The organism is Nocardia arthritidis NBRC 100137 (assembly GCF_001612765.1).
GTDB classification, from domain to species: domain Bacteria; phylum Actinomycetota; class Actinomycetes; order Mycobacteriales; family Mycobacteriaceae; genus Nocardia; species Nocardia arthritidis.
The window spans coordinates 1-115,343 of record NZ_BDBB01000017.1; the positions used below are offsets into that span (position 1 = coordinate 1).

Below are 115,343 nucleotides of genomic sequence, written 5' to 3' on the forward strand. Positions count from 1 at the left end.
GCGGCGAGCGCGCTGGTCCTGCTCGGCGTCCCGACGCCGTGGCGACGTCGGCAGGTGATGCCGGCATCGCTCAGCGTGGACGCGGCGGCGCTGGTCGCCTTGGCGCACGGGCACCTGAGCGCGTCGCGGCTCGTCCCGCCGACCCCGAAGGCGCGGGCGCGTGACGACTGGCACCGCGTCCCGGCCGCCGAGGTGCTCATCCGGTTGGACAGTAGCCCGGAAGGGCTCAGCGCCGCCGAGGCGGGCTCCCGCCGCCCACCGACTGCTCCCGCGCCGAGCGCACTTCGGCAGTTGCTGGATCATGTCGCCAACGAGCTGCGCAACCCGCTCACACCGGTGCTCGCGGCCGGCGCCGCGCTCTCTGTTGCCGTCGGCTCCGTGCTGGACGCGGCGATGGTAGCTGCGGTCGTATTCGCCGATGCTGGTATCGGAGCGCTGCAACAGCTCGGGGCCGACCGGGCCCTCGCCGCGCTCGACCGGGTGGCCGCCCAGCGGGTGCGGGTCCGCCGCGATGGGACCGAGCGTGGCGTCCTCGCCGAGGAACTGGTCGTCGGCGACATCATCCGGCTCGGTCCGGGCGAAGGGGTGCCCGCCGACTGCCGCCTGCTCGAGGCCGAGGGCCTGGAGATCGACGAATCCGCGCTGACCGGTGAGTCACTGCCTGTGGCCAAAGTCCCCGCGCTCGTCGACGCGGAGGCGCTGGCAGACCAGACGTGCATGTTGTTCGCCGGCACTGCTGTCGCGACGGGACGAGCCACCGCGGCCGTGGTAGCGATCGGGGCTGACACGGCCGCAGGACGGGCCGCCCAAGGCGTCACATCCCCGCGCACCGGGGTGGAGACCCGCCTCGAGGCATTGGCCGCGCGAGCCACTCCGGTCGCGCTCGGCGCGGGGGTCGTCACTATGGCCGCCAACCTCGCCTGGGGCGCCCCTCTGGCCGATACACTGGCTACCGGGGTGAGCCTCACGGTCGCGGCCGTCCCCGAAGGCCTTCCGATCCTCGCCACCGCTGCCCAGCTGGCCGGGGCCAGACGCCTGGCCGAACGGGGTGTGCTGGTCCGCAACGAGCGAGCTGTGGAGGCGCTGGGCCGGGTCGATGTGCTGTGTGTGGACAAGACCGGCACCCTTACCCACGGAATCCTGCGCGTCACCGCCGTGCATGACGGACGGCAGGGTGCTGCACCCGATCAGCTCTCCGGCAGGCACCGGCGGATCCTCGGCACTGCCCATGCCGTGGCGGCGGCAACTCTGCCGCGGCGTCGCCGCCTGGGCAGCACCGACGACGCCATTGTCACCGCCGCGACCGCGGCCCGGCTCGCGCCGCCCCCGGCGGCACTGGCCGAGCTGACCTACGAGTCGGGCCGGGCCTACCACGCGATCGTCGTCCCGGACGAGAGCGGTGTACGACTGAACGTCATCGGGGCTCCCGAGACGATCCTGAGCCGCTGCGCTTACCACGAACACCCCACCTCCGGCCACGTCGCGATGGACCGCGGCCGGCTCGACGCACTTGTCGAGGAACTGGCCGGAGACGGCGGCCGGGTGCTCGCCGTCGCGACCCGCGGGCTCACCGCGCCACCGGACGGCGAGTTGACCGAAGACGACGTCATCAGCCTCACCCTGGCCGGCCTCCTCGTCCTGTCCGACCCGCCCCGCGGCCACGCCGCGGATGCCCTGGAGCGAATCACCCGAGCCGGTGTGCGGCCCGTGCTCATCAGCGGCGACCATCCTGCGACGGCCCGCTGGCTGGCCACCGAGGTCGGAATGCTGCCCGCGGCCGAGGGCAGCATCGGTGTCGTCACCGGCCCCGAGCTCGATCGCCTCGATGACGACGCCCTCGACGCACTGCTGCCCGGAGTGTCCGTCTGTGCCCGTGTCACGCCGGCCCACAAGGTCCGTTTGGTGGCCGCCTACCGCAGGGTCGGGCACTGCGTCGCCATGACCGGCGACGGTGTGAACGACGCGGCCGCGATCCGGCTCGCCGACGTCGGTATCGCCCTCGGCAGCGGCCGCAGTACCGAAGCGGCCCGCCATGCCGCCGATGTGGTGCTCGTCGAGGACCACATCGGCAGCATCGTCGACGCACTCATCGAGGGCCGTGCCTTGTGGGTCGCTGTCCGCGACGCGGTCGCCAACCTGATCGGCCACAACTACGGCGAGATCGCGGTAATCACCGGTGTAAGTCTGCTGACCGGCATGACTCCGCTCACCGCCCGCCAACTACTGCTGTGCAACCTGTTCACCGACACAATCCCGGCGCTGGCCATCGCCATGCGGCCGGTGCCCGACCTCGATCCGGAGCGTCTGCTCGCCGAGGGCCCGGACCGCTCCATCGGCCCTCTGCTCACCGAACGGATTATCGTGAACGGCGTCGCCACCGGCCTGGCAGGCGCCGGCGGCTACCTGGCCGCCCGCCTCACCGGGACCATAGGGCGGGCTCGCACCGTCACCCTGCTGAGTATCGTCGGCGCCCAGTTGGGCGAGACCGCGGTGCTGCGGCCCACCGACCCGGTCGTCGTCGGCGCGGCCGCCGCGTCCGCGGCAGCGTTGCTCGGCATCGTCGAGACTCCTGGCCTGAGTCAGTTGTTCGGATGCCGACCGGCAGGCCCCGTCGGCCTGCTCATCGCGGGAACCGCAGCCCTGTCGGGCACCGTCGGCACCCTGTTGTTCCCACCCGCGATCACGCCCAACTTCGACGAAGACCGACTCCGGAGCAATGGCGCAATACCAACGAAGTTCCGAGTGTCGCCTGGTAGCGGGTGATTCGTCGGTTCGATCGCATCCGCGTGGAAGTGCGCGAACGTCGTTTGGCGCTGCCCTATTTATCACCGCGGCCTAGGGGGCGAGAGCGGACCGCGACGAGTGGTGCGGCGAACAGGTGCGCGTATTCGAAAGCTATGCGGGTGGCTTCGGCGCTGTCGGCGTCTTCGTCGACGCCGAGGACCACAGGCCGCCGATCTGGTAGCTGCCCGGGTTCTCCTCGCCAGACGGTGACCGGACATGTGGTGTGTTCTGTGACGGTCCTGGCCCGCGAGGTGGCCGCGAGGACATCGGTGGTTCCGGCGTCGGGGTGACCGAGTACGAGCAACCGGGCATTCTCCCCGACAATGGCCAAACCCTGCGCCGCTTGTCCCTCGATTAGCTCACCGATCACTTCGAGATCAGGGGAACGTCGACGGACAGCAGTGCTCCCGCACCGGGATTCGAGCTCGAGGAGACGTCATGAGCACGGCAACGTAGGCCACAGAACGGGTTGGTTCGGATCAGGTCGCAGCGAGGTGAAAGTCGACGGTGTCCGGGCCCGGGAACATTTCCGCAGTCACATGCACCTCGACGGTCCCGGCGAAGTAGGGCGTTACCGGGATCGTGGCTGCGAGGCCGGCGGAGCTGGTGACGGCGTGCCAACGAATGCCGTCAGGACTGGGCGGTGACGGGAAGACCGGCGACGCCGAACCCCGAAGGGTGAAACACACTTCGACACCCTCGACTCCGGCGCCGGAGGAATCGGTGACTTGGACGACGCACGATTCGGGGAACGCTGTTCCGGCCGCGGTCTTCTGTTTGTTGCCCGCATGGATGTGCAGCCTGTTCTCGGCCATGGCATACCTCTGGAAACCCTTCGAGAATTCGAGTCAATCGCGAGCCGCGCCCGCCGAGGAAGAGTCTTTGGTCCCCTGTCTGGGCCGGCGGAGGATTCACCACAAGTCGCCGCGGACCGTTGTTCCGCCGCAGCCGGTGCTTGAGATCTGTCCGTCCCGGGTTCCCCGGTGGGCCTCGGCGGATCCGATCGAATCCACCGCTCCCGCATCGGCACTGTCTGCCTCCGGTCGGCGTCGTCAAGGGCTGACAGCCTCCAGGCATCCAACAAACGAAAGTCCCTGACCTCGGACTGCGCGGAACCGGCGGTGGCTGGCGGCATGGTCGGCCACCTTGTCATCACTGGTCCCAGGCGTTGACAGCGGCTACGCGGCCGATGGTGTGATCAGGCCGTAATGCCCGTCGTAACGGTGGTAGAGCACGCTGCCGCGACCCAGATCGCGATCACAGAAGAACACGAACCGCCAGCCGGTCAACTCCAGTCGCTCGATGGCTTCATCCGTGCTGAGCACCGGCGCCGCGGCCGGGCTGACGGTGACCGGCACCGCGCCGCGGGCGAGGGCGTCCGGTCGCGGATCCACTTGAGCCAGGCGGTACCCGCCGTTCTCTGTGCGGTACAGCACGCTGTCGCTGCCGCTGCCGGATTCGGTGAACAAGTGGAAGTCGTAGTCCATGGATTCCATGTCGAAGGCGGCGTCGTCACAGGTCTCATCGGCGAGTGTGTACGACTTGTGCCGGACGATCTCACGCACCTCGGCCGGCCTCGGGAAGTAGGGCAGCAGCTGTCGCGGCGCATCCCCGTGCCGCCATTCGTGCGGTCCCAGCCCCGGCCGGCCACCGCGTACGGCCTCCCAGTGCCGCGATATCCGCTCCAGCCGTGCCTTCAACCGCGCCTCCAGCAGGTCGACGGCCTCCCGGGTCGTGTCCGCCGTGACCTGCACACGCACCGCACGGCCCTGCATGTTCACATTCGCCTGAGCGACGATTGGCTTGGCGGCCGCGGGGTCGCGATGACCGGTGAGCCGGACCCGCGCCGACAGCACGCGTTCGGAAGCATAATCAAGCGCGTGTGCGATCTTCTCGCGCGCATAGTCGGCCCCCGCCGCGGACACGTGGTGACCGACCGAGACCTGCAACACCGAATCCGGTCCCAGCGCAGACGCTCGTTTGGTTCGCTCCATTCACCGAACTCTGCCAGCGCCGCGGCCCTATCGAGAGAGCCCAAGGTCCCGCACATCGAACGCCTTCGGCCACAATTGCGATCCGGCACCCGGATTGGCCGCCGCGATCGCAGCATCACCACTGTGGCCGCCGGCCAGTGGTGGCCGGCAACCGGCCGTCCCCGAGGTTCCCGGCGGGCGGCCCGCACTGGCACCGGCCATGCCCGGATGGCAGCTTCCGCAGGGGGCGCGGGAGCGGCGTGCAGCATGACGACTGGATCGGGGGTGCCGAAAGTCTCGAGATCGAAGGACCGGCGACCCGCACGTCGCGGACGTTGCGCACTTCCGACTGGATGGAGCCATCGGCGATTGTCGGTATAGACCAGCGTGCCGGCCGTAGTGGTCGCGAAGGCGGAGCCGTCCGTCTGCGCGCCCGAACCGGCTCCCGCTGTTCGCGCTCCTCGAGGGCCCTGGGCTCTTTTCACTCCGGTGCGATCTCCGTGTGAGGGAAGCTATGAACGCGAAGCAGTCGCCACAGCGCCGCTCTCCCCGATTGCGGTGGCGGTCGATACTGGTCGAGGGTCGCACTGCCCACTACGCGGTCGGCGGGCTCGGCCCTCGTGTGCTGTTCCTACACGGCTGGGGACTCGGTGGACGGGCCTACGCCGGCCCGCTCGATCAGCTCATCCACCTGGGAATGCGCGTGTACGCCCCCGCGCTGCCCGGGTTCGGCGGCACCGCCAGCTTGCCGGCCGAGCACCGAACCATCGCCGGGTACGCCCGGTGGGTCGGCCACTTCGCCGACGCGATCGGCCTGCCCCGACCGGTGACACTGGTCGGGCACTCCTTCGGCGGCGGCGTCGCGATCAAAGCCGCCCATGACCTGCCCGACCTCGCCGAGCGGCTCGTGCTCGTGAACTCCATCGGCGGCTCGGCGTGGACCGACGGCCGCGGAGCGGTGCGCGCGCTGCGCGAACGTCCGCTGTGGGATTGGGGCCTGCACCTGCAGGCTGACCTGTTTCCCCACCGTCAGATGACTCGGGTCCTACCGGTGATCTTGCGCGACGCGGTGCCGAACATGATGCGCAACCCGACCGCGGTGTGGGAAGTCGCCCACCTCGCCCGAACCGCCAACCTGGCCTCCGAACTCACCGCGCTCGCCGAACGCCGGCTACCGATCTTCGTAGTGTGGAGCACACGCGACACGGTCATACCCGAAACCACGTCGATGTCTCTGCGAACCGCCCTTGGTGACCCGCGGGCCTTCACCGTGCCCGGCGGGCACACCTGGCTCATGTACGACCCCCACGCTTTCGGCGAACTCATCACCAACGTGATCCGCGAACCAGTTACCACCCCGACGCCATCACCGACCGACTCGTGGCAGAACGAGCTGGGACATCACGCAGTCGAGAACAGATTTCGGTGAGGTCGACCACATGCCAAGAACCCGGCACCGATTCGAACACGCATGGAATGCCGGTGATCACGAAACATGAATCTCGACGCAATTCGGTCAGAACTCGCAGACGCGGCCGACGCATCCGCCGCTGAAGTCGGTGCCGGCCCGCGGGATCGCAGGTTCGGGGGCCGCGAAGGTGAGCACCTGCCCCTCGCGGCAGCCGTAGCGGTAGACCGTGATGCCCTTGACCTTCGCCTTCCAAGCTGCCAGATAGATGGCGCGGATATCGTCAACGGTCGCGGTGGCGGGCAGGTTGACCGTCTTCGACACGGCTGCGTCGACATGCCGCTGCACGGCGGCCTGCATCCGCAGATGCCATTCCGGCGCGATCTCGGAGGCGGTCGGGAACGCTGCCCGTACTTCGGCGGGCAGATGCGGGTAGCCGCGGACGCCGCCTCGCTGCGCGATCTCAGCGATCAGCTCGTCGCTGTAGAGGGCCCGGTCGCGGGCGAGCCGGTCGAAGCACGGGTTGACTTCCAACAGGTGCCTGCCGACGATCGCGCGAGTGAAGGCGATGGCGAACATCGGCTCGATCCCAGCAGTGGTGCCCGCGATCAATGAGATGGTGCCGGTCGGCGCCACCGAGGTGACCTGCGCATTGCGCAGCGGTGCCGAGCCGGCGAACCGGCTGTCGGCGAATGCGGGGAACGCGCCCCGGTCTTCGGCCAGCCGCGCCGACGCCGCGTGCCCCGCCTGCTGGATGCAGCGCATAACCCGGCCAGCCAGACGGACCCCCTGTTCACTGTCGTACGGGACGCCGAGGCCGGCCAGCATCTCCGCCAATCCCATGACGCCCAGACCGATCTTGCGGCCGGCCCGGGTGGTCTCGCCGAGTTCGGGGAACGGGTAGCGGCTGACATCTATGACGTCATCGAGGAAACGCACCGCCAACGCGGTGACCTTGGCGAGCCGGTCCCAGTCGACGTGACCGGCGGTGGTCATCCTGGCCAGGTTGATCGAGCCGAGGTTGCAGGACTCGTAAGGCAGCAACGGGACTTCCCCGCACGGGTTGGTCGCTTCGATCCGACCGCGCTCCGGCGTCGGGTTCGCCCGGTTGATGGTGTCCAAGAACGCCAACCCCGGGTCCCCGCACGCGTGCGCGGCCGCGCAGATCGCATCGAACAAGTCGACAGCCGGTACCCGCGCGACCGTCTTGCCGGTTCGGGGGTTGACCAGACGGTGGGTGCCGTTGCGTTCAACGGCCCGCAGGAAGGCGCTGGTGACGCCGATCGAGAGATTGAAATGGGTGAGCTCCCGCGGCGAGTCGGCCTTTGTGGTGACGAAGTCGTAGATGTCGGGGTGCGACACGTCCAGCAAGGCCATGCATGCGCAGCGGCGGCGTCCGCCCATCGAGACGACACCAGCGGCGGTGTCGTACAGCCGAAGGAATGACAGCGGCCCACTGGCCGTGGTCCGCGTGGATGCTATCCGATCCCCGGCGGGCCGCAGGTGGGTGAAGGTGTATCCGGTACCGCCGCCGGCTTGCTGAATTTCGGCGGCCTGCGCAAGCGTTTGGAAGATCGAGTGCAGCGAATCATCGACTGGCAGGACGAAGCAGCCGGCGAGCAGGCCGAGACCGGTGCCTGCGTTCATCAGTGTCGGCGAGTTCGGCAGAAACTCCAGGCCGCGCAGCAGCCCCGAGAATCGCTCCGCCCAGTGCGCCGACGATCCGCGCCGGTACGCATCCTCGGCCGCCGCGACATGGTTCGCGACCCGGTCCATCATCTCGCCGGTCGATTCCGCCGGCCGACCCCGCCCGTCGCGCAGCAGATACCGTTCCCGTAGCACGGTCACCGCGGCCAGACTCAGCTTCAGCTCGTCGCGTACCCCGAGCAGGGTCTTCGCAGCACGCAACTCCGCACGTCGCTGGCGGTAGATGATGTACGCGCGGGCGACGTCGTCGAAGCCGGTGGCGCTCAGTTGCGCCTCGACCAGGTCCTGGATTTCCTCGACGGTCGCTACTTTGTGTCCGAGCTGCTCGGCGACGTCACGGGCAGTGATTGCCGCAAGCGTGGAATCGGGACGTCCCGCCTCGCGCGCCGCTCGCGCGACCGCGGCTTCGATCCGCGTCAGATCGAAGTCGACCAGGCGCCCGTCCCGGCGCCGAACCTTCGCCGGCCGCTCTACCACCGTCCGCGCTGACCCCATGTGTCGAGTATCGGCCCCGCACGTCGCCGATGACATGCCTGTGGGTGATCGAATTCTTGTCGATGACCTGGCGCCCGCCGGTCCACGGGCGAAAGGTCATGATGGTCGGTGACACATCACACTGTCGGTCACGGTCCCGGGTAGCGAATCGTGAAGGGTGGCTCGAACGTGTGAGGAAGGAGCCCAGACCATGGGAGTATTCGGAATGATTACTCTGCTCGGGCTCGCGGCGGCGTCGATTATCGATTTCGACTTGTTCGCCGTGTGGGGTCTGCACATCCGCAACCATGCGCTCGGCATCGTGTTCACCGGCCTGGTCATCGTCGGCACCGCCTGTTTCTGGCAGCCGATTCTGGGCTTCTTCGAGGGGTTGCCCCACAAGCAGATGGACTGTGCAGTTGGCCGGTGTGCTGGGTGCGCCGTTGATTGTCGCCGTCGCCGCTGTCATTGCGCACCGCTTCCGGCTCGCCGCTGAATCCCCCCGGTGAGTCCGGAGACTTATTGGTGTGAACCCGGGGCCGTCTGCTGGGCCGGGTATCTCTGGTCGATGCGCGTCGAAGTGGATGGACCGGTCTGCGCTGCCAGCGTTCGACCTGCCCCAGGTAAGTCCAGTGGACTCCGCACGCATGCGCGGCCGCTTGCTGACTCCAGACGAAGATATGGCGTCTTCTATCGTGCCGCCAGCGGTCACTACGAAAGAGCGTGGCGCACGCCGCCATGGCGGCAACGTGCTGAGCACCATAACTCAAGGTCAGATCGCCTTCCGGGTTCGAGGCGGCCATCCGCTTCCTGCGTCGTGCGGGTGACCGTCGGGGTGTCAGCGGTGGGGATGGTGTTCGATGGGGGTCGTGGACAGTGTCGACTTCGCAAGGGTCGTAGCGGAATTCGGCTCCGCCTCCGCGCTGTTGGTCGAGCCGGGGTCGTCGGCCGCGGCTCATGTGCCGGCGCGGTGGGCCGGGATCGCAGCGGGTGGGGATTCGAACGCCCGGCGCGCGGCTGCGGTGGCTGTGTGGAATCTCGACTTGTTTGTCGATGTGCTGCCGCGGTTCGGGGTTGTGTTGGAGGAATGCCTCGACGATGTGCGGGTCTGCCTGCTGCGGGGTGACTGGGTGCTGCTGTATGCGCTGCGAAAGCCGTTTCAACCGCACGAGTTCCGTATCGGATGGGATCCGGAGACGTTCGGCGCCGACCGGCCGCCGTATTGGGATGCGCTGCCGGAGGCACTGCGGGTGTTCCTCTCCACGGTGCATGCGGGGTTCACCGATCTCGACGAGATCTCCTACGGTCCTGCCCGTCCCCGGGACATGCAGACCTATTCGGTGCTGAACTTGCCCGAGGCCGTGCGCAATTGGGAAACGGGCGAGGACATTCCGGGTGGCCGGGCGATGCTCATCGCCAAGGGCTTGGGTGATACGCGCTACTTCGTCTCTCCCGACCTGCCCCGAGGCGCCATCGGCTGGGAGGCCGACGGCCACATGGAGCGGCCACTGGACTTCGCCGGAACCTTCGACGAACTGATGAGCTACGGCTTCCAGCTCGAGCGTGATCACCCGCCCGCGACCACCGCGCCCGAGACACCGCCGACACCCGAAGAATTGCGGCAGGCGATCATGTCCATGCCCAGGGCGGCGCGGGCAGTCTTCTGGAACCGCGAACTCACCGAGGACGCCGCGCGCGACCGTATCCGCGATCTCGTCGCCGAGCTGCTCGACGCGCTGGGCGGACAGATGCGCATCCGCCCGCAGGATGGCCTCGACGGCGAGACGATACTGCCGTTCGATGACGACGCGGGCAACATCTACCAGGTCGACCGACTCGAGGCCCGCTACTTCCTCGACCCACCTGCCCTCGACCGCGCCGACATCTATCCACCTGTGATCGTCCGAATCTGGGAGCAGCAGGGGTGGCGGGTGACGCTGTCCACCGACCCTGGCGGCATCGTCACTCACGCCCGCACCTCCGACTGGTACGAACTGACCCTGACCCACCGTGACGACACGTTGCGTCTGTCTGTCGCATCGCCCGGCTTCCACCGACCACAATGATAATCTCGTGCGCTCCAAGGGAATGGACCTCGGCGCTATTACCTTGGAGTGCAGCCATCGACGGGAACTCGGCGGGAGTGTCTGATCTCCGCTGGATCTGATTTCGGTCTGACTGGCCGATCCTGAGGGTTCGGCGGAAGGATCGTTTGATGTCGGAGACACTCGAATCCGTGGTGGATGCGGTGGATCAGAAGAAGCCGGCCCAGCAGCTGCTGGCCTAGGCCAAAGAGCAGGGCATCGAGCTGCTCGGCCCGGGCGGTGCTGGGTTTGTCAGGCGCTGCGCAGCCGAATTCTTCGGGTCGCGTCGAGATGTCGGGCGACGGTGAACTGGGCGGTGGTGCCGACGACTGGGGGCGTGCCGGACCAGGACAGGACGGACCAGAGGCCATCGAATGCGACGAAGTATTCGCGGTTGCTGGGGAAGACGTCGGTGATCTCGGCGGTGACTGCGGAGCCGACGGGGTGGCGGTTCTTGGCGTCGCACCATTCGGACTCGCTCATGACGGGAAACCTTGTTGTGCTCGATCGGAAGGCGGGATCGAGAGGCCAGAGGCGAACCTGGCCGCGTGTGTGCTGGAGGACCTCGAACTCGGTCACTGTGCCGACAGCCGGCCATTGGTCGGCGGAAAACGGCAGATTCAGGATGTCGACGAATCCGGTGGGTGGATGGCCCAAGTCGACGAACAGTCCGACGACGCCGGGTCGCGGAATCAGGGTGACCACTCCGGTCACATGGTCGCCGATCGGATAAAGGCTGTGAGCGGCGTTGAGTTCCTCTTCGAGTTGGGGGTCAGGTTCGATCATCGTTGGACTATTTCAACGATCACTTCTGCCGGTTGTCAATGGTCAGGGCTTGGTGGGAGATCAGTGCCGACCATTGCCCACGGTGCATTCGTGGTGCGGTCAACTGGGCAAGTGCGGTTGCCGCAGAGGGTGGGCAGTACACCGTTGCCGCAGTGCTCGTCGCTGAGCGCGTAGAAGCCGTACTTCTCCAGATCCGGGTGTCGCCGCACCGGTTCGCGAGTGTCCTGCAACACGAGGATGCCGTCCGCGGCAGAGGGGCCCTTGCGGGCCACTTCGACCAGGCGGACAGCGTGCTGCCGCAGTAACGGCAAGACGTGAGCAGCGAACATGTCGCAGGTGCTGGTCCACTCGTCACCGGTCTGGGCGACCAACACGATCAAAATCGACAGATCGTCCAGCAGCTCCGCGGGCCGGAATTTCGGTTCGAGCAGTGTGCGCACCACGCCGCGAGCGCTTTCCACTCCCATCCTTCTCCCGCTTATTAAGAGGTGTTGCAGTCCAGAGGTGTTGCAGTCCAAGGGGGACCAGCGGAGGGGCTGTACGGTTTGCCATCCAGAAGATGATGTGCTGCCACGAACCTGCCATCATCGGAACCGTCAGCGCATGTAGGAGACGATGCTCATCATTCCGGCTTCACCGTGGTAGGCGTTGTGGCAGTGAACCATCCACTGACCGGGATTGTCGGCGTCGAAGTCGACCTCGACGGTCTGCATGGGCGGCACGATGGAGGTGTCCTTGCGTGGGCCGGTGCCCGCGGCGGTGACGACCTGGAAGGTGTGACCGTGCAGGTGCATGGGGTGGAACATCATTGTCTGGTTGACGAACCGCAGCCGAACCCGTTGTCCTTCGGTCACATCGAGCATGGCGTGCTCGGGAAACGCCTTGCCGTTGATCATCCAGAGGTATTTGGCCGCATCGTTTCCGAGGGTGGCGTCGAGTGTCTTGTCGGGCTTGCGGTTGGGCAGCCGTACGGATTCGACGGACATCAGCCGGTCGGCGGTGAGCGGGGGTGTCGACAGTGCAGCCAGACGGATTTCGGGGGGCGGTGGTGCACCAGCGCCGGTGCGGAGGAGGGCGAAGCCTTGGCCGGTCTTGCCTTCGGCGGAAGCGACCAGAGGGAACACTCCGTCGGCCAGTTGGACGACGGCGTCGTAGCGTTCGCCCATGCTGATGAGCAGGCTCGAGGTGGTGACCGGCTGCACGGGGAAGCCGTCGCTGTGGGTGACGCGCAGTTGGTGGCCGCCGACGGCGACGCGGAAGGCGGTGTCGGAGGCGGCGTTGATGATCCGCAGCCGGATTCGCTGGCCGGGGCGAGCGGTGATTGTGACCGGATCGGCGCCGATGCGGCCGTTGATCAGGTAGTACGGATAGTCGCTCACGTCTCCGGTGTCGGAGCCCAGCGGCGCGTTGGGGTCGGTGGGCATCGTCATCGTGGAGGAACCGCCCATGTTCATGCCGCCGTGGTTCATGCCGCCCATGTTCATGCCCGACATGCCCGACATGCCCTTGGCGCGTAGCTGATCCAGTTGCTTGTCCGGGTCGCGACCGTTGACGCCGTCGAGCCAGTCGTCGAGCACCACGACGGCTTCCAGGTCGTAGTCATTGCCGTCGGCGGGATCTTCGATGATCAGCGGCGCGTACAGGCCGCGGTCGAGTTGGATTCCGACGTGTGGGTGGAAGAAGTACGTGCCGGGGTCGGGTGCGGTGAATTCGTAGCCGAACGTGTCGCCCGGCGGGATCTGCGGTTGTGTCACCGCGGGTGCGCCGTCCATGTCGTTGCGCAGTGCGATCCCGTGCCAATGGACCGTCGACGGTACGGGCAGTGCGTTGGTGAGTTCGGCCCGCAGTACATCTCCCTTGGTGATGCGGATTTCCTGGCCGGGCAGTTTGCCGCCGTAGGCCCAGGTCTGAACCTGCACGCCGCCGAGGTCGACGGTGGCGGGCTCGGCATGCAACCTCATGTCCCGGATGGGGGCATCCGCAGCCCGCCGCGTGTTCTCGGCTGCGCGGACTGCCTCGGAGTCTGGTTCGACGAGTGTGCGTGACGCGGTGGAATCATTCGAGCAGGCGGCGAGAACGGCGGCTGCTGTGACGCCGGTGCCGAGGGCGAGGAAGCCGCGGCGAGTCATCGACGTCGGGTGGGGGAACTGGCTGGATGACATGGGTTTCTCCCTGGGGTGACGATTGGGGTTCCGCCGTGGTGTCAGGGCGGATGCCCCGTGATCTGGTGCAGCCAGGTTGCATCGGATGCTGTGGAGTGCCTCGACGTTCCGGCTGTCGCTGCTCGGATAGGCGGCGGTGAACGCCGCGCCGCCTGGATTCCGGCAGCAGGTACCGCTTCCGGGGAATCGCGGAAAGCGGTGGGCCTGTCAGATCCTCAGAATCGATAGTTCGGCCAGGGAAGGCCCGGCCCAGGGGGGTGGTCGTTCGCGGTGCATGCGCCAGGACGCCGCTCTTGGTGCCGGCTCGATGCCGGGCGAGAGGTGGCCCGCTCGATACAGCAGTACCAGGCCGATCGCCAGCGTCAGGGTCGACAGGATGAGCACGCAGGCGTGCACCGCGTCATGGCCGAGACCGTAATCGCCGCCCCCGATGGTGACCTCATCGTGGAGGGTTGGTGCGGCTGTGACGGACACAAGGGAGGAGCTGGCGTGGTGAGTGTCGGACCCGAGGTGGAACCCGCCGGTATGCATGGCGGTGATGCCGAGGATCACCACCAGCAGCCCGAGCACCCGGACTGGCCGGGATGCCCGCGACAACTGGTGCTGCTGCATCACACCGTCATCATAGGGTCGGCATCGCTACCCCTGTCGAGCAATGTTGGTGCTGGTTATCGGTAGCGATTCGAGTGGTACTGGACGAATACCCTTAGGGGGTATAAAAAGGTGGGTGTGAATCCGTTGCAGTCGGGAGGATGGCGGTCGAATGATGTGGCGTGATCGACGAAACCGCCCGGTGGGGGCATCGTCGCGTCGCGTCGGCCGCTCGCGCTGTCGGGAGCGGTTTGTCCGGTGCTACCGTGGGCTCGTTGTGAGGTTCCTCGGTCGACTGCGACATGCTGGCTCCGTGGTGGCGCTACTCGCCGCGGTGCTGGTCGTCGTACCGCTGATCGACTGCTCGGTGGCTCGCGGTGACGTGCACGTCCACGCTTCGGCGCATGTGGGTGCCGGCCACGGTTCGACGTCGTCATCGGGGGCCGATCACGTTCACGCGGTGATCATCGATGCGCTGGACGGTCATTGCTCCGCGCACTTCGATCACTGCATCGCCAAGTCGGTGGTGCGTGGTGCCGCTGAGAATCTTCCGCCGCAGAAACTGCTGCTCTTCGTCCTGGTATCGGCATTGCTCGCCGCTGTTGCCGCCGGGGGTGTTGCGCCCGGAGGGGTGCGCGGGCCGCCGATCTCGTGGGTGCCTGTAGCTGGTGGACGGGCGACTCTGACGCAGTTCTGTATCGCTCGACGCTGACGGGTCAGCGCCAAGCCGACATGTTTCTTTGTGTCGGCCGGTGTTGTGCCTGCTCACGTCCGCGCCGCCCTCCGGGCGGTTCGATACAGAAAGCGACAGTCATGGACAAGCTCGTTCTCGATGCGCGCACCGATCGTTCATCAGCCTTGGTGGCCGCGCCGGCGCCTGCCCGCTACCCGGAATCGCTGATCGGCAGCACACCGGTGTTGTGGGTCGGTCCGCCGCTGGCGCCCGAGGGGCGGGGGTTCTGGGCGAAGCTCGAAGGATTCAATCCCGGAGGGATGAAGGACCGGCCCGCGCTGCATATGGTGCGTAGGGCCGAGCAGCGGGGCGATCTGGCGCCGGGGGCGCGGATCGTCGAATCTACAAGCGGCACTCTCGGTTTGGGGTTGGCACTGGCGGGGATAGCCGCCCGTCACCCGGTGACGGTGGTGACGGATCCGGGTCTGGAGCCGATCGTTGCACTGTTGCTCACCACCTACGGCACCCAGGTCGAGGTGGTCGCCGAGGCGCATCCCACGGGCGGCTGGCAGCAGGCGCGCCGTGATCGGGTCGCGGAGCTGCTGGCTGGTGAGCCTGATGCGTGGTGCCCGGATCAGTACAGCAACCCCGACAATGTCGACGGCTACGAATCACTGGCGCTCGAGCTGGTCGAGCAGCTCGGTGGGGTGGACGTGCTGGTGTGCGCGGTCGGCACCGGAGGGCACTCCGCCGGCGTGGCGCGGGTCCTGCGCCGGTTCAATCCCGAAATGAAGCTGATCGGGGTCGACACCGTGGCGTCCACGATTTTCGGCCAGCCCGCGGGGCCTCGGCTGATGCGGGGGCTGGGCTCGAGCATCTATCCGGTCAACGTCGACTACGAGGCGTTCGATGAGGTGCACTGGGTCGCGCCGTCGGAGGCGGTGTGGGCGTGCCGTACCTTGGCGGCGACCCATCACGCGACCGGCGGTTGGAGCGTCGGCGCGGTGGCGTTGGTCGCGGGCTGGGCGGCCCGCACCCACAACGCCGATACCCGGATCGCGGCGGTATTCCCCGACGGGCCGCACCGCTACTTCGACACCATCTACAACGACGTCTACTGCGACGAGCACGGCCTGCTCGACGCGGACCCACCGGTGGAACCGGACACGATCACCCATCCCGCCGAGCGCGTGGTGCGGTCATGGACCAGAACCACGACCGTCATCGATCCCAGGCAGTTCATCCACGACCCGGAGTTGGCCTCGTGAGCGTCCTGGCGAAATTCCGTAGCTTCGACCTGCCTGCCCGGCTGTTGATGATCAACCAGTTCGGCATCAACCTCGGCTTCTACATGCTGATGCCCTATCTGGCCGGCTACCTGGCCGGTCCGCTCGGGTTGGCGGCCTGGGCAGTGGGTCTGGTGCTGGGTGTGCGCAACTTCTCCCAGCAGGGCATGTTTCTCATCGGCGGCACCCTGGCCGACCGGTTGGGCTACAAGCCGCTGATCGTCGCGGGCTGTCTGCTGCGCACAGGCGGCTTCGCGCTGCTGGTGTTCGCCACCTCACTGCCGGGACTGCTGATCGCCTCGGCAGCGACCGGGTTCGCCGGAGCGCTGTTCAACCCGGCCGTGCGCGCCTACCTCGCCGCCGACACCGGTGACCGGCGAGTCGAGGCGTTCGCGGTGTTCAACATCTTCTATCAGGCGGGCATCCTCGCCGGTCCCCTGGTCGGGCTGGCGTTGATGGCCCTCGACTTCCGGGTGACCGCCGCTGTCGCGGCGGTGGTGTTCGCGATCCTGACCGTGGCGCAGTTGTTTGCGCTGCCGACGCGGCGAGCCGAGCCCACCGCCGAGCAGGCATCTGTGCTCGATGACTGGCGCACCGTGGTCGCGAACCGCCGGTTCGTGTGGTTTGCGGTAACGATGATCGGCTCCTACGTGCTGTCGTTCCAGGTCTACCTCGCCCTGCCGCTGCAAGCGGAGTTCGTCGCCGGCGCGCGGGCTCAGGCGCTGGTCTCGGCGCTGTTCGTTATCTCCGGCGTTGTGGCGGTCGCCGGTCAGCTGCGCATCACGGCCTGGTTCCGCAGCAGGTGGGGCACCGGACGCAGTCTGGTCGTCGGGCTGGGTATCCTCGCGGCCTCCTTCGTTCCGCTGGTGGTCATCCCGGACCCGAACCGGTTCGGTGTCCCGGCTGCGTCCGCCGCGTTGCTCGGGTCGGCGGCATTGCTGGCCGTGGGGACCGCGGCGGTGTTCCCGTTCGAAATGGACACCGTCGTGTCCTTGTCCGGCGGGCGGCTCGTCGCCACGCACTACGGCTTCTACAACACCGTCGTCGGTGTCGGCATCCTCACCGGCAACCTTGTCACCGGCGCCGTCGTCGGCGCCGCGCGCGCCGCCGGGATGGACTGGGCGGTCTGGGTCGGCCTGAGTGCGATCGGTGTTGTCGCCGCGTTCGCCCTCCATCGTCTGGACCGGCCGCAGCCTGCCGAGGTAACGGGCCGTTCGACGAACGCGCGGGGCCGCCACCGCCAGCCCGAAGAACACACCATCGGCACTGCGCCGACCGAGCAGAAATTCGAGTACACCGGACGCGGCCACTGGCCGACGACGAAGACTCCCGCCGGGCGACGCTGACCAACTGCTGCGTACAACCCTGCCGCGGGTGCACTTGCACTCCGTGTCCGGGGTGCTGATCTGTCCAGATGTCGTCATCACCGGGCAGGTGCTTCTCGCAGGCTCACCTCTGCTCGAGCATGGCCTTCATCTGGTCGATCTCGCGCTGCTGGGCCGGCACGATCGCGGCGGCCAGCTGCTTTGCTTGGTCGTTGGCTCCGGTATCGAGTTCGGTTGTACCGAGCCTTGGCCTTAGAAGTGCGCTACCAGCACCAACAGCAACTTGCATGTCCGGAGGGGGAGTCGACCACTACGCACACGTGGTGACCTCCAAATACCCTGCCCACGGCAGGTTCTCGCGGACTCGATCCCACAACCCGCCGTAAGGTCTGTAGCTGATCGGGCGCCCGCTGCGCTTACGCAGCACTCGATGCGTGGCGTTCTCACCTCCCCGACATTCAGCATGCCTTCCCAGCGCGGCCATCAGACGGGGCGAAACCGGATGCCAGTGAAACCCACCGCCCCGCGTCCGCAACCGCACCAGACAGTTGTCGCGGTCGAGATCGTGAAGCGCCAGATCGATGACAGCTTGCCGGTACACATACCGCTACGAGTGCGATGTATGCGGCATGGTCGCGAAGATGAGCAAGGCGCACGTGCCGCCGCGATGCGCGGGCAATGAAGGCGCGGTGACAGGGGAACTGGAAGCGCACCGGCAGGATCGTGGCCCTCGGCCGCGCCGACGAAGACGGGATCTGGTACCTCGGGCAGTGCCGGTCGTGCAACTCCGCTGCGGGCCGGGGGGTCGATCCGGCCTACGCTGAACTCGCCGCAGCGTTGAGGCCGCTGTGGCTCGCGTAACCGGTGCCGATGAGCAGGATCCGTTCGGCGCCGAGACGGTCGATCTCGCCGAGCAGGCGGGTGCGCGCGGCGCTCGCACCGAAGACGAAGCGGATTCCCATCCATCCGCGTGGAGCGCACCTTTCCTCGAAGGGGCCCTGCGATGACAATTCGCCCGTCCAGCCACCTGCCTGATGGTGCCGGCGTGCGCGATGACCGCAGCGACGGTCGTGGTCGAGGATTTGCACGTCGCTGACGGCAAACCCGGCGCTCGACGGTGGTCGACCCTGAAGTTGCTGAGGTGATTTGATCGCTGTTCGGCTACAACACGGTCGGCCGCATCGCCGCTGGCTCAGTGGATTGGAGGCTAGCTGAGCTTACGGCGGCGGAATTCGGCTGAGTCGTGTTCGGCGGTGTACTGCTCGCGCCAGCGATCGACGAGCGGAACCAGTTCGTTGGTCATGTAGGTGTAGAAGTCCTGCATCTCGTGCAGGCGCGCCGCGGTGGCGGTCTCCGGGGCGGAAGCGTCGATGCCTTCCTGGGCGGCGTCTCGCATTGTGGCCAGCATCGTGTTCTGTTGCGACATCAACGCTGCCCAAGCGCCTGCGCGGAAGCGGTAATGGTCGCGGCGGCTGCCGGGGGCGGGGACGCGTTCGATCAGGCCGACGGGGATGAGTTGCTTGATCGCAGTGGAGACCGCGCCGGAGCTGATCGACAGCTCTGCGCACAGGTCGGCGGCGGTCATCGTGTCTTGTTCGGTGTAGAGCAGAGCGGTCATCACCCGCGCGGTGGTTCGTTGCATCCCTCCGCCGTCGGACAACGTCAAGGCCAGCTTCTCCGCGGCGGCCCGCAAGCGCTCGTTGGTTCCCACGCTCGAAGCTTAGCAAACTCAAACAGTTCTGAATGTTTACAAATCTCTGAAAGTTCATTACTGTTCGAGACATGGTGAACGTGATCGAGCTGCAAGGGCTCAGCAAGACCTACGGCTCACGGCGCGGGCTGGTGGAGTTGTCCCTGGAAGTCCGCCCCGGTGAGGTATTCGGCTATCTCGGCCCGAATGGAGCAGGCAAGTCGACGACCATCCGGCTGATATTGGATCTGATCCGGCCGACCGCGGGCAGCGCTCGGGTACTCGGTCTCGACCCGCGTCGCGATGCGGTGCGGCTGCATACGAGGATCGGTTACCTGGCAGGCGATTTCGTTGTGCCGGGACGGCGACAGGTCGGTGCGACGTTGCGGTTTCTCGCCGCGCTGCGTGGCGGGGTCCCGCCGCAGCGGATCGACGCGCTGTGTGAACGCCTGGAATTGGATCAAGACGCGCAAGTGAGCAGTCTTTCCAAGGGGAACCGGCAAAAGCTCGGCTTGGTCCAGGCGTTCATGCACACTCCACAGTTGCTGATCCTGGACGAGCCGACCTCGGGTCTGGATCCGATCGGCCAGCAGATCTTCCTGGACATGGTCACCGAGGCCTCCGTCAACGGGCAGACGGTGTTCATGTCCAGCCACATCATGAGCGAGGTGGAGGCGGTCGCCGACCGGGTCGGCATCATCCGCGAGGGTCGACTGGTCGCGCTGAACACCGTGTCCGGGTTGCGGGCTGATGCCGTGCGCGATGTGGAGGTCACCTTCGCCGATTCGGTGACCGTTGCCGAGTTCGCCGCCCTGCCCGCTGTCCGCGACGTCCAGGTGGACGGCACGGTCCTGCGTTGCCGGGTCACCGGGAGCCCGGACGCACTGCTGCGCAGCATCGTCACCCACCGCGTGACGGGTCTGCTGGTCACCGAACCCGCCCTCGAAGACCTGTTCCACGGCTACTACACCGGAGAATCCGATGCTGCCTGACATCTACACCCAGACCCTCGTCGACAACCGTCGCTCGCTGATCGCCTGGTCGGTCGGTACGGCGGCGGTCGGCCTGATGTATGCCGGGTTCTATCCGCAGGTGTCCGCGGGCGGTATGGCCGACACGGTGAGCAACTATCCCGAGGCGATGCGCGAGGCATTGCGGCTGAACGATATGACCTCCGCCGCGGGCTATCTCGGCTCCAGCGTGTTCGGCCTGCTGCTGCCGCTGCTGGCGATGTTCTTCGGGATCACCTTCGGCGCCCGTGCGATCGCCGGCGATGAGGAATCCGGGTACCTGGATCTGCTGCTGGCCTATCCGGTCAGCCGCACCGGACTGGCACTGCAACGATTCGCTGCCCTGGCCACCGGTGCCCTCGCGATCGGGGCAGTAGTGCTGCTGGGGATGGTGGCCATTCGCTCGTCCGCCGATCTGGATTCGATCAGTATCGGCGAGTTCGCGGCGCAAAGTCTCCAGCTGACACTGCTGGCGATCGTCTTCGGTGCTCTGGCCATCGGCGTCGGCGCTGTCACCGGAAGGCGCGGCCCCGTACTGGCCGGAACCGCGGGCATCGGAGTACTCGCCTACGCCGCCAACAGCCTCGCCGGTGTCATCGGCGCCGACTGGCTGAAATATCTCTCGCCGTTCCACTACTACATCGGCGGAGAACCGCTGCGCAACGGGATCCAATGGACCGACGCCGCCGTCCTGGTCGTGATCTCGGTCGTACTGATCGGGGCCGGACTCATTCGCTTCACCCAGCGCGACCTGACCAACTGACTATGCGCCGGGGCACCACCACACATGGCGCTTCACCGCTCGATGACGACCCGGCTGCGCGGGAAGGAGACGGAGCGAACTCCATCGTTGCTCGATGCCACCAGTGGCTAGCCCCGGCTTCAGCGGCTGCTGCCGATCGAATAGACCGTCACAGCACAGGCGTCGCAGGGGGAGGAGCGCCGTATTCGCATCGAGCGTGAGCTGCGCAGCCTCGAGATTAATGGCATGTACGTCGCCGCGGACGGGGTCTTCGCGACGAACGCTCGAACGTCCGCACGGAGTTAACTGCTTGCCGATGGCTCGATCCTGCCCGTCCACCGCCAGCAGAAGTCGTGGGCGGCCGGTCGGGTACGCGTCGCGTGCCAGGTTGCTGTCAGGTCATGTCGGCGAACCGCTCAACGTCTTCGATACGGCCGGACACGATCAACTGGTCGCCTTCGACACGACGGTCTCAGGGATAGCGTAGGTGAATACCCCGTCGCGGTGTTTGATCGCGACCACGGTGATATCGAAATGCTGGCGCAGCCCGCTGGCGGTGAGCGTCCTCCCGATTGCCGCCTGCGGGGCGCTGGTTTTGGCCATGGCGTAGTCGGTGTCGAACTCGATGTAGTCGATCATCCGGCCGGTAACCAGATGTACCACCCGCTCGCCCATGTCGTGTTCGGGAAGCACGACATGATGCACGCCGACCCGTTCGAGGATCTGACCGTGACGTCGGCTGGTGGCCTTGGCCCAGATTGTGGTCTATTCACCAGTGTCCTCGAGGTTTCGGGCGGTTTGTGGGCGGCACTCGCCCTTCGCGGGCAAGGTGCCAGAAACCTGCATCGCCAATCATGGAGCCCAATTCGGGTGCATGGACTCGTCGCGTATCCGGGCCGGACCCGGGTTCGTCTTCTCGACACGAGCCGCGGCGGTCATTCGAGGCCGCGATCGAAGTGGCTCCAGCGCGTTTCCCACAATTGATGCTGATAGCGGGTCACGAAGCAATGGGTCGCTGCGCTCCGCGGTCACTGTGTGATCCTGCGATGCCTGCAGCCCCCGCGACGGGGATCGCCACGAGACATGTGAGAACCGCCAGAACCCGGATCGCGGCCTCGAGACGATCTGTGCCACGTATCAACGTTCGGGTCACAGGGATGTATCCACATGATTCGCAACCGAGTTGAGCGGGTAGCGACAATCTTGTTCACCTCACGCGTCCTGTTGGGTGTGAGCCGGTACTGATCGCTCGATACTTTCTGGGTGGCCGGCTCGTAGGCTGTCGGATCAGGTCAGGAATCGGGTGGCGTGGGGGATCGCCTCGACAGGATGTTGTGCGCGGATGGCCTCGCCGATCGGCTCGAAGCGCCACTTTCCTGTGTCCCGCGACACTTTGCCCATCACCAGGCCGGTATGGGATGCGTCCGTACTGAGGTCGAAGTGGGCGATTTCGGCGCCGGAGACGGTGTCGACGACACGGCAGAACGCGTTCTCGATCTGGTCGAAGGTTTGCCCGGTGTAGGAGGTGACGAGAAAAAGGATGGTGGTGATCTGCGGCGGTATGCGGGTCAAGTCGACGGTGATCACCTCGTTGTCGCCTTTACCTTCTCCGGTGGTGCTGTCTCCGAAGTGCCGTACCGAGCCGTCTCGCGAGCTGAGCTGCTGGTGGTAGACGACATCGATGATGTGGTCCTCGGCGAACAACAATGCCGCCACATTCAGATCGATGTCCTTCGCGGCGAAGCCAAACCGACTGCGCCGTACCGGATCCCATCCCAGCGCCACCCGAAGGTGCTCGAGCCGCATCGCGTTGTGCTCACTCGATGTCATAGATTTCTTCCTTCGGATCGGGCGGGACGGTGTCGAGTTCCGGTCATGATCAGAGGTCTGTGGTGCGGCAGACGGTGGGAAGCCGAAACTGTTGAGGCCGTGAGTGTCACGCGACTCAGGCTTGGAGCACAGCGAGAGCCGTACCTGCAGCTGGCATCTGCGATTTGCCCGACGGTTGCGCGTGGCTGCCAAAACCGGAGCGGCGCCCGGTCTGCGATGCATGCCCCAGCGGGCACTGATATCAGCAGGGGCCCGAGGCCCCACCGAAATCGGAACGCAGGGCCAGCGACCGCCACCGGCTTCAGCGTGCAAGGGCGTGGTGATTCTCTGCGTGGGGTCGCGAGTTGAGCACTTCCCGCTGTCACGGTCACCGACGGCACCGGTGGTACAGCAGTTCGGTGTGAGCACGGTGCGCTCCTGCTCGTCGATTGCCCGAGCCGTGGTCAGGGTCGGGTTGCCGACCAGACTTCCCGGCGCACCACTGGTAAAGATGCCGTAAACCCGCTCCCGAGGCAAATGGCATCCCCTCGGCGCAGGCCACGTTGCGGCTACGTCACGCCGGTGACCAGCCGCGATGGCGGCAGAGATCGGTTTTTCGTAGCGGTAGCTCGGCAAGATGGTGAGCGCCGCAGGTCTCCCAATAACGCGTTCCGATATGCGCACCGCAGTGGTTTTACCGCGATTTATGCGACTCGGTCGGTTTGCGTGCCTGGGTGTCTATACGGCATGTTTACAGGCGGAGCGCCGGGAAGTCTGGTCGGCAAACCCGGCCCGGGTGTGGGTTCGGGCCGACCAGTGATGGGCGCACCATGACGCTGCAGCGAGCGAGAACCATACGACGCAGGACCTCGGATCCGAGGACGTTGGGTGGCGTCTTCGATCCCGGTCCGCCGGCGAACGCTGCCCCCGTGCGCGCTGCCTGTGCTGCTGTAGGTCCCCGCCGGGGTATGGGGCTGCGGCCGGTCGCCGAGTGGCGCGGACGTGCTGCCGCAAGAATTCAGGAGAGGCGAACTTCGAAGTGACTGCCCCCGAGTCCCGGCTACGTTTGTTCGCGCGTGGTTCTTGGCCTGAGACGCGGCGGGTCGCGACGATCTTGCGGACCGAGACCGCTGGTGGTGTCCTGCTGATCGTGGCCGCGGCTATCGGCCTGGTCTGGGCCAATACGCCGTGGTCGGGCGCGTATGAGAGGCTGCGCGACTTCAGGCTCGGTCCCGAGAGCCTGCATCTGCATCTCCCGTTGGAAGCGTGGGCGGCCGACGGGTTGCTCGCGGTGTTCTTCTTTGTGGTCGGACTCGAGCTCAAACGCGAGTTCGTCGCCGGTGATCTGCGGGATCCGCGCCGTGCTGCGCTGCCTGTGGTGGCGGCTGTCGGAGGCATGGTCGGCCCCGCCCTGATCTTCATCGCGTTCAATCTGGGCAACGACGGCGCGGTGAGCGGATGGGCGATTCCCACCGCTACCGATATCGCGTTCGCCCTCGCTGTCCTGGCGGTCGTCAGCTCGCATCTACCGACGGCGTTACGCACGTTCCTGCTCACCCTCGCAGTCGTCGATGATCTGCTCGCGGTGACCGTGATCGCGATCTTCTACACCGACGAACTACACCTGCCCTACCTCGGGTTCGCGGCCATCCCACTGACCGCCTTCGCTGTGGCGGTGCAACGCAGGGTCCGGTCGTTCTGGATCCTGGTGCCGCTTGGCTTGCTCACCTGGTGGCTGGTCCACCAGTCCGGTGTCCACGCCACCGTCGCCGGGGCACTGCTCGGCTTCACCGTTCCGGTGCTCCACAAGCCCCGCGACGACGATCCGCGCAACCCGGCCCGCCGAGGACTTGCCGAACAGTTCGAGCACCGCCTGCGACCGATCTCCGCTACTGTCGCGGTGCCGGTGTTCGCGTTCCTGGCCGCAGGGGTCACTATCGGGGGGCTGAGCGGGCTGGTCGAATCGCTCACCGACCGGGTCACACTCGGCATCGCCGTCGGGCTCGTCTGCGGAAAAGCATTCGGCATCCTGGCCACCACCTATCTCACCGCGAAACTCACCCGCGCCGAACTCGACGCCGACTTGCGCTGGATCGACGTGGCTGGGGTTGCGCTGCTGGGAGGGATCGGATTCACCGTGTCGCTGCTCATCGGCGAACTCGCCTTCCCGGACGAACCGCTGCGGGAGGATTACGTCCGCATCGGGGTACTCATCGGCACTCTCACCGCCGCCCTCCTGGCGGCGGTGGTATTGCGGCTGCGCAACCGGACCTACCGGCGCATCGCCGAAGCAGAAACCCGCGACGACGACAACGACGGAATACCCGACGTCTACCAGCACCATCAATAGCGGTGGGAGGGGTAGCTCGCTGCGACGATGCTCGCACCGGTGAGCGCGGTCCAGCGCGTGCACGGCGGGTCCGACGGTGGTGCGGGGGAGAGGTTCATTGCCGACATGCAGCGATGAGGACCGGGATGCGGCTGGCTTGCAGCACCGCTTGACTGACCGAACCGAGCGTGGCGCCCGCGACTCCGCCACGTCCACGGCTGCCGAGCACGATCAGCTGCGCGTGCCCGGACGCCTCCAGCAGCCGCTGCGCCGGGCGGCCGTCGATGACGACTCGATCTACGCAGACATACGGGTACTTGTCGATGCAGCTCGCCAGGCTTTCGTCGAGCAGCGCCTCGGCTCGCTGCCGCACTGTGGCGGGCGCACTGGGTCCACCGTTTCGATCGGACCATGTCGTCACCGCCACCAGCCCTACGCCCCTGCTCGCCGCTTCGTCGAAAGCAATCGCGACCGCGCGAGCACTGCAGCGCGAACCGTCTACGCCCACCAGGACCGGCACATGGGACGACGGCGGCATCGTCGCCGCGGCAGCCGGAATGACAGCGACCGGACATTCGGCGTGCTTCATCAGACCGACGCCGACCGACCCGAACAGCACGCGCTCCAACGGATCCAAACCACGAGCCCCGATGACAACCAACCGGGCCGACGCCGAGCGAGCGGACAAGGCCGCCACTGGTGACGGTAGGTCGAGAAAGGTAGCAACCTCGACATCTGTGGGGAAGCCATCCAACTCGCTGACGATGCTTCGCCCTTGGCCGAGCGCGGATTCACCGATCTGCCGGTATGCGCTGATATCGAACAGCAAAGAGCCGATCACAGGCAGCGCGTGGACCGGGACACCGATGGCATGCACGAGATGCAGCGGCGCCTCATGGCGTGCAGCCATCGCCGCGCCCCAGCGAATGGCAGCAAGCGACGCGGGAGAGCCGTCGACACCGACAACAATAGGACGACGCACAGTGACACATTGTCGCCGTTCGAAGCGGGACGCGCGGACAGGGTGGCTACTCATCGGCTGACTCCTTGCGGCAGCGATATCACGGGGATTGTGGGATGAGTCCGCTCGAGGGTGGTGTGGGCGTGGTGTAGATGCGAGCGGCGCGCGCAGCCTAGCTCGGTTCGGAATGGAGTTCGTCCGCTGAGCGAGCCTCGGGGGTGATCCGCATCACTGGCCAAGGCTGTCAGAAAATCGCGACTCGCGGTGTCTCGTTCAGCAAAGCACGCGAACTCAACAGGAGTCTCAACCATGAAGCACCGCATCGTCGTCCTCGGGGCCGGATACGCCGGAGCCTTCTCCGCCACATTCCTGGCCCGCCAACTCCACGCCGACGACTTCGAGATCACCGTCGTCAACGCCGAACCCGATTTCGTCGAGCGGCTGCGCCTGCATCAGCTCGCCGCCGGACAAGAGCTGCGTCACCGACCACTGGCGAAGGTATTCGCGGGCACCGACATCCGGCTCCGACTGGCACGCGTCACCAGCGTCGACGTCGAGCGTCGGACGGTCACCGTCGCAGACGGCGCCGGTGACGGTATCGACCGGCTCGAGTACGACACCCTTCTATACGCGCTCGGCAGCACCGTCGCAGACCACGGCGTTCCCGGCGTCGATGAGCACACCTACCACGTTGCGGCGCGGCCGGCCGCGCTGCGCCTGCGCGGGCGCCTGGACGAGCTGGGCGAGGGCGGGCACGTGCTGGTGGTCGGCGGCAATCTGACCGCGATCGAGGCGGCAACCGAGCTCGCCGAATCCCGTCCAGGGCTTCGGGTCAGCCTCGTCACGCGCGGTGAACTCGGCGGTTGGCTGGGGGCCAAGGCCCGCCGTCACATGCGGCGCGCCTTCGACCGATTCGGTATCACGGTCCACCAGCACACCGCCATCGTGCGCGTCGAGCCGTCGGCGGCGATCGCCGCCGACGGCACCGCGTTCACCGCCGACGCGATCGTGTGGGCCGCAGGCTTCGCCGCCCATCCGATCGCCGCCGCCAGCGGCCTCGCGGTGGAACCCAACGGCCAGATCACGGTGGACCGTCAGATGCGGTCGGTCTCACACCCGAACGTCTACGCCGCCGGTGACAGCGTCTTCGTCATCGGCGACAACGGCCTGCCGTATCCGATGTCGTGTGCTTCGGCGGGACCCACCAGCAAGGCGGCGACGGCTGCGATCATCGGGGACCTGACCGGCCGCAAAGTCGAGCCGACCACCTTCTCCTATATCGGCAACCACATCAGCCTCGGCCGCCACGATGGGCTCTTCCAGCTGGTCGACGGTGACGCGCGAGCGAAGCCGGGAGCCCTACGCGGCCGCCTGGCCGCGCAAGTCAAGTCGGCGATCATCAATACCGCCGCCTGGGCTGTGAGTCACCCGACCTTCGGAAAGCCGAATCACAAGTACCGCTTGGCCACCACCCGAGAGCACTCGCCCGGATTGGTCGCCGGATAGAGTCGTGGGCGTGTTTGGTGATGGCTCGGTGTCCGTGATCTTCCGGCCACGATCCCAGGTCAAGGTGCGCCACATCGGTGCGGGGAGGCTGAGCAGGTAGCGCATCAGGTACGGGTGACTTGGTCGGCCTTGATGCCTTCAGGTGGTGCCGCCACAGCGGTGAAACGGCTGCTCCGCTCGACCAAAGTTGCGACCGCCGAGGGTCGAGATCCCATGAGAAGATCACCTTCCCAGTGTCCTGCAACGATGCGCGCACATGATGGACCGGCACCCCAACCGCCCGGGCGATCACGCTGAATGGCTCCTCCGCACGCCACACCTCATCCTGCCGATCCTCTGACAACCCGTAATCCCGCACCACGACCTCCGCGCCGCAGACCATCCACGCCGTGATGCAGTTGAGCCCAAGATTGTTTCTCGACACGACCGGCTGTGCCCGACCTGCCCGCAGCCAGCTCTCTCGAGGGCTTGGTGAGCCCACAGAACCGGCCCTTGAAGTGATCCATGTCACATGTTGTCAGGATTTTCGGCGATGCGGTGTCTTGTACTCGAACCCCTGCAACGAATTGGAGACACCATGGCCGGGAACATCGATGTGGTCGTGATCGGCGGCGGATACGCCGGTGTGATGGCGGCGAATCGTTTGACGCAGCGCGACGACGTGACGGTGACCGTGATCAATCCGCGTCCGCTCTTCGTCCCGCGGCTGCGGCTGCACCAGCTGGTGGGCGGGACCCACGATGCGGTCGTCGACTTCCAGGAAGTCCTGGCCGAGGGCGTTCGACTGGTCATCGACAGCGCGACGCGGATCGACGCGGCCGGACGGAGTGTCACGCTGGCCGAGGGCGGCGCGATCGGCTATGACTACCTGATCTACGCGGTGGGCAGTGGCAGCGTCGGCCCGCAGGTGCCGGGCGCGGCCGAGTTCGCTTACCCGATCGCGACTCTGGAGGCGGCGCAGCGGCTGCGGTCGGTGTTGTGGGACACGCCGATGACGGCTGCGGTGACGGTTGTCGGGGGCGGTCCGACCGGGATCGAGACCGCCGCGGAGTTGGCAGAGCAGCGCCGCGCCGTCACGTTGGTCTGTGGCGGTGTGCTCGGCCCGTACCTGCACCCCCGGGCCCGACGCACAGCCAGCAAGTACCTCGCCGATCTGGGGGTCTACGTGCTGGAAGGCCCCGATGCGTCGGTCACCGCGGTGACGCGGGAGGCCGTGGAACTCGGTGACGGCCGCACGTTGCCGAGTCAGGTCACTATCTGGACCGCGGGCTTCGGCGTGCCCGATCTGGCCGACCGCAGTGGGTTGCGCACCGACGCCGCCGGGCGCCTGCTCACCGACGAAACACTGACCAGCGTCGACGACGAGCACATCGTCGGGGCAGGTGATTCCTCGGCACCGTCTGACCTACCGTTCCGGATGAGCGCCTACGCGGCGGGTTGCCTGGGCGCACACGCCGCCGACACCGTGCTGAACCGAATCGCGGGTGCGCGGCTCACGCCGATCGACCTGTCGTTCCCCGCCATGTGCATCAGCTTCGGCCGCCGCACCGGGATCTTCCAGCTCGGCCACAAGGACGACACCGCGATGCGGCTCTACTTCAGCGGACGCGCGGGCAAGAAGCTCGAGGAGTTCTCCTGCGAAGCCAGCGTCAAGCACCTGGTGACCGAAGCGCACAAGCCCGGCTCACATCACTGGCCCAAGGATGGCAAGCACAGGCCGACGCTGCTGGCGGGGCAGCGCGACGACGTGGCGACACCGGTCGCGTAGGAAACCGAGACCATCGTGGTCGCGTCGGCTGCCGGTGACTTCGGCTGCATGATGTGCGGCTGCGCCCGAATCGCGGGCGCCGCCCATCGTGCGTCGTGCGTCATCGGCGACCCGGTGTCGGACCCGACGGCTACCGACGGGAGAGGACTTCATGGACACAACAGGGGAGCCCCGCGGCGAGCGGCGGGGCGGCCGCGAGGCAGCGGGCCTCGGCAGCGGCGGCGACGCCACCGTCGAGGCGACCGAGGCGTTCCTCGCGCACCGCAATCTGCTGTTCACCGTGGCCTACGAAATGCTCGGATCGGGGGCCGACGCCGACGACGTCTTGCAGGAAACCTGGTTGCGCTGGGTCGGAGTCGACGCGGCGCAGGTCGAGGACCCCCGCGCCTACCTGGTTCGGATCACCACCCGCCAAGCGCTCAACCGGCTGCGGTCGATGAAACGGCGCCGGGAGTCATACGTGGGCTCGTGGCTGCCGGAGCCACTGCTCACCACTGCGGATGTGGCCGCCGATGTCGAACTGTCCGAAAGCGTGTCGATGGCGCTGATGCTCGTGCTCGAGACACTGACCCCGACCGAACGTGCGGTGTTCGTGCTGCGTGAAGCATTCGGATTCGGCTATGACGAGATCGCGGCCGCGATCGACAAGACCACTGCGGCCGTGCATCAGATCGCCCACCGCGCCCGCCGCCACGTCGAAGCCCGCCGACCGCGCCGCTCGGTCACCGCCCGGCAGGCCGAGGCGGCGGCCGAGGCGTTCCGTCGGGCTCTCGAGACGCGGGATCTGCAGGGCCTGCTCGACGTGCTCGCCCCCGATGTCGTGGCGATCAGTGACGGTGGTGGCATCAAGCAGGCCACACCACGGCCGGTCACCGGCGCCGACAGGGTGGCCCGGTTCATTGTCGGCGGTCTGACCAAGCACGACGTCACGCTCACCGTCGAACCGACCGCGGTCAACGGCAGCCCCGCATTGGCTTTGCACGTCGACGGGGAACTCGACGGTGTCATCGCGATGCACGTCGAGGACACCCACATCACCGGTATCTACTACGTCCGCAACCCGCAGAAACTGACTTACATCGAGTCCGAAACCCCGCTCACCCTGCGATGAGCGCCGGTCACAGCCCAACAGTTCGAGGAGTAGACATGACCCTGCGGGCCCCGCTCGCCACCGCCACGCTTCCGTCACGCTGGGCGACGGTGGCCCGGGCAGTCGTCCTGCTCACGGCGATCACCAGCGTGCTGCTCGTCGCCTTCGCCTGGCCGTCGGTGCGGTCGTCGGTACACGATGTGCCGATCGCCGTCGCGGGGCCGACCAACGCGCTCGCGCAAATCCGTACCACGCTCGATCAACGTCTGCCGGGCGGTTTCGATATCACCGAAGTCCCCGACACCGCGACCGCGGAACACCTCATCCGCGACAGGCAGGTATACGGCGCAATCGACCTCAGCTCCGGCACCCCTCAGGTCATCATCGCCTCCGCCGCCAGCACCGCGGTCGCTCAGACCCTTCAAGCCATGGCAACCGGTCTGAGTCTGGCGAGCGGCACCAATACGCCGGTCGCTGTCCGCGACCTCGCCGCCCTGCCCGCCGACGACCCGCGCGGCGCAGGCCTTGCCGCAGGCGCCCTGCCACTGGTCATGGGGGGTCTGCTGGCCGCGGTATTGCTGAGCAGGCTCGTGCGCGGCACCGGCCGCCGGGTCACCGGAGCACTCGCCTTCGCGGCAACCGGCGGCCTGGCCATGGCAGCGATCCTCCAATTCTGGCTCGGCTCGCTGAGCGGCTCCTACGCGGCGAACGCCGGTGCCATCGGCCTGACCATTGCGGCCACCTCGCTGACCGTCCTCGGGCTCGAATCCCTGCTCGGATACGCCGGAATCGGGATCGGCGCCGTCGCCATGATGCTCATCGGCAACCCCCTCTCGGGCACGGCGACCGCACCCGAGATGCTGCCCGGCTGGTCCGGCACGCTCGGCCAGCTACTACCCCCCGGAGCCGGCGGCCGGTTGCTGCGATCGACCGCCTTCTTCGACGGCCGCGGCACCGCCGACTCCGTCACCGTACTGGTCACCTGGGTCACCCTCGGGGCAATGCTGTGCCTGGCCGGCAGCCTGCGCGCCCACCATACGGCGAACGCCGCGGCTGGGCTGCGGACAACACGCACAGCACCGGCCGAAACAACATCGGCACCCCTCACCGCCCACCTGCCTGCCGGTAGCGACGACTGACCTACCGCATCAGCTTCTTTGCCACTGCACCGTGCCGACGACCCCGGCCCACACCGGCGCCTCCACCGCCGGACCATCCGCAGATTGAAGGAAACGATCGTGGTCGACGCCAAGGCCCCGTTCTCGGCGTTCCTGGAAGCCCAGGACGCCCGCGACGACACCGAACGCAAGCAGCGGCTGGCCCGCACACGCCGGACATGTGCGCCGCCACGTCGAGCAGCTGGCCCCTCGAACGCACCACCCGGCCAGTCGCCGCGACCACCACCACACTCGGCCCAGTGTAGGTTCTTGACCCGTGACGAGGCCGGCAGCCCACGGATGCCGGCCAAGGTCATGAGGACCGATACGGTGCGCGAGCAGACCTTGACGCCCATCGCCATCGTGAGCTCGGCGTGAACCCTGCGATATCCGTACGTTCCTCGGGACGCGACATGGATCTCACGGATCAACCCGGTCAACCATTGCCGCCGCAACTGCGTCGGCGTAGTCGGACGCCGTTTGGCCTTGTAGTAGTTCTGCCGGGCCACCCCCAGCACTCGACAGCATCGGTCTACCGGTGCCCCGGCCGCGACGAGGCTGTCGATCACCGGGTAAAACCGCCTTTTGGGCCAGAAGTGTCCTCCCCGAGGAACTTCGCGGCGTGGCGGATGATCGCGAGCTCGGTTTCCAGCTCACGGATCCGGCGGCGAGCAGCACGCAGTTCCGCCGACTCCGCCGACGGTTTGCCCGGTCGTAGTCCGTGGTCGATGTCGTCCTGGCGCAACCATTTCGACAACGTCACCGGGTGGATGCCGAGCTCGACCGCGGTCTGCTTGGCGGGTTTGCCTGCCCGGACCAGAGCGATCGCTCGGGTCCGGAACTCGGCGGGATAAGCGCGTGGCACGCGGGACAGCCTTTCGGTAAGGCCATCAGTTAGCAACCCGAGTTGGAACCCAACCAGTGGGGCCAGGTCAAGTTTGGACCCCAACCAGTGGGGCAGGTCAGACAGCGCTGCTGCAGGTATCGATGACCCCGCCGGGATCGTTGTAGCGCACTTACGTGCGATCGGCGAGGTCGGCATCGGCCACCCTGATATCGCCGCGATCGTCCTTGCCATGGGGTACCGGCTCCTCGAATACCCGGACGTCAGATCGCGGCTGGCCGCTGGCATTCGTGCCGGCATCGCTGCGGAGCGTTTCCACATCCACGACCTGAACGCCGCACTCGACCTGGTCGGTGGAGTTGCCCTGGCGATACTGCGAACGTCGCAGCGCGATCCGGCCGCCTTGACAGCGCCCTGGATAGACATCCTCGCCCAGCAGGCGCTCACCGCGCTGGGGCACCGTTGAGGCGGCGCGGCGAGCGAGCATCACGCGTACGCCTGGTCGCGTCCGTGTGCAATACCGAAGTCTCGACTTCTGCGCGGGGCACGGCATAGCGTCGGCGCGGACTGTTGTCGAGTGCGCCGAATCCCTACGCCGAACGAATCGGCGAAGCCTATCGACCCGTCTCCGCCGCGTTAACTGATGCGAGGCCTGCGACGAGGTGTCGAAGTCCGAAGCGGAACTCGCTTTCCAGGGTCTGTGCGGGTAGGCAGTCGGCGACGGTGATGGTGGCGGGGAACTGCGCTGGGTCGAGTTGGCGATAGAGGGCGACGAGGGCGGTGGGGTCGATGTTCGCTTCGGTGTCGTGGCCTTGTAGTTGTGCGGCGAAGCCGACGACGTACCGGGCCAGGGTGGCGTACATCATGGCGGCGGATGGTGGGGGGAATCCGTTGGCCAGCAGCATGGCCAGCACTTGTTCGCGCAGGCGCAGTGCGTTGGGGCCGGTGGGTACTTGTTCGATGAGCAGGGGAGCGACACCACGGTGGCGGTGCAGGGCGGCGAAGATGGCTTCGGCCGCGGCGATGCAGGCGCGCTGCCAGTCGCCGTCGGTGGCGTCGTCATCGATGTCGACCTCGCCCAGAACGCAGTCGATGACGTGGCCGATGAGTTCGGCGCGGTTGGCCACGGCCCGGTAGAGCACCGCAGTTCCGGTTTCGAGGCGTTGGGCCAGGGTGCGCATCGACAGCGCCTCGGCGCCTTCCTCGTCGACCAGGCCCAGCGCGGCTGTCACGATCCGATCGAAAGGAACCCGTGGGCGGCCAGGGGAGCGGCGGCCGGTGGCGTCGGAATCGGTGGTGGGCACGCTCGCATTCTCCCCGATCGGCGGGATGGACATGTGATCAGCATATAACGGTCACGACGTCGCTCTTTTGGTCCAACCCATGCCGCGAGGATTCGGCAACATTTCCTCCAGGGAACGCGGGCGGGTACGGACGTGCCGAATGCTCGGTCCGCTTGATAACGCCCCGGTGACTTGCGCCACCGGAGCGGGTGGAGTTCGCCGAGTTTTCACCACACCGATTCGCATGGCGTGGACGGTGCCGCTCAGTACTCGAGGATGGCTCCCCGGCGATGCCGATCGGGTGATTGTGCCAAGGCGGGCTGGCGTTGCCGCCCGCATCCGGCAGCGTTTCCCCTCAATGCGCGGTGCGCCGGCGGTGTTCGGCCAGACTGTTGAGCCCGAAATCCGAGCGCGGATTGCGCCAGACCGAATGGGCATGGTTGGCGTGGCGCTGGGTGTTGTCGTATTCGATGAGCAGGTCGGGGCCCTGGATTCGGTAATAGTGCGGTTCCCCGGCCTCGAGGCTGCCCGCCCATCCGAAGTGGACCTCGTCGAGTACGTCGTCGGCCTCATAGTGCGCGGCGTGGACATCGGCGAGCGCGCTGGGCGCGCGACCGGTGTACAGGCTGATCAGTTGCCGTAGTACGTGCCGGTGCTCTGGGTCGAGGTCGCGGGCGGCCAAACCTTTAGGAGGAAAGGAAATCGCCATGGCCGCATGGTCGGCCTCGGTGTATCCGCTACCACTTTCGGCGCGCATGTCGATGTCGTCGACCAGCTTTCGCAGCGCCGGATCGGTGAACGTGCCGCGCCAGAGATCCTGCATGTGCATCATCGCATCACCGTGGGCGATGGTCGGCCGGTTGCCGGAGACGATGTCGGATATCGCGCTGGTGTGCAGTAATGCCATGTGGTATCGGTCGGAGTCCAGTGACCGGGCCAGGCGCCGCGCCGTTTCTTCCGGCCCTCCCAGCGGCCGCAGCGTGCCGCCGAGCAACGCGGCGCTGGCTGGATCGGCTCCGATGAAGCACGGTGTCGTCGAGACGATGCGCCCGCGGATGACGAGGTTGTTCAGCGAGATGTGGTGACCGCCGAAGCGCCAGGCCCAAACCCGGTCACCTGGTCGGCCGAACAACCTCAGCCAGTACAGGCCGGGGTCTCGGCCTCGTTGCCGTCCCCAGCGGACTTGCCATCCTTCGACCTGATCGAGGACGTTCTCCAGGCCCATCACGGTGGCGACGGTCGCGTATCCGGCCTCGGAGAGTCCCGAGGCGATCAGTCGCATCGCCAGGCCCTGCTGATGTGCGGTCTGGTCGCGCAGGGCAAGTCCACCGTGGTCGGTCGGGGTGTAGAACCAACGGAGCCGCTCGGCCTCCGCGTCCGGAGCCAGAGGCGAGTCGAACTGCGCTTGGGTCAGCTGATCCGGGGCGAGCGATTCCAGCCATGCTGCCGCGCAGGCAGCCATGTCCGTGGCGACCAGCTCGCGGACCGGAGCAAGCGTGGCCTCATCCGGTGACATCGAGCATGACCTTGATCGCGTTGTCTCGCCGTTCGGCGTAGGTGTCGAAAGCTTCGGCGATGTTTTCGAGGGGGAAATGGTGGGTCACAAGGGCGCTGGTGTGCAGTCGTCCGCGCGATGCCAGCGACAGGGCCCTCGCTACCGAGTTCGCGCCTTCGCCGCGAATGGTGTTGATCGAGATTCCATTCATGACAGCATGATTGAGGTCAGCCGTCACCGGTTGTTCGAAGAATCCCGCCAACACGATTCTGCCGCCGCGCTTGACCATGTGGATCGCGTCGTCGACGGCACCGGCAGCCCCGGAGCACTCCACGACGATGTCGGGGCCGAGTCCGCCGGTGATCTCCCGGACCGCGGCGACGGCGTCCTCCTCGCGGGCGTTGAGTAGATGGTCGGCCCCGAATTGCTTCCCGATCTCCAGTCGGTTGTTGCGTGTGCCCACGAGCATCACCGGGTCGGCTCCGAGTTCGCGGGCGACCTGGACGGCCATCAATCCGATTGGGCCGGGACCGATCACCGCGATGCTGGCCCCCACCAGCAGCGAGTCGAGCACGTCGAACGCGTGCATCACGGTGCCGGCGGTGGTCAGCACGACGGCCGAGTCGAAGTCGATGTGATCGGGAAGCCGGTACAGCGTGGAGACGTGGTTGACGACATATTCGGCGAAGCCACCGTTGACCGTCATTCCCTGTGTCCGATGGCCTTTGGCCTGGTTGCCGTAGTTCAAACAGTCCGTGTAGGAGCCGGATAGGCAGTTGAGGCATCGCATGCAGCCCCGATGCGCCTCGGTGACGACGCGATCGCCGACGGCGAACTCGTCGACGGCGCTGCCGACCGCGACTACGACGCCCGCGTACTCGTGGCCGGGGATGAAGGTGTCCGGCGCCGGGCCGGCTCCGTGGAAGAAGCGACGGCTGCGGACCTTGAGGTCGGTGCCGCACAGTGACGCCCGGTGAACTCGTACAAGAACGTCGTCCGGGCCCGGGCGGGGCACCGGCATGGTTTTGGTCTTGATAATTCCCGGCTCGCCTATCACTGCCGCCAGCATTGTTTCCGGAAAGGACACCACTTTGCCTTTCGTTGTCCTTTTATGGTCCACCATGAGGCTATGTGAGCGATTTAATTCCTGTCCAACGGCGCGAAGCCGGCCCTAGCTGGAAAGCTTCCGCCGACCATGCGCTGTACTGCAGGTATAAGTCTGCCCTATAGGGTGCGGCGAATATTCGTATGGGTGCACTCGTCGGCGCGGTGTTACGGTGCGAAATATCTAGAAAATGCCGGGGATTATCGGCGTTCGGTCGAGGAGTAGACTTTGGATCTTGAGATTACCGGTCGAACCGCACTGGTTCTGGGCGCGGGCGGCGGCCTGGGTGGCGCCATCGCGGAGAAATTGGCGACCGAGGGCGCCGAGGTGGCCGTCGCCGATATCCATCGCCAAGCCGCCGAATCCCGCTGCGACACGATCGTCGCGGCTGGCGGCCGAGCCATACCGGTGGCGTGGGATATCGCCGACCTCGACACCATCGAAGGCAACGTCGCTGCGATCGAGCGAACCCTCGGCCCGGTCGACATCCTGGTCAACAACACCGGCGGGCCGCCGCCCTCGCCGGTCTTGGGCCGGCCTTCTGCGGTGTGGCTCGATCATTTCCGTTCCATGGTGCTGTCCGTGATCGCCATCAGCGACGAACTCGTCCCGGGTATGCGGGCGCGCGGATGGGGCCGCGTCATCACCAGCACCAGCTCGGGAGTGGTCGCTCCGATTCCCGGTCTCGGGCTGTCGAACAGTCTTCGTGCCACGTTGCTCGGCTGGTCCAAGACGCTGGCGCGGGAAGTCGCTGCGGACGGTGTCACTTGCAACGTCGTCGTGCCGGGCCGGATCGGAACCCGTCGCGTCGAGCATCTCGACCGGATCAAAGCCGAAGCCGAAGGCCGAACCGTCGAACAGGTCAGGGCCGACAGCGTCGCCACCATCCCCATCGGCCGTTACGGCGACCCGGACGAATACGCGGCGACGGTGGCGTTCCTGGCCAGCGTTCCGGCGTCGTACATCACCGGCACGGTGGTGCGCGTCGACGGTGGTCTCATTCCCAGCCTCTGATACTCACAGACAAAGGATCTCAACCATGGCCGTGCTCACCCGAGAGGCGAAGGGCGTCTTCGCCATCGCGCCCACCCCCTTCGACGAGCAAGGAGCGGTGGACTTCGACTCTCTGCACCGTTTGGTCGATTTCTACGAATCGGTCGGCGTCACCGGGGCCACCTTGCTCGGCCAGATGGGCGAAGCGCCGAAACTGTCGCATGACGAGGCGACCCGAATCGTGCGGCACGTGCTGCGCAGGACCCGGCTTCCGGTCGTCGTGGGAGTCTCCGCTCCCGGCTACGCCGCGATGCGCGCGCTCACCGGTGAGGTCATGTCGGCGGGAGCGGCAGGCGTCATGGTCGCACCGCCCAACACCTTGCGTACCGACGACCAGATCGTCGGCTACTACGAGGGCGTCGCGGCCGTGCTCGGCGACTCGGTTCCCCTCGTCGTGCAGGACTACCCCTTGTCGTTCTCGGTGGTCATGAGCGCCGGGGTCATCGCGCGTATCGCCCGCGCTGTGCCCAGCTGCGTCATGCTCAAGCACGAAGACTGGCCGGGACTGGAGAAGATCAGCGCCTTACGGCACCTCGAAGCCGAGGGCGACATGCCACGACTGTCGATCCTGTGCGGCAACGGTGGGCTCTTCCTGGATTTCGAGACCGCGCGGGGCGCCGACGGCGCCATGACCGGATACTGCTTCCCCGAGATGCTGGTCGATGTGGTCGGGCATACCGCAGCGGGTCGTTCCGAGGAAAGCCACGACATCTTCGACGCGCATCTGCCGTTGCTGCGATACGAACAGCAGCCGGGTGTGGGCCTGGCCGTGCGCAAGTACGTCATGCAGCGGCGCGGCCTGCTCGCCTCCGACACTCAGCGCACACCCCGCAGCGTGCTCTCGAGCCGAGCGCGGTCGGAAGTCGACCATCTGCTCGCCCGGCTCGCTCGCCGAGACAGCCGAGCGAATCGGGTCGCGTGACTCGCTCGCTGCACGTCTGCGGCCGACGGGGGCGGCGGTAACTTCATCTGATGCGACTGCGCCAGCTGGAGTACTTTCTCGCCGTTTGGGAAAGCGGGTCGTTCAGTGCCGCCGCGGCACGGCTGTATGTCTCGCAGCCGTCGCTGTCGCAGCAGATGCGTTCGCTGGAGAAAGAACTCGGCGCGCAACTGCTCGAACGCGGCCGCCATGGCCTGGCCCTCACGCCCGCGGGACGGGTCTTCCTGCCGCACGCCGAGCGGGTATTGGGGGCTGTCGGCGAAGCCGCGGATGCCGTGCACCAAGTGGTCGAGGGGCGAAGCGGCGACGTGCATGTGCTGACCGTCCGGTCGATTGCCTCCGGCATCCTGCCTCCGAGCGCCGTCCGGTGGCACTCCCTGTTCCCGACGGCTGTCCTTCGGGTGCACGACTTCTCGCACCGTCGTGCGCTCGAGGAAGCGGCTCGCGGAGGACAAGGCGATATCGCGGTCGGACCGCGGCCCGAAATGTGGGAGGGACCCGTCGTGTCACTCGGTTACGAGGAGATGGTGCTGGTCGGCCCGTCGGGGCGGGACACGGGTTCCACCGTGGAACTCGATGAACTGGCCGCCGCCGACTGGATCCTCTACGAGCCCGAGCAAGGCATGAGCGAGATAGTAGACCGGACCGCCGCCGCCCTGGGATTCACTCCGCGGGCCGTCGCGCGTACCGGACAGGTGGCGGCCGCACTGCTCTTCGCCATGGAGGGCTTGGGAGTCGCGCTGGTGCCCAACAACGCCGTACCGGGCGGCTGGATACGGCACGCCAGAAAGATCGGGCCGGGGGTTTACCGTGAGATCGTCGTCTACAGCCGCAGCACGCCGACGCAACTGGCGCAGCGGTACCGAGATTTGCTCACCTCCCTCGAGTTGCCCCTCACCTCTGCAACGGAGCTTCCGGCAGGGGCTTTGCGCTGCTAGGCGTTCCTCGCCACGATCAACCGACGCCATCGAGGCCTGGATTTCGCTGCTGGGGCTCGATCCGCAGAACCGGGCCCCGCGCATGATGACCCGAGCGGTGGCGGGCGCCATCGACGAGGCCGCCGTCTATTGGCTGCAGAACGGCGAACCGTTCGACGTCGACGTTGTGGTCGAGTGCCTGATGCAGCTGACCGTGGCGGCGCTGCGTTCGGCCGCTGCGCTGGACAGCACTGTCGACGTGGACGCGACGCTTCGGCCGATGCTCGACGCTCCCTCCGGGTCTTCTGAAATGCAGCAAGGATTTTCGCCTATTCGTCGTCGAGCGGGTGGGTTCCGCCATAGTACGGGGAGCGTGCTCCACATCGCCCTCGCTCCGCCGTGGCCGGGCGGCTCCAAAAATAACGGCAACAAGATCGGCAATAACGGTCACAATGTTGCCGCAACACTTGACCTGGACTCATGTATCGGCAACGCTGTAACCATTATGAGTAGACGAGTAGCTGTCGATGACTACATCGATCCTGATTCGCGCTTCGTGAGCGTCGAAGGTCAGAACCTTCACTACAAACGGGCCGGAAGCGGGCGATCGGTGCTGCTCCTACATGGCAGCGGCTCCTCGCTGCACTGCTTCGACCAGGTAGCCGCCACCGTGTCGTCGTCCTTCGACGTAATTCGCCTCGATCTGCCCGGGTTCGGTCTCACCGGCCCGCGCCTCGACCGTGACTACCGGGTGCAGACCTACGCCACGACCGTCGCCGCCTTCTTGAACCGGCTCGGAGTGGTCGATGCTTCGGTGGTAGGCAATTCGCTCGGCGGCAACATCGCCTGGAATTTCGCACTGGATTATCCCCAGCGTGTGGATCGGCTCGTGTTGATCAATGCCACCGGCTATCCGGGCAAGTCGCTGCCGCTGGCGCTGCGGCTGGCCCGTAATCCGATCGGTCGAGCGTTGTTGCCTCGCTTGGCTTCTCGGTCAGCCACCGCACGCAATCTGCGCTCGGCGGTCGGATCACGATCGTCGGTGGTGGACGACGAGATGATCGACCGGGTCTACGCGATGCTGACCAGGCCCGGCAACCAACAGGCATTCATCGACTTCGCCAATACCGACCAGATCGACCGAACAGCCGAGATCCCGGCCATCACCGTGCCCACCCTCGTGCTGCGTAGTGCGTCTATCGACGGCCAGCATTTCACCCGCGATATCCCTGGCAGCCACGAACGAGTGCACACTGGTGGCGGCCATCTGCTCCCGGATGAAGATCCGGCGTGGGTGGCAGGCGCGGTTTTGGATTTTTTGACCACCGAGGTGGCCGCACAGCCGAAGGAACAGCGATGAAGTACTTCGTGGCCCGCGGCGAGACACGTCGCTTGGACGGGCCTACCAGAGGCGAGCTGCGCGGTGAGTTCCTCCGATGCGGCGATGGGATCACTCACTACGAGCTGAGCGGGCCCGCCGCGGCAGAGACCGTCGTCTTCGCGGGCGGTCTCACTGTCCCCCTGTTCTACTGGGACGAACTCGCCGCCGAACTCCGCCGGCGCGGATTCCGCACCCTCACCTACAGTGCCTACGGCCGGGGCTATTCCGATCGGGTGCAGGCACGTTACGACGAGGCGCTGCTCGTGCGGCAACTCACCGACCTGACCGAGCGCCTGGAATTGTCCGAGCGGTTCCACCTCGTCGGAACTTCGATGGGTGCGCTGGTGGCTATGGCTTTCGCCGAGCACCGCATCGACCGGGTAGCGACCTTGACGTTGGCGGGCCCCGCCGGGTTGCAGCCCGCACCTGCCGCCGCACGGCTGCTGCGCCACGAGTTCTTGGGAACCGTCCTGGCCAAGAGCCTGGGAAGCAGAATGCTCGACCGGCACCTCTCACACAACGTGCGCGATCCACAGCAGTCCGCGGCACTCACCGCAATGGTGCGGGAGTGCTACCAGTTCGAAGGCTCGATCTACGCGTTGGCTGCCACGATCGCCGACTTTCCGCTCGGCGGCCGCCAAGACCTCTACCGGCGAACCGGCCACCTGCCGGTGCCGCGGATGCTGCTGTGGGGCGATCAAGACCAGGTCACTCCTATCACGAACTACGACGAGGTGTGCGCGTTGCTGGCGCCCACCGTGTCGCACATCTTCTCGCCGTGCGGGCACATGGTCCCCTACGAGGAGCCCGCCCGAATGAGTTCCCGATTCGCCGCTTTCGTCGACGCCGCCAAGAAAGGGACGCACCGATGACGACCCAGCCCACCACCGATATCGTCGATGTCCTCGTCGTCGGCGGCGGGCCGACCGGCACCGCCTTGGCGATCGATCTGATTCGTCGCGGACTGGCGGTGCGGATCATCGACAAGGCCGCGCACGCCTTCGAGGGTTCGCGAGCGAAGGGAGTCCAGCCGCGCACCCTGGAAGTGTTTGAAGACCTCGGCGTCCTCGATGGCATTCGCGCCGGTGGCGCCGACTACCCGCTGTTGGGCATCCATGCGGGTCCGCTGAACATTCCTTGGCGCATGATCTCGCATACCGACGTGAGCTCGGATGTGCCGCATCCGAATACGTGGTTGATCCCCCAGTTCCGCACCGACGCCGCACTGCGCGCCGGACTGTGGCGGCTGGGCGTGTCCGTCGAAGCCAACTGCGAACTGGTCGGATTCGAACAGCATCCGGATACGGTCGTGGCGACGGTTTCCGGTCCCGACGGTGTGACCGAGATCGGCGCTCGCTACCTGGTCGGCGCCGACGGCGGAGCCAGCACGGTCCGGAAAACCGCGGGCATCGGCTTCGAGGGAACGACGGATGAAGCCGATCGAGTGATCATCGTCGACGCCGTGGTGGACGGCCTTTCCCGGGACCGCTGGCATGTGTGGCCGCGTCCGGGTGGCCGGTTCGTCGGTGCGTGTCCGCTGCCGCATTCCGATCGGTTTCAGGTGATGATTCGTCTGCGCCCCGATGAGGAGCCCGATCTCGACGAGGACAGCCTGAACGCTCGCATCCGCAAGCAGACCGGCGACAAACGAATCCGTTTGTCGCAACTCAGCTGGAAGTCGGTGTTTCGCCCCAACATTCGCCTGGCTGAACGCTACCGTTCGGGTCGGGTGTTCGTCGCCGGTGACGCGGCTCATGTCCATCCCCCCACGGGTGCGCAAGGACTGAACACCGGTGTGCAGGATGCCTACAACCTGGGCTGGAAACTCGGTCAAGTGCTCGCCGGCGCGCCCGACAGCCTGCTCGACACCTACGAAGCCGAGCGGCAGCCGATCGCGGCCAGGGTCTTGGGCTTGTCGATCGAGAAGTACCAGGGGCTGTCCAAGCTCGACCCGTCGTCCATCAAACGCGGTGATGACGAACGCCAGCTGGCCCTCCATTACCGCGGCGGACCCCTGGCGGCGGATGATGCCCAACGAACCGCGACGCTGCGGGTGGGCGATCGCGCGCCGGATGCGAGACTGCTCAGCACGACAGGGGGATCGCAGCGGCTGTTCGATCTCTTCGCCGGACCGCATTTCACCGCGATCGCCTACGGTCCCGCGGCGGCCGAGGACCTGGCCGCACTGCCGTGGCCCGCGAAGGGCGCGGGGCTGAAACGGGTCGCCGTCCACAGTGGTGATCAGGCGGAGGTGGATGTGGTCCTCGCCGACATCACAGAGTCCTTTGCCCGGATCTATGGCCTGACCGACTCCACCCTGCTGCTGATCCGCCCCGACGGTTACATCGGCTCGATCGCCACCACCGATCGGATTGCGCGCACACTGAAATCCATCATTGCGATGACCCCGGCGGTCGAATCCCCGGTGACACAGACCATCGGGAGGCAGGAGTGAACCACGGCGGCTCACCCGTCCTGGTGGGCTCGGCTATGGACGAGAGGTGCACGGTAATCGCTGCGGCGACGTCCTGTGTGGCGCGGACACCTCGCCGACCTGACGAGGTTCGGATTTCGAAGGCCCGACCAAGGTCCGGCTGCCGCCGTCAGTGTTGTTGAGGGCGCGTTCATGAGATCGGAAATGCGATGTTGTGGCACCTGATGGTCGACTTCGGTCTGGGTTCCCCCTTGCATTTCGTCGCCTCCCGCGAGGCGGCTGTAACGTTCGCGCGGGAGGTGATCGAAAAGGGCTGGGCGCGGGCCGCCGCCGTCGATGACCGCGTGGACCACAGCTACCCAACGATGCCGTGCCAATTCCTGTATGCGCCACCGAGGCCGGATTCCGCGCGCATGTTCTGAAACCACCCGGCAGCTCGATGCTGCCCAGCGCAGGGCTTCACCAGGCAACCGTTCGAGCGGCGTTGGCCGATGCGCTTCGGCCCGAGGGGGCACCGCGAGTTCGTCGAGGCGATCGCAGCCGGTGATGTGGACCGGCTGTGAGGCATCATCGAATGGCACAACCGAGCGGCCCGCGCCGACCGCGTTCAAGGTCACCAGAGCCATGATCGAGTGGCTTCCCGCACGCTTGGCTGGGCGCGGTGGATAAAGTACGGGAGGTCGGGCTTGCCGCAGCATGCGCAGTTGGCGTTCGCTCAGCGCGGCCGACCGAGAACGAGCTGGCGATGCAGGATCCCGTCGACTACGGCGACAAGTCCATCGGCGCGGTCGGCAGCCGCAGGGTCTCCCGCCCAGTTCAGTACATCGGCGAGTGCGTCGACGAACGCGGCACGCGTGTTGTCGAAGTATCGGTGAAGCCTGGGAGTCCTGGTCGCCCTCGAGTTGCAGTTCCAGCCGTGCTTTGTAGCGCTCGGGCGCCTTCAGTAGGATCTCGGCGGCCCGCACGATGATGTCGGTGGCTACCTCGCGAGTGAGGGGGCCGGGGTCGTGACCGGTCAGGGCCTCGATGGCTTCTTGCGCGTCGACGTCGAACATTGCTTCGGCGGTGAACATCAGCAGTGCGGCGCGGGTCCGCACGTAGCGGCTGGTCGTCCCTTCGGGTACTCCGGCCTGCCTGTCGCCCGCGCGGTGGGTGATCCGCGACTGTCTTCGGTGGCCAGCACGCTGATCGCCGCCCACCGACTCTATTCTTGTGACTGCCCATATCGGTGACGCGTGAGTCGGTGGCGCCCATGACCAGAGCGTGTCCACCGGACAGGATCGTACCCCACACCCCGAACACATCCGGTGCTTGCTCGGCACACAGCCCATGTCCCTCGCAGCGGTCGTAGTCGACGGTGATCTTCCTCAGCGTCCTCGGTCAGGCAGGAATAAGGTGCAGGGGCAAATGCGCGTAGCGGTGGATGATGTTGTTCATCGCCCATTCGGGCTCTCCCGCCACCTCGATGTGATCGACACGCTCGATCAGCGCACACAGGATGGCTCGGGTTTCCAAGCAGGCGAGCCCTTGGCCCGCGCAGCCATGGGTACCGTGGCTGAGCTTCCCCCGCTTTGCCGGAGAGCGAATTATCTGATTCCGGCTGGAACCTGCTGATAGTAGCGTGCCTCGTATTCGTCGGGTGATAGCCAGCCCAGCTTCTTCTGGATGCGCTGGGTATTGTACCAGCCGTCGATGTAGGCGAACAACGCGTTCTCGGCGTCTTCCTTTGTGCGCCAACTATTTCGGTACACCAGCTCGGTTTTGAGCGTGGAGAAGAAGTTCTCCATGAGCGCGTTGACGCTCCTATAGTTGTCAAACCGCTGTGAGGGGTGGTTGTGGCGTGGGACGCAGCAGGCGATAGATCTCGCGGATGACGTAGCGTTTGAGGCAGCGGATGATCTCGCGTTTGGTCTTTCCTTCGGCAGTGCGGCGGGCGACGTAGTCGATCGTGGGCTGGTGGAACCGCATCCGGACGATCACGGTGCGGTAGATCGCAGCGTTGAGCTGACGGTGGCCGCCGTGGTTGATGCGGTATCTGCCGCCGGTCATACCGGAGCCGGTGGGGACAGGGCTGATGCCGGCGAGCTTGGCCAGGGCAGCTTCGGATTTGATTCGCTCGGGGTTGTCACCGACCACGACGAGGATCTCCGCTGCGGTGTCCACGCCGATTCCGAGCGGCTCGAGCAGTTGCGGGGCGGCACGACGGACGAGCTCGCCGATCATTTTCGTCAGCTCTTTGGCCTCGGAATCGAGGTACTGCCACCTTTTGGCGAGAGCACGCAGGGCATGGCGCAGTGCGTCTTCGGGACCGTTCAGGCCCCGGGGTCGCAGACCGGCCAGGTGACGGGCAAGCGCGGTTTGCGTCTTGCCGGTGGTCTCCCGCCGAAGAGTGTCGGGGGCGTGGACGAGCATCGCCTTCATCGTGACCGTGGCCGCTGCGCGCTGCTCGACGGCTTGGTCGTGGGCGATCTTGAGCTGACGGATCATCTCGGATTCTCCGTCGGCGCTTTTCGGGGTGGTGGTGGCGAATCCGGCCAGGACTGCGCGGGCGGCGTTCTCGGCGTCGAGGGTGTCGGACTTGCCGTTCAGTCGCCGCAGCCGCCGGTCGGGGCGGCCGGCCTCGACGACCTTGTGCCCGGTGCGGCGTAGGAACGAGGCGAGGGTGGCGCCGTAGGAGCCGGTGCCTTCGACCCCGAACGCCAAGATCCGGCCGTACGAGCCCGCCCAGTCGAGCAGCTGCTGAAACCCGCCGGTATCGGTAGGGATCGTCAGCGTGGCCAGGATTCCGCCGATGGTGTCCAGCACTGCGGCGACGTGCATGTGCTTGTGGGTGTCGACTCCGACGACCACATGCCCGGACCTGGGCTGTTCGTTGTTGTTCACCGTATTCCTTCCAACCGGTAGCGTGGTTCACGCTGTCGCCGGTTGGGCGGACAGGACTGTCACGGGGACGCTTTGACGAGTTGGCTCCAGGCTCCTATCAGGTCACGCCCGCCCGGCGGCAGCGCTTGCTGCATGCCCGGCCGGACGGTCGACAGATCAACGCCAGGACACCCGCATCAGGGTCAGTCGTAAGCAAGAGTCAGACCGCCGCGGCCAGGACTACCCGATCCTTGCGGGATCCGGCACCGAGAGACTGACAGTCGTAGGAATCACCGACCGACCCCATCGACTGGGCTATTCCGTTGTCGGCCAACCGATTCGCGAACCGAATCGCGGTGTAGGTCGAGCCCCTGTCCGAGTGGTGTATCAGCTGCCCGTCGCGGACCTCGCGTGTCCACACCGCGTACTCGAGCGCGCCCAGGACCAACTCGGTGTCGCACCGATCCGAGCACTTCCAGCCCACGATCCGGTTGGAGTACGCGTCGCGCACGGCCGCGAGCCAGAACACGCCTTCCCCGGTAGGTATCCGCGTCGCGTCGGCCACCCACAACCGGTTCGGCTCCGAAGCGGTGAAATCACGCGCCACCAGATCCGGAGCCGGGGTCGCGCGCGGGTTCTGCCGCGTGGACGGCGCGCGCCACTTCCTGCGCAGGAACGCACCCTGCAGGCCCGTCTGGCGCATCAGCCGCTCCACCCGCTTGCGGCCAACCCCGATGCCGCGCCGACGCAGCATCTGATGCACCCGCGGCGACCCGTAGGTGCCGCCCGAGCTGGTGTGGATGTCCACGATCTGCGCGATCAACTCCTCGTCGTCCAGGTGCCGCTTCGGCGGGTTCTTCGCGCGTTGCAGCCACCCGTAGAAGGTGGAGGACGCGATACCGAGAACCCGTAGTACGAGCTCGACCGGGTGCTGGGGATGTTCGTTCACGAACGCCATGATCACCTCCGGGTCTGGCCGAGCTCGGAGGCGAAATACGCACTCGCATCACGCAATACGGCCTTGACCCGTTCCAGTTCGGCCATCCGCTTGCGCAGCCGCAGATTCTCCTCGAGCATCTCGGTCGTGGGACGGTCGTCCCGCTCGCCCCGGTCGGCCTCGTCCTGGCGAATCCAGTTGCGCAGGGCCTCATGATGAACCCCCAACTGCTCGGCCAACTTCCGGATCACCGGCTTCGGGTCCGACTCCCGGTACAACCGGACCGCCCGCGCCTTCAACTCGTCCGGATACTTCTTCGGTGCTGCCACGAATGACTCCTTCCGGCCCTATCGGACCATGCTCGGAGCCCTCCGAGAAAGCGGGGGAAGCTCAGCTGACCTTTCCCCGCATGTGCCGGGCGACCTCGGCGACGCCGAGGTTCGCGCCATTGGCGTAGGCGGTGAGCACATACCGGCCCAGCGCGTCGCCGCGGATCTTCGGGTCCGACCCCGACGCCGGCCCGAGGTGGTGATGCCAGCCGGTCAAATACGCGGCGCGAGTGAGGATGTCGAGCAAGCTGCGCTCGGGTAGCCGCTGGTGGATCGCGGTCTCCAGCGCCAGCGCGGACAGTCTCCGGTCGGCACCCTTGCGGCGCTTGAGTATCGGCCTGCCTTCCTCGAGCACCAAGTCGGTGTTGGCTGGATAGCCTGCGTCCACCTTCGCGGCGGTGTCCGCGAGCAGCCGACGGCAAAAGGAGACCAGCTCACCCGCATCAGTCGGGATGCCGGCCTGCTCGCAGAACTGCGCCGCCATCGGCGCGCACTCCTCCCACGACATCAGCTGCGCAACCAGGTCGGCGTAGGAGTCCGACCCGGCCACCGCGATATCTCCCGAGCGCAGCTCGGCGGCCAGGTGGGAGAAGACGCACACCTCCAGATGCCGGCGCGCGAGCATCCCCGGCCGTTCCTTGTGCCGCAACACCTTGCGCCAGGCCACCGTCCGGCATGACCACCACCGCGATGGGAACCAGCGCGATCGCGCTCTTCAGCGCGCTGTAGCCGAGGATCAACTGCAGATATTGCAGCCCGACGAAGAAGAAGCCGAATATGGCGAGGAACTGGACGAGAACGGTGACCGCTCCGGCGCGAAACCCGGGAATGCCGAACAGGCGTGGATCGAGCAGCGCGTGCTTGTTGCGGAACCCGAGTACGGCGTACAGCGCTAGCGCCGCTGCGGAAACAGCGAAGCTTCCCACCACCCGAGCGCTGGTCCATCCGGCTTCGCTGCCTTCGATGATGCCGTAGACGAGCGCGCCGATCGCGACGGCGCTCGTGTACGCGCCGAGGTGATCGAGTGGGTGGCCTTCCTCGTCGCGGGTGTTGGGCGCCAGGAGCAATGCCAGCAGCCCACCGACCACCGCCATGATCGCGCTGGCCACGAAGATCGAACGCCAACTCCATACTTCGAGCAACAACCCGGCGGCGAGCATGCCGAGGATCGCGCCCGCGGCAGCGAATCCGGACCAGATCGCGACGCCGTGGTTGCGCCGTTCGGCTGGAAACGCCGCGGTGATGGTCGACAGCGTGCCCGGCATGATCACCGCGGCGCCGATGCCCATGACCGCGCGCCAGGCGATCAGGGTGGTCGTCGAATCGGCGAACGCGGCGGCAGCCGAACCGATCGCGAAGACCATCGTGCCGCCGATCAGGACATCGCGTCGGCCGAACTTGTCGCCGAGCGCACCGATCGGCAATACCAGCGTGGCCAGCGCGACCGTGTAAGCGTCCGCGATCCAGGTCAGCGATGTGGTCGAGGCCGACAGATCCACCGCGAGCTCCGGCATGGCCAGATTGAGCGCCGATACCGACGCGACCACGAGCACCAGGCAGGTGCACATTGCCGTCAGGATGCCGTTGGTACCCGCGCGCCGGGCCAGAACTGGGCTCGGACCACCAGGCGCACTCGCCATGGTTTCGTCCACGTCTCCTCCTCGATCTCCGATTTCGCGTCGCTGCCGAGCTCAATCGGAAGCTCCAACACCCACCGCAATTCTGACTATATCGTCACTTACGATACGCAGATCAGTAAAGCACCGTAGCAGCGGCCTCCACTCCGTGCAGCGAGGACGCGCGGCCGTGTAGTCCAAGCGCAGTCGGACCTGTTCCGGTGCGCTTGTAGTGCACCTTCATGCCGTCCACCACGACGAATCGCGAGTTGGGCTGGATGTCGCGGGCGAGTTGGTCGCTCGTAGTGGTTACAGCGTTGCCGATACTCTTGCGGGTGTCGAGGGCGGGTGAGCGAGTTGCTTGACACCGCGGTGAAATATCGGTCACACTGTATCCGTATTATTCGCATGATCGCTCGACCTTTGAGCGTGAGGATGGTTCACCCTTCGCCGGTCGCCGATCTGTGTCGGCCCGACGCGCGAGCCCCTTGTCGAGCCACGACGGGGGCGTACCGACGTCTGCGCCGACCGCATGCCCTTTCGGCCTGTCCGCTGATTTGCCCTCACGGGTGACGGGAGAAACGAATGAGCCGCACACTGTTGCGCGGTGCGCAGGTGATCACCATGGCGCTGGATCGTCCCGACGTCGAGGAGGTCGACATCCTCGTCGACGGCGACCGGATCACCGAGATCGGTGATCGGCTCGACCCCCGGGGTGCTGACGTCGTCGAGTTCGCGGGCCGAATCATCATTCCTGGGCTTGTCAACGCTCACCTGCACTCCTGGCAGACGGCGATGCGTTTCGCGGGCGCGGACTGGTCTCTGCCGGAATATCTTGCCCACGCTCACGGAGTTGCTGCGCGACACTTTCGCCCGCAGGACATCCATATCGGGACGTTCGCCGGGGCCCTCAACCAGATCGACGGTGGTGTGACGACCATCGGCGATTGGTCCCACAATTGCGTGACACCGGACCACGCGGACGCGGCGATCGACGCGTTGCAGCAGGCGGGCATCCGGGCGGTGTTGCTGCATGGCACTCCGCACGGGCTGCGCGATCGGGTGCACGACACCCGGGAGATCGACCGCCTGCTCGGCGGAGCGATCGCCACGAGCGAGTTGCTCTCACTGGGGATGGCCGTGGCGGGCCCGCAATTATCGAAACCCGAAGTTGCGGTCGCGGATCTGCGTGCAGCTGCCGAACGTGGATTGTTGGCGTCGATGCATCAGAGCGCCGGTCCGCCCGGTCCGGGCTGGCAGGCCGTCAGCGCCGCCGGCTTGTGGGGGCCCTTGACCAACATCGTGCATGGCACGGGGTTGATTACTGCTTGGGTGAGACGGTTGGTCGAGGCCGGGGTCAGTTTCACAACGACGCCGGAAAACGAACTGGGCCAGGGTCATTGCGCGCGAGTGACCGATCAGCTGCTGAGCCTGGGCGCGGCACCGTCGCTGGGTACCGACACCGAAATCGTCGCGCCGGGGGAAATGTTGGTCGCCGCGCGGATGGTGTTGGCACGCCAGCGCGGCCTCGCGCATGAGCAGGCGCACGCAAAGACCGGCCTGGGTGCGCCGGTGGTCTCGCTCGGTGTGAAGCAGGCGCTGGCGTGGGCGACCGTGGAGGGTGCGCGCGCGCTGGGCATGGCCGACCGGACCGGTCGCATCGAGGTGGGCATGCAGGCCGATCTCGTTGTGATCGACACGCGTGCGCTCAACCTGTGGCCGCTCCACGATCCGATTGCCGCGGCGCTGCATGCCAACGTCGGCAACATCGAAGCGGTCATGATCGCAGGACGCTGGCGCAAACGCCACCACCAGCTCGTGGACTGTCCTGTGGACGAAATCATGGAGGCACTGCAACGGTCGGGTGAACGTTTCATCGACCAGATCAACGCAACTGGCCGTGTCGCGCGCATTCGACGGCGCGTGGTGGGGCACGTGGTGCGTCGGCAGTTACGGCAGCAAGCGCGTGGATCGGCGCACGATGCGCTGACATCGCATGAAAGCCCTTCACAGGACCGTTGAGGCTATCTCTCGACATGGGCGTCGAATCCGCGCGACCGGTGTTTGAATACCGGGGAACGGCACTGCGCCGGTCGGCGATACCAGCCTGCCCTGGCCGCGTCATACCGGCGAGTTCCACTTCCACTGTGGTTCATGCTTACTTGAGCCCGATACCGGAGCTGAAATTTCAACGATGATCGACGCCCGGCGCAATGCAGGTCATGCCGTGAACACACCCGGTTCCTGGCACCAGGAGGGGTTCAGCCTCGGTCCATGACCGAACGCATCGGCTACGGGAGCGGATCCCTGACCACCGCAACCTATGCGGTCGTTCCCGGGCTCGTCCTGTTGTACTACCTCACCAATATCCTTGGCCGCCGAGGGCAGCGGCACCGGGGGATACCGACTAATGGTAGTCGCCATGGGATGCGTGATCTTCCTTGGCGCATGCGGGGCCCCGATTGTGCCGACGGATATCCTCTGCATCGGCTTGAACTACCGCAAGCACGCTGAAGAAGGCGGCTCTACCATCCCTGAACTGCCGGTGTTGTTCATCAAGTCGAGCAACGCTGAACAATCCGGGCGATCCGATCAGGATCTCTCGGCTGAGCAGTCAGATCGATTTCGAGGGCGAACTGGCAGTGGTCATCGGCAAGACGTGCAAGGACCTAGCGCTGCAGTACGTCTTCGGCTACACGATCGCCAATGACGTATCCGCCAGGGACTGGCAACGCGAGAAGCGATTGGGCGGCGGACAGTTCGCCCGCGGCAAGAGCTTCGATGGTTTCTGCCCGCTGGGTCCTACCATCGTAACCAGCGACGAGATCGCGAATCCGAATGCACTGAAGCTCAAGACGACGGTCAACAGCCAGGTCATGCAGGACTGGACGACTGCCGACATGATCTTCGATGTGCCCACGCTGATCGAGAACCTCAGCAGCACGATGACGCTGCGCCCCGGAACGGTCTGTTGACCGGCACCCCGCACGGCGTCGGCTTCGCACGCACGCCTCCCACGTGGTTGAAAAATGGGGATACGGTGGACGTCGAAATCGAAGGCCTGGGCACATTGAGCAACCCGGTGGTTTGACGCTCCGCCAGCGAGACGGTACTTCTGCACCTACTGCCAACGCCGTCGCGGACTGCACCCATCATCACATCTGCTGGGGTTCGCTGAACTGGGCTTTTGTACCCGACTCGATGTTGGCAACCCGAACGCGCAGTCGCGAGCGATACCGGTCGGCACGCGCTGTGGACTATCGAGCACTCTTTCGATCGATGTCCGAACGCGGAAGGGCTGAGGTCGCGACGCATCTATTTCGTCAGTCCGAGCAGTGCGGCGGTGAGTCCGTAGTCGGGACCGAAATCCTGCATGTTTCCGGTACGGCAGCCGTCGGCTTTCATCTGGATTCGCTCGCAGAACAGGCTGACTATTTCACCGTTGAGGGCGGTGAAGAGCATCATTTTTACACGGGCATGTCCGTGCTGTCGGTCGATCAGGTTGTCGATGTTCTGAAACACCATGGGTGTCAGGTCGACAACCTCGGTGAGGCCGTGGGCATTGGCGCGGAGCTGGTCGGTCACCGTCGTCAGTCCGGACAGGGTGTCCGCCAGTTGGTGCTGGTACTGCCCGAATGTGCCTGAGGTGTTGGCAAGGAAGGCGCTGAGCTGGTCCAGCGTAGCCTGTAGACCGGGCGTCTGCTCGGCGAGCAACCCGTTCATCTGGGTCACTTTGTCACTGAAATCCCGCACCGCGCGGTCGTTTTCCGCGAGTATCGAGGTGAGTTCGTTCAGTCTGATGATGATATTCGAGACCGCGTCCTTGTTGTCGGTGCCGACCTTCAGTGCGCTCGACAGCGCCTGGAGAGTGTCACGGATCTTCGTGCCGTTGCCTTCGAGAAGCGGGTGCAGCACTCGGCCCGACAGCGGGCCGGGCCCTTCCATCTCGTCTTGCGGCTTCAGCGCGGCGGTGAACTGATCAATGGTTTGGATGAGCGTGTCGAGCTCTATGGGAGTCTTGGTCCGCGACTTCGGCAGGTGGGCACCGTCGGCGAGCGTCTCGCCATGGGTGTAGACGGGGGTGAGCTCGATGTGGCGGTCGGTGACGATGGACGGCGAGATCAATACAGCCATCGCGTCTTTTGGGATCTTCACATCAGACTTGATCGACAGATACACCTCGATGAGGGTGCTCTTCGCTACGATTCTCTCGACCCTGCCGACCTCGAGCCCGAGCACCGTAACGGGATTGCCTACATAGACGCCGGCGATATTGTCGAAGTCGGCGGTGATGCGCGTTGGTTCATCACCCACGTGCGGCAGCAGCGAGCAGCCGCTCACCGTGAGCGCTGCGACGCCGATGGCGAATGCCTTGACCGCGTTGCACTTTGTCCGGGCAGCGAATGTCAGCATGGATATCCCCTGTGGTCTCGCATGATGCGCGACCTCTCTGTCAGACGAATAACGTGGTTTACGATCGTGGGCTGGGCGGGGTTTGGTTGCGACTCCCGGAAACTGGTTGTCGATACCTATCGCCATGCCGGCCACCCACGGCAATTCATCGCGTCTCAGCGGGCTGCACGACGCTCGGACGGCGCGGCAATCAGACGCGCGGCAATTGCCGCGCAAACGACCGCAAACGACGCGCGTAAGACAACGATTTCCATCGGGGACCTTCCTTGCATTGTCGCCACCAGTAGGAAGCCGGAAGCCCGGCTGCGCCTACAAACCGTCGGTCGGCGCGGCATATGGCGAAGACGCCGGCCCTTCTCGGCGTCGTCGGTGCCACTGTACACAGTTCCGGCAACGATGTGTCCGAAATCAGAATTGGCTGGCAATGCTCGCATCCCCGATAAACGCGCCGGTCGCGGCGCAGCTCAGAACCCCCGCTCGATCCACTGAGGCAGTTGCGGTGCTTCGATGCCTATGGTGGTGCCGTCACCGTGACCGGCGTACACCCGGGTGTCTTCTGGTAGGGCCAACAGTCGCTGCTGTATCGAACCGATGATGGTGGGGAAGTCGGAGAAGGAGCTGCCGGTCGCGCCTGGCCCTCCGGAGAAAAGAGTGTCTCCGGAGAACAGGGCTTTGGCCTCGGGTAGGTGCAGGCAGATGGAGCCGGGGGAGTGTCCGGGAGTGTGGATTACCTCGACGGTTGTCCCAGCGATCGCGATACGTAGCGAGTCGGTGGCAGCCCAGTAGCGCTGTCCGGGGTGACTCATGTCCCAGAGGGTTTGGTCTGCGGGATGCAAAAGCACTGGTGCATAGAGTTTTTCGCCGAGCTGGGGCGCGAAGGTGATGTGATCGTTGTGGCCGTGAGTGCAGATCACCGCGACGACGTTGCGATTGCCTACTGTTTGAATGATCGCTTCGGCATCGTGGGCGGCGTCGACGACGATGACCTCTTCGCCGTTACCGATCACCCACACATTGTTGTCGACCTCCCACACACCGCCGTCGAGTTCGAAGGTGCCGCTGGTCACCACGCGGTCGATACGGAGCCCCCCGCTCACAGGATGACCACCGAACGGAGCACATCACCGGTGCGCATCCTCTGGAAGGCCGCCTCGACCTGGTCGATCTCGATGCGCTCGGTGACGAACTTTTCCAGCGGTAGCCTGCCTTGCTGGTAGAGATCTACCAGTGCCGGAAAGTCTCGTTCGGGTAGGCAGTCGCCGTACCAGGACGACTTCAACGCGCCACCGTGGGAGAACACGTCCAGCAGTGGCATATCGAGCCGCATGTCGGGGTTCGGCACACCGACGAGTACCACGGTGCCGGCCAAGTCGCGGGCATAGAATGCCTGCTTCCACGTCTCGGGGCGACCGACCGCATCGATGACGACATCGGTGCCGTACCCGTCGGTGAGTTCCTGCACGGCGGCGACTACGTCGACATGCGACGCATCAATGGTATGTGTGGCACCAAGGTCTCTGGCCCAGGCGAGCTTTCGTCGATCACGGTCCACGGCGATGATCTTCGACGCACCGACCAGGCGTGACCCCACGATCGCGGCGTCGCCTACACCGCCGCAGCCGATGACTGTGACGGAATCGCCACGGCCTACGTTGCCGGTGTTCACCGCGGCACCCAATCCCGCCATCACGCCGCAACCGAGCAGTCCGACGACGGCAGGGTCGGCGGTGGGGTCGACTTTCGTACATTGCCCGGCGTGTACCAGCGTCTTCTGCGCGAACGCCCCGATCCCGAGCGCTGGGGTGAGCTTCGTGCCATCCTCGAGCGTCATGGGCTGGCCGGCGTTGAACGTGCTGAAGCAGTACTGGGGACGCCCGCGCTTGCAGGCGCGGCACTGACCGCAGACCGCGCGCCAGTTCAAGATGACGAAGTCGCCGGGTCGCACCGAATCCACACCCGCCCCGACGGTTTCGACGGTGCCGGCGGCTTCGTGCCCGAGCAGGAACGGGAACTCATCGTTGATCCCGCCCTCCCGGTAGCTCAGATCTGTATGGCACACCCCGCACGCGGCGATCGCGACGACGACCTCACCGGCGCCTGGGTCGGGAATGATGATGTCGGTGAACTCGACGGGAGCTCCTTTCGCACGAGCGATGACGCCGCGCACCTTCTGAGGCATTTGGTTTCCTTTTCTTCACGGAGCTGGCAAGCATGCGCCGGTCGACGAGCGACCGGGATTCATCCGGCACTCATCGGGTGGCGCCGGACAGTGTCATCAGATACGCGAGGACGAGCAGAGCTGTGATGACGGCGGGAAGACGTGGCCGAGGACCTGCTGCCCAAGTTCGGGACATCGACGAGGCCGGTCGAATCCGCCAGCTCATCTGCCATTCCTCGATGCGCTGCCGCAGGGCTATATGGAGCCAGTCATCTTCCTCAATGCGGCGACGGATTTCCTGATTCCGTAAGCGACAACCGTCGGCCGCCTGTCGGCCTGTTTCCAGGTGAGCAGAGCGGCTCCGTCCGTGATGCTGCCCTCTACACTGGTCGGTTCGCCGACGAGTGGCAGCGGCCCAACGATTTTGATAGAAACCCCCAGGATTTCGGTCCAGAAGTAGTCGTCGGTGGCGGACGTGGAAGCTGCGAGCCCGAGGGCCGAGGCGGCGGCGACCTTGCCTTGTGCGACAGCGTTGGACCAGAACGGGGCCCGTAGGCCGTCGCGGATCGAGTAGGTGACATCGCCGGCCGCGTAGACCCCGGCCATTGCTGTTGCGCACAGGTGATCGATACCAATGCCGCGTTCGTCGGCTACGCCGGAACCATCGAGCCACGAGGTATTCGGTACCTCCCCGGCGCAGGTGACCACGAGGTCGGCGGTCGATACCGATCCATCGCCGAGAATGACACCGCAGACCGGATCGTCTGCGAGTGTGACCAACCGGGAAGTGTGCACTATCCGGACGCCGTGTTCTTCGGCCCGTGCGCGTACGGCGTCGGAGAGGAAAGGCCCGAGAATTCGCCGCAACGGAGGGTCGACGTCGATCACGGTGACCGCGACGCCGCGAGCGACGCACGCGCTGGCGACCTCCATTCCCAGGAACCCGGCGCCGACCACGATCGCCGAGGTGGCGGTCGCGAGCCTGGCTCGCAACGTCCGCGCGTCCTCGAGTGTCCGAAGGACCAGTTCACCGGTCTGACCACCGGTGGCCAGCCGCCGTGCGTCGGCGCCGGTTGCGGCGATGAGCGCATCATATGCGAGGGTGCGGCCGGTTGCGGTGGTGACGGTGCGGGCATCGAAATCGGTGCTGACGGCGGCTTCGCGGAGGAGATCTATCTCTAGGCCGTCGAGCCGATACGGCAGAGAGCCCTCGGCGGCCGGGTCGTGCAGGACCGCCTTGGACAATGGTGGTCGCGAATAGCCGCCGAGTTCGTCGGCGCCGATTATGGTCAGGCGACCGGTGTGTCCCAGGGTGCGTAATTCGCGGGCCGCGGTGATCCCGGCGATGGACTCGCCGACGACGACGATCGAGCGGGGGGAGGTCATGACTGCTCTCGCAGGATCGCTACCGGGCAGGAACTGATGGCTGCGCGCGCGGCGGTGACGTGCTCTTCGGGGACGTCACCGCCCTCGAATCGGTAAGTCAATTCGCCTGCGTCATCGAGCTCGAACACTGCGGGGGCCTGCTCGGCGCACATGCCATGGCCTTCGCAGCGAAGGTAGTCGACGGAGATCTTCATTGCGATTCGTCCTTCAGGCGGGAATGAGTTGCAGGGGAAGGGTTTCGAAGCGGTGGATGATGTTGTTCATCACCCATTGCGGTCGTCCGGTGATCTCGATGCGTTCCACGCGCTGGAGCAGTGCGGCGAGGATGGCCTGGGTTTCCAGCCGGGCCAGGCCCTGGCCTGCGCAGCCGTGGGTGCCGTGTCCGAATCCCAGTTGGCGGGATGCGTCGCGGCGGATATCGAAAGTGTCGGGAGAATCCCACTCGAGTGGATCCCGGTTCGCCGAGGAATACATCACCACCACGCGTGCGCCCACCGGAATGGTGACCCCCGCCAGGGCGACGTCACGAATTGTCTTGCGAGAAAACGCCCGCAGCGGTGACTCGTAGCGCACCACCTCATTCACCGCATTGGCGATCATCGTGGGGTCGGACCGCAGTAGCTGCCACTGGTGCGGATGGGCGGCGAACAGGTACAGGGCGCTGGAGATCGCGCTGATCGTGGTGTCCAGTGAGGGTGCGAGAAAGTCGATCAGCATGACCGGGCACTCGTTGTGCGCGATCTTGCCTTCATCGGCGGCCTGGAGGATTTCCGCACCCGCGCTGCCGGGCAGCAGCTGCCGGTCGCGAGCGAGGCGGCGGGTAAACCGCATCATCTCGATGCTGGCCGGAGCGGTTCGGATCGATTGGTTGTTGATCGGCCCGAGTGAGTCGAAAGTAGCTCCAGCCCAACGCAATAAGTGCTCACGACCGTGCTGTGGCCATCCGATCAAATCGGGTACGACCGACATCGGCAGAGTGGTAGCCAATTCGACGCCGTCGATCCGGCCCCGTGCTATAGCAGCTTCGACGGCCGCGACCGCTTGCCGCTCGACCGTCTCACGCATCGAGCGCAGCGCCTTGGGGGTCAACCGTCGGCCTAATAGCGCACGACGCCGGCTGTGGTCTTCGCCGTCACTGTTGAGGGTGGTGCCACGCGAAAGCCGGTTGGCGACAGGATTCAGTCCGACGCCCTCGCCGGAGATGAAAGTGTCGTCAGCGAGTAGGACAGCCTTGCACTCGGCATAGCGCGGTAACGCGTATGCCCGCTGCCTTGCCAACCACACGACCGGACCCAACTCGCGCATCCGGGCGTAGTGCGGATACGGGTCCATGATTGCCTGCCGCGAATACAGGTCCGGCTGGTAAACGGGGACACCAGCAGTCTTACGCATCGAAACTCCTCAACACCAACGATCGTCCGTCGTTGACTCATCACCGGATCGCCCCGGCCGAATCCCGCCTCGAACTGGATTCAGGCGACTGGATCGTCGGGCCGAGCTGTGGCCTGCATCTCAGGCTAGCCATTTGATTGACTTAATGTCAATGACATGAAATCAACTTGTGTTTCCCGCGGGGGCGGCCCAGTATCGGAGGAGGCGATCGGCAGGCAACAGGAGGGACACCGATGACCGCGACAACCGGGAAGGGGCGCACGACCATGCGTGCTGCGCAGGCCGCCGAGACCCGCCAGCGCCTCATCGACGCCGCAGTCGACGTGTTCTCCGAACACAGCTACGACGAGGTGGCCGTGGCCGACATCGCTAAAGCCGCCGGGGTGGCCCATGGACTGCTGTTCCATTACTTCGGCAACAAGCGTGGCATCTATCTGGCGGCCTTACGGGATGCCTCCGACCGGATCGTGCAAGCTCAGGGGCTCGATCCCGAGCTTCCTATCGTCCAGCAGATCCGCGCGGGATTTCGCGCTCACCTCAGTTATCTCGCCGCACACCGCGGGCTCGCGCTCCGGTTGGTTCTCGGCGGACGAAGCGCTGATCCCGAGGCGTTCGAGGCTTTCGAAGCGGGTCGATGGCGGACGATCGAGGGGTGGACCACCCTGTTGGGACTCGACCCTCAAATTCCCGCCCTGCGCATGATGATGCGGTCTGCCACTGGTGCGATCGATGAGGCGACCCTCTACTGGCTACAGAACGGAGAACCCTTCGACATCGAATCCATGATCGATGCCCTGATCCCGATGGTGGTCGCCGGGCTGCGTGCTGCCGCTCAACTCGACCCCGCCCTCGATGTGGACACCGCCGCGCAAGCAATGCTGGATAGTCGCAGGCGATGAAGTTGCACCAGTGAGATGCAGAAACCCTCCGTCAGGTGTATGGGTTCGCAGCTGTGCAGACTGAGGTTCACGGCTTGTATAGGTGTCACCGGTTGGCGGGCTGGATGATCACCGGCCGTAGTCTGCCGGAGATGTCGAGTCGGGGCTGGCTCGTGAGGTTCCTGCCGCCCGTTCGGGCTGGCTCACCGGGGGTTTGCGCCCCGGCCCGATACCGACCGCGGGTCTGACTCAACAGAGGTGCCAGCTACCATGACCGGGTTCCAGCCGGAACCAGATAATCCGCTCTCCGGATCAGCGGGCGAACCTCAATCCGGTCCCGGAGGCTGTTTGGAAGCAGTCGTCCTTATCCGACCCAGGCTGGTTCATTCGGCGTCTTGCGCTGTCCAGGCCGCGATCTGTGTGCGGGAGGTGAATCCGAGTTTGGTGAGGATGTGCTCCACGTGGCCATCGGCGGTGCGTTGGGAGATCACCAGTTTGGCGGCGATCTGTTTGTTGGTGAGGCCTTGCGCGATGAGGTCTGCGACCTGCCGCTCCCGCTTGGTCAGCTCCACGGACGGACCTGAAGTGGAAGTGGTGTTTGTGGGCTGCTCCACGAGAGCGTATCTCAGTGCGGCGTCCATCCCCATCGCCTGGCCGCGCCGGAATGCCGCCTCGAACCTGCGGGCACCGAGGGAGACACGCGCCATCCGGTCGCAGTCCTCGTGATAGTGCGATCGTCCCGGGAGGATGCGCTCGAGGCTGCCCACGGACCGCCACAATTGCTCGGCAGCTCCCATCAGTACGGCCCCGCGTTCGGCGGCACTGTCAGCGTCGACGGTCCAGGCCAGCGCCTCGAGCCCGAAGGCAGCGATGATTGGGTTGCGTACCTTCCGGTTGACCCGCAATGCTTCCTCGAGCAACTTTCGTGCCTGTTGCCGCTCGCCCTGCTGCCACGCCGTAACGCCGAGACCCCACAGTGCGGCCGACCGGAAGCCCGTTTCGCTGCACGCTTCGGTGAGCGAAAGTAATTGCCTGTTGATCTCCAGCGCCCGTTGTGTATCGCCGTGCATGGCCTGTACCCAACCAAGCAGGGAGAGTGCAGCAATGCGCAGGAAGACTGGCCGATTCGCACCGAACACCTCGACAGCACGTTCGAGGGAACAGGATGCGCGAGCAAGATCTCCAAGATCCAGGGCTAGGATACCATCGGCGTAGGCGGCGAGCGCCTTGTTCACGGGGGTGGGAGCCTGTTCGGCGAGCGCGTGCACCTCCTCCACCAAGGCAGTCGCCGCCTGGCGGTCGTCCTGCATCGTCGCCAGCACGGTGCTGGCGTGCAGCGCCTTGACGCGGTCGGGTACCGAGCGGGCGCACGGACGGGCAAGAATGCGGTCGAGCCAGCGTCGACCTTCACCGACCAGACCTCGGAACATCCAGAAAACCAATAGTCCGCTCGCGGTGCGCAGGCCGGCTACTGCCGCCTCCTGGCCATCCTGGCTCAGGCAGTATTCAAGTGCCACGCGAAGGTTGGGTTGCTCGCGGTCGAGTCGGGCGATCCAGTCCAATTGCCGGTCGCTGATCCAGCCGTCCTCGGCGTCCAGTACCAGCCGCTGGTACCAGTCGCGGTGCCGGTGCCGTACCTGCTGATCCTCGCCGGAGTTCCGCAGTTTCTGCCGGCCGTAGTCGCGCACCGTCTCCAGCATCTGGAACCGCACCACTCCATTGGACTCGCTGCGGATCAGTATCGACTTGTCCACCAGCGAGGACAGCACATCGAGCGGGCTGTCCGGCGCCGGATCGGCGCCGCAGATCTGTTCGGCGGCGTCTAATTCGAAGCCGCCGGCGAATACCGACAGCCGCGCCCACATCCGCTGCTCGGCCGGGGTGCACAATTCGTAACTCCAGTCGATGCACCATCGCAGGGTTTGCTGCCGGGTGGGCGCGGTGCGGTTGGCGCGGGTCAGCAGCGCGAATCGGTCGTCGAGGCGCTGAAGGATCTGCTCGGGAGACATCGCGCGCACCCGGGCCGCGGCGAACTCGATCGCCAGGGGTAGTCCGTCCAGCCGGGCGCAGATCCGGGCCGCGATGGCCTTGTCGGCCTCCGAGAGTTCAAAACCCGGCACCACCGTGGTCGCGCGCTCGGCAAACAATGTGACCGCGTCGTACCGTGGCAGTTCGCGCGGTGACGGCTGACGATCCAGGTCCGGCACCATCAGCGATGGCACCCGCAACACCGCCTCTCCGCCGATGTTCAGAGGTTCGCGGCTCGTGGCCAGGATCCGCAGGTGTGGGCAGGCCCGCAGCCAGGTTTCGACCAGCTTCGCCACCGCGGCCGCCAACTGCTCGCAGTTGTCCAGCACCAGCAACAATTCCCGCGCGGACAGGAACTCGGCCACCACCTCCAGCAACGGTCGCACGGACACGTCGCGCAGGCCAAGGGAGGCTGCCACCACGTCGATCAGCAGCGACGGGTCGGAGACGTCGTCCAGCTCGACCAGCCACACCCCGTCGGCGAACTTCTGGCGCATGCTCGCCACAGCCCGCAGCGCCAGCCGGGTCTTGCCGACCCCGCCGACCCCGGTCAGCGTCACCAGCCGGGCCGAGGACAGCAGATTCCTCACCTTCGCCACCTCGGTGCGGCGGTCGACGAAACTGGTCAACTCGAGTGGCAGAGCGCCGCGCCGAACCACCACCGGTGCCGCTGGCGGGCGCCACTCCTGCGGCTGCGGCATCGGACCGCGGTGCTCGCGAGCCGGGTCGGTGTGTAGTGCCATCTCCTCGACCGCGAACCCATGGCAGCGCTGCGCCTGCCGGATCGCCTCCCCGAGTGCTGCTGCGGAGGGCCGCTCGCTAGGGTCGCGGCTCATCGCCGTTGACACCACGGCGGACACGTCATCGGCGATGTCTTGCTCACGCAGGTCCGGTACCGGTTCGGTGGTGATGCGCAGAAACTGGGTGACCACCTTCTCCCCGCTGCGCCGTTCGAACGCCGCATGCCCCGTCAACGCGCAGAACAGGGTGGCACCCAGCCCATAGACGTCTGCGGCCGGGGTAGGAGCCTCGCCCTCGAGCACCTCCGGGGCGGTGAACGCCGGCGACCCAGTCACGATACCCGCGCTTGTCTGGAAACCCCCAGGTATGCGTGCGATGCCGAAGTCGGTCAATGCGGGCTCGCCGTAATCGGTGAACAAGATGTTTGCGGGTTTCACGTCCCGATGCACGATGCCCAACCGGTGCGCGGTCGCCAGCGCCCCGGCGATCTTAATCCCGATCCACAATACGGTTTCGGTCGGCAGCGGGCCTTGCCCGCGGATCCTTGCATCCAGCGAGTCCAACGGGTGATATGGCATCACCAGAAACGGGCGCCCGCTCGCGGTGACACCGACCTCCAGGACCGTGACGATGTTGGGATGGCCGGTCAGTCGGCCCATCGCCCGCTGTTCCCGGAAGAACCGCTCCCGATTCTCCTCGTCCGGTTCGGCGGCGAGGATCTTCACCGCCACCGTCCGGTCCAGCTCGGACTGGGTGCAGCGATAGACCACACCGAACCCACCACGTCCGATCTCTTCGGCATCGGCGAACCCGGCCGCGCTCAGCTCCTCGGTGACAGGCGTGGATGCGTCACGGAGCGTCCGGAACGGGTCTTCCTCGCTCATCGGCTGTACACCATCCGTTGGCGTGTTCCCGGCAACGGGTAGCACGCGCGTCAACATCTTCGCTGATAGCCAGCGTATGCCTCGGCATACGGCTGAGCAATCGGCGAACGGCGGGTTGCGTCCGGCAGAGTGGTGTACCAGCGATTTCGGAGCGAACGCGTGAGCGTGTCGTAGCCGGTTAGTGGGCGGTCACCGCGTGATCCTTCTTGAACCGCCAAGCTCAACGAAGGAGAAGTTCACGCGATGACCTCTGTCGAGCCTATCGACCCGTCGAAGCTGTTGTCCGATCAACTCGCCGTCGCCAGCCCTGACCTGCGGCGCACCATGCTGTCGACGTTCATCCAGACGTTGATGAGCGCCGAAGCCGACGCGGTGTGCGGTGCCGACTACGGTGAACGAAGCAGCGAGCGGGTCAACTCCCGCAACGGCTACCGGCATCGTGATTTCGACACCCGGGTCGGCACCATGGACGTCGCGATCCCGAAACTGCGATCGGGTAGCTACTTCCCCGACTGGCTGCTCGAGCGACGCAAACGCGCCAAACGCGCCCTCACCAGCGTGGTCGCCACCTGCTATCTGCTCGTAGTGTCCACCCGCAGGATGGAGAAACTGGTCGAATCCCTCGGCATCACAAGCCTGTCCAAATCACAGGTGTCGATGATGGCGGGCGAGCTGGACGCCCACGTCGAAGCCTTCCGCACCCGGCCGCTGGATCAAGGTCCATACACGTTCGTCGCCGCTGACGCCATGGTGTTGAAGGTGCGGAAGAACGGGCGGGTGGTGAACGTGCACTGTCTGATCGCGACCGGCGTCAACGCCGAGGGCTACCGCGAAATTCTCGGCATCCAGGTCACCTCCGGCGAGGACGGCGCCGGTGGCTGGCTGGCGTTCTTCCGCGACCTGGTCGCCCGCGGCCTGACCGGAGTACGCCTGGTCACCTCCGACGCACACGCAGGCTTGGTGGCCGCGAACCCTGCCCGAGGGCTACCCCAAGGAAGCTGAATGGCTGCCCCGTGCGCTCAGCGACTATGTCACTGCGCAACTCGAGCGCGCCGACAATCTCGACCGCTGGACCAACCCCGTCTATCGGCTGGTGACTCTGATCCTCATGCGCGGCGGGCTCCGGGTCATCACGCGCTCGGGCTGGCGTCGACTGCGTGGTCCGCGACCATGACGGCGCACCCTACCTGCGGTATTTCAACCACAAAATGCGCCGCGAAGCGCTGATGCCGATCGACGACGAACTGGAGCAGGCTATAATCGAACACCTGGAACAGTTGAAAACCCGATGGCCGCACGGCGTTTCGATACTGTTCCAGAGACCTCGGAACAACCTCGATGGCCGACTGCCGATGGACGGATCGGCATACCGCCGCGCCCTGCAACGCTGGCTCGCCAGCTGCGCCATCCAGGACGAGCACGGTCAGCGAATCCGGATCACGCCCCACCAATGGCGACACACCCTCGGGACGCAGCTGATCAACCGCGACGTTCCGCCACAAGTTGTCCGGCGCATCCTCGATCACGACTCTCACGTGATGACCGCCCGCTACGCGCGGCTGTCCGACACCACCATCCGTCGACACTGGGAAGCCGCCCGCAAGGTCAGAATCACCGGAGCGCCAGTCACTCTCGACCCTGACGGCCCGCTCGCCGAAGCGGCCTGGGCCAAACAACGCGTCGGCCGAGCAACCCAGGCTCTCCCCAACGGATATTGCTCATTGCCACTGGTGAAGACCTGTCCACACGCCAACGCTTTAGCATCATCACCGCGCTCGAAACCGATCACGACCAAGCACCGCAGGGAACGCCGAATGCGAGCTGACAACACCTGGCATCTTGTCTCCACCGCCCGCCACCGGCACGAACTGGCCCGCAGCAAGGCCATCCGAGCCATCCGTGAACTCGACGCCGCTGGAGCGGCCGTGACGTTTCAGACGGTTGCCGTCGCGGCCGAGGTCTCGCGGTCCTGGCTTTACTCCCAGCCCGACATCCGAGACGAAGTCCAGCGACTTCGTGAGCTCAATCGGCGCGCACCAGCCACATCGCTACCGGCACATCACCGCAGCAGCGATTCCTCGCTGGTCCGCCGCCTGGAACTCGCCAACGCCCGTAACCGGGAACTGACCGAGGAAAACCAGCGCCTACGTCAGCAACTCGTCCAAGCGCTGGGACAACTACGACATGCAGGCATTCGCTGCGGATCGGAAACCGCTGAGCCACCACCGATCCGCAGCCGACATCGCAACTCCATAACGATCGGCCCCTGCTGACCAACGCTCATCACACGAGCACCTGTTAGTTGGCGACACCGTCCCCAACTAACAGAGCCAGGTCAGCAGTCCGCGACCGCGGATGGCTCTAGATAACGATCGTTTCGAGACGGCCGCCCGGCTCGAGCCAGCGGCCGGGTGGCCGCCCAGGAGCGAGGGTCAGTCCATGCTGTCGGGTTCGGGCCGCCAGCGATGTTCGACCTCAGCCAGCTTCCAGTAGGTGAGCGCGACCGCCCACACCACGACGAACACGCCCACGATGATGAATCCGGTGTTGTTCAAACCGATCCCGGAGATCCACGCGCTGACCGGGTCGGTCAGGTCGAGCTGGTCGTGCAGGATCCCGATCAATTCGATCGAGCCGATGAGGAACGCGATCGCGATCGACAGGCCGGTGATGGTGAGGTTGTAATACACCTTGCGGACCGGGTTGGAGAACGCCCAGTGGTAGGCGAAGTTCATGAACGTTCCATCGAGGGTGTCGAACAGGCTCATCCCGGCCGCGAACAGCATCGGCAGGCATATGATCGCGTACCACGGCAGTCCGGCCGCGGCGCCGGACCCGGCCATCACCATGAGCGCCACCTCGGTGGCGGTATCGAGGCCGATGCCGAACAGCAACCCGACCGGATACATCTGGCCAGGACGGGTGATCGAGCGGGTCAGCCGCCCGAGAATCTGGTTGAGGAACCCCCGGTTGTCCAGATGCCGCTCGAGTTCGTGCTCGTCGAATTCGCCTGCGCGCATGGCCTTGAACACTCGCCAGATCCCGGCGAGCGCCACCAGGTTCAGTGCCGCGATCAGATAGAGAAACCCGCCGGAGACCACGGTCGAGGCGATGCCCAGCTCCTGGCGGGTGGCCGAGTCGTCGCCAGTGAGGCTGGTGGCCAGCTTTGCCCCGGCGGCGGTACCCGCAGCCAGCAGCACGACCACAGTCGAATGGCCGAGGGCGAACCAGAAGCCGACGGAGACGGGGCGTTTGCCGTCGGCCATGAGTTTGCGGGTGGTGTTGTCGATGGCGGCGATGTGGTCGGCGTCGAAGGCGTGGCGCATGCCCAGGGTATAGGCGGTCACGCCAAGGCCGAGACCGAACACCTGGGTGCCGACGGTGTAGTGATGCGGCACCACCAGTGCGATGAGGATGCCGAAAGCGATCACATGCAGGGCGGCGATCGTGGCGAACAGACCGCCGGTGCGGATCCAGTCACGCCGCTCCCAGCGCACGGCTGGCAGCGGCGATCTGGCACCGGCGGCAGCCGTTGTGAGGGAAGGGTTTTCGGGCGGAGCCATGGGTTGGTCGGCCTTTCCAGCACCTAACGGTGGAAGCGGTGGATCGTGCCGCCTACATTCTGTGCCTGTCGGAACAGTGTCATCGACACCTCGAGTACCGCAATATCTTCGCAGTCACCTCGTCGAGGTGACGTGACCCGCGGGCGCATCTGCTGTCGGGGGAGGAGTGGGAGGCCGCCCGCGCCGCTGGCATGAACGCGTTGGGCCTATTTTCGGTGGCTGGAAGCCGCTGATACTCTGCTTCGAGTAGTTCGGCCAGCCGCAGCGGGGCGCGGTCCGCGAACATCGGACCGATGACCTGCACACTGGCAGGCCCTCGTGGGAGCGGCCCGCGGGGATGGCGGTGGCGCCCCCCGTGACGAATCCAGTCGGACCTACAGATCGAGGACCACCGGCCACCGTCAGCGCGGGATACGCAGATCATCATGGTGCCGTTAGCATCCTTCTCCGCTCGACTCAACAGGGACTCTCTATGGGCCACGACACCTTCGAGAACAGTCGTCTCACGGGTTCCGCACACCCCGTCATTGCAGGAGGATTGCACTATGACGCCCGCCTCGGTCACGGCCTCGGGAATGGACTGTTCACCGGCGACGGTAAGCGTCATGCCCGACCGCGCAAGCGTGACCTCGAATGATCCACCAGTGGTCGCCTTCTCGAGCGCCAGCGAAGTGAATCGTTCGACATGCAGAGCGTCCGGCTGCCAGTTCTTGCACCGCTCGGCAACGGCGTCGAGCAGCGCTGCCGGTCCGCAGGCATACACCGAAGTGTCGACGACTTGTGGCTGCCCGAGAATGCTGTCGAGATCGATGAGACCTTTCTCATCTCGAGGATGAATCATCACATTGTCGGGATGGCCAACGCTCAACTCCGCAGCGAGTGCCATGCTGCTCCGGCGCCGCCCCTGTACACCAGGCGCCAATTCGCGCCGAGTCGGTCCACGGGCGCAACCATTGTGATGATCGGAGTTATGCCGATGCCGCCCGCGATGAACGAGTAGTTGCTCTCAGCCTCCCGCAGAACGCCGATTGTCCATTCGGAGCGATCGGCAGGGGCGCCACCCAACGAATATTGCCGGGTGATGTGCGGTGTAAGGACGAGATCCAGGTGGGCGCCCAGTGTCCACTCGGGTAGTAGGCCCCCGTCTCGATGCCGGAACCGAATCACCGCCACACCGTCAGCGGGGTAGCTCTTGGCGACCACTACCAGCGGCAACTCGGTCATGAGCTGCTCGGCCGGGGCGTACCTCGAGTCGGCACCTGCCCGAGCCCGCGGCCTATAACCGCTTCCGCCGCCAGCGCCTGCCCGAAAATGCAGGTTCCGCCGCCGTCCAGCCCGCAGCCCCTTCGGGTACGTGCCCTGACCCACTCCAGGCCTCCTCCATGACAGCGAGCGTTGTGAGATTTCAAGCTCCTATGTATAAAATATCATAACTCCGCCCTACCGTGTAAGTGTTGAGGGGTGACACGATGCAAGATGGATGTAGCTCGTTTTGAGTGACGGTTGATCATGCTGTGAGCAGGTGAAATGCGGTGGGCTGTGGGAGGGGTTGGGCTTCTGACCTCGGGTGTGGGTGTTGGTGGAGGGGGTGATGACGTCGTGGCTCGAGGAGATGGAGCGGCGGGAGGTGCGGCCCGGGAACTGGCCGAGGAGCTGCGGCGGGAGATCGCGGAGTTGAGCGCGCGGCTGGCTGCCGAGGAGCAGCAGTTGTCGCGGTTGGCGATCACGCGGGAGACGATGGGCGAGATCCTGACTGGGGCAGCTGACCTCGCTGGGCAGGTGTCGGGTGGGGTGGGTGATCGGGAGGGTGAGGACCGGGACGGCCTCGTGCTGGTGGGTCGGCGATCGGTGTGATGCTGGTGCCGCCGCGTGGGGCGGGGACCGATGGTGACAGGACGACGTCGCCGGGTTCGAGGGTCATGATGTGGGAGAGGTCGCTGACCAGGTCCGCGAACGGGAACAGGAGCGTGCTGGCGTGGTCGCGCTGGCGTTGTTCACCGTTCACCGTCGTGCGGATCTCCAGTGGGTCCGGGTCGACGGTGCGGGCATCGACCAGTGGCCCGACCGGGTGAACCCGTCACATCCGTTAGTCCTGGTCAATGATGGGTCCGCCGACATGAAGTCCAACACGGTGAAGTCGTTGGCCGCCGCGAAATGGGAGACCGCCGACCACGCCCGCTCAGCGCTGATGACCAGGTCGTAACGTCCGACGACGTGGCTGCCAGGGACTTCGGTGTCGCCGATGCGCCGGACGCTCTTGGTCACGAAATCGGTCGGCGACACCGGACGGATGACTGCGTCGTCTCGCTCGGTCGGCGAGAGCGCGCCGAGTAGTGCGAAGCCGAGGTCTTCCTCGTCGGCCAGGGGCCGCCACGTCGCGAATCGCGCGGGCTCGGCGCCCAGCAGCATGGGCGTCGCCGCGAGCCAGCGTTGCTGGACGAACGTGAAGTTGAGCGACAGGTGGTTTGGCCGACCAGCCGGCCGGATGCTGGTTCGATCGTGGACTCAGTGTGCGTACCAGTATGATATTTCACATCGCGGATCAAGTAGTTTTTTGATAGTCCATAAAATATCACAACTAGAGGCCGACCGATGATGCCCCACGGCACACCGATGAGAGGACTTCGTCATGACCCCGCTGGATCCTAAGCGCACCGCGATCGTGGCAGCGCACCTGCAGAACGACATCGTCGGCGCCGATCCCCCCTTCGCCGCCTTCTTCCCCACGGAGCCGCAACGAGCCAGCTTCCAGGGCGTCATACTGCGCGTGCTCGACGGCGCCCGTGCCGCGGGCGTGAAGGTCGTGTACACGCGAATCGCTTACCAGCCAGGCTATCCCGACATGGTCGGGAACGCACCCCACCAGGACTTGGTCAAGCGGGAGGGCATGCTGGTCGAGGGAACGCCGGGCGCGGCCATCATCGATGAGGTCAAGCCGCAAGCCAGTGACTTCGTCTTGACGCACCAGCGGACATCCGCCTTCCACGGCACCCTGCTCGACGCGGTGCTGCGCGGAGCGGGCGTCGACACCGTCGCGATCTTCGGGGTGGCGACCAACCTCACCGTTGAGGGGACCGCGCGGGAGGCCGCCGACCTCGGCTACCGCACGCTGATCCTTTCCGACGCGTCCGCGACCTTCTCGCAGAGCGCACACAAGGCGTCGCTCGAGACAATGGGCCTGCTCGCCGAGGTCGTGACCAGCGACGAGCTGCTGGCAGCGTGCACGCCACCAGCTGCGGGCGCCTGACCGTCGAGCCGGATCAGGCGTCGAGCAAGACGCGCTCGAGCCGTCGAGGTACCGGCGATAGTCCGGGTCGTAGGGGTCGATCCTCGCGGCGTCCTGGGACGTGCTGCCGTCGTGCGCCACAGGAGAACAGCCATCACCATTGTCGACATCTTCCGCGGCGCCGACGTCACGTCGAGCCCGCAGGCCATACCCACATACTCGTTCACCCCGAACGCAAACGATTACAGCCACGCACTCGTCTGCCAGTGCATCGGCCGACCGAACGACCTGTTCGGGTCCGGCGTGGAGAAGGGACTTGTCATGAATCCAACCGGTACAGCCGAAGCCCGCTCGGGCCGCGAAGGGGACAGGCTCGGTAGGGGGACAACGGAGCCTCTGCTCACCGCCCTGCACGCGGGAGAAAACTCGGCCACCCCGGCTGTGACCATCGGCGACCGGTCGATGAGTTGGGAGCAACTGCACGGCGCCGCCACCGCGTTGGCCGACCGCATCACCGGCAGCCGATGCGTAGCTATGGACGCTCGGGCAGACGTGACCACGGTGATCGCCGTTGCCGGCTGTCTGCTGGCTGGTGTGCCGGTCGTTCCTGTACCCCCCGACTCCGGTCCGACCGAACGGGCGCACATCTTCAACGACTCGAATGCGGAACTGTGGCTCGGCGAATCGCAACAGGGTCTCGATCTGCCCACGGTGCCGATCGAGACCACCGCGCGTTCGGCCACTGTCTACCCCGAGCGGGATCCGTCCGCCACCGCGCTGATCATGTACACATCCGGCACGACAGGCGCACCCAAGGGGGTCGTGGTGTCTCGCCGGGCGGTCGCCGACGACATCGACGCGCTCGCCGCGGCGTGGAAATGGACTTCCGAAGACGTTCTCGTACATGGGCTCCCGCTGTTCCATGTGCATGGGTTGGTGCTCGGAGTGCTGGGTGCTCTCCGAGTCGGCTCCCCCCTTGTGCACACCCTGAGACCGTCACCCGACCGCTACGCGGCGGCGGCCGGCACCCTGTACTTCGGTGTGCCGACGGTTTGGTCGCGGGTGTGCGCGGATCGCGATTCGGCGCGGGCACTGTCCACCGCCCGGCTACTGGTATCCGGGAGCGCGCCCCTGCCAGTACCGGTCTTCGAGCAGTTGGCCCAACTTACCGGCATCCGGCCGGTCGAGCGCTACGGCATGACCGAGACACTGATCACGGTCAGCACCCGCTGCGACGGTGAGCGCCGTCCGGGCTGGGTCGGGCTGCCACTCGACGGAGTACGGACGCGGCTGCGCGCCGAATCGGGCGATCTGTGTCCGCACGACGGAGAATCTTTGGGACAACTGGAAATCTACGGCACCGTTCTATTCGACGGTTATTTGAACAACCCACAACGCACCGCCGAGGTGATGACCGGCGACGGCTGGTTCCGGACAGGTGATATCGCGGCCATCGATGCAGAGGGTTTCCACCGGATAGCGGGGCGAGAGGCGATGGACATGATCAAATCCGGTGGTTACCGAATCGGCGCTGGCGAAGTCGAACAGGCATTGCTGGCTCATCCCGGGATCAGCGAGGCGGCGGTCGTCGGGGTTGCCGACCCTGACCTCGGGCAACGCATCGTAGCTTTCGTCGTCGGCGACCCACCCGATGAACGGACTGTGATCGACTTCGTCGCCGAGACGCTCTCGATCCACAAGCGGCCGCGAGAGATACACCGCGTCGAATCCCTTCCACGCAATGCGATGGGCAAGGTTCAGAAAAGCCTGCTCTACCCCGCACGGCCTATCCAGAACCGAGGAAACAAGCCATGAAAGCCAGAGGTCGTCAGAGGCTGCTGCAGGTTGGGTGCAAAATCTGGACCAGATCGAAAAGAGACTTCCAGTGCGATCGTTCCACAGGTCCGCCGAGGACTCGGCGAGGTTCGATGATGATGGGCTCGTGCCGGTGGATATCCGAAATGTCAACGGCACGTTGAAGTTCGAGCACCTTCGCTACCGTCGAGAGCGGTGAGCGGCAGCGGTTTTCCTCGGCTATCCTGCCGGCCTGGTGCCGCCATCGAAAGCGTTGCCGGGCACGGCGATCACGGCGAACGCCACATTCGAGCCGGATAGACTTCAGTGCTGCGCCGCCGAGCCCAAGCCGACCACCGGAAGGGAGAAGGTGCTGGCTCGATGGCCGCACCTTTGCTCATATCATGCCCGGGCGGCGTGATCGCGCGGCACATGTGCCCCTGGACTGCCGCGTCGGTGTGCGCGGGAGTGGGGTTGTGTGGCACCAATCACCGACTGTGGTTGTACCGCAATTGATCTGGTTCAACGCCCCGGCTTCGGTGCCGATTCCCAGGTCGGTGGGGGTGAAGTGCTCAGCCCCGCTGGCGTGCATGTTGATGAGGTAGCCGAGCGGTGTCCAGTCGGCCCCGACCGACCGCAGACCGGTCTGCCAGGTGTGCAGGTGAGCATTGATCAGGCCGGGGATGATTATCCGGCCCGGTAGATCGAGGACCTCCGCGTCACCAGCCGGTCAGATCGCTGCCCATCGCGCTGACGAGCCCCGCCGTCGATCAGCGGGTCGAGCTGCTCGTGGTCGGGGCGATCAGGTTCCATCGTGACGACTCGGGCGCCGTGGATGAGAGTGCGAGTCGTGGCGTCTTCTCGGTGTGGTGCACCGGAGCGGTGCAGTCGCGATCTCCCCGGTCACACATAGTTGCCGATATTAAGGGCAAAGTCAATTGTGCTTGCGCCGTCAGCGGCGCCGGTGGAAGGCGCTCATCGCTGCGCTACCGTGGCGTGGCGATCGGTGTGTGCACGTCGACGAAATGGTCGGTCGTCACGGTTAGCTAGATCTACTGCTAGACCGAAGGGCTGGGGAGGTCGCCGAGGTCTTCCACGTGGCTGGCGGGCGTGGCGCCGGGTGACAGGAATCGTTTCGGTGTGCGAGCGGCGCCAACCCCGGCCGGGGTCCTGGTGAAGATCACGTCACGGGGGAGAAGAGAGCAGATCGCGGAGATCCACGCGATGAGTTCGGGCACCGTCTTTCGTGAATGCCAGCCGAACAACATGAGTATCGGTGATATCACCGTGTGGCTGTGTCTTTGCCGTCTTCGTGCACAGCCGCACGTGCGACGACCAGTGGTTGGATGCGGTAGTCGACAAGTTCGCGCATCACCAGGGCGGTGTTGGTGCGCTTGACGCCATTGATGTCGAGGATCTGACCAGCTATGCGGTAGAGGTCGTCCGCGTCACGGGCCGCCACATGAACGAGCAGATCGGCGACGCCGCTGAGTCCGTGCACCTCGAGGATCTCCGGAATTTCGGCAAGCGCCGCCCCGACAGACGCGAGCTTGCGCTGGGTGACGTGGGTGAGCACGAATGCTTGCAGCGGGTAGCCGAGGGCCAATGGGTTGATCCGCCGCTCGAACGAGTGCAGGGACCCCGATGAGTCGAGTTTGCTCAGGCGGGCCTGGACGGTGTTGCGCGAGAGCCCGGTCTCCGCGGCGAGGGCCAGAACGGTCGCTCGCGGGGCGTCGGTGAGTGCGCGCAGGATCCGCGCATCGATCTCGTCGATCGTGTACGTGCTTGGCATTCTGATAACCCAGCTCCCATCGCGACGAGTTCATCGCGTGCAATCTGATCAATTTCAAAAACAAGTATTGCGCAGAAGGTGTTCGATTGCTGCACTTTGTGGCAGTTCTGCACAACAGGACGGTTATGGAAGGGCGATCCGCCCGTTCGCCCGGCCGAGTTCGATTCGGACGCACCACGTCCATGAGCCCGCCGGATCTCTATCACTGTGTGCCCCCGGCTGAGAGCCCATGTGCCCCTGGCCGCGACAAGTAATGTGCGAGGAGAACTGCGATGAGCGCCCCGGCCGTCGATTCTGGAGCCGAGATCTTCGGGAACCCATCCGCCGAAGCACTCGAAGCTATTGAGCGGCGAGTGTTGTGGCTGTCCACCGCGATGATCCACCATGCCAATCGGGTGCGTCCCAATCCGAGCGGGCTCAAGGTCGGGGGCCATCAAGCGTCGTGTGCGTCGATGGTGTCGATAATGACTTCGCTGTGGTTCGAGCACCTGCAGCCTGGTGACCGCGTGTCGGTCAAGCCGCACGCGTCCCCCGTCCTGCACAGCATCAATTACCTGCTGGACGAGCTCGACGAGTCGTACATGACCAGGTTGCGCGAATTCGGCGGGCTGCAGTCGTACCCGAGCCGGGCCAAAGACCCCGACCCCGTCGATTACTCGACGGGGTCGGTCGGTATCGGCGCAACCGCCCCGATCTGGGGTGCGATGGCGCGCCGCTACGTCAATACCATCGGCGGCGCTGCCGGCACCGGCCGCCAATACTCCCTGGTCGGCGACGCTGAACTCGACGAAGGCGCGGTATGGGAGGCGATTCTCGATCCAGGCATCGTCGACTTGGGCGAGGTGGTGTGGATCGTCGATCTCAATCGGCAATCACTGGACCGTGTGGTGCCGAACATAGCGGCAGGCAGGCTCGAGAGGATGTTCGAAGCCGCAGGTTGGCAAGTGATCACCGTCAAATTCGGGCAATTGCTCGAATCGCTATTTGCGCGTCCTGGTGGGGCTGAACTGCGGACTCGTATCCTGGATATGCCGAATCCGGAATATCAACGGCTGCTTCGCTGCAGCGCCGACGAGCTGCGCATTCGGCTGCCCGGCAACGGGCGCGCGAGCGCGGAGATCGCGACGCTGATCGCCGGACTCGATAACGAGACCCTTACCGCGGCGATCCGCAATCTAGGCGGCCACGACCTCGCGGCACTGTCTGCGGCGTACCGGCAGATCGATGATTCCCGGCCCACGATCATCATCGCCTACACCATCAAGGGGTACGGGCTGCCGACTGAGGGCCACCCTCAAAACCACTCATCGCTATTGAGCACGCAGGAATACGTCTGCCTGGCAAACGACTTGGGCATCGATCCCGACCAGCCGTGGCAGCGGTTCGCGGCCAGCACGGCGGTTGGCCGCGTGTGTGAAGCCGTCGCGGCGCGGCTGCGACGTGATCCGGTCACCCCAGCTCAGCCTTTGGCGATTCCATCTGATTTCGGCCGCACACCGAAAGGGACCGCGACCACCCAGTCAGCACTCGGCCGGGTGCTGTTGGACCTGACACGCGCAGCACCCGACGCCGCGAAGAGAGTCGTGACCGTGAGTCCGGATGTCAGTTCGACAACCAACCTCGCCGGGTGGGTGAACAAGGTGGGGGTGTGGTCCTCGGTCGAGCGGCACGACTGGTTCGCGGACGACGCCGAAACCATCCTCCATTGGCGCGAACGGCCCACCGGCCAGCATATGGAGTTGGGCATCGCCGAAACCAACCTCGTCGGCCTCATCGGTGAACTCGGTGCCACGTGGAGTCGATGGGGACAGCCGCTATTGCCCATCGGAGTCCTCTACGACCCTTTCGTAGAGCGTGCGCTCGAGCCGTGGTCGTACGGCATCTACGCCGGCGGTCAATCCATTCTGGTCGGCACCCCGTCCGGAGTCACTCTGGCTGCCGAAGGCGGAGCCCACCAATCCATCAAGACACCATCGATCGGTCTCGAACAACCCGGCTGCATCAGCTACGAACCGGCATTCTCCCTCGATGTCGAGTGGACTCTGCTCGCCTGCCTCGCCCGGCTCGGCCGCCCCGGCGGCACGTCGGCCTACCTGCGGCTGTCGACCCGGCCCGTCGATCAGACACTGGCCGCGGTTCCGGCCGACCCCGCAGCACGTGAACGCCGCCGCCGACAGGTCGTCGCGGGTGGATACCCGCTGATCCATCACGACGACACCAAAGTGACCATCGCCGCTATGGGCGCACTGATGACCGAGGCTATCGAGGCCGCCGAACGACTCACGCTGTCCGGCATCCCGACCGATGTTGTTTGCATCACCAGCCCGGGCCTGCTGTTCCGCGCGGTTCAAGCACGCCAGGGCCGCAGCACAGGCGAAACATGGATACTCGATCAGCTCTTTCCCGCCGATCGCGCCACTCCGCTACTGACCGTCCTCGACGGTCACCCACATACCCTCGCGTTCCTGGCTGGGATCAATCGTGTGCGCCACACGGCACTGGGCGTCACACAATTCGGGCAGGTCGGCTGTCTCGACGACGTCTACCGATACCACAGCATCGACACCGACAGCATCGTGCGCGCCGCCCTCGACATTCTCTGAGCAGGCTCACGACCCCCGAAAAGGACCAGCCCCAATGACGCTCGACGCGATGATCGCGGCGTCCTTGTCATCGGATTTGACCTGTTCGGGATGCGAAGGGGCGGTTGATAGTTCATCATGTCGCGGGTGTTCTGATCTCGGACCTGTTCCCGCATCTGGACGGGTTGCGGATCGTGATGTCCATCGCACATTGTCGAGCACCTCATTGTGACTCGTACGGGCAGATCGCTGCGCGTTTCTATGGCGAACTTTGATCACGAATGCGTTGGAGAGGCAATCCTTCATCGTCGGTGAAGTACGGCGCGAATACGCGCTCCGAAACTCGCCACTGCCGCTCCCGGGTACGCACGTAAGCGTTCGCCGATACCGCTGTCATGATGGCCGGCGCGGACTTTCGCGGCGCGGGACCATCGGCCCCGTAGAGAGACATGATCGAGCGGGTTCGCGCCCATTCGGTGGACCATTCGACCAGCGTGAAGTTCGCGACGAGGTGTAGCGTCGTACGGGTGCCGAGTGCCTTCCTGTTCTTGTAGAAGCGCGCGATGGCTTCCTGGCCTTTCATGCGTGAACCGGTTACGCCGATGTCGAACAGGCCGTCTTCGGTATAGAACTGCGGCGCCTGTTCGCCGTGGTTGAAGTCGACGTCGTCCCAATACGCGCATTCGAGCGCCCACAGTTGCCCCCACAACGTCGTCGCGTCGTCCGATCCGGACGCCGCCACCAGATTACGCCAGTCCATCTGCCATCCTTATCGATCGGTTCCCACGAAACGAACCCCGAGGCTGCCGAGCCGGGAAAAGGTCACTCGCGCCTCGGTGAGGTTCTCGTCGGCCGGCAGCGGCTCCGCGACCGATCCGGTCATGACGATCATGCCGGCGCGCAGCGCGCGGCCGAACTTCGCGAGATTGTTCGCCAGAGCCACCACAACGTTGATTGGATCGCCCATCACCTCGGCGCCGGCGCCGGTGGCGACGACCTCTCCGTTCACCTCGACGACCGCACCCTCGTACCGCAGGTCGATGGACGGCCGCGCCACGGAGCGTCCGACGACGATGCTCCCGGTGGTCTTCTGCGTGGCCAGCAGATGCTGCTGGCTCCGCTTCTTCGCCAGAACGGCCGGCGACCACGGGGAAATCTCCATCGCGGGGAGGTAACCTTCGATCGCCGAGATGGCGTCGAAGTAGGTGACCCCGGGTCCGCTGAGGTCACGTCCGAGGAGCACGGCGATCTCCGCCTCGATGAAGGTCTTTCCCGGCCGGACGGCGAACGTCGCGCCCTCATCCATCAGGACAGACCGCATCAGCGTCCCCACGACCGGCGAAATGCCGTCGCCCAGCAACTCCCGCGCCGACCGCGTGGTACCGGCGGCCTTGTAGCCCACAATCGCGTCGCCTGTCGCGGCACGCCGGTCCATCAGGGCGAACTGGCACCGGTACGCCTCGCCCACGGTCATGTTCGGACGAAGGGACAGAAGATCGCGATACGGTTCGTGCCACATGTCGTGGCCGTCCAGGAACTCGAGCACTTCATCGGGCACGTCGGTGGACATACTGCTTGTCATATCATCACTCCGGGCATTCGTCGACGATGGTGTTCCGCAGGGTGCCGATTCCCTGCACGGTGACTTCGCAGGTATCCCCCGGCCGCATGAACAGCTGGGGTTTTCGCGCGAATCCCACCCCGCTCGGCGTGCCGGTCGCGATCACGTCACCCGGCTCGAGCGGAACAAGTGTGGACACATAGGCGATAATTGTGGGAATGTCGAATATCAACTGGCTCGTGCAAGCCTGTTGAACCACTGCGTCGTTCAGCCGGGTCTGGATGTCCAGCCGGTGGGGATCGGCCACCTCGTCGGCCGTCACCAGCCACGGCCCGAGGCTACCGGTGTCGGCGAAGTTCTTGCCGGCGGTGACCTGGGACGTGTGGAACTGCCATTCCCGAATGCTCCCGTCGTTGAAACAGGAATAGCCGGCGACATGGCGCAGCGCATCGTCCCGGCGGATGCGCCGACCTCCTGTTCCGATGATCACCGCGAGTTCACCCTCGAAGTCGAAGCTGTCGGTGCCGTGTGGCCTGACCAGGTCTCGCCGGTGACCCCGGATCGTTTCCGGGAACCTGGTGAAGATCGTGGGATGCTCGGTCTCGGGTCGCGGAATTCCCGAATCGGCGACTTCGCGGCGGTGGTCCGCATAGTTCGCCCCCACGCAGAAGATGTGGGCCGGCCGGCGGACGACCGGATCGAAGACGATATCCCGCAGCGCGTGGTCCGGCGCTTCCCCGGCAAGGTCCGCGCAGTCGGCGAGCCGCTGGTCCTGGAGCAGCCGGCGCAGATCGGAATATCCCAGCCTGGAGCCGATATCGATCACGCTCTCACCGTCCACAATGCCCAAGCTCTCGCGGTCGCCAATTCTGAAAGATGTCAACCGCATGGCGAAAAACTCCTTCGTCCCCGTCGCGCATCGGAGTCAGTCATGGTCGTGCTCCGCTCCCACGTGGTCGTGCTCCGCGCCCACGTGGTCGTGCAGCAGGTGCTCCATCAGCAGATCCCGGCCGAAGTCGTTCGTGAGGTCGCGCCACACGGTGTGGATGTGGTTCGCGTTGTCCTCGCTGTTGTCGAACTCGATCAGGGTGACCGGGCCCTGAACACGGTAGTAGTGCCCCTTGCTGTGGTCCGTGCCGCCCGCCCACGCGAAGTGAAGACCATCGAGGCCGTGCTTTTCGATGCGTTTCCACTCCTGAGCCGCCAGGTCAGGCTGCAGCCGGTCGACGTAGCACGAGAGCAGGTCTTTGAACGCTTGCTGGGCCGTGCCGGTCAGCTCGCCGTAGGGGATTCCGCGGGGATGTGCCTTGGAGAACGTGAGTGCTTCGCGGTCCTTGTCGCCGATCACGAGGTCGTATCGGCCCGTAGGGTGCCAACCCGGTACTTCGGTGTCCGAAATCGTGCGCACGCTCTTGGTCACGAAATCGGTCGGCGACACATCATGAATGATCGCCTGATCGCGTTCCCTCGCGGTCAGGGCGCCCAGCAGCTCGAACCCGAGGTCTTCCTCCTCCGAGAGGTGCCGCAGTGTCGAGAAGCGACCCGGCTCCGCGCCGATCATCATCGGCGTCGAGGCGAGCCAGCGCTGTTGCACGCAGGTGAAGCTCAGCGACAGGTGATGGCCCACCAGCCGCCATCCCCAGGTCTGATCCAACTCGGGCTTGCCGAAGAAGCTGAATACGTAGCGGAACGGATCACGGAAAGCGCTGGTCGACAATCCGAAGACCTTCGCCTGGAGTTGGCGCAGGACGTGCTCGAGATTCATCGTCGTCGCGACCTTCGCATAGGCTTCCGGCCGCAGGCATTCCCCGACGAGTTGGTGGACCATGATCTGCTGGTCGACGGTCATGTCGCGCAGCGACAGGCCCTCGCGACCGCATGCCGGCAGGAAGTCCCAGTTGTCGCGATCTTCGGAGTCGAACGGCAGGACCGCCCGTTCACGTTGCGCCGCCGTGAACGAGTCGAACAGCGTCATGGCGCTGAACAAGGCCAAGGTCGTCGCGAACCCGGCTCCGTCCTCAGGGCGGTCGATTGTCGTCATTCTGGCTCCTTTGCCTCACGAGCGGTCTGGAGAGATGGCTACATGGGTCCGGACTCGTCGCCCGGGGTGGATCGACGCTTACCTTTTGTGATGTCACTAACCCTATGTGATGTCTTACCGTAGCCGTAGCGGCGGATCGTGGTCAACGGCCGACCTGGGCAACCGGGCGGTGACGCGAGATCGGTACGACGCCACTGATCGCAATGTGGCATATCAGTTGCATAGTGTGATGTATAGCTGTAGTACCCCCGCACTACCCTCCTATCGACGAGAGGACGATCCTGTGAAGGTCGCGTTCAGTTGCATGAACTCTTACTACTCACCCGAGGCGCTGAACCAGACCTTCACCGCGACGCCCCGCGGGCGGTGGTAGCGGGTGGTGACGTCGTCGCGCTCGCCCCCAGCCCGGCGGGTTAATCTCGACCACGCGATGCCGCTGCGCCAGCATGTCCTTGGCGATCGACATTCGACGCGAGCCTGCCTCGGTGAAATGAGAGATGGCCCAGTGCGATCTAGAGCGCTGCGCGCTCGCCGATCACACCTCCGCCCCGACAGCAGTCGACGAATCAGGCTTCACAGGCCCCTCGTCGCGAGGCTTCCGCCGGATGACCGCGATAACGATCAGTACGAGCCCGACGACCGCCGCCGCCGCGGGCAGTAGCTCGGATATCACCATGAGCAGCCGCGCTGCCGTCTTCGCCTGGTCGACAGCGTGAGCCACATCCTCGGGGTCCAGCTGGACGTCGACGGCCATGACGGGCAGTAACGGCGTGGGATGTCCGGCGACGTCGATATTCGCGACGATCTGCTGCTTCAGGGAACCGCCAAGTGGCATCGACAGCGTCTTGTCCAGGGAGAATCCGTAGTCGGTCTGCGCCCGATACTGCACGGGAACAAGGTCGGGCATCCCGGCAACCTGTTCCGGAGAGAGAGCGGACCCGCCGCCGGCTTGCATGGCCGCCAACTGCGCGACCGCGGCCTTGGGCAGGGCCGGCGGCAATGCCTGCAACAGTCCAGGGTCTGCAACGGCCCCGGCAGCGTCGACGGTGTAGACGAGCGCGTCCCGATCCGAGACCCTGCTGGACGCAGCAAAATTCATCGGATACGCGCGTGCGGTGAAGGCGTCGTAGAAGGAGTACTTCCCGTCGGCGGCAAGGTTGGGCGGAAATGCCCCGACATAGCCCGTGTGCGTGTTGACTTTCACTCCGTCCGGAGGAGTTGCCGGGTCCATGGTCGAGCGGTTCAACGCATATGTGTATTTCGCGGGAATCTCCAGCCCGCCCGGCCCGCGAACCGTGATGTCCACGTCGAGCACCGCCGTGTCGCCGCGCGTCTGCGCGACACGGATGTGCTGCTCGACAGTGACCGGCACATCCTTGGCAATCGCCTGGGCGAGATCACCCGATTGGAATGCAGTCGGGTTCATCAACGTTCCCGTCCCACTGAAATGTGAGACGGCGTCGAGGTTGGCCGGCAATTTCGAAGCCGACGGCGCGACGACGAACCGAAGCACGACGGCGCCGGCTATCAGCAGGGCTCCCAAGACGGCGAGAGCAATGGAAGTTCGGCGGATCTTCATGGATTTCGTCTTCCGACTCGTTGGATCCCGGGCCTCGGAACGGCTCATCGACCGGGGCGGTCACCCGCTTGGCGGGATGATGTGCCAGATCATAAGTTGTGATGTTACACACAGTCAATAGGCTATTTCAGTGCATCGACTTGTTCCGTAGGACGGAATAGCTGCTGGGAATCGACGGCGAGAAGGGGGAAGCCTCGAGGGCGCGACGCCAATTCTGCCCGTCGACCGATCAGCGTTCGGAGATGAGCAATGACGCGGACTCCCCGGTGTCCGGTTCCACAAAAGCACCGTGACCGCCGGCTCGTACACCCTCGACTATGCCGAGACCGGGCCAGACCATGCGGAAACCACGATCGTTTCCCTACCGGGGTCGGGCGGACTGGAAATGTCGACGGCGAAGGACGAGCTTGCGACGCGCCACCGCGTGATCGAAATCGACCCGCCCGGATGGAGTGAGCGCAATGACGTCACCGAACGCACTCGCCAGGGCACGCTCGGACCACTATCGCTGTGGCGGTCGAGAAGCTGGTCGGCGGACCTTTCTACCTCCTCGGGACGTCGATGGGCGGCGCCAACGCCTTATATGTGGGCTCCCTGCTTCCCGAGTGGGTGCTCGGCGTAGTCCTAGAGGGGTCGATGGCGCCGGCGCTGCCCGGGGAGGATCTGGACCCTGTGCCGGAGGCACCCGCCGACGGTGGATACCCGATACCGGACCAGCACCCTCGTAAGCCATGGGCCACAGCGGAAATCGTCAGTTCCCCGGGCTGGCAGTTGAAAGTCGGGAAGCGCGGAGACCCCGCGCTTCCCGACTTTCTCATTGCGCCGTGCTCGACGAGGTCGGACGGACAGCTCCACGCCGATCCGCAGCGCCGCCTTTCACCCCACGACGAGGTCGTGCCCCATACGGTCGCGCTTCGTGCGGAGGTAATGCAGATTGTGCGAATTGACCGATGCCGGCACGGCTACCCGCCCCACCAGCTCCAGGCCGTATCCCTCCAAGCCGCCATACTTCGCCGGGTTGTTCGTGATCAACCGGATTCGGCGAACGCCGAGGTCACTCAGGATTTGCGCTCCCACGCCGTAGTTCCGTGAATCCACCGGCAAACCGAGCTCGAGGTTGGCATCGATGGTATTGAGGCCGTCCTCCTGTAACGCGTATGCGCGAATCTTATGTGCGAGACCGATACGTCGACCCTCATGCCCCCGCAGATACACCACGACGCCACAGCCCTCGGTCGCGATCATATCTAGAGCCTGCTCGAGCTGAGTTCCGCAATCGCAGCGCAGAGAGCCGAATATGTCTCCTGTAAGACATTCGCTGTGTACGCGCACAAGCACGCCATTGTCCGAGCGGGACGCTGCACCGACATCCCCCATGAACAATGCAAGATGCTCGGTGCCATCCAGGATGCTTCGGTATGCGACCGCGCGAAAGTTCCCCACCTCCAGTGGCAGCCGAACAGCGACCCCGGGCTCGACCAGTTGCTCGCCGGCACGTCGGTATCTGACCAGATCGGCGATGTGCAAGACCGGTAGCTCGTGTCTACGGGCGAACTCGATCAGCTCCGCCCGTGTCTGCATACCGCCGCCCTCGTTGACGAGTTCGCTTATGACCCCGACTCCCGACAAGCCTGCCAGCTTGAGCAGATCGACCGTCGCCTCGGTGTGCCCCGCCCTGATCAGCACACCACCTTCACGCGCGCGCAACGGAAAGATATGACCTGGACGGCGCAGACTCTCAGGACGAGTGTCCTCACTGGCGAGCGCACGCAGCGTAGCGGTGCGTCCTGCGGCCGAACCACTGGTCCCGGTGCCGACCCTGTCCACGCTCACAGTGAAGGCGGTGCCATGCGGATCGGTATTGTCCGCAACCATCGGCGGCAACTGCAATGCATCGGCACGCGGCGCGGGCATCGGAGCGCAGACGATTCCGGTTGCGTGGCGAACGAGAAACGCCGTCTGCGCCTCGGTGATCAACTCGGCAGCCGCGACCAGGTCACCCTCGTTCTCGCGGTCCGCGTCGTCGATCAGCACGACCATCCGGCCCGCCGCGAGAGCCGCAACCGCTTGCTGCACCGCCCGGGCACCCTGGACAGACATCACGCAAGGCCTCCGATCGTGGCGGAATGAGTGCCGGTGTCGAAGTACCGACAGCGGAACACGCTTCGAATGTCATCGAAAGTCGACAGATCCACCACAGCTATTCCTCTCGATGAGCGCAATCCGATTTCGCGCATACAAACGCGGCAGGCGAGGTCCGCGAGGCCAGCGATTTACCGACATGCTCCCGCGTGTGATACACCACACGATAGCCTCTGATACTTTTCAGAGCAAACGTCGGCGATGGCCGCTCAGGTCGGAGAACAGCCCTGATAGTACGACACCTCGAGCTCGGCCGCTCATGACGGGGAATTAGGCAACGCCTGTATCGCGGCCGGCAGCCTTTCGAAGATGGCCAGCTCACCGCGCCGTTCTCGCAGCCGGCAACCAGCGCCTCGATCTCCCGGTGCGTTGCGTCGGCACATGCGCCGATCCCCGGAATCAGCATAACGAGCGCTGTACGCAACGCGGGGACCGCCCAGAAGCGCCGGGTGCCGATACCGTCCCAGCCGAAACTTCCCACCGGCAGCGCCACCTCGTCGGACGGACCGTCGACCACCGCGACGCCGTATCCGTAGTGCACGCCAGGAGCGGCGCCTGTCGCGAACGGCTGCGCATACTGTCCCGCCCGCACGCCGGGGAAGGACACATCCGTAACGCGGTTCTGCGTCATCGCGGCGACCACTGCACGAGGAACGATCTGCCGACCGTGGACCGGAAACACAGTCCACCGGCGAAGGCTCGACAACGCATGCTGCACAACGGATTCCATCCGCACCTCGGGTGCTGGGGGCACAGAATCGCGGCCTGGCACGTTGCGACGGTATCGACACCACGATCCTTGAGAATCACTTCGACTCCGCTCAAGTCACGGCCCGCCAGACGCTCGGCCTTATGGACCTGAAATGCGAGGAACGCGAGGGTCTCCGCGACCGGGTGGCCGGTGCACAGGAAAACGTCGCCGCCGCCCACGGTCTGCAGTGCGGCGATCACCAGCCCGGGGAGCGCGTCGCCGGGCTGATCGGTGAGTTCGTCCACCAGCAGACATCGCGGACCGAGCATGGCGGCCACCGCGCGGGCCGTGGTCGTCTTTCCGACACCGCTGTGCGCCCTTCTATACTGACCCACAACGGTTTTCGCGTGGATGTGATCATTGCTCGCTCGCGCGCACACGTACAGCACTTCGCTGGCCGCGGTGTCCAGCGCGGTCGCGGTGACTGGGCCCAGCAGCGGGGCCGGGGTGTTGTCGGCCATGTGCCCGTAGAACTCCGGTGCCCCGGAGCCCCACCGCTGTTTCACCGCCTGTTCGCTGGCCTCGGTGGTCGCCGGCGGCAGGATTCCGACGATATTGCGCACCACCAGCCCGGCCTGTTCGAGTACCGCAGCCAGTTCCTCGTGTGACCACTCGTAGACGTGCACCCGGTGCTGCAACCGGCGCGGCGGGGTTGCCGGAGTGTTCGGTGTCGACAGGTACAGCACGCCGTCCTCGGCCAGCGCGGCCGCGGTGCGTTCGAGGCTCGCGATCCCAGCTCCCGCGGAAGATGCTCCAGCGCCGAGGTGTACACCGCCGCATCAGCCGGTTCGAGCTGCGGCCACGGTCCGGCGACGTCCACCTCATGGAACTCGATCGGAAACCGCGCCTCGGGATAGATGTCGTTCATCTCGGCGACCCGCCCGCGCGCCTGCTCGAGGTTCTCGGGGCTGATGTCGAGGCCGACGTAGCTGCCCACTGTCGGGCAATACCAATACAGCGGCGGCAATTGCAGGCCGCGCCCGCAGCACACATCCACCACCCGATCGCCCGGGAGGATCCGGTCGGCGATGAACAACCGTTGCAGGTAGTTCATGATCCCGGTCTGCTTCACCTCGCCCCGCCCCAGCGCGGCGTAGAAGTCGTCCATCTGGTTGACGCTGTAGACGCCGATCATCGGCGTGGTTTCCGGGGGGTCCCTATGGTGTTGGTCAAGCTGGATATGGTTGGTTGCGCCGTCGTGGCGTTCGGTGTCAGTTCAGTCGTCGTAGGCCGGCGTTGGTGGTTCGGAACCCGCAGTTGTCGCGGTAGAAGCTGTTGTGGTGTGGTTCGTAGTCGACGTGGAGCCACTTGATACCGAGTTCGCGTAGGTCGCTGACGAGTGTCGTGACCAGGCTGGTTCCGATGCGCTGATACTGGAAGTCGGGGGCGACCAGGGTGTCGAGGAGGAACGCATGCCGACCTCCGTCCCAGACTGCGTGCACGAACCCGACAAGCTGATCGCCGAGGAAAGCACCGACCCACGATCTGCTGTGCCGTTCCAGGCGTGCCTTCCAAGGGCTCGGCACGTGGTCACCGCCGAATGCGTCGGTGTGCAGCCGCGAGAGCACCTCATCGTCGACAGCGAAACGGATGCGGAGATCCGCGATCATGCGGCGTCCTCTCAGTGCGGTCGTCATGACGTGATGTCACGTGATCGTGGCATCACGTCGATGCTGGGACCAGCGGATTTCGGTAGGGCTGTTTGGTTTTGAGCATGGCGTAGAGGACGTCGCAGCGGCGTCGGGCCAGGCAGATGAGGGCGGCGTTGTGTTTTTTGCCCTCGCCGCGCTTCCGGTCGTAGTAGGTGCGGCTTGCCGGGTCGTGCAGGGCGGCGAAGGCGGACAGGAACAGGGCGCGTTTAAGTTTGTGGTTGCCTGATCGAGCTGGTGATTCGCCGCGGATGGAGCTGCCGGATCTGTGGGTGACGGGGGCGATTCCTGCGTAGGAGGCGAGGTGGCCCGCCGAAGCGAAGGCCGAGCCGTCGCCGACCTCGAGCAGGATGCGGGCGGCGGTCCTGACTCCGACGCCCGGCATCGAGGTCAGGACCTTGGAAAGAGGGTGGTCATCGAGCATCCTCTCGATGTCAGCGGCGATGCTTTGTCGTTGCAGCAGGACGGTTTTGAGCGAGTCGGCGAGTTTCGGCAGCACGACCTCGGCGGCCTTCGCGCCGGGAACGGTGACGGTCTGTGCGGGCAGGGCGGCCAGGACCTCCTCGACCAGGCGTGAGCCCATCCGCGGCGCGTGCTTCGTCGCGATCGTGGTGAGTTTGCGTTTGCCTGCAGCTCGGATCCCTGCCGTGCCGCCGCACCGAGACAAGATCTCCAGAACCGCAGGATGTGAGATCCGAGGCCCCAACACGCGTTCGAGCCCGGGGTGGATGCTGGTCAGCAGGCCACGGATGCGGTTGCTGGTGCGAGTAGCTTCTCCGGCCAGGTCGTCGTCGAAGCCGACCAGGACGCCGAGTTCGGTGAGTGTTTCGTCGCCGGTGTCGACCCGGCGCAGCGTATGCGGCATGGTGCGCGCGGCATCGGCGATGATGTACGCGTCACGACCATCGGTCTTCGCCTGGCCCGGATAGAGGTCGGCGATGCGGCGCATCGACAGGCCGGGCAGGTAGGCCACGTCGTGGCCGCAGGCGCGCGCGACGGTGACCGGTAAGGCGCCGATGGTGTTGGGCTGGTCGACCACGATCAGCAGCGGTCCGCGGGCGGCGAGCTGGTCGAACAGTGCGCGTAGCCGTGACTCGTCGTTAGGCAGTGCCTTGTCGAACAGCCGCTTGCCGGTCGTGTCGAGACCGACCGCGTGGTGTTCACCTCTACCCACATCAACGCCGCAGAACACGGCATACGCCTGTGCCACTTCGAGAGTTCCTCATCACGTCGAAAACCCGGAACGGCCGCTCGATCTGGCGTCAGCGCCCGGCACCCACGTTACGAAGAGACCTACCCACAGCCCTGTCCCCATCAGCGGTCCGTCGACGCCACCAGCACCCGGCGACACCACCCCCCGGATCATGAGAAAGACAGGGGGAAGAAGTCATACCGGGACTGGCGACCGTGGGCCCGTACAAGGCCCGTGAAGAAAGTAACGGGGACCGGTGTTGTGTCGGGTCCCCGATGAAACCGATTCTGGTCAACGTCACCACAAACCGGCCTCTACGGTGACGCGGACTCGTCGCCGGGATGGATCGATGCTTGCATTTGTGATGTCACTAACCCCATGTGATGCCTTACCGTAGCTGTAGCGCCGAACCGGTCAACAGCTGACCCCGGCATCCCGGCGGTGACTTGAGATCGGCGAGATTCCTATGTTGCAGCTGTGACATATCAGTTGCAGTGTGTGATGTATAACTATACTATCGCTCACACAGCATGAAGGCGGGGTCAACCGTCTTCATGCACTACCCTCCCATCGACGAGAGGACGATCCTGTGAAGGTCTCGTTCACGTGCATGAACTCTTACTACTCACCCGAGGCGCTGAACCAGAGCTTCACCGCGACGCCCCGCGGGCTCTGGGATCCGGAGTCGGGCAAGCAAGCTATCGCGTGGGCGCTGGAGCAATCGGCCGTCGCCGACTCGCTCGGGTTCGACTTCGTCAGCGTCTCCGAGCACCACTACCAGGCCGGCATGTGCAACCCCAACCCGGCGGTGCTCGCCGGGGCGCTGAGCAACGTGGTCACGCGTGGCAAGCTCGCTCTTCTCGGACCGCTGGTCTCGATGCAAAACCCGGTGCTGGTGGCCGAAGAGATCGCGATGCTGGACCAGCTGACGCGCGGCCGGCTCATCGCATTGCTGTTGCGCGGCACGCCTAACGAGTTCGCGTTCTACAACGTGCCCACCGAGGAGACCAGGGGCCGCACCGAAGAGGCCATGCTCCTCATCAAGAAGGCACTGACCGAACCCGAGCCGTTTGCCTGGAAAGGCCAGTACTACGACTTCCCGATCGTCTCCGTCTGGCCTGGCCCGACCCAGGTGCCCCACCCGCCGCTGTACGGCTCGGCCAACAGCGAGGAGTCGACGGCCTTCATCGCCGAGCACCGTTTCGGCGCCGCCATGTCCTTTTTCGGGCCAGGGGCGGTGGCCAGGAACATGGCTCGCTATCGCGAGCTCTGCGATCAGCATGGCTGGCAGCCGACTCCCGACCAGCAGCTGTTCCGCTGCTTCGCGGTGATCGGGGAGAGCGAGGACCATGCCGCCGACCTCGCCGCGCGCATTGCCGGCCCGACACTCGCAGACGCCGCGAAGCCACCGTCTACGCCGTCCACCGACAGCACCTCGGTCGAGGACATGAAGGCGTTCGGGTTCGGTTTTCTGCAGTTCACCGGCACACCCGGCAGCCTGGTGGAGGAGCTTCGCGAGTTCCAGGCCAAGACCGGTGTCGGCATTATCGACCTCAGCTTCAACATGGGCTACCTCACCCACGAGGAAACGCTCGCCCAGCTGCGACTGTTTGGCCAGCACGTCCTCCCGCAGGTCCAGCGGTTCGCCCCGGTGCCCGCGTAGTCCTGTCACCAACCCCGATTCGTAGCGCATTATGGAGACACCCATGTCGAAGGCCCCCGGAACACCCTTCCACCGAGGAACTGTCGTCGCCGGGCAGTACACGCTCGACTACGCCGAAGCCGGGCCGGCCGAGCCGATCACCACGATCGTGTCCCTGCCCGGCTCGGCCGGACTGGAAATGTCGATCGCCAAGGACATGCTGGCGCAGCGGCACCGCGTGATCGAGATTAACCCGCCGGGCTGGGGCGAGCGCGACGACGTCACCACCCGCTACCACCAGAGCGATCTGGGACCGCTGCTCGTCGAAGCCATCAGCACCCTCGTCGCCGGTTCCTTCCACCTGCTCGGAACGTCGGCGGGCGGCGCCAACGCGCAGTACGTGGCCTCGCTGCTGCCCGAGCGGGTGCGGGGCGTGATCCTGGAAGGGTCGATGACGCCGATCCTGCCGCCGGAGGACCTTCGCGAGCCGCCGAGCTCCGACACTGCGTCAGACGAGGTCGAGTATCCGATGCCGGATCCCGACCCCCGCAAGCCCTGGGCCACGAAGGAGTACATCGCCCGACAGATGGCAAACCGCTTCCGGATGTTCCGGTGGGTCGATTACGATTTGCAGCCCACCTCGGCGATCGCCACCATCGCCGACCGCAAGATCCCGGTATTGGCGCTACTCGGCGACAAGGACGAGTTTCTCCGCCCCAGCCAGGAAACACGCTTCCGCGAGCAACTGCCGCACGCCCAGTTCCATTTCGTGCCCGAGGGCGGCCACGACCTGCAGAACACCGTGCCCGAGGCCTTCGTGGCATTGGTCGAGGAATTCATCGCCGCAACGGCTCACGCGTAACCGTCCACGGTCCACGATCCGAAGGGAAACTGAATGCGGTTCTTCTCCTCATTTCGGGTTTCCGGCAGCGGGCCATTGACGCGCCCGCGCCATGCTGCCGGCTGGCGCGAACCTGAGACCCGCCTCAGATCGAATGACATGTCAGTCTGCTTGCCCTAGTATGGCAAAAAAGCAGCCCGGGCGCAGGTAAGAGAGATCGTCGCGCCCGGGCGTCGGTCGGCAGAGAGGCTGGGCCATGACGCAATTGCACCCGCCGGCGCCGGAGCCGTCGTTGGCCGGGATTGCGTATCGCCTGCTGCGAGAGCAGGTCCGCGGCGGTGCGCTTCGCCCTGGGCAGATGGTGACCGCGCGGCAACTAGCGCTCCGGCTGGGAATCGGGCTGCCTCCAGTCGGAGCGGCCCTCTCACGGCTGGCGCGTGACGGTTTGGTCCGCCGCACGGCACTCGGCGGCTACCAGATCAACCCGGTCACGCGGAAGTCGTTCGACGACTTCTTCCTGACTTGGCAGCTGATCGGGCCGGAGATCGCCAGGGCTGGGCTGAGAGCGGCCACAGACAGCCAGGCCGACCGGATAGCTCAGCTCGTCTCCGAGGCGGACAGTGTAGTCGCGGGGGATCCCACTCACCGGAAAATTGCCCGCCTCCCCGAGATCGGGGATGCGCTGTTCGACCTGCTCGCCGTGGCCGCCACCAACGCCCCGCTTCTCGAGGCCTACCGGAGTCTCATGGGCGACTTCGCACTCATGTGGTCCGTGCTGTTGACCGACGCCGGCCTGGACTCGCTTCGCGCGGCCTACCTCGGTTCCCGCCCGGAGCTCGACCGCGGTGCCCCGGACCGGGCCGCGGAAACCGTACGGGAATTCATCGAAGCGTGCCACGCACAGGTTCGCCGGTCCGTCCCGGCACCCGGGATGATTTCCACCCATGTGGACGGGTGTCGGCTCGATCACCAAATGCGCATAGCGGTACACGACACGCTACGCTGAGCACGCTGGCATATCACAAAACAGAACGAGCGTGGAAAGGTGAGCATTAGTGTCGGTCACCTCTGTCGAACCCCGGTCTCTCGGCGAGGCCGCATACCGGCAACTGCGGTCGGATATCGTGTCCTGTCGGCTGGCGCCTGGACAACGTCTCACCGAACGCTCGCTCGCCGAGGATACAGGGTTCGGGATTTCCCCGGTTCGCGATGCGCTGACCAGGCTCGATCATGAGGGACTGGTGCGCACGCTTCCCCGCAAGGGCTATCAGGTCACGCCGCTGACGCTGAAGTCCGTCGACGATGTGTTCACGCTGTGGGGCATCATCGGGCCCGAGATCGCTCGTCTCGGCCTTCGCGACGCGAGCGCCGACCAGCACAAACAGCTCGTCGGCACGTTCCGGGAGATCGCGAAGCCGGACAAGACCTCGAAGCCCCGCGTGGACGGTACGCAGTCCCGCATGTTCGCGCTCGACGACGAAGCGTTCACCACCCTCGCCCTCGCCACCCAGAACGACTACCTCATCACCATCTTCCGCCGCCTGCAGAACGACCTGGGGCGCATCTGGGTTCTCCTGACGCGGGGCCACACCCCGACGCCGGATTTCGGCGTCGACGAGGAATGGGTGGGACTGCTCGAGCGTCGCGACGGCGAGGCGCTGGCAGCGACCGTCCGCGACGCGATCGCCGATGTGCACGGTTACGCACTCCGGATCTTCAGCCGGTGGCCCTCGGTCGCGGCCAGTGAGATCACTCCGCCGCGCGCCTGATATCCATCAAGCACCGGACGCTGACATAAGCGTCATCGCCGCAGATGAGCACCGATCCGTCTGCCGTTGACATTTCACTATTCATTTGAGATATTTCACAGGGGAGGTAGTCATGAACAACGAAGTCGCTCCGCTCGGAGTTCCGGCACAGCAGAATCTGCTGACCAGCTTCCGCCACGTGATGGCAGCCGTGTGCACGCCGGTCTCGGTGGTCACCACGATCGCGGGCGGCCGCCCGCACGGCACGACGGTAAGCGCGTTCGCCTCGCTGTCGATAAACCCTCCGATGGTGCTCGTCTCCCTCGACCGCCACTCCGCACTGTTGACGCTCATCCGGGAAACCGGCGCCTTCGGGCTCAATGTCCTGAGCAGCGGCCAGTCGGCCCTCGCGGTGAACTTCGCACGCAAGGGCGAAACCAAGTTCGTGAACGTGGCCTGGGACCTCAAGGCCGGCGTGCCGCGGCTGCCCGGGACTTGCGGCTTCCTCGCCTGTGACGTGGCCGAGGCCGTGGCCGGCGGCGACCACGTCGTCCTCCTCGGGCACGTCCGGTTTGTGGAGCCCACCGGTGGGCAACCGCTGACTTATCACTCGCGCGAATTCGGCACCCACGCGGCGCTGGAAGAGGCGACCGCATGACGGCTGCGGTCCAGGCCGAAGCCGTCCGTACTGCGGTCAGCGCACTCGCCGCCGGCGGGATGATCGTCGTGACCGACGACGCGGATCGTGAGAACGAGGGCGACCTCGTCACCGCCGAGATGGCCTTCCTGGCGCGACACCACGGGAATCGTCTGCGGTCCCCATCGACCGGCTCGACCACGCGCTGGACGACACACGTTCGCTCGATATAGCCGCACCGTCGGTGCCGTGACACCCGAGGAGAAGCATGCCCGAGTCAACGTGGTGGTCGAACGGAACATCGCGGGTGGCCGCTGACGCCCGGGACTGTTGGTCCCTGGAACGCGCGGGCGATCGTGGAATGTGGCGTTGGCGGTTCGTCGAGTCGCGCCCCGCGCGCTGCCAGCGGCGGAACAGCCCGTATACCGTCCGCCAATGCCCGTAGTATTCGGGCACGTCCCGCCACAGTGTCCAGCACGGGGTCGGCCATCGGATCCCGTCGATGAGCTGTCGTTTCGTCCATTTCGGCAGGCGGCCCGCCTTCTTGCCACGAGGCAGCAGCGGCTCGAGCCGCGCCCACTGGTCGTCGCTCAGATCCGCTCGCCTGGCCGCCGATACGCTGGTCTCCGGTATTCAGGTTCTTCTTCGTCAGCTGAATCATCTACCGGAGACCTCACCTCACCCGGTCACCCACGCCCCCACGCAGACAACACCTCTTCCTCAACCCGAACTACTTATGACAAACGGGCTGGACACCATGTACACCTATTGGTCTCGACCAGACGAACGGGGCACTCGGCGAGCTGGTCTGGCAGGGCGAGCACCAGGACGCCACGAGCATGGACTGGTTCTTGGATGCCCGTCGTCGACGCGAGCGCTCTAGACCGGCCGAGTCTCTGCCCATTGACGCTCGACGTGCCTGTATGTATGTTCCTTCATACCTTTGTGGTGCTTGCCGCTCTACACGACTGGCTTTTCCAAGCGCCCAGAGAACCCCCACCTGGGCCGACGATGCGACCGTCGAGCTGTACACGAAGCGGATGGAGGCGACCTGTCCGGACGTCGACCCGACCGTCCCAACGCCGTCTGGGGCTATGCGACCGGCGACACGCTCGTACGCTCCCTGGAGGGGATTGACGAGCTCACCAGGAAGGGATTGCTCGATCCGCGGGCTTCAGGATGAGGACGTGGCGCTGCTGCTTCCCGGCGTGAGCGTCGATGGGACCGACCCCACCCTGCCTCCGGTCAGCACGACGAAGGTCCAGCAGTTCGTCGACGGGCAGTGGGAAGTCGGCGAATGACGACCACCCGCACCTTCGAGAACAGAGCGAAATTGGAGGAACCGATGAACACCTATAACCGCGCGTCCCGAACGGGCGCGCCGACCGACGACTCGTCGGTTCGACGAGTCCTGAACCCCCAGTCGGTGGCAGTCATCGGTGCGTCCGCGAAGCCTGGGTCGGTGACGGGGCCGATCATCGCCAACCTGGAGCGGAACGGCTACCAGGGAACGATCCACCTCGTCGGGCGCACCCCGGGGATCCTCGGCGAACGGCGCATCCTCACATCCATCGAGGATCTACCGGACGGCATCGACCTCGCGGTCCTGTCGCTACCGGCCGAGGCGGTACTCCCCACCCTGGAACAGATCGCCGGCAAACAGATGGGCGGCGCGGTCGTGTTCGCCTCCGGCTTCGCTGAGATGGGGGAACAAGGAAGCCAGCTCCAGGGCGAGATCGCCGAGTATGCACGAGAGCACGCGCTCCGGCTCGTCGGCCCGAACACTGTCGGCTACTTCAACTACGTCGACAGTTTCCACGTGTCTCTCGTGGACATGGGAGAGCTGCCGCCGATGCGCCGTGACCTAGGTCCAGGCCTCGGTGTCGTCACGCAGAGCGGCTCGATCGGCGCGCACGTCGCCGGGTCGCTCCTCGAGCGCGGCGTCCCCGTCTCCTACACCGTGACGACCGGTAACGAGGCCGACCTCGGTCTCTCCCACATGGTCGACTTCTTCGCCGCCGACCCCCACACCGGCGGTGTTGCGATCTACGCCGAGCAGGTGCGTGACCCGGCAGCGTTCCTCGCGGCGGTGACGCGTGCCCGCGCCGCCGGCAAGCACGTCACGCTGATGCACTCGGGCCGCAGCGCTGCCTCCAAGGAGACGACTCAGTCGCACACCGGCGCGCTCGCCGGTGACTACGAGGTCATCAAGACCGTCATGACGGCCGCCGGGGTAGCCGTGGTCGAGAGCCTCGAGGAGCTCCTTGACGTGAGCCAGCTGCTCCTGAGATACCCGCAGGCACCGGTCGGAGGAATCGGCGTCATCACCTCGTCTGGCGCAGTGTGCGGGATCGCCCAGGACTACTCCGCCGACCATGGCCTCGCCATGCCAGCGCTGTCGGAGGCTGGCGTCGAGACACTCAAAGACAACCTCCCCCCGTTCCTGCCCTCCCGCAACCCGCTGGACCTCGGCACGTTGCTCGCGGTCAAGCCCGAGCTGCTCGACCTCGGCCTGGAGGTCTTTTCGGCCGAGGACGCCTTCGGCAGCCTGCTGGTGAGCATTCCACTGGTCAACCCGGTCCTGGCGCGACGGCTCATGGAGGGCTTCGTGAAGACAGCCGTTCACGGCGAGAAGCCCGCCGTGTTCGTGATCCAGTGCGAGGACCACGACTTCTGGCCCGACTTCGAGCGGCTCGCCATCGAGGAAGGCGCCGTCCTCATGCGCTCACCCGAGCGAGCGATCCGGGCTCTCGCCGCACTCACCAACGTCGGCCGGTCCTGGGCCGCGACCAACTCCTCCACCCGTCAGGCGGACGGGGCTGCCTCACCCCTGCCTGCCGGGAGTCTCGCCGAGTGGCAAGGCAAGAAGCTCCTGCGCGAGTACGGAGTCGACGTCCCGGCCGGGGATCTTGTCGACAGTGCCGAGGAGGCCGTCGAACTCGCCTCGAAGCTCGGCTGGCCAGTCGTGCTCAAGGCGCAGTCGAGCAACCTGGCCCACAAGACAGAGGCCGGCGCCGTGGCGGTCGGGATCCCCGACGAAACCTCGCTCCACGCCAGGTTCGAGGAGATGCAGCAGCGGGTCAGCAAGTACGCGCCCGGGCTGGAACTGGATGGCTACCTCATTGAGACGATGGCGCAACCCGGAGTCGAGCTCGTCATCGGCGCGCGACGAGATCCCGACTGGGGACCTGTGGTACTGCTCGGCCTGGGTGGAATCTGGACCGAGACGCTGGCCGACGTCCGGCTGTTGGTTCCTGGAGCCACCGACACCGCCATCTTGACGGCTCTGACCAGTCTGCGCGGGGCCGCGCTGTTGCAGGGAGCACGCGGCGCCGATCCAGTGGATCTGACGGCTATCGTGCGGGTCGTGCGCGCGGTCAGCAACCTGGTGAGCGAGCATCCTGAGATCACCGAGATCGACTTGAACCCGGTCGTGGCGACTGCCTCGGGAGCCGTCGCGCTCGACGCTCTCGTCGTCTCTGCGGATCACTGACCCCGACTGAGAGCTACCTGCCCGCGTCGGGCTGGAGAGGAAAGCATGACTACCGAGGCCAACGCACCCGAGGAGACGGTGCTGACCTACCTGGACGAGAACATCTTCGTCGTCGCCCTCAACCGCCCCGAGAAGCGAAACGCGTTCTCCTTGGCGGTGCTCGAGCGCCTGCGCGAAGTCTTCGCCGATCTACCGGAGAACGCCAAGGCCGTGGTCATCACCGCGAAAGGCGACCACTTCTGCGCCGGCCTCGATCTTGGTGAGCACAAGGTCCAAGCCCCGTTCCCCAGCGTGCTGTCCTCACGCCGGCACCACGACACCTTCAAATCCATCGAGTTCTGCGGATTGCCCGTCATCACCGCTATGCACGGAGCCGTCATCGGCGGAGGGCTCGAGCTGGCGTGTGCCACCCACATCCGAGTGGGTGAGCCAGACTGCTTCTTCCAGCTCCCCGAGAGCCGACGAGGCATCTTCGTCGGCGGTGGCGGAACCCTGCGCGTGCGCCGGCTCATCGGGGCGGGCCGGATGGTCGAAATGATGCTCACCGGGCGCCGCTACACCGCCGAGGAAGGAATCTCCCTCGGCATCATCCACTACCTCGCCGAGCCCGGCGGCGCCTTCGCCAAGGCGATGGAGCTGGCGCGTGTGGTGGCTCAGAACGCACCGATCTCGAACTACCTCATCCTCAACGCGATCGCCGCCATCGACGACATGCCGGCAGAGAGCGCGCTGTACACCGAAGCCGTCTCAGCCGCCCTCACGCTCACCTCGGCCGACGCACAGCAGGGGATCGACGCCTTCCTCAACCGAAACTGCGACTCATGAACGACCCCGACGCCGACGCCCCCGCAGCGCCCCTGAGAAGCCCCGTCGACGCCGACGCCATCGATGTTCACGTCCACGTGGAGGTCGACGAGTCTGGGCGGCTGTCCCTACCGGGTTCTTTCAACGCCGCGATGGCGCACTACTTCGGGACCAGTGACGCGCCGCCCGGGATCGACGATCTCGCCGCCTACTACCGCGAACGCAGGCTTGCCGCTGTTGTCTTCAGCGTCGACATCGAAGCATTCACCGGCTACCCGGCGCTGTCGAACGAGGAGATCGCCGAGGGTGCCGCACGCAATGGCGACGTCTTGATCCCGTTCGCCAGCATCGACCCAGCCAAAGGCCGCCGCGGCGCGGCTCATCTGCGTCGACTCGCCACGGACCACGGCGTGAAAGGGTTGAAGTTCCACCCCAGCCTGCAGAACTTCGCGCCCGATGACCGCAGTGCCTACCCGCTCCTGGAGGCGGCCGAGGAACTCGGCCTGGTGGCAACCTTCCACACCGGGCAGACCGGCATCGGGGCAGGCATGCGAGGAGGCGGCGGAGTGAGCCTGGCCCTGTCCAATCCGATGCTGCTGGACCGTGTCGCCATCGACTTCCCTGACTTGTCGATTGTGATGGCGCATCCGTCGTTCCCGTGGCAGGACGAGGCACTGGCTGTGGCGACGCACAAGCCGAACGTCTACATCGATCTGTCCGGTTGGTCGCCGAAGTACTTCCCTCCGAACCTGGTGCGCTATGCCAACAGCCTGCTCCAGGACAAGGTCCTGTTCGGGTCTGACCACCCGGCCATCACCCCCGACCGCTGGCTGTCCGACTTCGCCGCACTCGACATCAAGGACTCCGTGCGACCCAAGGTGCTCAAGGACAACGCCGTGAAGCTCTTGAGGCTCACCCCATGACGGCTTGCTTGTACAGAGGAGAACTCACATGGACCTGAACGACCAGGCTGTTGCCATCGTCACTGGAGCAGCCTCCGGACTCGGACGCGCCACCGCGGCCCGACTCCACGCGGCAGGTGCCGCGGTCGTGCTGCTGGACCTGCCCGAATCGACCGGGGCCGCGGTCGCCGCGGAGCTCGGTAACAGGGCCGTCTTCTCGCCAGGCTCGGTGACCGACGAGGCGGATGTCGCTGCCGCGGTGGCGCGTGCCCGCGAGCTGGGTGCCGTTCGTGTCCTGGTCAACTGCGCCGGCGGGGGGGCAGCGGGCCGCACCGTCAAGCGGGACGGATCACCTCTCCCGATGGAGGCGTTCCGTCGCGTGGTCGAGCTCAACCTCTTCGGCAGCTTCAACACGGTGAGACTGGCCGCGGCGGAGATGGCCACCCTCGAGCCCATTGACGGCGAGCGGGGGGTCATCGTCAACACGGCGAGCGTGGCCGCCTACGACGGTCAGGTGGGGCAAGCGGCCTACTCCGCATCCAAGGGCGGCATCGCCGCCATGACCCTGCCGCTAGCACGTGACCTCGCCGTCACCGGGATCCGTGTCATGACCATCGCCCCGGGTATCTTCGACACCCCCCTGCTCGGCAGCATGGACGAGCCCTCACGCGCAGCGCTCGGCGCGCAGATCCCGCACCCGAAGCGCTTCGGCCGGCCCGACGAGTACGCCGCGCTCGTCGAGCACATCGTCACCAACCCATTCCTGAACGGAGAGACCATTCGGCTCGATGGCGCGATCCGGATGACCGCGAAGTGATCCGCATCGGTGACGGGCGCCCGGCGACACGGGGCCGCGCGCTTGCAACCGTTCTTCGGCCCATCGCCTCGACTCGCCTAGGTAGCAAGGAAGTTCGCCAGCAACGGTAAGCCGTAGGCGCTGAGGACCGACTCCGGGTGTGCCTGCACGCCCATGACGGGGTGGGTTTTGTGTCGCACTCCCATGACGAGTCCGCTGCTCGTGCGAGCGGTGACCGCGAGCTCGTCGGGCAGAGTGTGGGGGTCGGCGACGAGGGAGTGGTACCTGCCCAACATGACCGGGCTCGGCAGCCCGGCCCAGAGCCCCGCGCCATCGTGGTACACCGCGGACCCCTTGCCATGCACGACCTCGGGAGCCTGGACGACCTCACCGCCATAGGCCTCCACGATGGCCTGGTGGCCAAGGCAGACACCCAGGATCGGCGTGGACGGGCCGAGACCCCGCACCAGGTCGATGCACGCACCGGCCTGCTCCGGACTGCCGGGGCCTGGCGAGAGCAGTACGTGGCTGAGCCCGAGCTCTTTTCGCAGACGGATCGGGTCGTCCAGTTCGGGCGCGTCGTTTCGGATGACCTCGCACGCGGCGCCCAGGCGCTGTAGGTAGTCCACCAGGTTGTAGACGAACGAGTCATAGTTGTCGACGACGAGGACACGAGCGGGCCCCACCGCGGACGGTTTCGACAGGTCGGTGGTCCTCGAGCGATTGCGGTCTCGCGTCCACCCCGACACGATCGCGAGCCCGCCCGGGGTGGCAGGCCGCTGCGCACCGCCGTCATCCATCTGGTCGACGATCGAGCCGAGGTACGCCGAGGACTCCGCCTCGTCCATGCCACCCTTCAGGGCACCGCCCACTGCGGCCAACAGCGGCCCGGCCTTGGTGAGGCACTCAGCCCACTCCGCGGCCGGGTCGGAGTCGATGACGATCCCGCCGCCGACCCCCAAGGAGATCCGCTTCGCGGTGCTGTCAATCTCGAAGGTGCGAATGGCGACGTTCAACTCCAGCCCAATCCCGTGCAGGAGACCTCCGATCGCGCCGGTGTAGGCGGCGCGCCGGCTAGCCTCGAGCTCTGAGATGAGCTGGAGCGCTCGGACCTTGGGTGCACCGGTCACCGATCCGGGCGGGAAGGTCGCACGCAGCAGGTCACCGTCGGTGACATCGGATCGCAGTTCGCCTTCGACGTCAGAGACAAGATGCCAGACCGCGTACGGCTCCGGACGCGGCTCGGCGGCTACCACAGTCCCCGGCACACACACTCGGGCGAGATCGTTGCGCATCAGGTCGACGATCATCAGGTTCTCGGCACGGTCCTTCCCCGACCGCGCCAGACTCTCGGCGAGACGCTGATCGACGCCCGGGTCGGGATCGCGACACGCGGTTCCCTTGATCGGCGAGGTCAGAAGCCGCCGGCTGCGTCGCCGGAGGAAGAGCTCGGGGGAGAAGCTGACCACCGCTCCACCCGGCCAGGCGACGTAGGCCGCGAAGAGGGGCGCCAGCCGATCCACGCCTGCACAGAACAGTTCGGCTGGATGGCCGCGGAAGCTCGCCCGCAGTGCGGTGGTCAGGTTGACCTGGAACGCGTCGCCACGCCGAAGATGCTCGAGGACCTGTCTCACTGCACCCTGGTGCGCACGTCCCGAGCGCTCCGGGACGAAGGGAGTCAGCAGGTACGGCGTGCCGATACGTAGGCGCTCCGTGCGGGCCTTGATCAGGTCGACGACGCTGTCGGCCCAGTTGCGCAGTTCGAACTCGCCGCAGCCGCCCTCAGCCCACCATCGCCCCTCCCGGAGCCGCAGCGCGCGGTCGTAGTACCCGATCACATGCGTGGGGCCCGGCGGGGTCGTGCCCTGTCCCTGCTCGACGTCCTCGAGGTCATGAAGTAACTCATAGCCCCAGTAGCCGATCCATCCGCCGGCGAAGCAGTCGCCGACCTCGTCGTAGGTGGGGGCGTCGAGGACGGCGAACGCGTCGCCGGCCGACGCCACTCGGCGACTCGGTTCAAAGGCGACCAGGGCTGCACCATGGCCCCAGCCATCACCGATGAGTGCGACCAGGCCCGCTCGGTCGCGGAGGGCCCTGATCAGCTCGGTGGGCGTGAGAGCGCGGTCGAGGGCGACCCTGGTCGCCGCATGAGGGCGAGGCGATCGACGAACCTCACTCACCCTGAGTCCTCCTCTCGGCTGGGGGTGATGTCGTCGAAAGGGCCGCGCTGCGCACGCCTCGTAACACCCCTTGGCTCAGTCTGTATGAATATGATTACATATTTCCCAGTCGGGCGTCACTGCCCGGCTACGACCCCCCGGGAGGCGCGTCCTGTGCCATTGGCGTACGTCACACCCGGGAGTATTTATGTGCATACTGACATAGTGCAGAGAAAGGAGATGCGGGTGACGACTCAGCAGGACGTCCCTGCCGGTGCCGGCGGCACCGTCGAGGACCCTTATGCCGCGATCGAGCAACTCGGGACGGCGCCGTTGTGGCGCTACTACGGCAACGTGCTGCCCAAAGAACCCGAGCCGCAGGCCGTGCCGTATCTGTGGAGATACGCCGCGCTGCGGCCCTATCTGCTCCGGTTCCTCGACGAACTCTCGCTCGAGGAGGCCGAGCGCCGGGTGCTGATGCTGATCAACCCCGGCCTGCAGGAGCCGCCCGCCACGACGACCACTCTCTACGCGGGCCTGCAGATCATCGGTCCCGGCGAGACCGCGCAGGCACACCGGCACACCTCGAACGCCTTCCGGTACGTCATCGAGGGCTACGGGGCCTACACCACGGTCAACGGGGAGCGGGTGCACATGCACCCCGGTGACCTCCTGCTCACGCCGAACTGGCACTGGCACGACCACTACCACGAGGGCGACGGGCCCATGGTGTGGCTCGACGCGCTGGACTACCCGCTGACGACCAACTGCCTGGACGTCAACTTCTTCGAACTCTACGGCGACCGCTCGCAGAAGAGCTCAGTGCCCGACGACCTGTCCTCCCGCCAGTTCATCCACGGCCAGCTCTCGCCGGCCTGGGAGGTGGCACACACCGATGCCTCTCCGGTCGGCAACTACCCGTGGGCGGAGACCAGGCGGGCGTTCGACGCCATCGGCGACGACGCCGAGGGCAGCGCCGCCGAAGGGGTGCTGCTGGAGTACAAGAACCCGATCACCGGCGGCCCGGTGCTGCCCACCATGGGGTGCCGGGTCAGCAGGCTGCGACCCGGGTTCCGGGGCGTCGCGGTCCGGCGCACCTCGAGCGCGATCTACCACGTCGTGCAGGGGTCGGGTGTCGCCCAGGTCGGGGGGACGCAGCTCGACTGGACCGACAAAGACGTCTTCGCCGTCCCGCCGTGGCAGCGCTTCGAACTCCGCAACGCCAGCGACACCGAGGACGCCTACCTGTTCAGCTTCACCAACGAGCCGGTCCTGCGCGCACTGGGCTTCTTCCGCGAGGAACTGCCCGACGATGCCGGACCAGCCTGAGAGGAGTGCTGCGTGCGTTTCGTAGTGTTCGCCGGGAACTGCCTCGGCCTGGTGCAGGGCGACGACGTGGTCGACGTGACCGCCCTCGTCCCGGGACCCATCGGCCCGGCAGGCCCGCTGCACCAACTCATCGAGTCCGGCGCCGCGACCGGGTGGAGGCCCGAGCAGCTCGAAGGGCTGCCTCGACAGGCCTTCGTCGAGATCACGGTCGCCGCACCGTTTCCCCGGCCCCCGAAGATCATCGGTGCCCCGGTCAACTACCTCGACCACAAGGCCGAGATGTCCGAGACCCACTCCATCGCCGACCTCGGCGTCTTCCTCAAGGCGAGCTCGTCGGTCATCGGTCCGGGCGAGCAGGTCCGCCTGCCCTACGGTGACAAGCGAATCGACCAGGAGGGTGAGCTCGCTCTCGTGATCGGTCGAACGGCCAAGGACGTGCCCGCCGAGCGGGCGCTCGAGCACGTCTTCGGCTACACCTGCGGTCTGGACATGACCGTCCGCTCGTCCGAAGACCGCTCCACCCGCAAGTCGTTCGACACCTTCACTCCGCTCGGACCGGTGGTGGTGACCGGCGACGAGCTCGGAGACCCGGGCTCCCTTCAGCTGGAGACACGGGTCAACGGGACCGTACGCCAGCGCACGTCAACCGCTGACCTGATCTTCGGCGTTGCCGAACTCGTCGCCTATTCCAGCTCGGTGATGACACTGTGGCCGGGAGACGTCATCCTCACCGGCACCCCGGCGGGTGTCGGACAGGTGCATGACGGCGACAGCGTCGAGGTCGAGATCAGCGGCATCGGCACGCTCGCGGTGGGGGTGACCGGTGCGTCAGCGCGTCCCTACGGCCAGCGCCCCGGGCTCGCCGTGAGGTCGGCGAGCACGTCCGGCTGAGCGAGGGCGCCACCGAACCGACTCTCGACGACGGCCGGGTAGGAATTGCGGCTACCCGGCCGTCTGCTTGTCTTCGCGTTGTGGATGTGCGGAGCGCGGGGGTGTCGACCGCGTCCGGGCGAACGGGCACACCGGCCAGTACCTGCGCCTTGATCAGCAACTCGCGGCGTTCGGAATCGGCCCGGGAGTCCCAGGTGATGCCGCCACCGGAGCCGTACACCGACGCCCCCGTCCGCCGATCGACCACAGCGGTCCGGATCGCGACCGAGAAACGCGCGCGAAAGGCCGTCGAACCGCGCCGACGGGCCACCCACGACCGGTTCCCCTGGGCGGTGTGGGGTGTTCGCGCAGCGGTGACGCGCCCGTCGACGGGGGTTGTGGATCCGCAAGTCTTGACACGTCCACCATCACATGAGAATGTATGTCGAGACATACGTAAGTGACTTCTGCAGGCAGTGAAGGTTCAAATATGACCGGCGTCGTGCAGTGGGGCTGGGCCGAAAGCGCCCGGCTCCTGCGGCGCTGCTTCCGAACCGGACCGTCGCGAAGCGGTGCGCCCCAGGTGGCACCGGATTCCCGGGGAACCGACCACGTTCGTGACCTCATGACACCGAGAGGAACTTGCCACCATGGGCACTGACGCCACGGCTACCTCGCTCCAGGATCTGATCGACACCAAGCCCGATCTGGTCGACTACATGTACAACGACGCCCCGGGTGCGCACAGCCGCACGCGAGCCGACCTGTCACCGGTCCCGGTCGAGTTCACGAACTGGCGCGACGAGCAGCGCTCGTGGCGGGAGACCGCAGTCCTGTTCGACCAGTCCCACCACATGCCCGAGCTGTTCGTGAAGGGGCCGGACGCGCGCCGGTTCCTCAGCACGATCGCGGTCAACAGCCTGGCCAACCTCGACACCACCCGCGCGAAGCAGATCATCGGTGTCAACCCGCGCGGGCAGGTGATCGGCGACTGCATCCTCTACGACCTCGGCCAGGAGACCTTCGAGCTGGTCAGCGGCACTCCATTACTGAACTGGATCGAATATCAGGCGCAGGCGGGGGAGTGGGACGTCACGCTTGAGCGCGACAACAACACGTCGGACAACCCGACCGGGAAGCGCACGAAGTTCCGCTTCCAGCTCGACGGCCCGAACGCGAGTGCGATCTTCGACGAGGTCGTCGAGGGCGGCGCCCCGGAGATCAAGTTCTTCCGCGTGGCCACGGTGAAGATCGCCGGCGTCGAGGTGCTGGCCCTGCGCCATGGGATGGCCGGCCACAAGGGCGTTGAGCTGTCCGGAGTGTACGCGGAAGGCGAGCGGGTCCGGCAGGCCATCCTCGAGGCCGGCGCCCGACACGGCCTGCTGCAGGGCGGGACCAAGGCCTACTTCAGCACCCTCTACGAGAGCGGCTGGCTGGCCTACCCCATGCCCGCGATCTACACCGGCGACGAGCTGCGCGCCTACCGCGAGTGGCTGCCCGCCGATGGGTGGGAGGGCCGGTTCCAGATCGCCGGCAGCTTCAAGACCTCGAATATCGAGGACTACTACGCCACCCCCTTCGACCTCGGCTACGGCCACATCGTGAAGTTCGACCACGACTTCATCGGCCGTGCGGCCCTGGAGGAGCTGGCCAAAACGCCCAAGCGGGTCAAGGTCACGCTGGTCTGGAACAGCGACGACGTGGTCAGCATCTTCCGCTCGCTGTTCGAGGACGACATCCCGTACAAGTACCTGGAGCTGCCAGTCGCCGACTACGGCAGCCTCATGCAGCGAGACGAGGTGCGCACGCCCGACGGCACGCCGATCGGACTGTCCACCTACTGCGGCTACAGCGGCAACGAACGCAAGTTCCTGTCGTTGGCGATGATCGACGTCGAGCACGCGACTCCCGGCACCGAGGTCACCCTGCTCTGGGGTGAGTCCGACGGCGGATCACGCAAGCCGCGCGTCGAGAAGCACCGCCAGCTGCTACTGCGCGCCACCGTTGCGTCCGCGCCCTACGCCGTCGCGGTGCAGGCGATGCAGCGCTCGACTCTGGGCGCGTCGCACTCTGCTTGACCCCGGTCCAGGGGCCCGCCCGGTCGGCGGTGCCTGGACACTCCACCAACCTTGTCGCTTCCCCGCAGGAGGTTTCATCATGGCTGCTCAGAATCTGCAGGAGATCCTCGCCGAGTCCGGCGACATCGTCGGGCTGCTGCGCAACTCGCAGGTCGGGCCGTACAACTACCCGGCCGTCACGGCTGAGTACCACAACTGGATCAACGAGCAGACTGCGTGGCGCAACGCGGTCGTGCTCATGGACCAGACCCACCACATGGACTCGGTCTTCGTCCGGGGCAAGGACGCGTTCCGGCTGTTCGCAGAGACCGCTTTCACCTCGGTCAAGTTCCCGGTGAACGTCGCCAAGCAGTACATCCCCGCCACGCCCGCCGGGCACGTGATCGGCGACGGAATCATGCACCGCGAGGCCGAGGACGAGCTGGTCTACGTTGGCCGCTCCGCTGCCGCCGACTGGCTGCTGTTCCACGCCGAGACCGGCGGCTACGACGTCGACGTGACCGTGGACCGCCGGTCGCCGATGAACCCGCTAGGTCAGCAGGTCACCCGCACCTTCTGGCGATTCCAGATTCAGGGCCCGCGCGCCTGGGACGTGATCGAGAAGATCAACGGTGAACCGGTCGAGAAGCTGAAGTTCTTCCACGAGGACTGGCTGACCGTGGCCGGGGTCAAGGCCCGGACCCTGCGCCACGGCATGGCAGGCGCCGCGGGACTCGAGCTGTGGGGCCCCTACGACTCGTACATCCCGGTCCGCGAGGCCATCCTGGAGGCCGGTGCCGAGTTCGGCATCGTCCCCGTCGGCGCCCGCGCCTACCCCCCTGCCGCCCTGGAGTCGGGCTGGGTGTCGGCGCCGCTGCCCGCGATCTACACCGGCGACGAGCTGCGCGCCTACCGTGAGTGGCTCTCGCCGCAGAGCTACGAGGCGGTGCTGTCCCTGGCCGGCAGCTTCGTCTCCGGCAATATCGAGGACTACTACCTGTCCCCGTGGGACCTCGGGTACGGCTCGTTCATCAAGTTCGACCACGACTTCATCGGCCGTGAGGCCCTGGAGCGAGCGGCCGGGCAGACCCACCGGCGCAAGGTGACGCTCGAGTGGAACGCCGAGGACGTCAAGCGGATCCTCGGCTCGGTCGTGGACGTCGACGGTCCGCGGTACAAGTACCTCGACCTCCCGCTGGCCAACTACGGTTTCGCGGGCTACGACACCGTGCTCGACGCGGACGGCAACCAGGTCGGGGTGTCGCTGAACAACGTCGGCTACACCGCCAACGCGCGCCGAGTACTGTCCATGGGCTCGATCGACGCCGACGTGCCCGAGGGCGCGGAGCTGACCCTTGTCTGGGGCGAGCCCGACGGCGGCACCGGAAAGACCAACGTCGAGCCGCACGAGCAGACCACCGTGCGCGTCGTGGTCAGCCCTGCGCCGTTCTCCTCGGTCGCCCGGGCCGAGTACCAGGCGGGTTGGCGGACCGGCTACTCGAAGCTCGATCCGGCGCGCTGATTCGGACCCGGGACCGGCGCGACGAAAGAGCGGCCCACGCCGCGCCGGCCCGCTCTATCCCATTTACACGGACTGCGAAGAATGTATGTAACTTCTTACATTTATTGTTGAGGCTGCAGTAAAGGAACGGTGAACTCCACGATGGCGAACGGCCAGTCCAACGTTCTCCGCGCGGCGGATCGGATCGGTCCCCACAGTCGGCGTCAGGCCACCCTGGCCCGGGCACTGCGCGAGGCGACCTACGAAGTGCTGCCCTTCAAAAGCGCCGAGGAGAACGTGCTCGCCCACGTCCCCACCGATGTCACGCTCACAGTCACCACGACCGAGGCCAAAGGCCTCGGACCGACCGTGGAACTGGCGAGCAGGCTGTGTCGGAGTGGCTACCGCGCGGCGCCGCACCTGGCCGCACGCCTGGTTCGGGACAAGGCGCACCTGTCCGACCTGGTTGACCAGCTCCGTGCGGCCGGGGTGACGGGGATCTTCGTCATCGCTGGTGACGCCTCCGAACCCGCGGGGGAGTTTCACGACGCGCTCGGACTCCTCGAGGCACTCAGGGCGATCGGGCATCCCTTCGACACCGTCGGGATCGGCGGCTATCCCGAGGGCCACGGCCTGATCGCCGACGCCCTGATCGAGCAGGCCATCGTCGCGAAAGCACCGCACGCCACCCAGGTCATCACCCAGCTCTGCTTCGACGCCGCCGCCACCATCGCATGGGCGGACAAGGTCCGCGCCGCCGGTGTCGACCTGCCGATCCGGGTCGGTATCCCAGGGGCGATCAGCCGACAAAAGCTCATCCGGGTCTCGGCCGGGCTGGGGCTGGGCCAGTCGGCGCGATTCCTGAAGAAGCAGCAGAACATGTTCTGGCGATTCTTCCTGCCCGGCGGTTACAGCCCGAACAAGCTCGTGGAGCGGCTGACGCCGGCCTTCGAGCGCGACGACGCGGGGCTTTCCGGGCTGCACGTGTTCACCTTCAACGAGCTCGACAGCACCGAGGCCTGGCGGCAGGCCTGGCTGCAAAAGCTGTCCTGATCCCGGCCCCTTCGCGGATAGGAGCGGAACAGAATGAGTGCCCAGGTCATCGACGGGCGGGCATGCGCCCGCGCGCTCAAGGACACCTTGACCGGTGAGGTCGCGCAGCTGCGCGGAGATGGGCTGGGTATCGGCCTGGCCACGGTGATGGTCGGGGAGGACTACAGCTCGGTGGCCTACGAGCGCCGCCTGCAGCGGCTGGCCGCGCGGATGGGCGTGCCCTACCTCCCCCATCGCCTCCCGCAGTCCGCCGCTGAGTCCGACGTGGTGTCGCTCGTGGAGCGGCTCAACGCCGACGCCCGGGTCTCCGGGAGCCTGGTGCTGCGGCCGCTGCCCGCGCCGATCGACGAATCCGTCGTGTTCCGGGCGATCGACCCCCGCAAGGACATCGAGGCGGTCCACCCGGAGAATGCGGGCCTGCTGGCTTTGGGGCGGCCGCGCTTCGTGCCGTCCACGGCCGCGTCGTGCTTTCACCTCCTCGATAGCTGGTTGGACTCGGTGGGGGAGGACCGGGCCGATTTCTACCACCGCGCGCTGATCGTCGTCGTCGGCCGCTCGAACAACGTCGGCAAGCCGGCGATCTCCCTCGGGTACGAGCGACAGGCCACCGTCCAGTCCGTCGACGAGTGGGCCGACCGCACCACCGGCATCGGCAGGCACACCCGCTGGGCGGACGTCCTCATCGTGGCAGCCGGGAAGGCGGGTCTGATAAAGGCCGAGCACGTCAGCGAGAACGCCGTGGTCATTGACGTCGGGATCAATCCTCAGCTCGGTGCCGACGGCGAGGTGCACATGGTCGGCGACGTCGACCACGCCTCGGTGGCCCCTCGCGTCCGCGCGCTCACGCCGGTGCCCGGCGGCGTCGGACCGGTGACCGACGTGTGGCTGTTGCGCAACGCCGTCCGCGCCGCCCGCCTGCAGGCCGGCGACGCGGTATCCGACTTCCCGGCGACACTTCTGGAGACATCATGACACCGCCGATCGGCGCCCAGCGCGCCGTGCTGACCCTGTCCTGCCCGGACGCCCCGGGCATCGTGCACGCGGTCTCCGAGCTCCTTGTGGATGCCGAGTGCACCATCGTGGAGAGCCAGCAGTTCGGCGACCCGAGCTCGGGCCGGTTCTTCATGCGGGTGGAGTTCGCCCGCATCGACGGCACCGCTCTCGACGTCGTGGACCTCCGTCGGCGGACGGGCGAGGTCTCCGACCACTTCAGCATGACGTGGCGTCTGGTGGACGCGTCCGACCGGCAGCGGGTCGTGCTGATGGTCAGCAAGTTCGCCCACTGCCTGAACGATCTGCTGTTCCGGAACTCGATCGGCGAGCTCAACCTCGACGTCGTCGCCGTGGTGTCCAACCACCCAGACCTCGGACGCCTCGCCGACAGCTACCGCGTGCCCTTCCGGCACATCCCGGTCACCCGTGACACCAAGGCCGAAGCTGAGGCCGTGCTCCTGGAACTCGTGCGCGAGGAGAACGTGGACTTGGTCGTGCTGGCCCGCTACATGCAGATCCTGTCCGATGACCTGTGCAAGCAGCTCGAGGGCCGGGCAATCAACATCCACCATTCGATGCTGCCGAGCTTCAAGGGCGCCAGGCCTTACCACCAGGCCCACGCGCGCGGGGTCAAGCTCATCGGCGCCACTGCCCATTACGTGACCGCCGACCTCGACGAAGGCCCGATCATCGAGCAGGAGCTGATCCGGGTCGACCATTCGCTGACCCCCGACCAGCTCGCCGCCCGCGGCCGCGAGGCCGAGAGCCGGGCCCTGGCCCGCGCCGTCCGCTGGCACAGCGAGAACCGGATCATCGTCAACGACACGAAGACGATCATCTTCCAGTGACCGTCGTTCTATTGACGCCGGCGGGCGAGAGGCCCGCTCGCAGGCGAGAGGTGTCAGACATCCCAGGAGCTTGGATGTCCAGGGGAGTCAGGCTGCGAGGTGTTGGTAGCGGTGTGACCAGGCTGCTGATTGGTTGTAGGGGGTTTGGGTTTTCAGGCAGCCGTGCAGGATTCCGACAGCCGGTTGCCGGGCTGGCGCAGAGTAGCGTTATGGCCGATCTCGCGGGCTGGTAGCTCGTCGTAGTAGGCCCGTGCCCCGGCGTTGTGCAGGATCGCCGCGCCTGCCTGCATGTGCAGGGCGTCGACGAGGCGGTCGTTGTGGATGAATCGTGCGTGGACGGTCTTGGTCTTGCCGGACTTGCGGGTGATCGGGGCGGTGCCGGCATAGTTCTTGCGCGATTTTGCGTCGGCGTAACGGCCCTCGGCGTCGCCGAATTCTGCGAGCACCCGGGCGCCGGTGATCACGCCCATGCCGGGTTGGCTGAGGTAGGTCTCAGCGTCCGGGTGCCGGCCAAAACACGCATCGACCTCGCCCTCGAGGATTTTGATCTGCTCGTTGGGGGTGGCCAGGGCCGCAACGGTGGCGCGCACCGACGCCGCGTAGGCGCCGGCCACGAAGTCGGCCTGGCCCGAGTGCTCGACGCGCAGCGCCGCTTGGATCGCCGCGGCCTTCGCGGGCACGTGGTGGCGTCGTACCCGTTTGAGTGCGGCGGTGATCTGGCCGATCGTCAGCCGGGCCGCGGCGGCGGAATCGGGGCCTTGGCGAGCAATTCGAGAGTGTCGGCACCGGCGAGCCCGAGCGGTTTGTATGCCTCGAGCGCGGCCGGGAAGTACTCGCGCAGCGCGGTGCGCAGCCGCAGCATGTGCCGGGTGCGTTCCCAGATCAGCGTCTGATGGGCGCGGGCGGCGACCGATACAGGATGAGCAAGGCCGCACGCTGAAGGCGGCCCGGCTGCCCGAGGGCATTGAGGGTATGGGTTGCATGAGCTGATCGCCCGGTTCCGGCCGCAGGATTCCGATCCCGGGCAGGTGCTGGTGTGCATCGAGACCGATCGCGGCCCGTGGGTGCGAGCGTTGGTCGCGACCGGCTATCAGGTCTACGGGGTCAACCCGAAACAGGCTGCGCGACCCCGGGAATTGCTGTCACTGTCGGGCGCCAAGGACGACAAGGCCGATGCACGCACCCCGGCCGATTTGCTGCGGACCCGCCGCCACCAGCTGCGCCAGGTCGCCGCCGATTCCGACGAGGCCACGGCGGTCAGAGGGGAGGGCGTCATGGCCGACGTCGGCGACCGACGGCTCGAGCAGCAGACCGTCGGACGGTTCCTCGACGCGCTAGCGGCCAGGCTGCCCGCCCCGGGGGGGGCACCACCGCGGCGCTGCAGGCGGTCCAGGCTTGGCGTTGCTGTCGATGGTCACCACGTACACGACCGGCCCGAAGTACGCCGAGCACGAACTGACTGTGAGCGGGATCGCGGCGGCCGCCGAGGATACGCGCGGGCAAGCCCTGCGCCTGGACTTCCCGGTCGTGCACGTCACCGGAACCAACGGCAAGACCAGCACCGCCCGCATGAGCGACGAGATCCTGCGTGCCCACGGACTTCGCGTCGGGCGCTACACGAGCCCCCACCTCACTTCGCTCCGGGAGCGCATCGTCGTCGACGGCGCCTCTCTACTGGCCGAGCGCTTTGTCGAGCTGTTCGAACGAATGCGCCCGTCGCTCGAGCTGCTCGACGCCGTCTCTGGCGCCCCGGTGTCGTGCTTCGAGGCCGTCACCGCGCTGGGGTTCCTGACGTTCGCCGCGGAGCGGGTCGACGTCGCTGTCGTGGAAGGTGGGAATGGGCGGGCGCTGGGACGCTACGAACGTTGCGGACGGCAGAGTCGCGGTCGTGACGCCCATCTCACTCGACCACACCGAGTTGCTCGGTCCCGACGAGATCTCCATCGCCCGCGAGAAGGCCGGGATCATCGAACCCGCCGCGACGGTAGTGCTCGCCGAGCAGTGTCCGGACGTCATGGAGGTGCTTGTGGAGCGCGCCCGTCTCATCGGCGCCGACGTCGTCGGGCCCGGGGAGGGAGTTCGGGTTGTAGGCCGGACACCTCGACCGGACGGCCAGCTGCTCCACCTGGCCGGATGGCTGGGCCGCTACCCAGAGACCCTGCTGCCGCTGCTGGGCGCTCATCAGGCACAGAACGCCGCGACGGCCGTTGGCGCCGTCGCGGCGTTCCTGGGCTGGGCGGGACGCTCGGTCGATCCCGTGGCGACGTCCGAGGCGCTCGCCCGAACGAAGTCGCCAGGGCGCCTGGACCTCCTCAGCGCGGACCCGCCCGTGCTCGTGGACGCCGCACACAACCCGAGCGGCGCCCGCACAAGCCTGGCTGCGGTACGGGAGGAGTTCCCGGGCAAGGAACTCGTGGTCGTGCTGGACGTCCTTGCCGACAAGGACGTCGATGGTCTGCTCAGCGCCCTGGCCCCAGGCGTCGGACAGCTGATCGCCGCGGAGAACACGTCGTCGCGCCACCTGCTGGCCGCCGAGCTGGCCAGCCGCGCCGCGACAGTCGTCTGTCCTGCTCACGTGCGCCTTCAGCCCGACCTGGGCCGGGCGCTCGACGAAGCCAGAGCGAGCGCCGTCGCGCGGGATGCCGTGCTACTCGTGACCGGGAGCGTCGTCACAGCGGGCGAGGCACTGACCCAGCTGCGCTCACGCCCGTGATGACCCGACGAGGAGCCGGGAGGCTGGAACAGATCTGTCAGGACAGGGCGGCGGCGACGCGCATCGCGTCGGCCGTTGCCGCGGCGTCGTGGACCCGCACCCCCCAGACACCGGCCCGAGCCGCGATCACCGACGTCGCGAGGGTCGCCGCGTCGCGCTGCGCCGCGGATCGGGGAGCGTCCGAGCTGCGAGTGATGACTTGGTCCAGGAACCGTTTGCGAGAGGCTCCGAGCAGCACCGGAAACCCCATACCGACCAGAGACGGGAGAGCACCGAGCAGGGCGAGATCGTGCTCCGGCCGTTTGGCGAACCCGATGCCTGGGTCCAGCACGAGCCGGGAGGGGTCGACGCCCGCGGCGACGGCGGCCTCGACTCGCGCCGACAGCTCGTCACGAACCTCGGCCACCACGTCAACGTAGTGCGCGGCCCGGTCCATAGTGCGGCTGTGCCCACGCCAATGCATCAGCACCCAGGGCACGCCCAATCTCGCTACCACGGAGGCCATCGCCGGATCGGCCAACCCGCCGCTGACGTCGTTGACCAGCACCGCTCCCGCATCAACGGCGGCCTCGGCCACCGCCGCGCGAGTCGTGTCGATGCTGACGGCGACGCCAGCGCTGGCGAGCGCAGCGACCACCGGGAGCACCCGTTGACGCTCAACGGCCTGGTCGACCCGCTTCGCGCCCGGGCGGGTCGACTCCCCTCCCACGTCGACGTAGGCGGCGCCAGCTCGGGCCAGCGCAAGCCCGCGGGTGATCGCGCGGTCCACCGAGGCGAACAGCCCGCCGTCGGAGAAGGAGTCGGGGGTGACGTTCAGGATCCCCATGACCACGCAAGCACCAGGCTGCGGGGTGCCTGTGGACGGCGATCCGCTGGTGGAGGGCACGAGCTGCTGTTCGGTCACGGTATGGGTCACGCGGCATCCAGATCGTCGGCGGGGAGACGGAACATTGCCATAATTATGTCTGTATCTACATACTGTTTGTCAAGGCGCGACTTGGGAAGTAGCGCACCATCCCGTCGGAGCGCGGCGTCAGATCCCGCATCGTGGCATTACGTTATCCTGAGCGTATTGACATACAGTGCTCAGCAGGAAGCGGAGGTCCTTGATGTCCCTGCGCATGGCAGTGCTTGCACTCCTGACCGCGCGGCCGATGACCGGTTTCGACTTGATGCGGCAGTTCGACTCCTCGGTCGGGTACCTCTGGAGTGCTCCGCATACTCAGATCTACCCGGAGCTGCGCAAGCTCGAACAGTCAGGCCTGGTCGCGGGCAAGGACCTGCCGCGGGGACAGAAGGGGACGAAGCGTCAGTACAGCATCACCGAGGCCGGCGTCGATGCGCTGCGCGCGATGATGGACGAGGTGGAAGAGCCGCGCCGTGAGCGGGATCCCTACCGACTGAAGGCGGCCTACATGGAGTGGGCCGATCCGGAGCGTGCGCGTGCGCAGCTCACCGCCCACCTCGAATACTTCCAGGCAGCACAGGTCCTCCACCAGCAGCAGCACGATCTCATCCTGGCGCGCAAGGTCACCCTATTGCGAGACCGTCTCGCCCACGTTCCCGTCGCCCAGCAGGAGGCGGTTATCGAGTTCAAGGCCTTCGCCTACGCGGGTCTGGTGCGCAAGGCCCAGGTCGAGGTCGAGTGGGCGCGCGAAGGGATCGAACTGCTCGATCGACTGGCGCGCAAGCGATCCGACAGTGAGGCCCTCGCCGAGGCTGTCGCGAGCAGGCCCGGCGCGTGAACACTGGACGGATCCAGCGCTGCTGTCGGAAGGAGACCTGAACAGGGATACTGGTGTCACGAGCCCCTCGACGTGGGGGAGGTCGCCATGTGCACACGGCTCTCGGGCGGGCAGCAGAGTCCCGCAGGGTCGGCGCGGTGACTCGCCGTGGCCGGTCTCCAGCGATGCCGCCCAGCGCGTCATCCCCGGCGGGCTGCTCACCGCCCCGGGCTTGCAGGTGCGAGTGTCCGATGTGGACACCGGCACGACGCTCGCTGCGGGAGCCGAGGGGAGCTGCCATTCGCCGGACCCACACTGTTCACCGGCTACCTCGCCGACGCCGCAGCGACCGCCCGCCCCCGCACCGCCGACGGCTGGTACCCACCGGCGACCGGGGCACCCTGCTACCCGACGGCTGGTTCCGCTACCTATCCCGGCTCGGCGACTCGATGCGGCTCAAGGGATACCTGGTCAACCCGGCGGACGTCGAGCCCTATCTGGCCGCGCATCCGGCCGTGAGCCTCGCCCAGCACAGCGGGGACGACCACCCGTCGCGTTCGTCACCGTCCGACCCGGGCACACGATCACTGCGGACAAACTGCTGGACCACTGCCGATCGGGCCTGGCCGGCTTCAAGGTCCCTGATCGCATCGAAATTCTCGACCAGTTCCCAACGACACTCAGCGCCAACGGCGAGAAGATCCGCAAGGACCGCCTACGCGAGGCCGCCGCGCGCCTGCTCGCGAAGCGAGATCTTGATCTCGATAGCGAAGGAACTCGCCGATTCGGACCCGGCGGCCGCGCAGGCCACCTTCGCCGCCGCGCAGGAAATCGCGGACAGGGCGGCGACCATCGCGAAATTGGCCGCCGCGCAGGCGCATCGAGGATTTTTCGAGGCGGCCGAGCGCACCGCGGCGACCATCGCGAACAAGGGCACACGGTCCGAAGCCATCGCGTCGATCGCCATCGCTCGGACCGATCGAGGTGATTTCGACGCGGCGCTGACATCGCTCACCGACCTGCCGGGCAGACAGGCGGCGGAGGTCGTGGAACATGTCGCGATCCGACTTGCCCGAGACGGACGCTACGGGGAGGCCAGGGCCGCCGCGGAGGCCGAGCGCGTACGGCGGTGGGCCCTGCCTCTGATGCCGATGATCCTCGCTCGCGCGCGCGCCGACAATGCGGAATTCGAGGACGCCGTGTCCACACTTCCCGAAATCGCCAACACATCGGATCGCGACGAATGTCGGGTGTATCTCGCGGAGAAGATGATCAAGGCCGGGTTGTTCGACGAGGCGCTGACCGTCGCGCAGGCATCGACGGATGAGTCCATTCGATCGACCATCGCCGCGCGGGTCGCTCGCACGCAGACCCGTGCGGGGCTGTTGGACGCCGCGTTGCGTACCAGCCGATCGATCGTGCAGGCGCGTCCCAGAGCGGAATGCCTGACGCTGATCGCCGAAGCGCTGACCGACCGGGACGACCATGATCGAGCCAGACACGTCCTGGAGTCCGCGATCAATGTCCTGGCGGTCATCACCGATGAGCAGGTCTACGCGCAAAGCCTTGCTCATATCGCGCTGGCGCAAACCATGGCGGGCGATTACGCGGAAGGGCAGTCCACGATTCGTCTGGTTTCGGTCGGTCGAGTGCGGCGGCTGACGCTCGCCCATATAGCGCGGGTACTGGCCGAAGGCGGATCGCCCGAGAGTCGGTCGCTCATCGCGGACACCACCACGAGCGTGCAGCGTGCGACGATTGAGAGGCGACATAGTCGGTCCTACTGGACATCGACAGCTTTCGCGAGCTATTGGTCCGATCCCTCGGTGACGTCAGTCTTCCGCGCCGATTTTCTCAGTGAGATCGAATTCTCGGTCGAGACCAGCCGCCGAGCCGCCGAATCGCGTGCTGTCAGTGGCGTGGTGCCCAACTGGTGCGAGCGTACGCGGAGACGGGTGATTTCGTCCGCGCGACAGAACTTCTGGCGAGTATTTCGGTCGATCGGACGGCCATCGATACCTCGGTGTATCTCGCGCGAGCACGGCTCGCCGCCGGTTCGAAGAAGCAGGCCGAGAGAATTCTGGCCGATGCGGTCGAGTCGGCACTCGCCGTCGAGTCGGTCCCGAGCCGGGTCGACCTCTTGTCCCACATCGCGCGAATCCAGGCGCTGGCCGGCAGCCACGGCCTTGCCCGCGAGAGTATCGCCGCGGCCTCGGAGGCGGCCTCGATGCTGGAATCGGGCATCGTTGCGGGGGAATGTTTGGCACATATCGCCAGAGCGCAGGCGGTGGTGGGCGACCGCAACGCGGCGGTCGCCACCGCCGACGCCGCGCGAACCTCGGTCGTTTTGAGTGGCGCCGACGAGAACTCGTCGGAGGTCCTCGCGCATATCGCGCACGCCTACAGCGCCGCGGGCGAACTCGATTCGGCGCGGGAGGTTTTGAGGGAGGCGATGGGCTGCGCGAGCCGTGCTGATTCCATGACGTTGATCGCTTTGGTCGCGCATCGAACGGGGGCAAGGGAATTGGCGGTGTCAGCGGTGCTCGCCGCCCTTTCCTGTCCTGGCTGGCCCGTAGCGCTGCAAGCGGTGGCACTGCTCGACAAGAACGCCGTCGGCGCGGTGGCCGCCACCTACATCGAGCAGGCCGCCCGCATGACCGCTACCGGAAAAGCGCAGTTGACTTGATCCCACGTGAGGTTGGTTCGCCGGCGTCCTCTAATACTGCAACGGCAGTCAGGTGAGTGGGTATCCGCGTCGTCGGTAGTGGGATAGGCGGGCTTGGTGTTGTCGTCGGCGTCGCCAGGTCGACCATGCCCAGACGCGGTGAGTGCAGCGGATGGCGGGTAGGAGCAGGGCGATGGTGAGGCGTCGGATCTCCGGTAGCGTGAGGCCGATCATGCCTTCTTCGCTGGCAGTGGTTCCCCTTTTGCGGCAACGGCTTTCGCCCCGGTGACCCAGGCCAGGGCGAG

At 66.0% G+C, this 115,343-nt stretch carries 105 protein-coding genes and 7 pseudogenes (1 of these 112 running past the window's edge); 53 read left to right on the plus strand and 59 right to left on the minus strand.

Annotated features, from left to right (window positions below; genetic code table 11):
• A partial coding sequence (locus NA8_RS13735) for a cation-translocating P-type ATPase (protein ID WP_157106687.1) occupies positions 1–2,763 on the plus strand: 2,763 nt, incomplete at its 5' end.
• 55 nt (positions 2,764–2,818) lie between these two features.
• On the opposite strand, the gene NA8_RS13740 is transcribed toward NA8_RS13735, so the two are convergent.
• From NA8_RS13740 to NA8_RS13750, 3 genes are all read right to left on the minus strand, one after another.
• Positions 2,819–3,154, minus strand: coding sequence for a hypothetical protein (locus NA8_RS13740; protein WP_063050781.1), 336 nt, complete (start codon positions 3,152–3,154; stop codon positions 2,819–2,821).
• Between the two features lie 109 nt (positions 3,155–3,263).
• A complete protein-coding gene (locus NA8_RS13745) occupies positions 3,264–3,599 on the minus strand; it encodes a hypothetical protein (protein WP_063050782.1) in 336 nt (111 codons plus the stop codon).
• A gap of 363 nt (positions 3,600–3,962) precedes the next feature.
• Positions 3,963–4,778, minus strand: a complete 816-nt coding sequence (locus NA8_RS13750) for a ribosome hibernation promotion factor (RefSeq protein ID WP_063050783.1) — start codon at positions 4,776–4,778, stop codon at positions 3,963–3,965.
• Positions 4,779–5,271: 493 nt separating this feature from the next.
• Between NA8_RS13750 and NA8_RS13755 the strand changes: the two genes are divergently transcribed.
• Positions 5,272–6,186: an alpha/beta fold hydrolase gene (locus NA8_RS13755; RefSeq protein ID WP_084466774.1), complete on the plus strand. Its 915-nt coding sequence runs from the start codon at positions 5,272–5,274 to the stop codon at positions 6,184–6,186.
• Positions 6,187–6,273: 87 nt separating this feature from the next.
• Here NA8_RS13755 and NA8_RS13760 read toward each other — a convergent pair whose 3' ends face one another.
• Positions 6,274–8,367: an adenosylcobalamin-dependent ribonucleoside-diphosphate reductase gene (locus tag NA8_RS13760; protein ID WP_063050784.1), complete on the minus strand. Its 2,094-nt coding sequence runs from the start codon at positions 8,365–8,367 to the stop codon at positions 6,274–6,276.
• Positions 8,368–8,572: 205 nt separating this feature from the next.
• Here NA8_RS13760 and NA8_RS13765 point away from each other — a divergent pair, with 205 nt between their 5' ends.
• Together NA8_RS13765 and NA8_RS13770 are read left to right on the plus strand one after the other, a co-directional pair.
• Positions 8,573–8,842: a hypothetical protein gene (locus NA8_RS13765; protein ID WP_063050785.1), complete on the plus strand. Its 270-nt coding sequence runs from the start codon at positions 8,573–8,575 to the stop codon at positions 8,840–8,842.
• A 373-nt stretch (positions 8,843–9,215) separates the two neighbouring features.
• Positions 9,216–10,412: a hypothetical protein gene (locus NA8_RS13770; protein WP_063050786.1), complete on the plus strand. Its 1,197-nt coding sequence runs from the start codon at positions 9,216–9,218 to the stop codon at positions 10,410–10,412.
• Positions 10,413–10,682: 270 nt separating this feature from the next.
• On the opposite strand, the gene NA8_RS13775 is transcribed toward NA8_RS13770, so the two are convergent.
• The 4 genes from NA8_RS13775 to NA8_RS13790 all read right to left on the minus strand — a co-directional run bounded on the left by NA8_RS13775 (position 10,683) and on the right by NA8_RS13790 (position 13,990).
• Entirely contained in the window at positions 10,683–11,216 is a 534-nt protein-coding gene (locus NA8_RS13775; protein ID WP_063050787.1) for a hypothetical protein, read from the minus strand.
• Between the two features lie 35 nt (positions 11,217–11,251).
• Entirely contained in the window at positions 11,252–11,677 is a 426-nt protein-coding gene (locus tag NA8_RS13780) for a hypothetical protein (protein ID WP_157106688.1), read from the minus strand.
• A gap of 135 nt (positions 11,678–11,812) precedes the next feature.
• Entirely contained in the window at positions 11,813–13,378 is a 1,566-nt protein-coding gene (locus tag NA8_RS13785; protein ID WP_063050789.1) for a multicopper oxidase family protein, read from the minus strand.
• A 207-nt stretch (positions 13,379–13,585) separates the two neighbouring features.
• On the minus strand, positions 13,586–13,990 hold the full coding sequence (locus tag NA8_RS13790) for a DUF6153 family protein (RefSeq protein ID WP_063050790.1): 405 nt from the start codon (positions 13,988–13,990) through the stop codon (positions 13,586–13,588).
• A 295-nt stretch (positions 13,991–14,285) separates the two neighbouring features.
• Here NA8_RS13790 and lpqS point away from each other — a divergent pair, with 295 nt between their 5' ends.
• From lpqS to NA8_RS13805, 3 genes are all read left to right on the plus strand, one after another.
• Positions 14,286–14,681, plus strand: coding sequence for a putative copper homeostasis (lipo)protein LpqS (gene lpqS / locus NA8_RS13795; protein ID WP_063050791.1), 396 nt, complete (start codon positions 14,286–14,288; stop codon positions 14,679–14,681).
• 101 nt (positions 14,682–14,782) lie between these two features.
• On the plus strand, positions 14,783–15,910 hold the full coding sequence (locus NA8_RS13800) for a PLP-dependent cysteine synthase family protein (protein WP_084466776.1): 1,128 nt from the start codon (positions 14,783–14,785) through the stop codon (positions 15,908–15,910).
• Positions 15,907–17,274, plus strand: a complete 1,368-nt coding sequence (locus NA8_RS13805) for an MDR family MFS transporter (protein WP_063050792.1) — start codon at positions 15,907–15,909, stop codon at positions 17,272–17,274. The genes NA8_RS13800 and NA8_RS13805 overlap by 4 nt, the downstream gene beginning before the upstream one ends.
• Before the next feature lie 103 nt (positions 17,275–17,377).
• On the opposite strand, the gene NA8_RS32705 is transcribed toward NA8_RS13805, so the two are convergent.
• From NA8_RS32705 to NA8_RS13810, 3 genes are all read right to left on the minus strand, one after another.
• Entirely contained in the window at positions 17,378–17,542 is a 165-nt protein-coding gene (locus NA8_RS32705; RefSeq protein WP_245663815.1) for a DUF305 domain-containing protein, read from the minus strand.
• 526 nt (positions 17,543–18,068) lie between these two features.
• A complete protein-coding gene (locus NA8_RS33760; protein WP_157106689.1) occupies positions 18,069–18,215 on the minus strand; it encodes a hypothetical protein in 147 nt (48 codons plus the stop codon).
• A 245-nt stretch (positions 18,216–18,460) separates the two neighbouring features.
• Positions 18,461–18,964, minus strand: coding sequence for a GbsR/MarR family transcriptional regulator (locus NA8_RS13810; RefSeq protein WP_245663816.1), 504 nt, complete (start codon positions 18,962–18,964; stop codon positions 18,461–18,463).
• Between the two features lie 71 nt (positions 18,965–19,035).
• On the opposite strand from NA8_RS13810, the gene NA8_RS13815 reads away from it, so the two are divergent.
• Both NA8_RS13815 and NA8_RS13820 read left to right on the plus strand, forming a co-directional pair.
• Complete coding sequence (locus NA8_RS13815) at positions 19,036–19,935, plus strand: ABC transporter ATP-binding protein (RefSeq protein ID WP_063050793.1); 900 nt, start codon at positions 19,036–19,038, stop codon at positions 19,933–19,935.
• Positions 19,925–20,716, plus strand: coding sequence for an ABC transporter permease subunit (locus tag NA8_RS13820; RefSeq protein ID WP_063050794.1), 792 nt, complete (start codon positions 19,925–19,927; stop codon positions 20,714–20,716). The genes NA8_RS13815 and NA8_RS13820 overlap by 11 nt, the downstream gene beginning before the upstream one ends.
• Positions 20,717–21,139: 423 nt before the next feature.
• Here NA8_RS13820 and NA8_RS35035 read toward each other — a convergent pair whose 3' ends face one another.
• A complete protein-coding gene (locus NA8_RS35035) occupies positions 21,140–21,370 on the minus strand; it encodes a potassium channel family protein (protein ID WP_245663817.1) in 231 nt (76 codons plus the stop codon).
• Between the two features lie 612 nt (positions 21,371–21,982).
• Positions 21,983–22,525 carry a TerD family protein gene (locus tag NA8_RS13830; RefSeq protein WP_063050796.1) on the minus strand — a complete coding sequence of 181 codons (543 nt, stop codon included), beginning with the start codon at positions 22,523–22,525 and terminating at the stop codon, positions 21,983–21,985.
• Positions 22,526–23,543: 1,018 nt separating this feature from the next.
• Here NA8_RS13830 and nhaA point away from each other — a divergent pair.
• Complete coding sequence (gene nhaA, locus NA8_RS13835) at positions 23,544–24,854, plus strand: Na+/H+ antiporter NhaA (RefSeq protein ID WP_063050797.1); 1,311 nt, start codon at positions 23,544–23,546, stop codon at positions 24,852–24,854.
• Between the two features lie 94 nt (positions 24,855–24,948).
• On the opposite strand, the gene NA8_RS13840 is transcribed toward nhaA, so the two are convergent.
• The gene (locus NA8_RS13840; protein ID WP_063050798.1) at positions 24,949–25,869 is read right to left on the minus strand and encodes a universal stress protein; all 921 of its coding nucleotides are present in this window, start codon (positions 25,867–25,869) and stop codon (positions 24,949–24,951) included.
• Between the two features lie 234 nt (positions 25,870–26,103).
• Here NA8_RS13840 and NA8_RS13845 point away from each other — a divergent pair, with 234 nt between their 5' ends.
• The 5 genes from NA8_RS13845 to NA8_RS35045 all read left to right on the plus strand — a co-directional run bounded on the left by NA8_RS13845 (position 26,104) and on the right by NA8_RS35045 (position 31,693).
• A complete protein-coding gene (locus NA8_RS13845) occupies positions 26,104–27,300 on the plus strand; it encodes an NAD(P)/FAD-dependent oxidoreductase (RefSeq protein WP_063050799.1) in 1,197 nt (398 codons plus the stop codon).
• 577 nt (positions 27,301–27,877) lie between these two features.
• On the plus strand, positions 27,878–29,068 hold the full coding sequence (locus NA8_RS13850; protein WP_063050800.1) for an NAD(P)/FAD-dependent oxidoreductase: 1,191 nt from the start codon (positions 27,878–27,880) through the stop codon (positions 29,066–29,068).
• A gap of 151 nt (positions 29,069–29,219) precedes the next feature.
• Positions 29,220–30,179 carry an RNA polymerase sigma-70 factor gene (locus NA8_RS13855; RefSeq protein WP_084466777.1) on the plus strand — a complete coding sequence of 320 codons (960 nt, stop codon included), beginning with the start codon at positions 29,220–29,222 and terminating at the stop codon, positions 30,177–30,179.
• Between the two features lie 35 nt (positions 30,180–30,214).
• Positions 30,215–31,297, plus strand: coding sequence for a hypothetical protein (locus tag NA8_RS35040; RefSeq protein WP_245663837.1), 1,083 nt, complete (start codon positions 30,215–30,217; stop codon positions 31,295–31,297).
• Between the two features lie 84 nt (positions 31,298–31,381).
• On the plus strand, positions 31,382–31,693 hold the full coding sequence (locus tag NA8_RS35045) for a hypothetical protein (protein ID WP_157106690.1): 312 nt from the start codon (positions 31,382–31,384) through the stop codon (positions 31,691–31,693).
• Here the strand turns inward: NA8_RS35045 and NA8_RS35050 are convergent.
• Positions 31,579–32,180 (minus strand): annotated as a pseudogene (locus tag NA8_RS35050) (transposase); the annotation flags it as partial. The gene NA8_RS35045 and the pseudogene NA8_RS35050 overlap by 115 nt on opposite strands.
• A gap of 73 nt (positions 32,181–32,253) precedes the next feature.
• On the opposite strand from NA8_RS35050, the gene NA8_RS34355 reads away from it, so the two are divergent.
• Positions 32,254–32,625: a hypothetical protein gene (locus NA8_RS34355; RefSeq protein ID WP_169810502.1), complete on the plus strand. Its 372-nt coding sequence runs from the start codon at positions 32,254–32,256 to the stop codon at positions 32,623–32,625.
• Positions 32,626–32,773: 148 nt separating this feature from the next.
• Here the strand turns inward: NA8_RS34355 and NA8_RS13875 are convergent, their stop codons facing one another.
• From NA8_RS13875 to NA8_RS13885, 3 genes are all read right to left on the minus strand, one after another.
• A complete protein-coding gene (locus tag NA8_RS13875; RefSeq protein WP_084466778.1) occupies positions 32,774–33,496 on the minus strand; it encodes a TetR/AcrR family transcriptional regulator in 723 nt (240 codons plus the stop codon).
• A 301-nt stretch (positions 33,497–33,797) separates the two neighbouring features.
• Positions 33,798–34,958: a DUF3500 domain-containing protein gene (locus NA8_RS13880; protein ID WP_063050803.1), complete on the minus strand. Its 1,161-nt coding sequence runs from the start codon at positions 34,956–34,958 to the stop codon at positions 33,798–33,800.
• Positions 34,945–36,060: a zinc-dependent alcohol dehydrogenase gene (locus NA8_RS13885; protein ID WP_084466779.1), complete on the minus strand. Its 1,116-nt coding sequence runs from the start codon at positions 36,058–36,060 to the stop codon at positions 34,945–34,947. The genes NA8_RS13880 and NA8_RS13885 overlap by 14 nt, the downstream gene beginning before the upstream one ends.
• 210 nt (positions 36,061–36,270) lie before the next feature.
• Between NA8_RS13885 and NA8_RS13890 the strand changes: the two genes are divergently transcribed.
• From NA8_RS13890 to NA8_RS13920, 7 genes are all read left to right on the plus strand, one after another.
• On the plus strand, positions 36,271–37,056 hold the full coding sequence (locus tag NA8_RS13890) for an SDR family oxidoreductase (protein ID WP_063050805.1): 786 nt from the start codon (positions 36,271–36,273) through the stop codon (positions 37,054–37,056).
• A 25-nt stretch (positions 37,057–37,081) separates the two neighbouring features.
• Entirely contained in the window at positions 37,082–38,017 is a 936-nt protein-coding gene (locus tag NA8_RS13895) for a dihydrodipicolinate synthase family protein (protein ID WP_063050806.1), read from the plus strand.
• Positions 38,018–38,067: 50 nt separating this feature from the next.
• The gene (locus NA8_RS13900) at positions 38,068–38,973 is read left to right on the plus strand and encodes a LysR family transcriptional regulator (RefSeq protein WP_063050807.1); all 906 of its coding nucleotides are present in this window, start codon (positions 38,068–38,070) and stop codon (positions 38,971–38,973) included.
• 97 nt (positions 38,974–39,070) lie between these two features.
• Positions 39,071–40,312 (plus strand): alpha/beta fold hydrolase, encoded by a 1,242-nt coding sequence (locus NA8_RS13905; protein ID WP_245663818.1) that lies wholly within the window; start codon positions 39,071–39,073, stop codon positions 40,310–40,312.
• Entirely contained in the window at positions 40,309–41,205 is an 897-nt protein-coding gene (locus tag NA8_RS13910; RefSeq protein ID WP_063050808.1) for an alpha/beta fold hydrolase, read from the plus strand. Before NA8_RS13905 ends, NA8_RS13910 begins: the two co-directional genes overlap by 4 nt.
• Positions 41,202–42,788 carry an FAD-dependent oxidoreductase gene (locus NA8_RS13915; RefSeq protein ID WP_063050809.1) on the plus strand — a complete coding sequence of 529 codons (1,587 nt, stop codon included), beginning with the start codon at positions 41,202–41,204 and terminating at the stop codon, positions 42,786–42,788. The genes NA8_RS13910 and NA8_RS13915 overlap by 4 nt, the downstream gene beginning before the upstream one ends.
• Positions 42,789–42,991: 203 nt before the next feature.
• Positions 42,992–43,189, plus strand: a complete 198-nt coding sequence (locus NA8_RS13920; RefSeq protein ID WP_157106692.1) for a hypothetical protein — start codon at positions 42,992–42,994, stop codon at positions 43,187–43,189.
• 293 nt (positions 43,190–43,482) lie between these two features.
• Here the strand turns inward: NA8_RS13920 and NA8_RS35715 are convergent.
• From NA8_RS35715 to NA8_RS13950, 9 genes and pseudogenes are all read right to left on the minus strand, one after another.
• Positions 43,483–43,650, minus strand: a pseudogene (locus NA8_RS35715) (hypothetical protein); the annotation flags it as partial.
• Entirely contained in the window at positions 43,584–44,138 is a 555-nt protein-coding gene (locus tag NA8_RS35720) for a ferredoxin (RefSeq protein WP_084466780.1), read from the minus strand. The pseudogene NA8_RS35715 and the gene NA8_RS35720, both read right to left, overlap by 67 nt.
• A gap of 9 nt (positions 44,139–44,147) precedes the next feature.
• The gene (locus NA8_RS35055; protein WP_369690255.1) at positions 44,148–44,282 is read right to left on the minus strand and encodes a hypothetical protein; all 135 of its coding nucleotides are present in this window, start codon (positions 44,280–44,282) and stop codon (positions 44,148–44,150) included.
• Between the two features lie 71 nt (positions 44,283–44,353).
• The gene (locus NA8_RS13925) at positions 44,354–44,554 is read right to left on the minus strand and encodes an IS3 family transposase (protein ID WP_063050810.1); all 201 of its coding nucleotides are present in this window, start codon (positions 44,552–44,554) and stop codon (positions 44,354–44,356) included.
• Positions 44,555–44,579: 25 nt separating this feature from the next.
• On the minus strand, positions 44,580–45,650 hold the full coding sequence (locus NA8_RS13930) for an IS110 family RNA-guided transposase (protein WP_084466781.1): 1,071 nt from the start codon (positions 45,648–45,650) through the stop codon (positions 44,580–44,582).
• A 199-nt stretch (positions 45,651–45,849) separates the two neighbouring features.
• The gene (locus NA8_RS13935) at positions 45,850–46,578 is read right to left on the minus strand and encodes an IS3 family transposase (RefSeq protein ID WP_169810503.1); all 729 of its coding nucleotides are present in this window, start codon (positions 46,576–46,578) and stop codon (positions 45,850–45,852) included.
• An 11-nt stretch (positions 46,579–46,589) separates the two neighbouring features.
• Positions 46,590–46,895 (minus strand): transposase, encoded by a 306-nt coding sequence (locus NA8_RS13940; RefSeq protein WP_063050811.1) that lies wholly within the window; start codon positions 46,893–46,895, stop codon positions 46,590–46,592.
• 61 nt (positions 46,896–46,956) lie between these two features.
• The gene (locus NA8_RS13945) at positions 46,957–47,379 is read right to left on the minus strand and encodes a Tn3 family transposase (RefSeq protein ID WP_063050812.1); all 423 of its coding nucleotides are present in this window, start codon (positions 47,377–47,379) and stop codon (positions 46,957–46,959) included.
• The gene (locus NA8_RS13950; protein WP_245663819.1) at positions 47,339–48,547 is read right to left on the minus strand and encodes an MFS transporter; all 1,209 of its coding nucleotides are present in this window, start codon (positions 48,545–48,547) and stop codon (positions 47,339–47,341) included. The genes NA8_RS13945 and NA8_RS13950 overlap by 41 nt, the downstream gene beginning before the upstream one ends.
• Positions 48,548–49,096: 549 nt before the next feature.
• On the opposite strand from NA8_RS13950, the gene NA8_RS13955 reads away from it, so the two are divergent.
• Together NA8_RS13955 and NA8_RS34680 are read left to right on the plus strand one after the other, a co-directional pair.
• Positions 49,097–50,533 (plus strand): amidohydrolase family protein, encoded by a 1,437-nt coding sequence (locus tag NA8_RS13955; RefSeq protein WP_063050813.1) that lies wholly within the window; start codon positions 49,097–49,099, stop codon positions 50,531–50,533.
• Between the two features lie 596 nt (positions 50,534–51,129).
• Positions 51,130–51,602: pseudogene (locus NA8_RS34680) on the plus strand (fumarylacetoacetate hydrolase family protein).
• 224 nt (positions 51,603–51,826) lie between these two features.
• Here NA8_RS34680 and NA8_RS13965 read toward each other — a convergent pair.
• The 6 genes from NA8_RS13965 to NA8_RS13990 form a co-directional block, all read right to left on the minus strand.
• Positions 51,827–52,924: an MlaD family protein gene (locus NA8_RS13965; protein WP_063050815.1), complete on the minus strand. Its 1,098-nt coding sequence runs from the start codon at positions 52,922–52,924 to the stop codon at positions 51,827–51,829.
• A gap of 464 nt (positions 52,925–53,388) precedes the next feature.
• Positions 53,389–54,021, minus strand: a complete 633-nt coding sequence (locus tag NA8_RS13970; protein ID WP_063050816.1) for an MBL fold metallo-hydrolase — start codon at positions 54,019–54,021, stop codon at positions 53,389–53,391.
• Positions 54,018–55,103 (minus strand): S-(hydroxymethyl)mycothiol dehydrogenase, encoded by a 1,086-nt coding sequence (locus tag NA8_RS13975; RefSeq protein WP_063050817.1) that lies wholly within the window; start codon positions 55,101–55,103, stop codon positions 54,018–54,020. Before NA8_RS13975 ends, NA8_RS13970 begins: the two co-directional genes overlap by 4 nt.
• A 234-nt stretch (positions 55,104–55,337) precedes the next feature.
• The gene (locus tag NA8_RS13980; protein ID WP_063050818.1) at positions 55,338–56,468 is read right to left on the minus strand and encodes an NAD(P)/FAD-dependent oxidoreductase; all 1,131 of its coding nucleotides are present in this window, start codon (positions 56,466–56,468) and stop codon (positions 55,338–55,340) included.
• Complete coding sequence (locus NA8_RS13985) at positions 56,465–56,662, minus strand: ferredoxin (protein WP_040787029.1); 198 nt, start codon at positions 56,660–56,662, stop codon at positions 56,465–56,467. Before NA8_RS13985 ends, NA8_RS13980 begins: the two co-directional genes overlap by 4 nt.
• A 13-nt stretch (positions 56,663–56,675) precedes the next feature.
• Complete coding sequence (locus NA8_RS13990) at positions 56,676–57,860, minus strand: cytochrome P450 (RefSeq protein ID WP_063050819.1); 1,185 nt, start codon at positions 57,858–57,860, stop codon at positions 56,676–56,678.
• A 233-nt stretch (positions 57,861–58,093) separates the two neighbouring features.
• Here NA8_RS13990 and NA8_RS13995 point away from each other — a divergent pair, with 233 nt between their 5' ends.
• Positions 58,094–58,759, plus strand: coding sequence for a TetR/AcrR family transcriptional regulator (locus tag NA8_RS13995; RefSeq protein WP_063050820.1), 666 nt, complete (start codon positions 58,094–58,096; stop codon positions 58,757–58,759).
• A 362-nt stretch (positions 58,760–59,121) separates the two neighbouring features.
• Here the strand turns inward: NA8_RS13995 and NA8_RS14000 are convergent, their stop codons facing one another.
• Entirely contained in the window at positions 59,122–62,391 is a 3,270-nt protein-coding gene (locus tag NA8_RS14000) for a protein kinase domain-containing protein (RefSeq protein ID WP_063050821.1), read from the minus strand.
• Positions 62,392–62,634: 243 nt separating this feature from the next.
• Between NA8_RS14000 and NA8_RS14005 the strand changes: the two are divergent.
• Both NA8_RS14005 and NA8_RS35525 read left to right on the plus strand, forming a co-directional pair.
• Positions 62,635–63,360: pseudogene (locus NA8_RS14005) on the plus strand (IS256 family transposase); the annotation flags it as partial.
• Positions 63,361–63,548: 188 nt separating this feature from the next.
• The gene (locus tag NA8_RS35525) at positions 63,549–64,664 is read left to right on the plus strand and encodes a DUF6262 family protein (protein ID WP_063050822.1); all 1,116 of its coding nucleotides are present in this window, start codon (positions 63,549–63,551) and stop codon (positions 64,662–64,664) included.
• Between the two features lie 159 nt (positions 64,665–64,823).
• On the opposite strand, the gene nicT is transcribed toward NA8_RS35525, so the two are convergent.
• From nicT to NA8_RS35990, 4 genes are all read right to left on the minus strand, one after another.
• Entirely contained in the window at positions 64,824–65,954 is a 1,131-nt protein-coding gene (gene nicT / locus NA8_RS14015; RefSeq protein ID WP_063050823.1) for a Nickel transporter NicT, read from the minus strand.
• A 79-nt stretch (positions 65,955–66,033) separates the two neighbouring features.
• Positions 66,034–66,840 carry a flavin reductase family protein gene (locus tag NA8_RS35070; RefSeq protein ID WP_245663821.1) on the minus strand — a complete coding sequence of 269 codons (807 nt, stop codon included), beginning with the start codon at positions 66,838–66,840 and terminating at the stop codon, positions 66,034–66,036.
• A gap of 837 nt (positions 66,841–67,677) precedes the next feature.
• Positions 67,678–67,977, minus strand: a complete 300-nt coding sequence (locus NA8_RS35725) for a fumarylacetoacetate hydrolase family protein (protein ID WP_369690256.1) — start codon at positions 67,975–67,977, stop codon at positions 67,678–67,680.
• Positions 67,956–68,441, minus strand: coding sequence for a DUF3500 domain-containing protein (locus NA8_RS35990; protein ID WP_084466784.1), 486 nt, complete (start codon positions 68,439–68,441; stop codon positions 67,956–67,958). The genes NA8_RS35725 and NA8_RS35990 overlap by 22 nt, the downstream gene beginning before the upstream one ends.
• A 142-nt stretch (positions 68,442–68,583) precedes the next feature.
• Between NA8_RS35990 and NA8_RS14035 the strand changes: the two genes are divergently transcribed.
• Positions 68,584–69,201, plus strand: a complete 618-nt coding sequence (locus NA8_RS14035) for a cysteine hydrolase family protein (RefSeq protein ID WP_063050827.1) — start codon at positions 68,584–68,586, stop codon at positions 69,199–69,201.
• Between the two features lie 375 nt (positions 69,202–69,576).
• Positions 69,577–70,995: an acyl-CoA synthetase gene (locus NA8_RS14040; RefSeq protein WP_063050909.1), complete on the plus strand. Its 1,419-nt coding sequence runs from the start codon at positions 69,577–69,579 to the stop codon at positions 70,993–70,995.
• Between the two features lie 1,037 nt (positions 70,996–72,032).
• On the opposite strand, the gene NA8_RS14045 is transcribed toward NA8_RS14040, so the two are convergent.
• Positions 72,033–72,242: a fumarylacetoacetate hydrolase family protein gene (locus NA8_RS14045; RefSeq protein ID WP_063050828.1), complete on the minus strand. Its 210-nt coding sequence runs from the start codon at positions 72,240–72,242 to the stop codon at positions 72,033–72,035.
• A 14-nt stretch (positions 72,243–72,256) separates the two neighbouring features.
• Complete coding sequence (locus NA8_RS14050; RefSeq protein ID WP_063050829.1) at positions 72,257–72,766, minus strand: Lrp/AsnC family transcriptional regulator; 510 nt, start codon at positions 72,764–72,766, stop codon at positions 72,257–72,259.
• Positions 72,767–73,038: 272 nt separating this feature from the next.
• On the opposite strand from NA8_RS14050, the gene NA8_RS14055 reads away from it, so the two are divergent.
• Positions 73,039–75,369, plus strand: a complete 2,331-nt coding sequence (locus tag NA8_RS14055) for a thiamine pyrophosphate-binding protein (protein ID WP_063050830.1) — start codon at positions 73,039–73,041, stop codon at positions 75,367–75,369.
• 238 nt (positions 75,370–75,607) lie between these two features.
• Here NA8_RS14055 and NA8_RS14060 read toward each other — a convergent pair whose 3' ends face one another.
• The 10 genes and pseudogenes from NA8_RS14060 to NA8_RS14105 all read right to left on the minus strand — a co-directional run bounded on the left by NA8_RS14060 (position 75,608) and on the right by NA8_RS14105 (position 86,281).
• Positions 75,608–76,108, minus strand: coding sequence for a nuclear transport factor 2 family protein (locus NA8_RS14060; protein ID WP_063050831.1), 501 nt, complete (start codon positions 76,106–76,108; stop codon positions 75,608–75,610).
• A gap of 9 nt (positions 76,109–76,117) precedes the next feature.
• Positions 76,118–76,822: a 2-keto-4-pentenoate hydratase gene (locus tag NA8_RS14065; RefSeq protein ID WP_169810504.1), complete on the minus strand. Its 705-nt coding sequence runs from the start codon at positions 76,820–76,822 to the stop codon at positions 76,118–76,120.
• A 112-nt stretch (positions 76,823–76,934) separates the two neighbouring features.
• Positions 76,935–77,750, minus strand: a complete 816-nt coding sequence (locus tag NA8_RS14070; RefSeq protein WP_245663823.1) for a fumarylacetoacetate hydrolase family protein — start codon at positions 77,748–77,750, stop codon at positions 76,935–76,937.
• A gap of 84 nt (positions 77,751–77,834) precedes the next feature.
• Positions 77,835–78,950, minus strand: a complete 1,116-nt coding sequence (locus NA8_RS14075) for a DUF3500 domain-containing protein (protein ID WP_063050834.1) — start codon at positions 78,948–78,950, stop codon at positions 77,835–77,837.
• A 535-nt stretch (positions 78,951–79,485) separates the two neighbouring features.
• The gene (locus tag NA8_RS14080; protein WP_063050835.1) at positions 79,486–80,529 is read right to left on the minus strand and encodes a porin PorA family protein; all 1,044 of its coding nucleotides are present in this window, start codon (positions 80,527–80,529) and stop codon (positions 79,486–79,488) included.
• Positions 80,530–81,405: 876 nt separating this feature from the next.
• Positions 81,406–82,629, minus strand: a complete 1,224-nt coding sequence (locus NA8_RS14085; protein WP_063050836.1) for a bifunctional 3,4-dihydroxy-2-butanone-4-phosphate synthase/GTP cyclohydrolase II — start codon at positions 82,627–82,629, stop codon at positions 81,406–81,408.
• Positions 82,630–83,298: 669 nt separating this feature from the next.
• Positions 83,299–84,108 (minus strand): P-loop NTPase family protein, encoded by an 810-nt coding sequence (locus NA8_RS35085; protein ID WP_245663824.1) that lies wholly within the window; start codon positions 84,106–84,108, stop codon positions 83,299–83,301.
• 62 nt (positions 84,109–84,170) lie between these two features.
• Positions 84,171–84,557, minus strand: a pseudogene (locus NA8_RS35735) (class I SAM-dependent methyltransferase); the annotation flags it as partial.
• A 76-nt stretch (positions 84,558–84,633) separates the two neighbouring features.
• Positions 84,634–85,032, minus strand: a complete 399-nt coding sequence (locus NA8_RS14100; RefSeq protein ID WP_063050910.1) for a GNAT family N-acetyltransferase — start codon at positions 85,030–85,032, stop codon at positions 84,634–84,636.
• 52 nt (positions 85,033–85,084) lie between these two features.
• Positions 85,085–86,281: an IS110 family RNA-guided transposase gene (locus NA8_RS14105; protein WP_063050839.1), complete on the minus strand. Its 1,197-nt coding sequence runs from the start codon at positions 86,279–86,281 to the stop codon at positions 85,085–85,087.
• Between the two features lie 571 nt (positions 86,282–86,852).
• On the opposite strand from NA8_RS14105, the gene NA8_RS14110 reads away from it, so the two are divergent.
• Together NA8_RS14110 and NA8_RS14115 are read left to right on the plus strand one after the other, a co-directional pair.
• Positions 86,853–87,926 carry an LLM class flavin-dependent oxidoreductase gene (locus NA8_RS14110; RefSeq protein WP_063050840.1) on the plus strand — a complete coding sequence of 358 codons (1,074 nt, stop codon included), beginning with the start codon at positions 86,853–86,855 and terminating at the stop codon, positions 87,924–87,926.
• A 43-nt stretch (positions 87,927–87,969) separates the two neighbouring features.
• Positions 87,970–88,767 (plus strand): alpha/beta fold hydrolase, encoded by a 798-nt coding sequence (locus NA8_RS14115; RefSeq protein ID WP_063050841.1) that lies wholly within the window; start codon positions 87,970–87,972, stop codon positions 88,765–88,767.
• On the opposite strand, the gene NA8_RS33785 is transcribed toward NA8_RS14115, so the two are convergent.
• Positions 88,758–88,907 carry a hypothetical protein gene (locus NA8_RS33785; protein WP_157106694.1) on the minus strand — a complete coding sequence of 50 codons (150 nt, stop codon included), beginning with the start codon at positions 88,905–88,907 and terminating at the stop codon, positions 88,758–88,760. The genes NA8_RS14115 and NA8_RS33785 overlap by 10 nt on opposite strands.
• A gap of 95 nt (positions 88,908–89,002) precedes the next feature.
• Between NA8_RS33785 and NA8_RS14120 the strand changes: the two genes are divergently transcribed.
• The 4 genes from NA8_RS14120 (at position 89,003) to NA8_RS35530 (ending at position 91,364) form a co-directional block, all read left to right on the plus strand.
• A complete protein-coding gene (locus tag NA8_RS14120) occupies positions 89,003–89,752 on the plus strand; it encodes a GntR family transcriptional regulator (RefSeq protein WP_063050842.1) in 750 nt (249 codons plus the stop codon).
• 49 nt (positions 89,753–89,801) lie between these two features.
• A complete protein-coding gene (locus NA8_RS14125; protein ID WP_063050843.1) occupies positions 89,802–90,515 on the plus strand; it encodes a GntR family transcriptional regulator in 714 nt (237 codons plus the stop codon).
• A gap of 112 nt (positions 90,516–90,627) precedes the next feature.
• Entirely contained in the window at positions 90,628–91,152 is a 525-nt protein-coding gene (locus tag NA8_RS14130) for a flavin reductase family protein (RefSeq protein ID WP_063050844.1), read from the plus strand.
• Positions 91,149–91,364: a 3,4-dihydroxy-2-butanone-4-phosphate synthase gene (locus tag NA8_RS35530; RefSeq protein ID WP_063050845.1), complete on the plus strand. Its 216-nt coding sequence runs from the start codon at positions 91,149–91,151 to the stop codon at positions 91,362–91,364. The genes NA8_RS14130 and NA8_RS35530 overlap by 4 nt, the downstream gene beginning before the upstream one ends.
• Here NA8_RS35530 and NA8_RS35095 read toward each other — a convergent pair.
• A complete protein-coding gene (locus tag NA8_RS35095) occupies positions 91,261–91,764 on the minus strand; it encodes a transposase (RefSeq protein WP_369690257.1) in 504 nt (167 codons plus the stop codon). The genes NA8_RS35530 and NA8_RS35095 overlap by 104 nt on opposite strands.
• Before the next feature lie 712 nt (positions 91,765–92,476).
• Here NA8_RS35095 and NA8_RS14140 point away from each other — a divergent pair.
• Genes NA8_RS14140 through NA8_RS14155 form a run of 4 tightly spaced genes read left to right on the plus strand, consistent with a single transcriptional unit; the run spans position 92,477 to position 97,147 of the window.
• Entirely contained in the window at positions 92,477–94,624 is a 2,148-nt protein-coding gene (locus NA8_RS14140; RefSeq protein WP_169810505.1) for an acetate--CoA ligase family protein, read from the plus strand.
• Positions 94,625–94,669: 45 nt separating this feature from the next.
• Positions 94,670–95,449 (plus strand): crotonase/enoyl-CoA hydratase family protein, encoded by a 780-nt coding sequence (locus tag NA8_RS14145; protein WP_063050847.1) that lies wholly within the window; start codon positions 94,670–94,672, stop codon positions 95,447–95,449.
• Positions 95,446–96,351 carry an amidohydrolase family protein gene (locus tag NA8_RS14150; protein ID WP_063050848.1) on the plus strand — a complete coding sequence of 302 codons (906 nt, stop codon included), beginning with the start codon at positions 95,446–95,448 and terminating at the stop codon, positions 96,349–96,351. The genes NA8_RS14145 and NA8_RS14150 overlap by 4 nt, the downstream gene beginning before the upstream one ends.
• 28 nt (positions 96,352–96,379) lie before the next feature.
• Positions 96,380–97,147, plus strand: a complete 768-nt coding sequence (locus NA8_RS14155; RefSeq protein WP_063050849.1) for an SDR family NAD(P)-dependent oxidoreductase — start codon at positions 96,380–96,382, stop codon at positions 97,145–97,147.
• A gap of 77 nt (positions 97,148–97,224) precedes the next feature.
• Here the strand turns inward: NA8_RS14155 and NA8_RS14160 are convergent, their stop codons facing one another.
• Complete coding sequence (locus NA8_RS14160; RefSeq protein ID WP_063050850.1) at positions 97,225–99,129, minus strand: chorismate-binding protein; 1,905 nt, start codon at positions 99,127–99,129, stop codon at positions 97,225–97,227.
• A gap of 402 nt (positions 99,130–99,531) precedes the next feature.
• On the opposite strand from NA8_RS14160, the gene NA8_RS14165 reads away from it, so the two are divergent.
• Together NA8_RS14165 and NA8_RS14170 are read left to right on the plus strand one after the other, a co-directional pair.
• Positions 99,532–100,614: a cupin domain-containing protein gene (locus NA8_RS14165; protein ID WP_218019451.1), complete on the plus strand. Its 1,083-nt coding sequence runs from the start codon at positions 99,532–99,534 to the stop codon at positions 100,612–100,614.
• A 12-nt stretch (positions 100,615–100,626) separates the two neighbouring features.
• Positions 100,627–101,505, plus strand: a complete 879-nt coding sequence (locus NA8_RS14170; protein WP_063050852.1) for a fumarylacetoacetate hydrolase family protein — start codon at positions 100,627–100,629, stop codon at positions 101,503–101,505.
• Here the strand turns inward: NA8_RS14170 and NA8_RS35740 are convergent.
• Positions 101,402–101,938: a chorismate-binding protein gene (locus NA8_RS35740; protein ID WP_084466789.1), complete on the minus strand. Its 537-nt coding sequence runs from the start codon at positions 101,936–101,938 to the stop codon at positions 101,402–101,404. The two genes, NA8_RS14170 and NA8_RS35740, sit on opposite strands and share 104 nt — an antisense overlap.
• A 196-nt stretch (positions 101,939–102,134) precedes the next feature.
• Between NA8_RS35740 and NA8_RS14175 the strand changes: the two genes are divergently transcribed.
• The 5 genes from NA8_RS14175 (at position 102,135) to purU (ending at position 107,936) form a co-directional block, all read left to right on the plus strand.
• A complete protein-coding gene (locus NA8_RS14175; RefSeq protein ID WP_063050853.1) occupies positions 102,135–103,562 on the plus strand; it encodes an aminomethyltransferase family protein in 1,428 nt (475 codons plus the stop codon).
• Between the two features lie 79 nt (positions 103,563–103,641).
• A complete protein-coding gene (ligM, locus tag NA8_RS14180) occupies positions 103,642–105,063 on the plus strand; it encodes a vanillate/3-O-methylgallate O-demethylase (protein ID WP_063050854.1) in 1,422 nt (473 codons plus the stop codon).
• 129 nt (positions 105,064–105,192) lie between these two features.
• Positions 105,193–106,095: a methylenetetrahydrofolate reductase gene (locus tag NA8_RS14185; RefSeq protein ID WP_218019453.1), complete on the plus strand. Its 903-nt coding sequence runs from the start codon at positions 105,193–105,195 to the stop codon at positions 106,093–106,095.
• Between the two features lie 33 nt (positions 106,096–106,128).
• Positions 106,129–107,067 (plus strand): bifunctional 5,10-methylenetetrahydrofolate dehydrogenase/5,10-methenyltetrahydrofolate cyclohydrolase, encoded by a 939-nt coding sequence (locus tag NA8_RS14190; RefSeq protein WP_063050856.1) that lies wholly within the window; start codon positions 106,129–106,131, stop codon positions 107,065–107,067.
• On the plus strand, positions 107,064–107,936 hold the full coding sequence (purU, locus tag NA8_RS14195; protein WP_063050857.1) for a formyltetrahydrofolate deformylase: 873 nt from the start codon (positions 107,064–107,066) through the stop codon (positions 107,934–107,936). The genes NA8_RS14190 and purU overlap by 4 nt, the downstream gene beginning before the upstream one ends.
• 152 nt (positions 107,937–108,088) lie before the next feature.
• On the opposite strand, the gene NA8_RS35100 is transcribed toward purU, so the two are convergent.
• Positions 108,089–108,616 (minus strand): IS110 family transposase, encoded by a 528-nt coding sequence (locus tag NA8_RS35100; protein ID WP_063050858.1) that lies wholly within the window; start codon positions 108,614–108,616, stop codon positions 108,089–108,091.
• A gap of 47 nt (positions 108,617–108,663) precedes the next feature.
• Positions 108,664–108,798, minus strand: coding sequence for a hypothetical protein (locus tag NA8_RS35535; protein ID WP_281199023.1), 135 nt, complete (start codon positions 108,796–108,798; stop codon positions 108,664–108,666).
• Between the two features lie 172 nt (positions 108,799–108,970).
• Here NA8_RS35535 and NA8_RS35105 point away from each other — a divergent pair, with 172 nt between their 5' ends.
• Positions 108,971–109,828 (plus strand): IS110 family transposase, encoded by an 858-nt coding sequence (locus tag NA8_RS35105; protein WP_245663836.1) that lies wholly within the window; start codon positions 108,971–108,973, stop codon positions 109,826–109,828.
• The gene (locus NA8_RS14210; protein ID WP_084466790.1) at positions 109,774–110,649 is read left to right on the plus strand and encodes a bifunctional folylpolyglutamate synthase/dihydrofolate synthase; all 876 of its coding nucleotides are present in this window, start codon (positions 109,774–109,776) and stop codon (positions 110,647–110,649) included. Before NA8_RS35105 ends, NA8_RS14210 begins: the two co-directional genes overlap by 55 nt.
• A gap of 37 nt (positions 110,650–110,686) precedes the next feature.
• Here the strand turns inward: NA8_RS14210 and folP are convergent, their stop codons facing one another.
• Positions 110,687–111,475, minus strand: coding sequence for a dihydropteroate synthase (gene folP, locus NA8_RS14215; RefSeq protein ID WP_063050911.1), 789 nt, complete (start codon positions 111,473–111,475; stop codon positions 110,687–110,689).
• Positions 111,476–111,758: 283 nt separating this feature from the next.
• Here folP and NA8_RS14220 point away from each other — a divergent pair, with 283 nt between their 5' ends.
• Positions 111,759–112,394 (plus strand): PadR family transcriptional regulator, encoded by a 636-nt coding sequence (locus NA8_RS14220; RefSeq protein ID WP_084466791.1) that lies wholly within the window; start codon positions 111,759–111,761, stop codon positions 112,392–112,394.
• Positions 112,395–112,626: 232 nt separating this feature from the next.
• A pseudogene (locus NA8_RS35745) lies at positions 112,627–113,046 on the plus strand (AMP-binding enzyme); the annotation flags it as partial.
• 42 nt (positions 113,047–113,088) lie between these two features.
• Here NA8_RS35745 and NA8_RS35110 read toward each other — a convergent pair.
• Complete coding sequence (locus tag NA8_RS35110) at positions 113,089–113,340, minus strand: hypothetical protein (protein WP_063050862.1); 252 nt, start codon at positions 113,338–113,340, stop codon at positions 113,089–113,091.
• A 966-nt stretch (positions 113,341–114,306) separates the two neighbouring features.
• Here NA8_RS35110 and NA8_RS14235 point away from each other — a divergent pair.
• Positions 114,307–115,059, plus strand: coding sequence for a hypothetical protein (locus NA8_RS14235; protein ID WP_063050864.1), 753 nt, complete (start codon positions 114,307–114,309; stop codon positions 115,057–115,059).
• A 209-nt stretch (positions 115,060–115,268) separates the two neighbouring features.
• Here NA8_RS14235 and NA8_RS14240 read toward each other — a convergent pair.
• Positions 115,269–115,343, minus strand: a pseudogene (locus tag NA8_RS14240) (IS701 family transposase); its annotated part runs 303 nt beyond the window's last position; the annotation flags it as partial.

Bases quoted from the DNA above. Each gene is read 5' to 3' on its own strand.
- NA8_RS13745 (WP_063050782.1), bottom strand. From the start codon at position 3,599: ATGGCCGAGAACAGGCTGCACATCCATGCGGGCAACAAACAGAAGACC.
- NA8_RS13750 (WP_063050783.1), bottom strand. From the start codon at position 4,778: ATGGAGCGAACCAAACGAGCGTCTGCGCTGGGACCGGATTCGGTGTTG.
- NA8_RS13755 (WP_084466774.1), top strand. From the start codon at position 5,272: ATGAACGCGAAGCAGTCGCCACAGCGCCGCTCTCCCCGATTGCGGTGG.
- NA8_RS13760 (WP_063050784.1), bottom strand. From the start codon at position 8,367: ATGGGGTCAGCGCGGACGGTGGTAGAGCGGCCGGCGAAGGTTCGGCGC.
- NA8_RS13765 (WP_063050785.1), top strand. From the start codon at position 8,573: ATGATTACTCTGCTCGGGCTCGCGGCGGCGTCGATTATCGATTTCGAC.
- NA8_RS13775 (WP_063050787.1), bottom strand. From the start codon at position 11,216: ATGATCGAACCTGACCCCCAACTCGAAGAGGAACTCAACGCCGCTCAC.
- NA8_RS13785 (WP_063050789.1), bottom strand. From the start codon at position 13,378: ATGTCATCCAGCCAGTTCCCCCACCCGACGTCGATGACTCGCCGCGGC.
- NA8_RS13790 (WP_063050790.1), bottom strand. From the start codon at position 13,990: ATGCAGCAGCACCAGTTGTCGCGGGCATCCCGGCCAGTCCGGGTGCTC.
- NA8_RS13800 (WP_084466776.1), top strand. From the start codon at position 14,783: ATGGACAAGCTCGTTCTCGATGCGCGCACCGATCGTTCATCAGCCTTG.
- NA8_RS32705 (WP_245663815.1), bottom strand. From the start codon at position 17,542: ATGCAAGTTGCTGTTGGTGCTGGTAGCGCACTTCTAAGGCCAAGGCTC.
- NA8_RS33760 (WP_157106689.1), bottom strand. From the start codon at position 18,215: ATGGGAATCCGCTTCGTCTTCGGTGCGAGCGCCGCGCGCACCCGCCTG.
- NA8_RS13815 (WP_063050793.1), top strand. From the start codon at position 19,036: ATGGTGAACGTGATCGAGCTGCAAGGGCTCAGCAAGACCTACGGCTCA.
- NA8_RS13820 (WP_063050794.1), top strand. From the start codon at position 19,925: ATGCTGCCTGACATCTACACCCAGACCCTCGTCGACAACCGTCGCTCG.
- NA8_RS35035 (WP_245663817.1), bottom strand. From the start codon at position 21,370: ATGGGCGAGCGGGTGGTACATCTGGTTACCGGCCGGATGATCGACTAC.
- NA8_RS13830 (WP_063050796.1), bottom strand. From the start codon at position 22,525: ATGACATCGAGTGAGCACAACGCGATGCGGCTCGAGCACCTTCGGGTG.
- NA8_RS13840 (WP_063050798.1), bottom strand. From the start codon at position 25,869: ATGAGTAGCCACCCTGTCCGCGCGTCCCGCTTCGAACGGCGACAATGT.
- NA8_RS13845 (WP_063050799.1), top strand. From the start codon at position 26,104: ATGAAGCACCGCATCGTCGTCCTCGGGGCCGGATACGCCGGAGCCTTC.
- NA8_RS13850 (WP_063050800.1), top strand. From the start codon at position 27,878: ATGGCCGGGAACATCGATGTGGTCGTGATCGGCGGCGGATACGCCGGT.
- NA8_RS13855 (WP_084466777.1), top strand. From the start codon at position 29,220: ATGGACACAACAGGGGAGCCCCGCGGCGAGCGGCGGGGCGGCCGCGAG.
- NA8_RS35040 (WP_245663837.1), top strand. From the start codon at position 30,215: ATGACCCTGCGGGCCCCGCTCGCCACCGCCACGCTTCCGTCACGCTGG.
- NA8_RS13875 (WP_084466778.1), bottom strand. From the start codon at position 33,496: ATGTCCATCCCGCCGATCGGGGAGAATGCGAGCGTGCCCACCACCGAT.
- NA8_RS13880 (WP_063050803.1), bottom strand. From the start codon at position 34,958: ATGTCACCGGATGAGGCCACGCTTGCTCCGGTCCGCGAGCTGGTCGCC.
- NA8_RS13885 (WP_084466779.1), bottom strand. From the start codon at position 36,060: ATGGTGGACCATAAAAGGACAACGAAAGGCAAAGTGGTGTCCTTTCCG.
- NA8_RS13895 (WP_063050806.1), top strand. From the start codon at position 37,082: ATGGCCGTGCTCACCCGAGAGGCGAAGGGCGTCTTCGCCATCGCGCCC.
- NA8_RS13900 (WP_063050807.1), top strand. From the start codon at position 38,068: ATGCGACTGCGCCAGCTGGAGTACTTTCTCGCCGTTTGGGAAAGCGGG.
- NA8_RS13910 (WP_063050808.1), top strand. From the start codon at position 40,309: ATGAAGTACTTCGTGGCCCGCGGCGAGACACGTCGCTTGGACGGGCCT.
- NA8_RS13915 (WP_063050809.1), top strand. From the start codon at position 41,202: ATGACGACCCAGCCCACCACCGATATCGTCGATGTCCTCGTCGTCGGC.
- NA8_RS13920 (WP_157106692.1), top strand. From the start codon at position 42,992: ATGGTCGACTTCGGTCTGGGTTCCCCCTTGCATTTCGTCGCCTCCCGC.
- NA8_RS13925 (WP_063050810.1), bottom strand. From the start codon at position 44,554: ATGGAGAACTTCTTCTCCACGCTCAAAACCGAGCTGGTGTACCGAAAT.
- NA8_RS13945 (WP_063050812.1), bottom strand. From the start codon at position 47,379: ATGGCGGCGCAGTTCTGCGAGCAGGCCGGCATCCCGACTGATGCGGGT.
- NA8_RS13955 (WP_063050813.1), top strand. From the start codon at position 49,097: ATGAGCCGCACACTGTTGCGCGGTGCGCAGGTGATCACCATGGCGCTG.
- NA8_RS13965 (WP_063050815.1), bottom strand. From the start codon at position 52,924: ATGCTGACATTCGCTGCCCGGACAAAGTGCAACGCGGTCAAGGCATTC.
- NA8_RS13975 (WP_063050817.1), bottom strand. From the start codon at position 55,103: ATGCCTCAGAAGGTGCGCGGCGTCATCGCTCGTGCGAAAGGAGCTCCC.
- NA8_RS13980 (WP_063050818.1), bottom strand. From the start codon at position 56,468: ATGACCTCCCCCCGCTCGATCGTCGTCGTCGGCGAGTCCATCGCCGGG.
- NA8_RS13985 (WP_040787029.1), bottom strand. From the start codon at position 56,662: ATGAAGATCTCCGTCGACTACCTTCGCTGCGAAGGCCATGGCATGTGC.
- NA8_RS13990 (WP_063050819.1), bottom strand. From the start codon at position 57,860: ATGCGTAAGACTGCTGGTGTCCCCGTTTACCAGCCGGACCTGTATTCG.
- NA8_RS13995 (WP_063050820.1), top strand. From the start codon at position 58,094: ATGACCGCGACAACCGGGAAGGGGCGCACGACCATGCGTGCTGCGCAG.
- NA8_RS14000 (WP_063050821.1), bottom strand. From the start codon at position 62,391: ATGAGCGAGGAAGACCCGTTCCGGACGCTCCGTGACGCATCCACGCCT.
- nicT (WP_063050823.1), bottom strand. From the start codon at position 65,954: ATGGCTCCGCCCGAAAACCCTTCCCTCACAACGGCTGCCGCCGGTGCC.
- NA8_RS35070 (WP_245663821.1), bottom strand. From the start codon at position 66,840: ATGGCACTCGCTGCGGAGTTGAGCGTTGGCCATCCCGACAATGTGATG.
- NA8_RS14035 (WP_063050827.1), top strand. From the start codon at position 68,584: ATGACCCCGCTGGATCCTAAGCGCACCGCGATCGTGGCAGCGCACCTG.
- NA8_RS14045 (WP_063050828.1), bottom strand. From the start codon at position 72,242: ATGTTGTTCGGCTGGCATTCACGAAAGACGGTGCCCGAACTCATCGCG.
- NA8_RS14050 (WP_063050829.1), bottom strand. From the start codon at position 72,766: ATGCCAAGCACGTACACGATCGACGAGATCGATGCGCGGATCCTGCGC.
- NA8_RS14055 (WP_063050830.1), top strand. From the start codon at position 73,039: ATGAGCGCCCCGGCCGTCGATTCTGGAGCCGAGATCTTCGGGAACCCA.
- NA8_RS14060 (WP_063050831.1), bottom strand. From the start codon at position 76,108: ATGGACTGGCGTAATCTGGTGGCGGCGTCCGGATCGGACGACGCGACG.
- NA8_RS14065 (WP_169810504.1), bottom strand. From the start codon at position 76,822: ATGACCGTGGGCGAGGCGTACCGGTGCCAGTTCGCCCTGATGGACCGG.
- NA8_RS14075 (WP_063050834.1), bottom strand. From the start codon at position 78,950: ATGACGACAATCGACCGCCCTGAGGACGGAGCCGGGTTCGCGACGACC.
- NA8_RS14080 (WP_063050835.1), bottom strand. From the start codon at position 80,529: ATGAAGATCCGCCGAACTTCCATTGCTCTCGCCGTCTTGGGAGCCCTG.
- NA8_RS14085 (WP_063050836.1), bottom strand. From the start codon at position 82,629: ATGTCTGTCCAGGGTGCCCGGGCGGTGCAGCAAGCGGTTGCGGCTCTC.
- NA8_RS14100 (WP_063050910.1), bottom strand. From the start codon at position 85,032: ATGATCGCGGATCTCCGCATCCGTTTCGCTGTCGACGATGAGGTGCTC.
- NA8_RS14115 (WP_063050841.1), top strand. From the start codon at position 87,970: ATGTCGAAGGCCCCCGGAACACCCTTCCACCGAGGAACTGTCGTCGCC.
- NA8_RS33785 (WP_157106694.1), bottom strand. From the start codon at position 88,907: ATGTCATTCGATCTGAGGCGGGTCTCAGGTTCGCGCCAGCCGGCAGCA.
- NA8_RS14120 (WP_063050842.1), top strand. From the start codon at position 89,003: ATGACGCAATTGCACCCGCCGGCGCCGGAGCCGTCGTTGGCCGGGATT.
- NA8_RS14130 (WP_063050844.1), top strand. From the start codon at position 90,628: ATGAACAACGAAGTCGCTCCGCTCGGAGTTCCGGCACAGCAGAATCTG.
- NA8_RS35530 (WP_063050845.1), top strand. From the start codon at position 91,149: ATGACGGCTGCGGTCCAGGCCGAAGCCGTCCGTACTGCGGTCAGCGCA.
- NA8_RS14140 (WP_169810505.1), top strand. From the start codon at position 92,477: ATGAACACCTATAACCGCGCGTCCCGAACGGGCGCGCCGACCGACGAC.
- NA8_RS14145 (WP_063050847.1), top strand. From the start codon at position 94,670: ATGACTACCGAGGCCAACGCACCCGAGGAGACGGTGCTGACCTACCTG.
- NA8_RS14150 (WP_063050848.1), top strand. From the start codon at position 95,446: ATGAACGACCCCGACGCCGACGCCCCCGCAGCGCCCCTGAGAAGCCCC.
- NA8_RS14155 (WP_063050849.1), top strand. From the start codon at position 96,380: ATGGACCTGAACGACCAGGCTGTTGCCATCGTCACTGGAGCAGCCTCC.
- NA8_RS35740 (WP_084466789.1), bottom strand. From the start codon at position 101,938: ATGTCTCGACATACATTCTCATGTGATGGTGGACGTGTCAAGACTTGC.
- NA8_RS14175 (WP_063050853.1), top strand. From the start codon at position 102,135: ATGGGCACTGACGCCACGGCTACCTCGCTCCAGGATCTGATCGACACC.
- ligM (WP_063050854.1), top strand. From the start codon at position 103,642: ATGGCTGCTCAGAATCTGCAGGAGATCCTCGCCGAGTCCGGCGACATC.
- NA8_RS14190 (WP_063050856.1), top strand. From the start codon at position 106,129: ATGAGTGCCCAGGTCATCGACGGGCGGGCATGCGCCCGCGCGCTCAAG.
- purU (WP_063050857.1), top strand. From the start codon at position 107,064: ATGACACCGCCGATCGGCGCCCAGCGCGCCGTGCTGACCCTGTCCTGC.
- NA8_RS35535 (WP_281199023.1), bottom strand. From the start codon at position 108,798: ATGCTGCGGCTGCGCACCGCGCTGCGCGAGTACTTCCCGGCCGCGCTC.
- NA8_RS14210 (WP_084466790.1), top strand. From the start codon at position 109,774: ATGGGCGGGCGCTGGGACGCTACGAACGTTGCGGACGGCAGAGTCGCG.
- folP (WP_063050911.1), bottom strand. From the start codon at position 111,475: ATGGGGATCCTGAACGTCACCCCCGACTCCTTCTCCGACGGCGGGCTG.
- NA8_RS14220 (WP_084466791.1), top strand. From the start codon at position 111,759: ATGTCCCTGCGCATGGCAGTGCTTGCACTCCTGACCGCGCGGCCGATG.
- NA8_RS35110 (WP_063050862.1), bottom strand. From the start codon at position 113,340: ATGGCGATCGACGCGATGGCTTCGGACCGTGTGCCCTTGTTCGCGATG.